This window comes from Pseudobutyrivibrio sp. AR14 (assembly GCF_900101325.1).
Classification (GTDB): Bacteria; Bacillota; Clostridia; order Lachnospirales; family Lachnospiraceae; genus Pseudobutyrivibrio.
Genome location: NZ_FMUY01000002.1, coordinates 1 through 115,343 on the forward strand (window position 1 = coordinate 1; position 115,343 = coordinate 115,343).

Here is a 115,343-nt window from a genome sequence, read left to right on the forward strand (position 1 = left end):
CACTGATTCCAGTTTATAAATATTTAAAGATCATTCTCTTACATGCAAGCATGACGAGAATTAATCTTTAAATATTTATAACTGTGAATAGTAACATTTTATATTGCAAGTTATCCTTGATTTTTTACAAGTTGTCCTTCGGGGCAACTTTTTTTTTACCTCCGTGATAAATTATTCTCAAGCTTATGTTTAATATGTATGGAGCTAACGGAGGAATTAAATGGACGCAAAAGAAATAATTGCACAGCTTTCTTTGGTTGAGAAGGCTGCTCTATTAAGCGGAAAAAATGAATGGGAAACCCGAGATATCCCACGACTTAATATCCAGTCAATTTCTTTTTCTGATGGACCTCATGGTTTGAGACGTCAGGAAGGAGCGGGAGATCATCTAGGTCTAAATGCTTCACTTCCAGCAACATGTTTTCCAACAGCTGCAACAGTTGCCAATAGCTGGGATGAAAAACTTGGCGAAGAAATTGGTGAAGCCCTTGGAGAAGAGGCATTAGCTCAAAATGTAGATGTGCTTTTGGGGCCAGGACTTAATATGAAGCGTTCACCTCTTTGCGGTAGAAACTTCGAGTATTTTTCTGAAGATCCAATTTTGGCAGGAAAAATGGCTGCATCTTATGTTAGAGGAATTCAGAGCAAGCATGTGTATTCTTGCCCAAAGCATTTTGCAGTTAACTCAAGAGAGTATCGCCGAATGGCAATGAATGCTGTTGTGGACGAGAGAACACTTAGAGAGATTTACCTTACAGCTTTTGAAATAGCAATAAAAGAAGGTGGGGCAAAGACAATCATGTCAGCCTACAACGAGGTAAACGGAAAATACGCCAATGAAAACGAGCATCTTCTAGTAGACATTCTGAGAAATGAATGGGGATTTGATGGCCTTGTTGTAACAGACTGGGGCGCAAGCAATGACCATGTGGCAGGTGTTAAATGTCAGTCAAATGTAGAGATGCCAAATCCAGGACTTGATTCTGCAAGAGAAATTATAAAGGCAGCTACTGAGGGTGAGGGCAGAATCACAGAAGAGGAGATTGATAGAGCGATTCTTCCTATTATCGAGGCAGCTATTTACTTTAAAGAAAATGATCATAATAAGGGATTTGATAAAGAAGCTCATCATGCTATAGCAAAGAAAGCGGCAGTGAATTCTGCAGTGCTTTTAAAGAATGATGAAGATATTCTTCCGCTTAAGGCGGGAACAAAGGTCTGTTTGAGGGGACCATTTGTGGATAAGCCTCGTTACCAGGGATCAGGTAGTTCACAAGTTAATTCAACAAAGGTTGAGACAATCGCAGAGGAAATTAAAAAGTATGACCTTGTGATTGAAGATAATCCAGAAGCAGCGGACGTAGTACTTTTCTTCTTTGGACTTGATGAAATCGCTGAAAGCGAAGGAGCAGACAGAATGTCTATTGATGTTCCTGAATATCAAATCAAAGAGCTGGAGAACCTTACAGTATTTAATAAGCATATTGTAGGCGTAATGAGTGCAGGTTCTTCTGTGAAGATGCCATGGCTTGATAATCTTCAAGCATTGCTCCATGGATACCTTACAGGTCAGGCAGGTGCATCAGCCCTCCTTGACATTATTACAGGAAAGGAAATTCCTACAGGTAAATTGTCAGAGTCATATCCATTTGCCTACACTGATTGCTCAATCGTAAATTATGCAGATACAGAAAAGAGAAATCTTCAGTATCGCGAAGGACCATTTATTGGATATCGCTATTACGATACAGCTGACGTAGCAGTTCAGTTCCCATTTGGTTATGGACTTAGCTATACAACATTTGCCTACAGCAATTTAACAGTAACTGACAGTGGAGTGAAATTTAAGATAACAAACACTGGAAGCCGTGATGGTGCAGAGATTGCACAGTTATATGTAGGTAAAAAAGATACCGGTCTTATTCGTCCAAAGAAAGAGCTTAAGGGATTTAAGAAGGTATGGATTAATGCAGGAGAGTCTGCAGAGGTAGAAATTCCATTTGACGACAAGACATTCCGCTATTTCTCAACTGTTTCTAACAAGTGGGAGATTGAGGCAGGAGAGTATCAAATCTACGTTGGAGCAAATGTAGCTGATATTAAGCTCTCTGGAGAGATTTCAAAGGAAGGTACTATCGCAGAATTACCATATAACATAGATGATTTGCCAAGCTACAAGAGTGGCAAGGTAAGAAATGTTCACTATGAGGAATTTGAAAAGCTTTATGCTAGACCACTCCCAGAGGAAAAGGTAGGTTCACTTGATATTAATGATGCTCTTTGTCAGATGAAGGATGCCAAAAGCGGTCTTTGTCGTTTGGTTTACAAGATATTAAAGAACAATCTTGATAAATCTTATGAAAAGGGTATTCCAGATTTAAATACTATGTTTATTTACAACATGCCATTTAGAGCTATGAGTAAGATGACAGCCGGCGCAGTATCCCGAGATATGGCCGAAAGCATAGTAACTATCGCTAACGGACATTTCTTTAGAGGCCTAGGCGGTGTCATTGGTGGATTCTTCAAGAATCGCCGTGCTAATAAAAAATACGAAGCACATCTTAATCATGTGGAATAACTATCGTAAATACGGATTAGTGAAGGAGTAGAAATGAGATTTTGGAAGGATTTTGTAGAGAAACATCCTGCTATTGCTAAGTGGGTTCGAGAAGGTGGCTTGTTTGTAATTGTTAGTAATTTGATTACAGTTTTCAAGTATTTGCTTCTCACATTTTTACCTGCAGCATTTGCGTTTATGGGTGACAGGTCATTTGGATGGCCGGGAATACCTCTTACAATCGCAGGAGAGTCATTCCAGTGGAACATATTAGGCTACGACCAAGCCCATGGCGGATTGGCATATTTTACAGCTTATATGATTGCAATGGTTATCGGAGAATGTATTAATTTCCCAATTCAGAAATTATTCGTTTTCCGCAATCATGACAAGCCAGGCAAGCAGATAGCATGGTATGTTGTTGCATTTATTATTATCACTTGCATCGTAAACTCAATTAATTGTATCTGGGTTGCTGTTGCAGGAAAATTCGTTGCTCCATTTGTATACAACATCGGAACAACAGTACTAAACGGAGGCGTTTCAATGATAGTCTTCTTCTTCGTGAACAAGATTATTTTCCCAGAAACACCAAAGAATGAATAACTTTATGTAACTATCGATATTCCGTCAGTTACGCAGACAATCCTTAGTATTTCTCCGCTCATCTAACACGATTCGCTTGAGAAATCTAAGAGATTGTCCACTACTGACTGGTGTATATAAGACTGTTGCTTATCAAATATAGATGAGTCGGTAGACATCAAGCTCTTAAGTCACTGGAGACTGACGTTTAGTCATCGGAAGAGACTTTCAAGGCTTGTAGCCGTAACCGACGGAATGTAGAGCTGATAAAGCATAAGTCGCGGATTAGAGGAAGGAGAAGAGAGATGTTAGGTATCAATCCTGAGGACGTGAAGGCGGTCCTCCAACAGATTCAGCCACAGCTTATTATTTTAGGCGTGGTACTTGCACTTGCGATTATTATTACAATCGCAGTAATAAAGGTGAAAAAGCCACTGCGTGGGCTCATTAGAAAGGGTTCATGGATTGCTTTTGCACTTACACTTGTACTTGTTGTTTCAAACATTTTGCTTTCGCCACTTTACTCAATGGTAAACATGGCAATGGGCGGTGGAAAGATTTCAGGCAAGTCAATTGATGAAGCTCAGGCTTTATGTACAGAAATTGCAGAAGAGGGTATTGTTCTTTTAAAGAATGAAGAAAGTGCTCTTCCTCTTGCAGAAGGAACAAAGGTTAATGTATTTGGATGGTCATCAACTAATCCTATTTACGGTGGAACAGGTTCAGGTGCTCTTTCAGCAGCATATGAGACAATTGATTTCCTTACAGGATTAAAGGATGCAGGTATTGAGTATAATCAGGACCTTGTAGATTTCTACACAGGTTGGAGAGATACAAGACCAACAGTAGGCATGATGGGACAGGATTGGACAGTTCCAGAACCACAGCTTTCAGAGTATGGCAGTCTTATTACAGATGCTAAGGATTTCTCTGATACAGCTATTTTCTTCATCGCACGTTCAGGCGGTGAAGGCGCAGATCTTCCAATGTCTTACGATGGTGAGGATACATTCCATGATGATGGTTCAGGAATGTTTGGTGTTACTGGTGTGCGTTATTCTGAGTACAAGGACGATTTGGATCCTTCTAAATCATATCTTGAGCTTACAAACAGAGAGCAGGCACTTCTTGATGAAGTAACATCTAATTTTGATAAGGTAATTGTAGTTGTTAACTCAGCTAATGCTATGGAGCTTGGCTTTGTAAATGACTATTCACAGATTAAGTCAGTAGTATATTGCCCAGGAACAGGTCAGACTGGTTTCGATGGACTTGGCGAAATCCTTGCAGGCCAGGTTAACCCTTCTGGTAAGACAGCTGATACTTTTGTAGCAGACTTGCTTGCAACACCAACAATTAACAACTTTGGTGATTTTGATTACACAAACATGTCTGAGTTTGGATATGAGAATATGTTCGCAGAAGGCGGCATGTCTTATCCAACATTTGTAAACTATGTAGAAGGTATCTATGTTGGATACAGATTCTATGAGACAGCTTATGCAGAAGCACAGGCTGGCAATATGGAATTTGATTATGATTCACAGGTTGTATATCCATTTGGTTATGGATTATCATACACAACATTTAACCAGGAAATGGGAGCTATCTCAAACGATGGCAAGACAGTTTCATTTGATGTAACTGTAACTAATACAGGTGATGTGGCTGGTAAGGATGTAGTTCAGGTTTACTTCAATCCTCCATACACAAATGGTGGAATTGAAAAGTCTGCAGCAAATCTTATTACATTTGAGAAGACAGGTGTAATTGAGCCAGGCGCTTCAGAGACAGTAAATGTTTCATTTGCAGTAGAAGATATGGCATCATACGATGCTGATGGCGAAGGTTGCTATGTACTTGATGCTGGCGACTATGAGATTTCAATTAATGCAGATTCTCATCACAAGATTGCTACAGATAATGTAAATGTAGCTTCAAAGGTAGTTTATGACGAGTCTAACAAGCGTGAGTCTGATCAGGTAGTTGCTACAAATCAGTTTGATTTTGCAAAGGGTGAGAACTTCACATACCTTTCAAGAGCAGATGGATTCGCAAACTATGATGAGGCAACAGCAGCTCCTACATCATTTGAGATGGGAGATGAGCTTAAGGCTACATATTTCAACGAGACAAATTATGACCCAACAGATTACAACAACGATTCTGATGTAATGCCTACAACAGGTGCTAACAACGGAATTAAGTTGGCAGAGCTTCGTGGTCTTGACTATGATGATGCTAAGTGGGATGAGCTTCTTGACGAGCTTACAGTTGCTGATATGAACACACTTATCGCACTTGGTGGTTATGAGACATCAGCAGTTGATTCAATTGGCAAGGTTATGACATATGACTGCGATGGTCCAGCTTCAATCAACAATAACTTTACAGGCCAGGGTTCTATCGGATTCCCTGCAGCAGTTATGATTGCTTGCACATGGAACAAGGAATTAGCATATTCATTTGGCGATTCAATCGGCCAGATGGCAAATGAGATGGACGTATCAGGATGGTATGCTCCAGCAACAAATACACACAGATCTGCATTTGCAGGACGTAACTTTGAGTACTACTCAGAGGATGGAGTTCTTGCAGGTTGGATGTGCGCTAGCGCTGTAAATGGTGCAAGAGAGCACGGTGTATATTCATACGTTAAGCACTTTGCAACAAATGACCAGGAGACAAACCGTACAGGATTCTTATGTACATGGCTCAATGAGCAGTCACTCCGTGAGGTTTACTTAAAGTCATTTGAGATTACATTTAAGAACTCTAACCCAGCTGCAACAATGGTAGCATTTAATAACATTGGTACTATTCCAGCTGAGGCTTGCTCACCACTTCTTAACACAGTACTTCGTGATGAGTGGGGATTCAGAGGTCTTGCAGAGACAGATTACTTTGGTGGATATGGATATCAGGATTCTGACAGAATGATTAGAAATGGTTGCGACCTTATGCTTGCAACATATGAGACTCCACAGTCTACAGTAACTGATCAGACTTCAGCTACTTCAGTAATCGCTATGAGACAGGCTTCTAAGAACATTCTTTACACAGTTGTAAACAGCCGTGCTTATGAGAATGAAGTAATCTCTGGCAAGCCAACATGGGTTAAGATTGTATACGCAGTAGACGTAGTATTAATTGCACTTCTTGCATTCCTTTGCTTCAAGGCAATTAAGAAGTATCTTAAGCTTAAAAAAGAAGTTGAACCTCAGGTAGAAGAGGCATAACAAGTAAAATAATAGGGACGGCCAATTGGTCGTCCCTTTTCTTATATAATATTATAATTTCATATCTACAGCCTGCTGATCCTCATCTGAGATAATAGTTCTAGTAGATTCGATTTTTGAAAGAATAGAATTTTTAAGAAGAAGCTTACTTTGCTCAACTTGTCTTTTTAATAATTCTAGCTTTTCATGCATTCCTTTTTGCTCGTAGCAGTGGGCCAGAAGCGTGTAGCTTTCACTAATATCAGTGCCTACACCTACTGCAAATTCAAGAACTGTGATTACGTCATCAACTCGTTCTGCCTCCATAAGAGCATGGGCGTAACTGTTCAGAAGAACGCATACTCTGTCGAAATCGTCACCGATTTGAGACATGGTCTGAAAATTAGGAACACCATAAGTAAGTTTCAAATCTGTATTGGTCACACCGATAAGGTTTAACAGCTTGTGGGTAGACAATTCTTGTAATTCTTTTTCGATTTCAATTACTTTTTCATCATTGCTAAAATTTAATGGAAATTTTTCCATTGGAATGGTAATATATCTTAGATTTGATATATCTTTTGCAGGGGTTACATTGGCCTGGCGCTCTTTAGCCCAAAAGTCATGTTCTTCCTGTTTTTGCTTGGTATCAAGCTTTCTCAAGCGAAATGCCAGCCATACTAAAAAGATTAAGAAAAAAGGTAAAATTGGGAAGCCCATGGTTTCTCCTTTGCTGAATGTGAGGTATTATAATGAAGCGTACAAAAAAACAGCAGATGTTTGCGGGTGTAGTATTAGTGATTGTAGTTATTTGCATGTTATTTACTACTGTTGCCGCTGCATTACTATAATATATTATACTAGATTATAGAGGTTGTTATGAAAAAAATAAAAGTATTTTTTACAATTTTATTGTGTATAAGTAATTTTACCTTATTTATGGGTACACCTTCTACTGTTTATGCAGCGGAAGCTTCAGATGAGGAGCTGTTAAATGATGAAGCAGAGGCTGTAGCGGAAGAGGAAGGAGAGCCTGATACACGCATCATTCCTAAGGGCGTTACAATCGGAGGAATGGATGTGGCAGGACTTACAGTTGATGAGGCCAACGGTGTTATTGACGATTACTACTCTAAGTATGATTCAGTTAAATTTACTCTTAATGCCAATGAGCAGAATTTCACAGCGACAGGTGCAGATCTTTGCATCGGACCTAAGGATCCAGAGGTTACTGTAAAGGCTGCTACATATGGTTCATACGGAAACTGTGCAGAGCGTTTTAAGGCATCTAAGGACATGGAAGAGGGACGTACTAAGGATTTTGCTCTTTCTACAGGTGCCAACAAGACAGGTCTTATTACATATTTGAATGCAGCTTCAGAGCAGGTTAACGATGAGGCTAGCGATGATTATCTTACTAGAGAAAATGGTGAGTTCGTTTTCCATGAGGGTACATCAGGTGTTGTAGTTCAAATCGAAGAATCTGCTGACGTTCTTGTTGATTATATTGAGAACAAGTGGGATGGCAATGATGCCACAGTAGATCTTGTTACAGAGGTTAAGGAACCTAGAGGCAGCAAGGAAGAGCTTGCAGAGATTAAAGATTGCCTTGGCTCATTTAGCACAGACTATAGCTCATCATCTGCTAACAGAAAGCAAAATGTTGCCAATGGTGTTAGCTTTATAGATGGCACTATTTTATATCCAGGGGATGAATTTTCAGTGCTTAATGCTATCACACCATTTACAGCAGAAAATGGTTACCAGCTTGCTGGTTCATATGAAAATGGTACTACAGTAGAGACATACGGTGGCGGTATTTGCCAGGTATCTACTACATTCTACGGTGCAGTCAGAGAGGCAGAGCTTGAGGTTGTTACTAGAAATTGTCACTCTATGATTGTTACTTATGTTCCTGCATCTCAGGATGCTGCTATTTCAGAGTCTGGTGGCAAGGACTTCCAGATTCGCAACAATAAGAGTTATCCTATCTATATTGAGGGATACTGCGATGGCGGTCACGCTTACTTCAACATCTACGGCAAGGAAGAGGACGACCCAGGACACGAGGTTAAGTACGAGACAGAGATTACAGCTGTCAATGTACAAAACACAACATGGGTTGCAGATGCAGCAAGACCTCTTGGTCAGATGGCTACTACAGTAGGTGGTCATACAGGCGTTACAGCCAAATTATGGAAGATAGTATACGAGAACGGTCAGGAAGTTAGCCGTACTGTATATAACAACAGCAAATACAATCCATCCAACAGAACTGTTGTGGTAGGTATTGCATCGGAAGATCCTAATCTTTCAGCGGCCATGCTACAGGCAGTTTCTACACAGGATCCAAATACAATTGCGGCGGCTATTGCAACATACGCACCAGGAGTTTCTAATTCTACTCCATTTGTGATTACACCTAAGTATCAGGTTACAAATCCAGGCAATAGCAATTCTCAGCCTGCTGCGCCAGCAGAGCCTGCGCAAGCACCTGCAGAGACAACAGTTCCAGACACAACAACAGTAGACACACAAAATGCACCTATATAGGAAATAAAATGGAAATCGGAAAATTACCAGAGAGCGTATTAAAGCGTTCGGTTATTAAACAACTTCATGTGACACGCCCAGAGGTCACCAGTGGACCTAATGTAGGCGAAGACTGCGCTACAGTGGCGCTAGGTCCTGATGAGGAGATGGTTTTATCTACAGACCCAATTACTGGTACAGCTTCAGATATTGGAGAGCTGGCAGTTACAATTTCTGTAAATGATTTGGCCAGTGCAGGGGCAGAGCCTGTGGGTATACTTCTTACAGTTCTTCTCACTCCTCGCATGCGTGAGGCCAAGTTAAAAGGGATTATGGAGCAGGTAGATGCTGCCTGCAGAAGATACAATGTCCAGGTAATAGGCGGACATACAGAGGTTACAGAGGCGGTTAATCAGCCACTTATTTCGGTTACAGCAGTTGGCAAGGTGAAAAAAGGCCAGATGATTTCTACTGGCGGCGCCAAGCCAGATATGGACCTAGTCCTTACAAAGTGGATTGGTCTTGAGGGCACATCTATTATTGCTAAGGACCATGAGAAGGAGCTTTTGACCAGACTTCCTCAATCATTAATCGATACAGCAAAATCATTTGACCAGTACCTTAGTGTTTTACCTGAGAGCAGGATTGCAGTGGAGCATGGCGTTGCTGCAATGCATGATGTGACAGAGGGCGGTATCTTTGGAGCCCTTTGGGAGATGGGTGAAGCATCAGGTGTTGGAATTGATGTTGACCTAAAGAATATTCCTGTTAAGCAGGAGACAATAGAGGTATGTGAGTTCTTTGGAATTAATCCTTATGAGCTTATTTCTTCTGGAGCCATGCTCATTGCCACAGAAGATGGCAACGGTTTGGTTAGAAAATTAGCGGACGCGGGGGTAGCATCCGCCATTATCGGGAAGTCCAACTCTTCGAATGATAGACGTATCATTAATGGTGAAGAAGTTCGATTCCTCGAGCCTCCGAAAACTGATGCGCTTTACAATGTTACTGTTAATAAATAATAAAGAGTCTGTAGCTAATACGCTTTTAATCTCTTATGTTATATAGCAAAGAGATTTGAGGCCTATAAAGTGTAACAGACAGATTGGGGCATATTATGAGAGAAAAAATATTAAGTTACATAGAACACAATAGTAGAATCGACCTTGAGGATTTGGCAATGATGCTTGGCACAGAGCAGGCTATGATTGTTAATGAGCTTGAGGCTATGGAAAATGAGCATATAATTTGTGGTTATCCTACACTTATCAATTGGGACAAGGCTTCTGTTGAAAAGGTGTCAGCACTTATCGAGGTGCGTGTTACACCTCAAAGAGGCATGGGATTTGATAAGGTGGCAGAGCGCATTTACAACTACCCAGAGGTAGATGCAGTATATTTGATTTCAGGAAGCTATGATTTCATGGTTTCTATTGAGGGACATACACTTAGAGAGGTTGCTGATTTTGTATCAGCTAAGCTTTCTCCACTTGATTCAGTGCTTTCCACACAGACTAACTTCGTTTTGAAGAAGTACAAGGATCACGGCATAATTATGGCAGAAAAGCATGTTGATGAGAGGGAGAAGGTGAGCTTATGAGAAACCCTCTAAATAAAACAATTACAGAAATTAAACCATCAGGAATTCGTAAGTTTTTTGACATTGTAGCTGAAATGCCAGAGGCTATTTCACTTGGTGTTGGCGAGCCTGATTTTGATACACCATGGAAGGTTAGAGACGAGGCTATCTATTCTCTTGAGAGAGGCCGTACATTCTATACTTCAAACTCTGGTTTAAAGGAACTTAGAATAGAAATCGCAGAATTTCTCAAGCGTCACTATGGTCTTGAGTATGACCCACTTACAGAGATGCTTATGACAGTAGGTGGTTCTGAGGGTATCGATGTGGCACTTCGTGCAATGCTTGATCCAGGTGATGAGGTACTTATTCCGCAGCCATCTTATGTTTCTTATGAGCCATGTACAATTCTTGCTGGAGGTGTTCCAGTGGCTATCAATCTCAAGGAGGAAAATGAATTCCGCCTTAAGCCAGAGGAATTAGAGGCAGCTATTACCGACAAGACTAAGATACTTATCATGCCATTTCCTAACAACCCAACAGGTGCAGTTATGGAGAAGGCAGATCTTGAGCCAATCGTTGAGCTTGTTAAGAAATACGATTTATTTGTTCTCACTGATGAAATCTACGGGGAGCTTACATACACAGGAAGCGGTCATGTATCTATTGCCAGCTTCCCAGGCATGAAAGAGCGCACTATTTACATCAATGGCTTCTCTAAGAGTCATGCTATGACAGGATGGAGACTTGGTTATGTTTGCGCACCACATGTGATTATTCAGCAGATGACTAAGATTCACCAGTTTGCTATTATGTGTGCTCCTACAACTAGCCAGTATGCAGCAGTTACAGCTATCCGTGACTGCGATGAGGATGTGGCTAACATGAGAGAGGAGTACAATGACAGACGTCGTTACCTTCTTAATCGCTTTAAGAAGATGAATGTTAAATGCTTTGAGCCTTACGGTGCATTCTACATTTTCCCTTCAATTGCAGAGTTTGGTATGAGCTCTGAGGAGTTCTGTACACGCCTCTTAAAAGAAAAGGAAGTGGCAGTAGTTCCTGGTACAGCTTTTGGTGAATCTGGTGAGGGCAATGTACGTATATCTTACGCATATTCACTTGAGAACCTTAAAAAAGCCATGGACCGCATCGAAGAATTCATCAACGAACTACGTGGCTAAGGGTTGTGTACAAAATCCTACGTTCACAATCATTAGATATGAAATAATAGAAAGAGTAGCTGGTAGTTCACAATCTCTGAGGTCTCCGGAGAATGACATGTAGTCATCGGAGGAGGCTCTCAGGATTGTGAATGTAACCAGCGTAGGTTTCCAAAATGCTTAATATAGTTTTGCATGAGCCTGAGATTCCTGCGAATACGGGGAATATCGGCCGCACATGCTGTGCCACAGGCACAAGACTTCATTTGATAGAGCCACTTGGTTTTGTCCTTACAGACAAGACTGTAAAGCGTGCTGGAATGGATTATTGGGACAAGCTTGAGGTGTTCCGCTATGATGACTGGGATGACTTCAAGGCTAAGAATCCTGATGCCAAGGTCTACATGGCCACCACAAAGGCTAAAAAGACACACACCCAGGTGAATTATGAGCCAGACTGCTACATAATGTTTGGCAAGGAGAGCGCAGGTATTCCTGAGGAAATCCTTGTAGACAATGAGGAGAATTGTGTTCGTATTCCAATGGGACATGATATTAGATCTCTTAATTTATCCAATTCGGTAGCAGTAATTTTGTATGAGGCTCTGAGACAAAACGACTTCCTCGGCCTTGAGACTGAGGGTAATTTACATAGACTCAACTGGAAGGAATAGTGGGTACCAATGTCAATTATTCGAGCAAAAGAATTAGTTCATGAATATATTAGACGTGATGAAGAGGGCAATGTTGAAGCAATTCAGGTTGCCCTTGATCACGTTAATCTTAATGTAGAGCCAGGTCAGTTTATTTCCATTTTAGGACATAATGGTTCTGGTAAGTCTACTTTCGCTAAGCATATTAATGCGCTTCTTACACCTTCAGAGGGCACACTTTATGTAGATGGCATGAATGTGTCTGATGATGAGTACACATTTGCAGTTCGTCAGACTGCAGGTATGGTTTTCCAGAATCCAGACAATCAGATAATTGCATCTGTAGTAGATGAGGACGTTGCTTTCGGTCCTGAGAACATCGGCGTACCTACTGAACAGATTATTACAAGAGTCGAGAAGGCTCTTAAGATGGTGGGAATGTACAAATACAAGAGTCATTCTCCAAACAAGCTATCAGGCGGTCAAAAGCAGCGTGTAGCTATTGCTGGTGTTATGGCAATGGAGCCAAAGTGTATTATTTTGGATGAGCCAACAGCCATGCTTGACCCAGATGGTAGAGCAGATGTGCTTCAGGCTGTTCATACCCTCAATAAGGAAAAGGGCATTACAGTTATCCTTATTACCCATTACATGGAGGAGGTTGTAGACTCTGATTATGTTTTTGTAATGGAAAAGGGTAAGGTTTTCATGGAGGGCAAGCCTCGTGAAATCTTTAAGGATGTTGATTTGCTTAAGCAGCACAGCCTTGATGTACCACAGGTTACACTGCTTGCACATGAGCTTAGAAAAGCAGGAGTGAACCTTCCTGAATGTGTACTTACTAGAAAAGAATTGCTTGAGGCTTTAAAAGAAAACTATGGCCATCTAATCAGAACTCAGTTAGGAGGAAAGTTAGATTTTCCAGAGAGCCATAAAAAGCAGAATAATCCAGCAGACAATGTGATGATTTTAGATCATGTATCATATAAATACAGCCCAGGAACCAGCTATGAGGTCACAGCCCTAGATGACGTTAGCCTTAATATAAAAGAGGGTGAGTTCATCGGCATTATCGGTCATACTGGCTCTGGCAAGTCCACTCTTGTTCAGCATTTGAATGGACTTATTAAATCTACAGAGGGTTCTATTTATTATCGTGGTCAGGATATCTACGACAAGGATTACGATATTAGAGATCTTCGTACACAGGTAGGTATGGTATTCCAGTATCCTGAACATCAGCTTTTTGAGACTACAGTCTTCAAGGATGTTCAGTTTGGTCCTAAGAATCAGGGCCTTGATGAGAAGGAACAGATTAAAAGAGCCTATGAGGCTCTTGGCTTAGTAGGTCTTCCAGAGGAATTTTATCTGGCATCGCCATTTGAGCTTTCTGGTGGACAAAAGAGACGTGCTGCTATTGCAGGGGTTATTGCAATGAAGCCAGCAGTTCTTATTTTGGATGAGCCAACAGCAGGTCTTGATCCAAAGGGTAGAGATGATATTTTAGGACTCATTTCAGATATGCATGAAAAGCGAGGAGATACAGTTATTTTAGTATCGCATTCCATGGAAGATGTGGCCAATTATGTAGATAGAATCATAGTAATGGACGGTGGCAAGCCGGTATATGATGGCACACCAAAGGAAGTATTTGCTCACTATAAAGAGCTTGAAAAGATAGGCCTTGCAGCGCCACAGGTTACTTATGTGATGAATGATTTAAAGGCTGCAGGTTTTGATGTAAAGACAGACGCCACTACAGTAGAAGAGGCAAAGGAAGAGATTTTATGTTGCGTGAAATAACATTAGGACAATATTATCCAGCAGATTCAGTTCTTCACTCACTTGATCCTAGAGTGAAGCTGTTTTCTACGCTTGTTTTTATAATTACTCTGTTTGCTGCTAACAATGTGGTGTTATTTGCAATTGTTCTTGTGACTTTATTTGGAATTATCCGCATGAGCCATGTACCATTTTCATTTATGGTTAAGGGTCTTAAGTCTATCGTCATGCTTTTGATTATCGCTGGTCTTTTTAACCTATTTTTGACACCGGGAAGGACCTTAGTTTCATTTTGGATTTTTTCTATTTCTGATGTAGGTCTTAAGAATGCAGTATTAATGACTAGTCGTATGATTATTTTAATTATTGGTACATCCATTCTTACACTTACAACAACACCTAATCAGCTGACAGACGGTTTGGAGAAATCGCTTGGATTCCTTAAGAAGGTAGGTGTTCCTGTCCATGAGATTTCTATGATGATGTCTATTGCCCTTAGATTTATTCCTATTTTGATTGAGGAGACAGATAAAATCATGAAGGCACAGATGGCTAGAGGTGCTGACTTTGAAACAGGTGGACTTATTAAAAAGGCCAAGAACATGGTGCCACTTTTAGTACCACTTTTTGTATCAGCTTTTCGTCGTGCCAATGATTTGTCTTACGCTATGGAGGCAAGATGCTATAATGGTGGTGAAGGCAGAACCAAAATGAAGCCACTTAAGTACAGCTCACTTGATCAGAGAGCTTATATTTGTATTGCAGCTTACACCATAGGATTTTTTGTTGTAAAAGGAATTTTGTAGAATGCGAGTAATGATAGTAGTTGCCTATGATGGCAGCGGATATAGTGGCTGGCAGATTCAGCCTAATGGAGTGACAATAGAACAAAAGCTTAATGAGGCCCTTACAGATTTATTGCAAGAGCCTATTTCTATAATGGGAGCTAGCCGTACTGATGCAGGAGTTCATTCTCTTGGCAATGTGGCAGTGTTTGATACTAATTCTAGAATGCCTGCTGACAAAATTAGCTTTGCTCTCAATCAGAGATTGCCTGATGATATTGTGGTACAGTATTCATGTCAGGTTGATGATGATTTTCATCCAAGATATGCCCCTTGTAGAAAGACATACGAGTATAAAATTTTAAATCGTAAAATGCCTGATCCTACAAAGCGCAAGGATACATTCCATTATTACTATGATTTGGATGTGGAAAAGATGAACGAGGCAGCAGCCTATTTGATAGGCCAGCATGATTTTACTTCTTTTTCTTCTGTAAAAGCCCAGGTTAAATCCCGTGTACGCACTATTTATACAGCTAGGGTTTATAAGGAGGACGATGTGATTCACATTCGTCTTACAGGTGACGGTTTCCTTTATAACATGGTTCGCATTATTGCAGGTACCCTTATTAAGGTGGGGGCAGGCGAGATGGATCCAATGTATATGCTTGAAATATTCCGTGGACGCAACCGTGAATTGGCAGGCCCAACAGCCCCCGCCCATGGTTTAACCATGATAGGTATCGAATATGAGTAATATATAAGCCTGTAGTTAACAATCTCTGAGGTCTCTGAAGAATGACGTGTAGTCATCGAAAGAGACTCTCAGGATTGTTAACGTAACAGGCGTAGTATGGTATAAAATATGGCAAAAGCGAAGTATGAATCGATTTATAGAGATTTAAAACTTAAGATAGAAGACGAGGAATATGAGTACCAGAGTATTTTGCCATCGGAGAGTACTTTGGTGGGAGTATATGATTGTTCTAGAAATACGGTAAGACGTGCTCTGGCGCAGCTTGCAGAGATAGGTTATGTTCAGGCTATTAATGGTGTAGGTGTCAGAGTTATCTATCAGCCTTATGACAAGGCCAGCTTTATCATTGGCGGTATCGAGACATTTAAGGAGACTGCCGCTAGAAACAAGCTAAATAGCGACACTGAGGTAGTGATGTTTGCTGAGATAGTGGCAGACGCCAGAGTTGCTAAAAGAACTGGATTTGCTGAGGGGACTGAGCTCTACTACATCCAAAGACTTAGAAAGCTTGATGGCAAGCCATGTATTATGGATATCAATATGTTTGACAAGTCAATTGTCACAGGCATTACTCCTGAGATTGCAGCAAAGTCCATCTATGACTACATCGAAAATGAGCTGAAGATGGAAATAGGCATGAGTAAGCGTAAGATGACAGTTGAGAGAGTCACTGAGGTAGATTCAAAGTACCTAAGCCTTGGGGACTACAATTGTCTTGCGGTTGTTACTAGCCAGACATTTAATGGAATGGGTATTATGTTTGAATATACCCAGTCTCGACATGTGCCTGAGTATTTCTGCTTCATGGACACAGCTGTCCGCAGCGATACAACAAATATATAGACTTATAAAAGTATCTAGCATTGCTAGGTACTTTTTGTGTTTTATGGGATTTTAAAATTATAAGGTAAGAATTTTTTATGAAATATATTGACCTGTTTAAACAGCTGTGATATAAAATAACTATGAGACCTGTTTAAACAGGTTACCGTGTGAAGTATTTATAGAAAAAGGAGATTGTCATGGGAAAATTTACAGAGGAAAGCAAGCAATTACTCGATTTGATTGGCGGAAAGAGTAATATTGCAGCAGTATCACACTGTGTTACGAGAATGAGATTTGCTCTCAATGACCCTGCAAAGGCTGATATTAAGGGGATTGAGAAAATCAAAGGTGTGAAAGGTACATTTACTCAGGCTGGACAGTTCCAGGTTATTATTGGTCAGGAAGTTCAGGAATTCTACAATGATTTCGTTGCAGTAGCAGGAGTAGAGGGAGTTTCTAAGGACCAGGTTAAAAAGGCAGCTAAGAAGAATCAGAATCTTCTTCAGCAGATTATGTCTTCAATCGCAGAAATTTTTGCTCCAATTATTCCAGCTCTTGTAGTCGGAGGTTTGATTTTAGGTTTTAGAAATGTAATTGGTGAAATCGATTTTGGTAATGGCACTATCGTTTCACAGTCACAGTTCTGGGCAGGTGTCCACAGTTTCTTATGGCTTATAGGTGAGGCTATTTTCCATATGTTACCTGTTGGTATCTGCTGGTCAATTACAAAGAAGATGGGTACAACTCAGATTCTTGGTATTGTACTTGGTTGTACACTTGTATCTGGTCAGCTCCTTAACGCTTATGGCGTTGCAGGTGCAGCAGCTGATGCTATTCCAAAGTGGGATTTTGGTTTTGCACAGGTAAACATGATTGGTTATCAGGCACAGGTAATTCCAGCTATTTTAGCAGGCTTTTGCCTTGTGTTCCTTGAGAAGTTCTTTACAAAGATTTGTCCAAAGGTAATATCAATGATTGTTGTGCCATTCTTCTCATTAGTACTTGCAGTTATGGCATCACACTTTATTTTAGGACCTATCGGTTGGAAGATTGGCTCATGGATTTCAGCAGGTGTTCACGCTGGTCTTACAAGCTCAGTTAACTGGTTGTTTGCAGGTGTATTTGGTATGTTCTATGCTCCACTTGTTATCACCGGTCTTCACCATATGACAAATGCAATTGATACACAGCTTGTAGCTGATTTCGGTGGTACAATACTGTGGCCAATGATTGCACTTTCAAACATTGCTCAGGGTTCTGCAGTTTTAGGTATGATTTTCCTTCAGAAGAAGAATACAAAGACTCAGGAAGTTTCTATTCCAGCATGTATCTCATGTTACCTTGGTGTAACAGAGCCTGCTATGTTCGGTGTTAACTTAAAATATGGATTCCCATTCTTTAGCGCCATGATTGGTTCATGTATCGCAGCTATCATTTCTGTAGGTAGCGGCGTTATGGCAAATTCAATTGGTGTAGGTGGTATCCCTGGAATTCTTTCAATCCAGACAAGATATATGCTTATATTTGCTATCTGCATGCTTGTTGCTATTATTGTTCCATTTGTGCTCACAGTTGTTGTTGGCAAGAAGAGACTTACAACAGAAGATATATACGGAGAGAGTGAAGATGAGGAAACAGAAGAAGTAATAAAGGTTGCTGATGTTGATTTAACAAAAGTTGTAGCTGGTAAGGTTATTCCACTTGAGCAGGTTGAGGATGAGGTTTTCTCTAAGAAGCTTATGGGTGATGGAATTGCAATTATTCCAGATGAAGAAGTAGTTCATGCTCCAGCTGATGGCGTTATTGCAGTTACAATGGATGACAGCAGACACGCTATTGGAATGAAGCTTGATAAGGGGGGAGAGGTATTGATACATGTTGGTATCGATACAGTTCAGATGAACGGCGCTGGTTTTGAATATTTGGTAGAGAAGAATCAGGCAGTAAAGGCCGGCCAGCCACTTCTTAAATTTAGTAAAAAGGAGATTGCAGCAGCAGGCAAGTCTGACACAGTAGTCTGCGTTGTAATGTAAGGCAGTTATAATGTTAGATTTCAAAGATAAAGTTGTTTATCAAATATATCCTAGATCATTTTATGACACCAATGGAGATGGCTTTGGAGATTTAAGGGGTATCACAGCTAAGCTTGATTATCTAAAAGAGCTTGGGGTAGATTTCCTTTGGATTACACCTTTTTTCATTTCTCCTCAGAGGGATAATGGCTATGATATTGCTGATTATCGCCAGATTGATCCACGATTTGGCACTATGGAAGACTTTGAAGAGCTATCAAGTGAGGCTAAGAAACGGGGCATAGGCATAATGCTTGATATGGTCTTTAATCACACTTCCACAGAGCATCAGTGGTTTAAAAAGGCTATTTCTGGGGACGAGAAATACATTAATTACTACAAGTTTGTGGATGGAACAAGAGATTGTCCACCTACAAACTGGGTGTCAAAGTTTGGTGGCAATGCTTGGGAATATGTAGACAGTCTGAATAAATGGTATTTACATTTGTTTGATGTAACTCAGGCAGACCTTAACTGGGACAATCCAGAGGTTAGAGACGAGCTAAAGGATATCATCAGATTTTGGAAGGCAAAGGGTGTTAGCGGATTTAGATTTGATGTAATTAACCTAATATCAAAGCCTGAGAATCTGGAGAATGATTATGAGGGTGATGGTAGAAGATTCTATACTGACGGTCCGCGAGTTCATGAGTTTTTAAAGGAACTGGTGGCAGATACTGGTATAGCTGACATGATAACAGTAGGGGAAATGTCATCTACCACAATAGATAACTGTATCAAGTACTCTAATCCATCAGAAAAAGAGCTTTCCATGGTATTTAGCTTCCATCATCTTAAGGTGGATTACAAAAATGGAAACAAGTGGGAGCTTATGCCTTATGACAAATCTGCTCTTAAAAAGCTGTTTAAGGATTGGCAGGAACAGATGTCAAAGAATGGCGGTTGGAATGCAGTCTTTTGGACTAATCACGACCAGCCTCGCACCATTTCTCGATTTGGTAACGAGGAAAAGTACTGGAAGGAATCGGGCAAGCTTTTTGCCGGTATTATCCACTTTATGAGAGGTACTCCTTATATTTACCAGGGAGAGGAGATTGGAATGTTAAACACTCACTTTACTGACATTAGCCAGTATCGCGATGTGGAAAGCCTGAATTATTTCAAGATTTTGCAGGAGGAAGGGAAGTCTTCTGATGAGGCTCTTGCTATTATTAATGAGCGCTCTAGAGACAACTGCCGTACACCAATGCAGTGGGATTCCTCGGCAAATGATGGATTTACAACAGGCGCACCTTGGATTGAAGTTCCAGAGTATGGCAAGCATATTACTGCAGAGTCCCAGATAAATGATGAGACATCTATCTTTTCATTCTACAAGAAGCTGATTTATCTCAGAAAAGAGTACAAGATTATCTCAGATGGAGAAATCTCATTTGATGAGTGCCCTGAGGAGATAATTAGCTATGAGAGAAAATTAGGGGATAAAGTCCTTAAGGTTGTTGGAAATCTATCTGAAAATGAAATTGATTATAGCTGGTCAGATGAAGGATATGACAGACTGATTGGCAATTATGACAGCGCAGTAAATTCATCTAATGGGCAGGTGAAACTTAGGCCTTATGAGTTTGCTGTATTTAAAAATTTCTAGTATAATGGGGGTGCTTTCGGCACCCTCTTTTTTATTCATTTTCTTGTTGACGAAAGCTAATTCCTATTGTAAAATGTAACGGTTGATGTAGTAAGGTAACTTGCGTCCATTAGCCCGGAGGCGAGTTTTACTATAATTATCCATGCAGGTGCCCGGACATCACCGGCTTGGAGCTTTAGATTTATTTAAGGAGGAATTCTCAATGAATACTTATATGCCAAACCCATCTCAGATTGAGAGAAAATGGTATGTAGTTGACGCTGAGGGCCAGACACTTGGTCGTCTTTCAGCAGAAGTTGCAAAGGTTTTAAGAGGTAAGAATAAGCCAGTCTTCACTCCACACGCTGATTGTGGTGACTATGTTATCGTAGTTAATGCAGAGAAGATTAAGGTTACAGGTAAGAAGCTTGATCAGAAGATTTACTATCATCACTCAGACTATGTTGGTGGTATGAAGGAGACAACTCTTCGTGAGATGCTCAACACACACCCTGATAGAGTAATCGAGCACGCTGTTAAGGGCATGCTTCCAAAGGGACCACTTGGTCGTCAGATGTACACAAAGCTTTTCGTTTACGCTGGACCAGATCATAAGCAGCAGGCACAGAAGCCAGAAGTGCTTACATTTTAATAGGAGGTAGATCATGGCTAAGAATACAACAAAGTATTACGGAACTGGTAGAAGAAAGTCTTCAGTTGCTAGAGTATATCTTGTACCTGGCACAGGTAAGATCACAATAAATAAGAGAGATATCGACGAGTACCTTGGTCTTGAGACATTAAAGGTAGTTGTTCGTCAGCCACTTGTAGCTACAGGCACTGTAGAGAAGTTTGACGTTATCGTTAACGTAAAGGGTGGCGGATACACTGGCCAGGCTGGTGCTATCAGACACGGTATTTCACGTGCACTCCTTGAGGTAGACGCTGAGTACAGACCTACACTTAAGGCTGCTGGATTCCTCACAAGAGATCCACGTATGAAAGAGCGTAAGAAGTACGGTCTCAAGGCTGCGAGAAGAGCGCCACAGTTTTCAAAGAGATAAGGATTGTTGCAAATTGTGCAACTACAAAAATGCTCCGGGAAGCTTGCTTCCTTGGAGCTTTTTTAGTTGCGCAATTTATTACAAGACAAGAAATGATGAGCGTGAAATGCGAAGCATTTCTGCGAATTGTTTCTTGGATTTGCAACAATCCTGTATTTTATTGGAAAACAAGAGATGACGAAATAGCCCGAAGGGCTATGAGTTCAACTCTTGTTTTGCAGGAATCCTTATCTCTTTTCTGCAAATTGTTTCTTGGATTTGCAGCAATCCTGTATTTTATTGGAAAACAAGAAATGATGAGCAAGACACGAAGTGTCTGCGAATGGCATCGCGGAATATAGATATCTGTCCTGGGGTCTTTTTTGTGTGCCGTTGAACAGGATGGTAGATATAGGTATAATTATAAACAGTTGCTACAAAGAAAAAATTTAAGTATTTCTGAATAGATTAACTTATATAATAACTGATTATAAGACAGATGAACTACAGGGAAGGAGATTCGAGAAAAATATGAGCAAAGAGATAAAATGGGCTGTACTGGGAACAGGTGTAATTGCAAATGAAATGGCTGCAGGTCTTCAGAAAATGGGTAAATCTCTTTATGCAGTAGGAAATCGAACCTATGATAAAGCGGTTGCTTTTGCAGAAAAGTATGGTATCGAAAAAGTCTATCCGTCAATCGATGAAATGTTTGCCGATGAAGATGTGGATATTATCTACATAACGACTCCTCATAATACTCATTATGGTTTTATGAAGAAAGCTTTGGAAAATGGTAAACACATCCTGGTTGAAAAATCTATCACTTTGAATTCTTCAGAACTATGCGAAATGATCAGCCTGGCAAATGAAAGAGGCCTTATACTTGCAGAAGCAATGACAATCTGGCACATGCCGATATACAAGGAACTGTGGAAGATCATAGAAAATGGAGAGCTTGGAAAAGTTCAGATGATAACGGTGAACTTTGGAAGCTTCAAAGATTATGATATGAAGAACAGGTTTTTTAATCGAAAATTGGCAGGTGGAGCAATGCTTGATATTGGAGTATATGCCCTAAGCATTGTCCGTAGCTTCATGGAAGAAAAACCCGAAAATCTGATGAGCCAGTGGAAGAGTGCACCGACCGGAGTTGATGAGCAGGCGACTATTCTATTACAAAATGATAAGAATCAGATGGCAACTGTAGCTCTTACCATGCACTCAAAGCAACCTAAACGAGTAATGATAAGTTGTGAAAAGGGCTATATAGAGATAATGGAGTTTCCACGTGCTGATAAAGCGATTATCACAGAAGCCTTAACCGGCGAAAAAAGGAAAATATCAGCAGGGAATACGGCAGATGCTTTGTACTATGAGCTTACAGATATGGAAACAGCAATTACTAGCGGAGATGCTTCTGTTATGAAACTACAGTATTCGATTGATGTAATGGATATTATGACAAGGCTTAGAAATGAATGGGGATTGAAATATCCTGAGGAAGAGTAAATCAGAAGATAATCTTACAAAAGATAGACAAAGATTTAATGAGTAGAAAGTAAAATCAGAGTATTATTTTTGATTGCGGTTATTAAAGTTGCCACCAGCAGCATACAGTAGCCCTTAGTACGAAATCACCATTTTACTTCAGGGGGAATTATGCAAACAAGAGAAGAAGCGTTAACCTACGGCCTTTCATTTCCAGACACATATCAGGATGCACCTTTTCATGATGCCAACTGGCAATTAGTCAGATATAAATATAATAAAAAGGCTTTCCTTTGGACATATGAGAGGGATGGATTTATAAATCTAAATGTCAAGGTGGACCCAGATAGTGCCTACTATTGGCGCAGAATATATGATGCTGTGATTCCTGGATACCATCAAAACAAGGATCATTGGAATACCATTATCCTTGATGGAAGTATCCCTGAGAAGGACATAAAGCTTATGATAGCTGAGAGTTATGATCTTATCTCAGACAGCCCTTCAAAGCGTATATACGAGGCTGTAAAGAAGATTCCAAAGGGCAAGGTGGCGACTTACGGTCAGGTGGCAAGCGTTGCTGGTGATAAAAACATGGCCCGTGCAGTAGGAAATGCCCTTCATAAGAATCCAGATCCTTCTAGTATTCCTTGTCATAGAGTTGTTAACGCTAAGGGTGAGTTGGCAGGACAGTATGCCTTTGGCGCCGCATGGAAACAGGGAGAAATACTTGAATCCGAGGGCGTAGAAGTCATAGATGGTAGAGTTGATTTAAAAAAGTATCAGTGGAAAATGGATTATTAACCTTGAAAATATGATTTATTTTAACTCCAGAGAGAAAGGGTTCTCCCTGGAGTTTTTGTGCTACAGGAAGTTATATGTTATAATGATTGAAAATTTGGACGCGACATTAATTTTGTCTATTAATTGTCGATACAAATTTAAGAGAGAACAATTGTAAAGCTAGGACAGCGAATATTTCAACGGAATGAAGTTGTATTTCTAAAGGAGGATAATTTAATGAGTACAATTCATAATTCCTATGAATATTACGAGGGAAATCAGAGTCTTCTTAGCATGCTAAATAAAAAGAAGACAGGTAACAAGTTAATCAATCAGATTATTGCGGATAACGAAACAGCATATAAAAAGAAGATGGAGTCCATGGGAATCTACACCGATTCCTCTAAGGATAAGTATTCTAACGTAGCAAAGGCCTCTGACAGTTTGCTTGATGCAATTGAAGATGTAACAAAAGAGGAGTTGTATAAGGTTCAAGAGGGTAAGGAATACGATAAGTCTCCTTTACTTAAGAGCATTACAAATTTTGTTACAGCATACAACAACGAAATTACAAGCTTAAATAACTGCGGTGGGGCATTGAATCAGGAATTTGCCAAGGAATTTAAAACTTCCTTTACTGCAAATAAAGATGCTCTAGAAGGGATTGGAATCACTTCAGATGATGATGGTAAGCTTACTATCAATCAGGAAAAATTATCTGGAGCTCCAGGTAATAAGCTTAAGACTGTATTTGGAGATAATTCTGGATATATTAAGTCAGTTACAGCAAGCGTAGATCCAATCAATGATATCTTAGGCAAGGTAAGAGCATTGAGATCTTCAAATTACAATTCTAAAGGTATTATGTTTTAATAATGGACCAGGGGGACGGGGTTAGTGGACCATTTTCAAAATGGTCCACTAACTCCGTCCCCCTGGTTCATTTAGAAAGGAAAATGTATGAGTAAAAATATTGTAGTTTTATTTCCGGGAATTGGCTATCACAACGATAAGCCACTTATGTACTACACAAAAAAGATTGCGAAAAATGCGGACTATGAAATAGTAGAGGTCAGCTATGAATTTGGTGAGCTTCCTAAAGACTTGAAGAAGAATCAGGAGAAAATACAGGAGGCATATGAGGAAGCTTTTAAGCAGGTTGATGAGCAGCTTAAGAATATAGATTTTAAATCATACGATAGGGTTGTATTTGTAGGCAAGAGCATTGGTACGGCTGTAATGGCAAGATACAACATGACCTATGAGTTGGACGTGGATATGATTATCTACACACCGATTCCAGAGACATTTAATTATGTATCAAATTGTGAGGGATTGGTATTTCATGGCAGCGCTGATCCGTTCTGCGATACAGATATGTGCGTTCAGCTGTGCGAAGAATTATCCCTTACCTATGCTGTTGTTCCAGGGGCTAATCATTCCCTTGAAACAGGAGATGTGGCCCTTGATATTAAAAACATAGGACGAGTAATGGGGACAGTTGAGAAATTATTTCTATAAGGCTAATGTACAAGCTGGATAAAAAGGAGGATAATGAATAGGCGACAGTTCATTGATATTTAACATATATATAGTATTCTGATTCAGTAATGGACCACTAACCCCGTCCCCTAGGTTCATTTTGTGGGACTAAATAGGTACACCTCTGTGGGTTATTATTTACACAGTTAATGATGTGTAAGTGATTTATGGAGGTATTACTTATGAAAGGATATGTTGTTTCGGCTGGATATATGGGACTTGTAGATGGTAATTATGAATTGTTTGCCACAGAAGAGGATTACTACGAATACATGGCAGCATAGGTGAGGTAAAACATGATAGTGCAGGTATTATTGGGACTTTTGATTCCATTTGCGGGTACTACAGCAGGTTCGGCCTGCGTAGTATTTATGAAGAACGAATTAAAGGATAAGGTGCAGCGAGCTCTTACTGGATTCGCCAGTGGAGTTATGGTGGCGGCATCTATATGGAGCTTGCTTATACCTGCTATGACACAGTCTGAGGAGAATATGGGCAGATTAGCCTTTATCCCTGCTGTGGTTGGATTTTGGCTTGGTATTCTATTCCTGTTATTGCTTGACTGTGTTATCCCGCATTTGCATATGCATGCAGAAAAGGCTGAGGGCCCTAAAAGCAAGTTAAAGCGCACCACCATGATGGTACTTGCGGTGACACTTCACAACATACCAGAGGGTATGGCTGTTGGTGTTGTTTATGCAGGTGTTATCACTGGTAGTGGCATTGTAACTGTAGGCGGAGCTCTGGCTCTTGCTTTAGGTATCGCCATTCAGAATTTCCCTGAGGGAGCTATTATTTCTATGCCTCTTCATAGCGAGGGCGTTAGTAAGACTAGAGCATTTTTGTACGGTACTTTATCTGGAGCCGTTGAGCCGGTAGGCGCATTTCTCACTATCATAGCAGCAGGGCTTGTAGTTCCTGCTATGCCATATCTTCTCAGCTTTGCAGCTGGAGCTATGATGTATGTAGTAGTAGAGGAATTGATTCCAGAAATGTCATCAGGTGAGCATTCTAATATAGGCGTTATTATGTTTGCAATGGGATTTACTCTTATGATGGCCCTTGATGTGGCATTAGGTTAGTTAAAATATTAATTTAATATCAAATATTAGTTGAAAAATATCCCCCTGTAGAAGTATCTTATATTATAAAGATTTTTACAGGGGGATTTCTTTAATGAAATTAGCAATAATAGGAACAGGTAAAATAGTTCACCAAGCCCTCTTTGCCATAGAGGAACTATCTGAAATTGAAAAGGTGGCAATATATGCTAGAGCACACAGCAAGGAAAAAGCTGATGAGTTGGCTAAGAAGTACGGCATTAAGGAAGTCTATATAGACTACAATGAGCTTTTGGAGAAATCTGATTGTGACACAGTATATATAGGACTTGTAAATAGTGCCCATTTTCAGTATTCAAAAGAGGCTCTTCTGGCAGGGAAAAATGTTATTTTGGAAAAGCCATTTACTGAGACTTTAGAGCAGGCCCTTGAGCTTAAGAAAATTGCTGAGGATAAGGGACTCTTTTTATTAGAGGCAATAACAGTACTTCACAATCCTGTGTTTGATAGGGCAAAAGCGGTACTTGATGAGATAGGTCCTAAAAAGATGTTTATGGCAAACTATTCCCAGTATTCTAGTCGTTATGATGACTATAAAAAGGGCGTGGTGGCTCCTGCCTTTGATCCTGAACTTGGTGGAGGAGCTCTAGGAGATATTAATGTATATAATATTCATTATGCGGTAGCCCTCTTTGGAATGCCAAATTTCGTGGAGTATTTTCCTAATAAGGGATTTAATGGAGTGGACACTTCTGGCATGCTTATTTTGTCCTATGATGGATTTAGCGCCATGTGCACAGGAGCTAAGGACTCAGACAGCCCAAGCTTTGTAACCATACAGGGCGAGGATGGATATATGACAGTAAATGGCAAACCTAATTCAAGTGATAGCCTGACTTTAGTTACCATGAAATCTACAGATGATAAAACACTTGATGCAGCAGGCTCCATTAAAAGGCAAATCCATGAGGAGGAGTTTACAAAACCTGAGATGAGACATAGAATGACTCAGGAATTTATTGATTTTGCAGCAATTATCGATAATAAAAATTTTGATAAGGCAAAAGAATTACTTGAAGAGTCAATTACAGTAGTTAAGGTACTTAAGAAAGCGAGGCAATAATAATGTACGATAAGATATCAAGACTTCTTATGTTTGGGGATTTGAGCGAGGAGAGCATTCTCTATCAAATGGGGAATGTAATAGATAAAGTAGAATCAGGCGACTATAACAAACGTGAAGTGACAAAGGATATTAATGCTGTGTCAAAGCGACTTTTGATGCTTGCTACAGACTATGGCTTTGATGACAATCTCTGGCACAATTATATTGCATTTTACATTATTACAAATGAGAATCCATTTTCTCTTGTGACAGAAAAGACAGATGTAAAGCCAGGCTCTGTAAATTATCTTGTGGAAAATGATTTTAAACTTTTAAAAGAGCTGTTTGATTATGATTTCAGCCCACTAGAAAAGGAGCTTGGTATCGGCTCATTTTCTGTGTTTAACAACTACAGTGCTGTTCACAAGAACGAGCAGATGTACAACCGCAATGTAAGCGAAAAGGTAAGAACCCTCTCAAAGGCACTAGAGGCAGCAGCTGATGAGAAGGAATTCTTTAACGTAATTACGGATTTTTATAAGTCTTACGGCGTAGGCATGTTCGGTCTAAACAAGGCATTTAGACTAGAGGAAGTTGGAAATAACGATATAAAGTTTGTTCCAATCAATAACATGGATGAGGTAGTTCTAGATGATTTGATTGGATATGAGTATCAGAAGCAGCAGCTTGTAGAAAATACTGAGAGCTTTGTGGCTGGCAAGAAGGCCAACAACGTACTTCTCTTTGGAGATAGCGGAACAGGCAAGTCTACAAGCATTAAGGCTATCGTTAATCAGTACTATAATGACGGTCTTAGAATGATTGAGATTTACAAGCATCAGTTTAAGTATTTGTCAAAGATAATAGCTACTATCAAAAATAGAAATTATAAGTTTATTATCTATATGGATGACTTATCATTTGAGGAGCATGAGATAGAGTACAAGTTCCTTAAGGCTGTCATCGAAGGTGGCGTGGAGACTCGCCCTGATAATATTCTCATATATGCCACATCTAATCGTAGACATCTTATTAAGGAAACATGGAATGATAGAAACGATCAGGATAATACAAATGACAGACATCATTCAGATACAGTGGAGGAGAAGCTTTCTCTTGTTAATCGTTTTGGTGTTACAATATGCTACTCAAAGCCTATGCCAAAGGAATACGTGGTAATCGTTACAGAGCTTGCCAAGCGAGCAGGCATCACTATGGATGAGGAGCAGCTTATAGCTGAGGCAAAGCAGTGGGAGCTTAGCCACGGCGGAATATCCGGTCGTACAGCTCAGCAGTTCATAAATCATTTGTTGGGGGCCAATTAGAGAATACTCAGCTTAATCACAGTGGGCATAAACTAAAGGTTTATGCCCACTGCTTTTTTGTTGATGTATAGATAATTTGGGTAATGTTAAAATATTATCAATAAGAGCAATTGATCAACCCGGGACATTGAGAGACGTTGCATATACTGTTAAAATATGCAAAATATAACAAGTGTGGTGCAATAATCGAAAATGATAAATTGATTGCTTTAACTAAAATATCTATTAGTTAAACTGCGTATTAAGGAGAATAATAATGAATTTAGACAAAAAAAGATGGATTATTTTACTGGCAGGATGTTTTATTAATCTATGCCTAGGTTCTATTTATGCATGGAGTATTTTTTCTTCAGCTATGGCTGACTACTTCAACAATTCACTTGGTATGAATGTTACAGCCCTTGATTTAGGTATTGTATATACTATAGCGAACTCAGTTGGACCTATCACAATGATTTCTGGTGGTTGGTTCAATGACAAGATTGGACCAAAGAAAGTTATTCTTGTAGGTGGTATCATGTGGGGACTTGGTATGTTCCTTTCAGGTTTTGCTACAAGCATTAATTTCTTAGTAGTGACATACGGTCTCATTGGTGGTCTTGGACTGGGTATGGCATACGGTAGCACTATTTCAACATGTGTTAAGTTCTTCCCAGATAAGCGTGGACTTATTGGTGGTATTACAACGGCTGTTTATGGATTGGGCTCAGTTATTCTTCCTCCAATCGTAACAAAGGTTGTAGCAAGCACAGATGCAACATTTGCATTTAAGGCAGTAGGTATTGCATTCCTTATTCTTATTGCTGTATCTTGCCTATTCCTTGAGCAGTGTCCTGAAGGCTACAAGCCAGAAGGATGGGAGCCAGCAGTTGCGAAGGCAGGGGCTGCGCCAAAGAATTTAGACTGGAAGGGCATGATTAAGACTCCAGTATTCTATACAATGCTCCTTCTTCTTACATGCGGTGCATTCACAGGTATGATGGTTATTCCAATGGCTTCACCTATCGCTCAGAACATGGTTGGTATGACACCAGCAGCTGCCGCAGCAGCAGTATCTGTATTAGCACTTTTCAATGCTTTCGGTCGTATAGTTGCAGGTACTCTTTCTGACAAGATTGGTCGTATCAATACACTTACACTTGCCTGTGTTTTAGGTGGTGCTGGACTTCTTTGCCTTTACTTTACAGGTGCAGGTTCTGTTGCTCAGTTCTACATAGGCCTTTCTGTAGTAGGTGTTAGCTTTGGTTCATTTATGGGTGTTTATCCTGGATTTACAGCTGATCAGTTTGGACCAAAGAACAATTCGGTAAATTACGGAATCATGTTTATTGGTTTTGCATTAGCAGGTTACTTCGGACCAATGATTATGAAAAACACTGTAGCAAAATATGGTGTTTACCAGAGAGCATTCCTCATTGCATGTGTATTCTCAGTAGTGGGAGTAATTTTCACTATCATTTACAGAGCACTTAATAAGAAAAGCAACTAATTAGATTTATTTAAGCGGGTAGGCAATTGCTTGCCCGCTTTATTCAAACCTTTAAGTTTGTGAATAATTTGTGAAAACCATACAAAAGGAGTTTATAAGAATTTGCTAAAACGTAAAAAATGGAATTTGCATCTTTACAAGTGTAAAGTTTATGGTAAAGTATTCTCATAAACAAACAAGTTCGGATTGTTACTGCAAGGCAGGCAAGACTGAATCGTCCATTACACATAGTCTAGGACTATGATATTATGTAAGGGGATGATTTGGTCATTTTTTATTTTAAGGGAAATTTTTAAAGAGAATCACTAGAATGAAGATTAAAAAGATTTTAAATAATAATGCAGCCTTGGCCTTAGATGACAAGGGGAACGAGATAGTTTATACAGGATGCGGCCTATGTTTTCAGAAGAAAATAGGTGATGAGATAGATGAAGGTAAAATAGAAAAGACTTTTGTCATGGAAAAGCCTAACGAACAGTTCAAGCAGCTTGTTTCAGAGATGCCTTATGAACAGATTCAGGTGGCAGATGAAATCATCAAATACGCTGGTGACATGCTTAATAAGCGTCTTTGCAATAATATTTATATCACTCTTACTGACCATTTAGGATATGCAATAGAACGTGCAAAGACGGGTACTGTTTTAAGAAACAAGCTCCTTTGGGAAATTAAGAATTTCTACAAGACAGAGTACAGCATTGGATGCCATGCTCTTGATATGATAAAGGAAAAGCTTGGTGTTACACTTCCTGATGATGAGGCAGGGTTCTTTGCCCTTCATATCGTAAATGCGGAGCTTGATGGCAACATGCATCACACTCTTGAGACATCAGAGGTGATTAGCGACATAGTTAGTATTGTAAAATACACATTCAATACTACACTTGATGAGAATACGTTATCATACGAGAGATTCATCACTCATTTGAAATACTTCTTACAGCGTGCTGAGAAGAGAGAGTATTATCCAGCTGATAATGTAGACATGTTTAACATGATGATTAAAAAGTTTCCTGAGGCTTACAAATGTGCAATACGCATTAAAAGCTATATGGAATCCAAATTTCCAGAAGAAATTACCGACGAGGAAATGCTTTATTTGGTAGTGCATATTTCTCGAATTACAGATAGAAAATAAATAATGGATAGTTACGGCGTGAGAGCCGGCTAAACCTGTACGAATATATAGAGTAGTTCTATGTCTTTGTGCAGGTTTTTTATTTGAATTTTACAGATCAGTGCGCAGGATCTGGAAAAGATAAAAATTGTTATTTAAAAGAGAGGGTTAAAAAATGGCAAGCAAATATGATGGACTAGCTCGCATTATCATTCAAAATGTAGGCGGAAAAGACAACATCACAAGCATTACACATTGTATTACAAGACTTAGATTTAAACTTAAGGACGAGAGCAAGGCAAATACAGATATCCTTAAGGACACAGACGGAATCGTTACAGTAATCCAGTCTGGCGGACAGTATATGGTAGTTATTGGAAATCACGTACCTCAGGTATTTGATGCAGTAATAAGCGTAGGTCATCTTGAGAATAAATCAGCTCTTGCAGCTGGTGAATCAGATGATGGACCAAAGGAAAAGCAAAATCCCTTTAATGCTTTCATTAGCATTGTAACAAGTGTGTTTACACCTTTCCTTGGCGTTCTTTCTGCATGTGGTATCTTAAAGGGTGTTCTTGCACTTCTTTCTGCAGTGGGTGTTTTAGCAGGAGATAGCAGTACTTATAATTTGCTCTACGCATTAGGCGATGCAGCATTCTATTTCCTTCCACCAATCCTTGGAGTTACAGCTGCTAAGAAGTTTAAGCTTCCAGAGCTTGAGGGATTAGTACTTGGTCTTGCACTTGTATATCCTTACCTTACAGATGGTGCACATGAAATATCTCATTTATTCGGTATTCCTGTAACAATGCCACCATCAGGTAACTATACATCATCAGTTATTCCAATCATTGCAGCAGTAGCTTTTGCTGGATGGTTTGAGAACAAAGTAGTAAAGAAAATTGTTCCAGATACAATAAAGCTTTTCGCTGTTCCACTTTTGACAGTAACTATTACATACTGCTTAACACTTTTCATCATTGGACCAGTTGCAAGTGGTATTGCAAATGTTCTTGGACTTTTCTTCAACACACTTAATGAAATTAGCCCAATTATCATGGGAGCAATCGTAGGATTCTTCTGGCAGATACTTGTTATTTTTGGACTTCATTGGTCACTTGTACCAATCTCACTTTCAAACATGGCTACTACAGGTCAGGATGTTATCCTTGTAGCTATGCTTGGTACAACATTTGCACAGACAGGTGCTTGTATCGGTATTTACCTTAAGACTAGAGATAAGAAGCTTAAGGGACTTGCTCCAGCTGCAATCGTTTCAGGTATGGCTGGTGTTACTGAGCCTGCTATTTATGGTCTTACACTTCCAAAGAAGGCTCCATTCTTTAGAACATGCGTTATCTCAGGTATCGCAGGCGCAGCTCTTTGCACATTAGGCGTAAAGGCTTATCAGTCAGCAGGTATGGGTATTTTCGCATATCCTGCATATGTAAATTCACAGACTAAAGATACATCAGGTATGATTATTGCAATTGTAATTTCACTTCTTTGCTTAGTAGTTGGATGTATTTTAGAGCTTTTATTCTACAAGAATGAATCAAAGGATTCTTCTAAGTCGCTTGAGGCTTCAGCTACAACAAACGGTGAAGTTCTTGTAGCTCCAGTTAAGGGAGAGGTAAAGCCTTTAACAGAAATTGCTGATAAGGTATTTTCATCAGAGGCAATGGGTAAAGGTGTTGCTATTATTCCAGAAGAGGGCAAGGTATATGCGCCAGCTGATGGTACTATCTCAGCATTCTTTAATACAGGTCATGCTATTGGACTTACAACAGTAAACGGTGCACAGGTTATCATCCATGTTGGTATGGATACAGTTCAGCTTGAGGGCAAAGGCTTTGAGCCAAAGGTAAAACAGGGCGATGTAGTTAAGAAGGGTGATTTGCTTCTTGAGTTTGATATGGATTTCATTAAGGAAGCTGGCTACTCAGTAGAGACACCTATTGTTATTACAAATTCAGATGCATACGCAGATATAATTCCTACTGATGCAAAGACAGTTGTTAATGGAAATGATTTGATTACATTGTTATAAATAATCATTTATAATATGCATATAAAGAAATAAGTTAGAAAGAGAGGCACATAATGGGAACATTTAGAGAAGATTTCTTATGGGGAGGCGCTGTAGCCGCTAATCAATTTGAAGGGGCATGGAATGTGGATGGTAAAGGCGCATCTGTTTCAGATATGTGTACAAATGGCAGTCACACAGTTCCAAAGAGACTTACAACAAAAATAGAGGAGGGAACTCTATATCCTTCACATGAGGCTATTGATTTCTATCATCACTATGAGGAAGATATTGCCCTTTTTGCAGAGATGGGATTCAAGGTATTTAGAACATCAATCAACTGGACAAGAATTTTCCCTACAGGAATGGAAAGTGAGCCAAATGAAGCAGGACTTGCATTTTACGACAAGGTATTTGATTGTTGTAAGAAACATGGAATTGAGCCACTTGTTACAATTTCTCATTATGAGCTTCCTTATGCACTTGTTGAGAAATACAATGGTTGGGAAGGCAGAGAGCTAATTGAGTATTTCATGAATTATTGCAAGGCAATCTTTGCAAGATATGAGGGCAAGGTAAAGTACTGGCTTACATTTAATGAAATCAATGCAGGTACAATGCCACTGGGAGCTGTGCTTTCAACTGGTACAGTAAAGGGATACTCAGGTCCTGTTAATGAAGTTCCAGACAAGCCACAGGAGAGATTCCAGGCTCTTCATCATCAGTTTTTAGCATCTGCTCTTGCTGTAAAATATGCTCATGACAATTATCCAGAGTACAAATTAGGAAATATGATTTGTTTTGTTACTTCATATCCAGCTACATGTAATCCAGCTGATATTATTGCAAATCAGGAGCATATGAGAGAGGTTAACTGGTATTGTTCAGATGTGCAGGTACGTGGTGAGTATCCAGCATATGCTAAGAGCATTTGGGATAAGCATGGCATCACAATTAAGATGGAGCCAGGAGATGACAAGATTCTTAAGGAAGGTGCAGTGGACTTCTATACATTCAGCTACTACATGTCAAATATAATCAGTAGTGATCCTAAAGCTGATAAGGGAGATGGCAATCTTATTGCCGGAGGAAGAAATCCATATCTTGAGGCTTCAGATTGGGGATGGCAGATTGACCCACAGGGCCTTAGATATACTCTCAATGAAATCTATGACAGATACAGAATTCCTCTTATGGTTGTTGAAAATGGACTTGGCGCTAGAGACGAAATCGAAGCTGATGGTTCAATAAATGATGACTATAGAATCGACTATTTGAGAAAGCACATCTCAGAGATGAGAGAGGCTGTTAAGGATGGCGTTGACTTGCTTGGTTACACTCCATGGGGATGCATCGATTTAGTTAGTGCATCAACAGGCGAGATGGCTAAGCGCTATGGTTTCATCTATGTTGAGAAATACGATGATGGAACAGGTACACTTGCTCGTAGAAAGAAAAAGTCATTTGACTGGTACAAGCAGGTTATTGCCAGCAACGGAGAAGATTTATAATAATTTTGTAATAAATCCCCTAAAGCTAACTAGTTTTAGGGGACTTTTTTTGCATAATAGGAAATTTACATTACTGAGTTTTTATAGGAAAACTCTAATTTGTAAATATATTTCAAAAATATTACATTTATTGCAATAAACACTTCACAATTAAAAAGAGATGTGTTATTATTTTACATGTACTGATCAGTTACACTAGATTTTGAGACAAAACGAAAGGAATTTGCTAATGCACAACAGAAGTAAGATTTTTGCTTCACTCTTTCTCACTGCAGTATTAGCTTTAGGCTGTGCCCCTAGCAACCAAAAAGTGAAAGCTGCGACAAATAAAATAGTCGTAGGGGCTGATGCACCTACAATTTCAGATGCTATTGATATGGCTGTTTCTGGCGATACTATCGTCGTTCCTGCAGGAAATTATATCGAGCAGCTATATATTGAAACTGATGGAATATCGATTATCGGCGAAGACGGAGCTATCCTAGATGGCTCAACAATAACCCCTAACTCACGCGAAAGCTCGATGATTTGTGTTAATGCTTCAGATGTTTCAATTAGCAATCTGGAAATCAAAGAATTTAAGCTTGATGGACCATCCACATCAATTGTGCCAATAGGAATTGAGGTTGATGGTGGTTCAAGCAACATAACCATTTCTCATTGCAAGATTCACGATATGGGTTGCATTTATAAGAGCGATTCAGATGCCTATAATGCACATGGGATTCTTGTTTCGGCTCCTGTAGATGAACCTATAGATGGGATTACTATTGATGGATGTGAGTTATATAACTTAAGTCTTGGAAATAGTGAATCTCTTGCTATAAACGGTAATGTTTCTAATTTTATAGTTTCAAACAATTATATTCATAATTGCGATAACATTGGCATAGATGCTATTGGCTATGAGCAATCAGAGGAATATGATGAGGCTGATAGAGCGCGAAATGGTGAGATAGTATCCAATATAGTTGAGTACATATCATCAGATCCAGAGGTCAATGTTACCTATGATGACAAATGTGCCGGAGGTATTTATGTTGACGGTGCAAGAGACATTGAAATATACGGAAATAGCGTATCATTCTGTGATATTGGAATAGAGGTGGCTAGTGAGCATGTTGGTACATTCGTAACAGGTATCAATGTGCATGACAATGAGTTGAAAAATAACAATGCGTTTGCCGGAATAAGTTTCGGCGGTTATGATGTATCAAACACGGGGAGTGCGACAAGTTGCGCATTCAAAAATAATATTATAACAAACACCGCAGGAGCTTGTTTCAAAGTGCAATATGCATGCAATTCCTCAAATATTATTTCGGACAACGTATTCGACGCCCAAGGTACAGCTGTTAAGTATCAAGAAATGTACGGCGAGTACAGTGCAGGAAATACGGTTGTAGGAAATAATTAATAAACCTCCCTTATTTTATAACATACAAAAAGTGCTGCCTCGGCAGCACTTTTTTAGTTCTCATATATTCTATCCTAACTTCATGTCGCCAGGTTTTACCCAGCCTAATTTGCTTGCAAATCTATTGAAGAGAGGACAAAGTATTGCTGGAGCAATAAAGCAGATAATGACAAGTCCAGCCCAATCCATTCCAGTGATAGCTGATTTAGAACCAGCAGCTATATCATTAACCCAACCGGTGTAAACACCAATTTGTCCTACAAGTCCACAAGTGCCCATTCCAGAGGCAACAGGGGTTCCATTCATTTCCATTTTAAATACACATGTAGCAAGAGGGCCTGTAATAGCAGAGCAAAGAATAGGTGCAATCCATATTCTAGGGTTTTTAATAATATTTCCCATTTGAAGCATTGAGGTACCTATGCCCTGAGAAATAAGACCACCCCATTTATTCTCCTTAAAACTCATTACAGCAAAACCTACCATCTGTGCACAACATCCGGCAACAGCTGCGCCACCAGCAAGACCTGTAAGGGAAAGAGCGGCACAAATAGCAGCTGATGATATTGGAAGTGTGAGAGCGATTCCCACAATAACAGAAACCAGTATTCCCATGATAAATGGCTGTTTTGTTGTAGCCCACATTACAAGGTCGCCTACATAATTGGCAGCTTTACCAAGAGCTGGCGCCCACCATGCAGAAAGGGCAATACCAATACCGATTGTAACAAGTGGTGTTACAAGAATATCGATTTTAGTTTCCTTTGAAACGGCTTTACCAGCTTCGGCTGAGATGATTGCGACAAATAAAACAGCCAGAGGACCGCCTGCTCCACCTAGGGCATTAGAGGCAAAACCTACTGTTATTAATGAAAATAGCACAAGTGGAGGTGCCTGAAGTGCATAGCCGATAGCAATTGCCATTGCAGGTCCACTCATAGCCATAGCAAGACCGCCCACTGTATAATCAACACCTGCTACGGTAGCAACTGGCTCTATTAGAAATCCAATACCGAGCTGTCCGCCTATAGTATTAATGATGGTTCCGATTAGAAGGGAACAAAAAAGACCTTGGGCCATAGCTCCTAAAGCATCGATTAAGTAACGCTTTACGGAAATTTCAATATTTTTTCTTTTTAAAAATGATTTCATTATTTTTCTCCTATATTTTTGTATAACAATTTTGATTTTATATTATTCGACAGTTAGGCGCAAATATATTTAAAATGTCAGAAAATAGAGGGAGAAATGGCTTTAAAAAATTACAGGTGACAGAAATCCTGCGAGGTGTTATAATAAATGCAAATATTGTGTCAATGATATTTTCTATAACAGGACGATTGGAGAGAGGGGTATGACAATTAAATCTGGCATCAATGCAGCCCAGTATCAGGAGAGTCTCAAGCAAATGAAGACTACAGAGGCTAAGCAGGCAAAAGAAAGTAGGAAACTTACTACAAGTAAACAAGTAAAGGCAGAGACTAAGGAAAAAACTACATCCGACAGTTTAAAAAAGCCTATAAAAGAAGCTGGTAGGTTAAATACTAACAGCAATAGTATTAAAGAAATGGATGCTCTTTCAGCTATGTCAGAGCTGGAAAACTTTGATATCTAATAGAACATTAAATGCTCTCGAATATATGAGATTCGGGAGCTTTTTTGTGCACATCTTTTTTTCACGAAAATTACATATATGACGTTTAAAATAAACCTACTAGTGGTTTCTAAAAGAATTTTAGAAGGAGATTGATTATGGCTGACAAAAAAGTAAAAAGAGGAAGACTTACGATTCATTCTATTTATGTAAAGATTTTGGTACTAGTTGTTGGAAGTATTATCGCTTTCATTATTCTTAATCTTGCATATATTATCCCTAGTGCAAAGAAGACTATAAAGACTGTTAACGAGCATAACATGCAGGATTTAGCTACTCTTTGCGCAGAGCTAGTTGAACAGGAGATAGATGATGTAGGCGTTGAGAATGTTAATTATGAGGGCTTAAAGCCGATTCTTGAGGGAAGAGGTCTTAATGGATTTGAATCTAGTTACATTTACGTAATCAATGAGGAAGGAACTTTCATATATCATAGGAAGCCAGACAAAATTGATACAAAGGTAGCTAATGCGGCTATCAATGAGTTGATTACGCAGATACCATCAGGTAATTATGTAAGCGCTGATATTAGCCATTACACTGATGAAAATGGTGTAGTTAAATATAGTGCATATCAGGTAATTGATTCCACAGGTTGGGTAACAGTCTGCGTTGCGGATGATACAGAAATGATGGCTGAAATCAACCAGATTAGAAATCTTGGCTTGCTATTTTCTTGCATAGTGGGAGTAGTTATTTTCATTATTGGTATTGTATCAGCTCGTGGAATTACTAATCCTATTGCTATTATTACAGAAATAATAGGAAGAGTAGGCAAGCTTGATTTTACTTCTACAGATGCACTGGAGCAGATTGAACACAAAAAAGATGAGACTGGTATTATGGCTCGTGCCGTTGGAGACATGGAGGTCAGTCTTAGAAATATAGTTGAGAGAATAGCAAACACTTCTGTGGATTTAGAGGGACATGCCCTTAGACTTAAGGATATTACTATGGAAATCGATTCTGCCAATGCAGACAACTCAGCTACATCACAAGAACTTGCTGCTAGCATGGAAGAAACCTCAGCTACAACTGACGTAATTAACGAAAGAACAGCTAGAATTAAGGAAAATGCAGATTCAATTGCCGAGGAAGCTAAGACAGGTGTTGAGGATGCAGACAAGATAAAGGCGAAAGCAAAGGAAGTTTATATCGATACCATTGCAGCTAAGGAAAAGACCGAGAAGATTTACGAAGAGATTAATACAGAAGGTCAGGAAGCCCTTGAAAAATCAAAGGCGGTTACAAAGGTTAATGATCTTGCGATTGCCATCCAGGATATTGCAAGCCAGACTAATCTGCTTGCCCTTAATGCATCTATTGAGGCAGCCCGCGCTGGAGAAGCAGGAAAGGGCTTTGCTGTAGTTGCTACAGAAATCGGTGGACTTGCTACTCAGTCAAGCAATACAGTAGCCGGTATTATGGAAATAGTTGCAGAGGTTCAGTCATCTGTTAATTCAATGAACGCTTGTCTTACAAGGACACTTAGCTACATTGAAAATGATATTGCACAAGATTACACTAACTTCCTTAAGATGGCGGATGATTATAAGCTTGATGCAGAAAATTTCTCAGATATTATGTCTAATATTTCTGATAAGATTGATGAGCTTCAGGAATCAACAACTGAGATTTCTCAGTCTGTAGAGGAAATCTCACGAACTGTTGGTGAGGCCGCAGCCGCTGTTACAACAGTAGCTGAGAAGGCAACAGATGTTGCAAACTTATCAGATGGTGTAGTAAAGGTAGTAGGAGAGACAGAGGTAAACTCTGATGAACTGAGAGATATCAAGGATTCTTTCACAATTTAAAAAAATAAAAAACACTGTTGACAAATGCAATTAGATTGTGTACAATTCAATCATAAGATTTGATTGTGCACAATCTTTTGCTTGTTCAGAGTGGAGGTTATCAAATGGAAAGATATGATATCGCTGTTATTGGTACAGGCCCTGCAGGATTAGAGGCAGCCATTACAGCCAAAGTTAGAAATAAATCCGTACTCCTGCTTGGAAGCAAGGGTTCATCAGATAAGGTGGCTAAGGCCCATACAATTCAAAATTATTTAGGATTGCCTGAGGTATCAGGAGATAAGATGGCACAGGCATTTTTAGATCATGCCCAGGGAATGGGCGTTACTATTACAGAGGATAAAGTTAACGCAGTATATTCCATGGGACAGTATTTTGCTATTCAATGTCACGGTGGCGATTATGAGGCGAGCTCAGTTATTATCGCAGCTGGTATGACTGCTATGAAGCCATTTCCAGGTGAAATGGAAAACTTAGGAAGAGGTGTCAGCTATTGCGCAACTTGCGATGCTGCTTTATATAAAGGACGTACAGCAATCATTCTTGCTTATGGCAAGGAGGACGAGGAAGAGGCAGAGTTCTTGGCAGAGCGGGCTGAGAACGTTACATATATTCCTCAGTACGAGTACGATGGTAAGCTTGGTGGCAATATCATAGTTAAAAAGGATATTAAGCCAGTTTCTATAGAGCAGGTAGCTGATGGAATGCAGCTTACAGCAGAGGATGGCACATTTGTGGCCGATGGAATATTTATTCTTAGACAGCAGATTGCACCATCTCAGCTTGTACCAGGACTTGCTATGGATGGCAATCACGTTCAGGTTGATCGTCAGATGGCTACTAATATTCCGGGATTATTTGCAGCTGGAGATATTACAGGTACACCATATCAGTATATTAAGGCAGCTGGAGAGGGAAATGTTGCAGCACTTTCAGCAGTTTCTTATCTTAATAGCCTTAAAAATAAATAACAAAAAATGATTAATAGACAACAAAATTTGATTAATTTTGAAAGGAGTTATACAATGGTAAAGAAGATTACTACAGCAGAATTTAATTCAATGGATAAGTCAGGAGTTTCAGTTTTAGATTTCAATGCTACATGGTGTGGACCATGCAAGATGCTTGCTCCAGTTCTTGAGGAAGTATCTGAGGAGATGGCTGGACAGGCTAATTTCTACAGCATAGATACAGATGAGAATCCAGACTTGGCTAGAGAGTACGGAATCATGAATATTCCAGCACTTGTTGTATTAAAGGATGGACAGAAGGTAGACATGAATGTAGGTTTCGCTCCTAAGGATGCACTTAAGGAATTTGTGTCTAAAAATATATAATCAGAGGTGACTAAGAATGGGCGACAAATTTGATTGCTTAAGAATTTCAAATCAGCTATGCTTTCCACTTTATGCATGCTCAAAGGAGATAGTTAAAAGATACAAGCCATATCTTGATCCCCTTGATCTTACATACACACAGTACATTACTATGATGGTTGTTTGGGAAGAAAAGGAAATCACTGTTAAGGCTCTTGGTGACAAGCTGTTTTTGGACTCAGGTACACTTACACCAGTTCTTAAAAAGCTTGAGCAGAAGGGATATGTTAAGCGTGTCCGTTCAAAGGATGATGAGAGAAATCTGATAATTACTTTGACCAAAGAAGGCGAGGGATTAAAAAAGCAGGCATCAGAGATACCTGCTAAGATGGGTCAGTGTGTTAAGCTTTCTTCAGAAGAGAGTGCACAGCTTTACAATCTCCTCTACAAAGTATTAGGCTGCATGGAGCCAGAGGCTTAGAAATCAAATAAATCGACGTTTTTACGAGCTTGTTCAATGACATCGTCTACAAAAGAGGCGGTGTCATTTTTTATTGTATCCCAATCGATAACTTCAATATTTGAAAAATCAACTCCTGCATTTTCAAATACATCACCCATATTTTCGTCTTTTGAAATGCGTCCCTTTACATATCCTTCTGCAAGGATCTCATTATTTTTCTTAACCTGAATGTCTGAAAGCTCCAGCTTGAATCCTTCTTCTGTATAGTTGAGATATCCATTGCTGTCAATGCTGAAAATATTGCCACCAGAAGTGCTGTAGGTAATATTGTTGATATATGCATTAGTGTAGTTGTTTGTTCCGTCACGCTTGATAGTGCATGTAAATGATTCATCATCTGGAAGAGGTGCATAGATTTCCATGCTATTGCAATCATTTCCGTATATAGCAATATAAGCGCCCTCTGTTTTATAAGAAAGGTCAAAGACGACTTTTCTTGTGTGACACCATTTGTCTAGGAAAAGAGAGCATTTAATATCGTGGTCAGGTGCGTCCACACCTAAAAGCTCCCAGATAAAATCACCTTCTCCCTGAGGAATTGTGATTGCATATTCTTTGGCCTTGGTGCCGTCGGTATCTATAAAAAACTGGTCAGTTTCTTTGATATCAATGCTTCTGACGAAATTCCAGATGTTCATTTTGTTTTCGTGGAACCATTCACGGGTAATATCGTAGTTGAGATTTGGCGCCTTAGGGAAAAGGTCGTCATTTGTATCGAATCCATATGATAATCCCCCTAACATAGGAGCTACTAAATAGACAGTATCATCTTTGGCATAGGCATTTAACATACCCACATTTAAAACTAGGACATTAAGGTCTGATTCGCAGGAAAACTTTTTCTGCTCAGGAGAACGCTGACCCTCTATGGAGCCGCTGATAGAGTAAGGGAAGCCCTTTACTTTTTTGATATAGGCTGAGCCTCTGTAGTTAATATCTGAATTGGTGTAGTTTCTGAATAAATCCTTTAAATCTATACCGTAGGCCAAATAATCAGAGCTAGTAAGGGTAGACTCAGAGAAATCAACAATAGATAGCAAGACTCTTATAGATGGATTGAAATCCATCTGAGCCTTGATAAATAAGAAAAATATAAAAATTATAAGTATTAGTATTTGATGCTTTCTTTTCATAACAAGGATATTATAGTAACTCTATTGGAGTATCGGCAATAGACAATGCGATGGCAGTGTCCATCTCCTGAAGGTGTGTTGCAGCCTCCTTGCTAGATAGAGCAATAGAATTTTCTGCGTATTGAACACAAGCCTGGTGGTATTTTTCATTTTCACCAGAATCCTTATAGATCATCATATAGAAGCGTGTGGCTTGCAGCTTAAGATAAAAATCACTAGCCAATGTGCCGTATGATTCAAGACTCTGAGCTACAGCTTCCGCTTTGTCATATTCTTTCATGCTGCAGAATGTCTCTATAATGAGCTTGATGTCCTCTAGATAGTCGTTGATGGTTATATTGGCACCCTTGATTGATGAAACTAATTCCTCGATATGGTCATAGACATATTTATCGTCTCCGATTTTGTGATGATAACTGGCATTAAGCACAGTGAGGCTCAAATCGTGACTGTGTAAATCGTTTTTCTTGGCAATTTCAGAAGCTCGCTTTATATATGTTTCAGCATCGTTAAAGCGATTCATGTGAAGATATGAATATGCTAGGTTGAGGCATGCAGTTAAATAATTTCTAGGAGAATTATCAAACTCCTCACCATGGTCTTCCAAATCTTGAAGAGCCATTCTTCCATAATTAATTGCACTGTCATAGTCCTCGAGAATCATGTAGCGATTGCATATAGTTGTGTAGAATAAATGCTTGGCGCCCTTTATTCCATTTTTATCAAGAAGTGCGAATGCATCCAGACATTTATAGAGCATCTTGGTATCATATCCCATGATTCCATAGGCAACAGCAAGGCCTCTTAGAGCCAAAATATATTGAACAGTATCGCCCAGTTCCTCATATATACTCTTGGCCATATTTAAGTTGTTTATACCCATCTCTATATTATTAGAACGAACAAGGCTCATGCCCTTGTCGTAATATTCTTTTGCTATTTGCTGTGTACTAGCCATATCTGCCTCCTATTCATAAGAAAGTTACCAAATCTTCAATTCCCACTAATTCTTAATTGTAATTATAACATTATTCACGAAAATTATTTCAAATAAATTGTGACTATTTTCGTAATTTGTTGTTTTAAAAACTCTGACAAATTATAATAAATTTAAAGCGATTCTATCGTTTTATGGGGATAAATAATTATAATTTTGGGGATTAAAAATGAAGAGAACTAGTAGTTTTGTTTACGATATTGTTATAGTAGTAGGTGTGGTTGTGTTTCTTTTTATTTGCGGCCTACTATTATTTGGCGAACAGAGTTTGCCTGATGAGAGAAGCTACACACCGCTTGCAATGGACAGTTATAGCGATGGTTGGCAAAGAAGGCTTTCAGATGGGAGCTTGACTGATATTTCTATTCCAGGCCAATATGAGCCAGAAGAAGACAATATTTTTATTATAGAAAAAACTATCGAAGGTATTACAAGAGATAATGCCTACGTTTCTTTTAATACAGCTAAGCAGGATGTTAATGCCTACGTTGGTGAGGAACTGCGATATAGCTATTCTACAAAGGATACTCGGCCATTTGGTAATAATAGTCCGGGTATTGCCACTTTTATTCCACTTTATCCTGAGGACAATGGTCAGGTACTTAGAATTGAATATATAGGAGATAACAATTATTCAGGAGTTATTGGTGAAATTACTATCGGCCCACAAGCCGGTGTATTTCGTATGGTATTTGATGGTGAGAGATATGTATTGCTGCTCACTTTGTTCTTGCTTGTGCTAGGTATAATAGCCTTTATTATCGGTGTTTCAGTAAAGCTTGCTTATAATAAGACATTGCCTTTGTTTTTTGCAGGATGGGTAATAATCTGTGCATCCATATGGTCATTAGCAGAGACCAATTGCAGGCAATTTTTTGTGCCGAATTATTCTCTTTTATCATATATGACATACCTTAGTCTTATTATGCTTTCCTTTACAATGGCTCTTTATTTTGACCGTTTGCAGGAAGGTCGCTACAGAATGTTTTATATGATTTTAGGTGTACTTGATATGTTTGTAGCGGCTATTGGTTTGTTCTTACAGTTTTTCAATAACACAGATTTAAGCGGAATACTTCCATTTGCATTTATATCCCTTGTACTGACAATGGTTGGATACATTATTACCGTAATCCCGGATGTTATTCAGGGCAGAGTTAAGGAATACATAATGGAGTTTATCGGTATATTAGGCGCGATGGTAGCGGGGCTTATACAGATATATGTTTACATGATAGATAAGCCTATGACTATGAATGGAATGATTCTATTGTTGGGATTATTGTTCTTGATTGTCATGTCTTACCTTAGAGCTCTTAGAGATATTAGACGAATGGAGAGAGATATATTTGCAGCTGTACAGGCTCAAGCTGCAAGCACGGCTTTTCTTACAAGAATGTCTCATGAAATGCGTACGCCAATCAATGCAATACTGGGTATGAATAAGATGATATTGAGGGAAAGCAAGGAGGAGAAAATTCTTGATTATGCAAGGGATGTTAATGGGGCAGGCAATTATTTGCTTGGAATAGTTAATGAGGTCCTTGATTTAGCAAAAGTTAATGCAGGTAAGATTGAGATTGTGCCTGAAGATTACGACCTTTTAGATATGGTTAGAGAATGTTATTCGTTGGTTAGACCAAGGGCAAAGGCCAATCGACTTTCATTTGAAGTGGATATGAGTGATGTGCTTCCAGCAAAACTTAGAGGTGACAAGGAACGGATTATTCAGGTTATTACTAATCTATTGACTAACGCTGTGAAATACACTCCATCAGGTAGAATCACTCTTTCTATTCAAGGTAAGATTTCTGGCGGGCGCCTTATGCTTATTATTATAGTAAGCGATACGGGTATTGGTATTTCAAAGGAAAGCATTCCTTATCTATTTGATTCATTTAATAGAGTTGGAGAATTCCAAAACTATAAAATTGAAGGAACTGGGTTGGGACTTACAATTACTAAACAGCTTATTGATTTGATGGATGGAGAAATATCAGTAGAATCAGAGCCGGGAAAAGGAACCACATTTACAGTGGTTATTCCGCAAGAAATTCGCACAGTAGAGCCTTGTGGTATATTCTCTATGGGACCAAATGGAGATAGGCGAGTAGCAGACCGCTCTGAGGTTTTTGATGTTATAGGGCGAATTCTTGTGGTTGATGATGTGGCTATCAATCTTAGGGTATTCACAATGCTTTTAAGTAACACAGACATTGTGGTGGATACTGCAATTAGTGGGGCAGAGGCATTAGAGAAGGTAAAGAGAACAAAATATGATTTGATATTCATTGATCATTTGATGCCGGGAATGGATGGCCTGGAACTGAAGGATATAATGAGTAGAATGGATGACAACCTTAATAAAGATACGCCACTTATTATGCAAACCGCAAATGCGATAGTTGGCGCAAAAGAAAAATATGAGGCTATGGGATTTGCCGATTATATTGCAAAACCTATTAAGGAAGAAGAGTTGCGTAAACTATTGCGTGAGTATATGATATAAGAAGGGATTACAAGATATAGTAGTTCCTGTGTTATGACTAATTTGAAAAGGAGATTATCATGGGGTTTAATCCAGCAGATTTATTTAGAGTAAAAAGCGCGGCTGCGAAATTTAATGCCAATCATCCTAAGTTGATTCCATTTTTTGGAGCTGCTAAAAACAAGGCTATGACACCAGGTTCAGTCATCGAGATTTCCATTACAGACCCTAACGGAGAGAGGATAGAGACCAATCTTCGTGTACAGGAATCTGATGTTGAGTTTATCAATCTACTCACCGAAATAGCCGCTAAGAACCAATAAAACCGTAAGGAATACGAAAGTCGTATGGCATACGAAAGCCACCATGTAGCTATCAAGCTCTAAGTGTTGTGTAGGTTCACATGTAGTGAACCGGAACAATATCTTAGGCTTGAGAGCGTAACATGGTGGCTATTATTATTATTATTTAAATTCGAAGAATTTGGTATCCAGCTCTGGGTAGGCACGCTTCATAGAAATCGGCGCACCGGATTTGTTTACAAAGCAGTGGCGGGTCTTAGCCATGGCTCTATCTTCACCAGTAGCTTTATCGTATATACGATAGGCTATTTCCATTTCGTGACCATCGTAAGACAAGAGCTTGGTATCGATTACAATTGTTTCATCGAATTTCACATTGCTTCTATATTCTATTGACTGAGAGATGATAGGAGAGCTGATTTCCATATCAAGCATTTGCTTGAATCCAAGGCCCATCTGCTCCATTAGATGCATTCTAGCATCCTCCAACCAGTTTAGATAATTGGATGGATGAATAACTCCCTGTAAATCTGTTTCATGAAATTTGGTGTGATGCTCAAAAGGGGTAATCTCAAGCTGCCTCTTTGCACCAGCAATTTCAATTTCTTGTTTTGACATTTGCTTTACCTCCTGATGAATACTTCTAAATACATTATATCACTATTATTCTTGATGGAATCCTGTTTCTGACATTATTTAGTTACTATTCACAGATATCAAATTAATTTTTTCTTTCCCGCCAAACTTGTTTGTGGGGGAATGAAATTATTTTTTCATATACGGAGATTAGTGGCTTCACCGTCATGAATAATATTAGACAAGAAAGTCAATTTGAGTTTTTGTTGAAGAGGAGGGCCATAAGTGGTAAAATTCTATTTAATTGATAATTATTTAACGAGCGGAGGTTAGTATGGATTTTCAAGCAGAATACAAAAAGAAATTAACTACAGCAGCTGAGGCTGTTAAAGTTGTTAAGAGTGGAGATTGGGTTGATTACGGCTGGTGTACTGGCACAGCTGATGCCCTTGATAAGGCTCTTGCAGCCCGTACAGATGAGCTTAGAGACGTTAAGGTACGTGGTGGTATCGTTATGAAGCTTCCAGCTATTTTTGAGCGTGAGGATGCTGGTGAGCATTTCACATGGAACTCATGGCACATGGGTGGTATCGAGAGAAAGCTTATCGCTAGAGGTTGCGCATTCTATGCACCTGTTAGATATTCTGAGCTTCCAAGATACTATAGAGAGCATATCGAGCCAAACGATGTTCTTATGATTGTTACAGCTCCTATGGATAATCATGGTTATTTCAACTTCGGTCCTAATGCATCACATCTTATGGCTGTAGTTGAGAACTCTAAGCATGTTATTGTTGAGGTTAATAAGAATATGCCTCGTTGCTTAGGTGGTTTCGAAGAGGGCGTTCACATTTCAAAGGTTGACGCTATTGTTGAGGGTGATAATCCAGCTATCCTTGAGATGGGTGGTGCTACAACTCCTACAGAGGTTGATAAGGCAGTTGCTAAGCTTATTGTTGAAGAGATTCCAAATGGTGCTTGCTTACAGCTTGGTATCGGTGGTATGCCTAATACTGTTGGTGCTATGATTGCTGAGTCAGACCTTAAGGATCTTGGTGTTCATACTGAGATGTATGTAGATGCATTTGTTGATATTGCCCGCGCTGGTAAGATTACTGGTGCTAAGAAGAACATTGATAGATTCCGTCAGACATACGCTTTCGGTGCTGGTACAAAGAAGATGTACGATTACATGGATGAGAATCCAGAGCTTATGAGTGCTCCTGTTGATTACACTAATGATATCCGTCAGATTTCTGCACTTGATAACTTCATTTCAATCAACAATGCAGTAGACGTTGACTTATTTGGTCAGATTAACGCTGAGTCAGCTGGAACAAAGCACATCTCTGGTGCAGGCGGACAGCTTGACTTCGTACTTGGTGCTTACCTTTCTAATGGTGGTAAGAGCTTTGTATGTCTCTCATCTACATTTACAACAAAGGATGGCACTGTAAAGAGCCGTATCCGTCCTACACTTGCTGAGGGTTCTATCGTAACAGATACACGTGCTAACACACATTATCTCGTTACAGAGTACGGTAAGGTTTGCCTCAAGGGTCTTTCTACATGGGAGAGAGCAGAGAAGATTATCTCTATTGCTCACCCAGACTTCAGAGACGAGCTTATTAAGGAAGCAGAGAAGATGAACATCTGGAGACGTTCAAACAAATAAATAGAATTATTTGGAGCTTACCTATTCTAGGTAAGCTCCTTTTTGTATTAGCAATAAAAAGGGCTTGGTCAATTGACCAAGCCCTGGCTTATTATAATGATTAATTGTACTGTGGTGTAATTGTTTGTATTGTTCCATCTGAGTTGTACTTAAGCTCACAGTATTTAACACATCTACGATGGTTGATACCCTTTGAGTATTCACAATCGTGATAGAAGAGATACCATTTGCCATGATACTCAACGATTGAATGATGTGTGGTCCATCCAATTACCGGCTCAAGGATAACTCCTTGATAGGTAAATGGACCGAGAGGGTTATCGCTGGTTGCATAAACGATTTTATGTGTTGTACCAGTGGAATAAGAGAAGTAGTATTTACCATTGTATTTATGCATCCATGGACCTTCGAAATATCGTCTATCCTCATCACCGGAGAGAAGAGGAGAGCCGTTTTCGTCAACAATTTGAATATCTACTGGAAGCTGTTCAAACTCGCTCATGTCGTCTTTCATGATTCCACATTTTGGACATACAGCAGGCTCATTCTTTGGTGGTTCGCCACCTTGTGGATCGAACTTGCCAGTTCTGTATTTCTCAAGCTGACCACCCCAGAGACCGCCAAAGTAGATATATACTTTGCCATCATCATCGATGAATGAGCAAGGATCAATACTGAAGCTGCCTTTTATACAATTAGCTCTAGGAGAAAATGGTCCTTCTGGTTTTGTGCTTTCAGCAATTCCCAGCCTGAAATTGCCATCTTTGTCGCGAGCAGGGAAGAATAAGTAATAAGTGTTATTCTTATAAACTGCATCAGGTGCCCACATTTGCTCGCTTACCCATGGTACTTGATTCTGATGTAATACTTCACCATGGTCAATGACCTCATCGCTTTTGTCATCCATTGACAGAACATGATAATCCTGCATTTGATATTCATCACCGTTGTCGTTGTCTTCGCCATCATGTGGAATATCATGTGAAGGGTAGATGTAGATTCTGTCGTTAAATACATGAGCAGATGGATCTGCTGTAAATATGTCTGTAACTAATGGTGTGTTTTGCTTTTTCATATATTATCTCTCCAAGTTTTTTATCCTTTAACGGCCCCCGCAGTTAAACCATCTACAATCTGGTTAGAGAATGCACAGTAAACTACGATTGTAGGAATGATTGCGATGATGATAGCTGCGAACATCTGAGTATAGTTTGTATTGTATGGTCCTACGAATTTTGAAAGAGAAACAGGAAGTGTTTTCTTTAAATCGTCAGAAATAAATACCATTGCAAGTAAGAGCTCGTTCCAGTTTGCTACGAAAGTCATAAGACCTGTTACGAATAAACCTGTCTTACCAAGAGGTAAGCATACTCCGTAGAAAATCTGGTAGATAGTAGCACCATCGATACATGCGCTTTCAATCAATTCATTTGGAAGACCCTCAAAGAAACCAACCATAATGAAGATTGTTACAGGAAGTGAGCATGTAACGTATGGAAGAATAAGACCAACTAAACTGTTGTTTAAGCCGAAGCTTGAAAAACGAGAGAATAGTGGTATTAAAACGCAGTGTACAGGAATCATCATTCCAAGAAGGAAATAAGTAAGAGAAAGTCTAGCAAATTTCCAACGAAGACGAGCGATACCAAAAGCTGCCATTGATCCAATTAACATACTTAAGATCAATGATATTGTACATACTAAGAATGAATTTAATGTTGCGATACCAAGCTTTCCAGCTGTCCATGCAAATGTAAAGTTAGCAAATGATGGCGACTGTGGAAGCGAGAATGGAGCAACCATAAGTTCATGGTTATTGTCTTTAAAAGCTACAATTAAAACCCAAAGTAATGGAGCAAGGTAAATAACTGCCATTATAATTAGGAATAAATATATAATAATTCGTATTGGTTTAATCTTTCTCATAATATTGAAACTCCTTACATTTCGTATTGCTCTGTCTTTACTACCTTGTTGATGAATGCTGTTACAAGGAGGCAAAGAATTAATAATACGACACCGATTGCACTTGCATAGCCATATTTGCTATACTTGAAACCTTGCTGATAAAGATGAGTTGCAAGGACTTCAGTTCTGTGGTTTGGTCCACCTTCTGTCATGTTGAATACCAAATCAAAGAACTTTAAAGAACCGATAGCATTAAGTGACATTGCAGTTGCTACCATAGGACGGATAAGTGGAAGAGTGATGTATCTAAAACTCTTAGCCTTGCTACATCCGTCAATGTAACTTGCTTCGTAAAGTGATTTGCTGATACCAGAAATCTGAGCCATGTAAAGCATCATAGACTGACCAACATACTGCCATAAGGCAACGAATGCGATTACCCACATTGGAAGAACAATGAAACCTTTAGTATCCATTAACCATAAAGGTCCATTTTTAACGAAGTCTTGTACGCCAAGTGTCTCAATAAGCTTGTTGATACCAAACTTTGGACTGAAAATGAACATCCATAAGAGACCTAAAGCAGCAGAAGAAAGAACGCATGGTAAGTAAATAATATTCTTAAACAAGTTTCTTCCTTTATCTATATTTGTAAGAAGGCCTGCAAGGAACAAGCCCATAATAAGCTGAGTTACACATGAAAATACTAAAAAGAAAAATGAATTTTTTAAAGCAATCCAAAATGTATCATCCTTTAACAAGTCTGCATAGTTTTTTAAACCTATGAACTTTGGACCAGTAATAGATGTAGCCTTGTATTCACAGAGTGAATAGTAGATAGACTGACAAATTGGAACAAAAAGTATAAGAGTAAATAATAATAAACCAGGTGCCATAAAGACGATTATGGCCTTTTTATTTCTAAGTAATTTATCCATAACACTACTTTCCTTAAAACTAATTAATAGGGGTTTTGAAAAATATAGGGGCGCCGGCGAAAGCGCCCCCTATCACTAAAGAATAGATGAGAAAGAGATACTATCTGCAGTTTTCGTTGTAATATTCTTCCATGTCTTTAGCTGCTTCAGCAGGAGTTGTATCTCCAAGGAATACTGAAACCATTAAGTCATCGAAGTGAGCGCCTGTCTCAGTTGTAGGCATTGACTCATTGTAGAAACCGAATGTACCCTTTGCATTTGCAAATACATCCATTACGTATGAAAGCTGTGCAGGTGCCTTAGCAGCATCGTACTCAACACTTGTTACAGGAATCTTTCCACCAACTTCTGCTGTGTACTTCTGAGCTGTGTCATCTGTGAAGTACTTAAGAAGTGCGATACAAGCCTCTGGGCACTTTGTATCCTTGCTTACGCAAAGTGAATCAGACTTAGCAATGAGTCTCTGGCAACCAGGGAACTGGAATACACCACACTTAGACTCGAAGTCTGGGTTCTCACCGTTGATCTGACCAATTGCCCATGAACCCTGGATAAGGATAGCAGCTTCTTCGTTGTAGAAGTTTGCTGTAGCAACGTCATTTGTATCACCCTGAGCTGTTGGCTGGAAGTACTTAGAAAGCTTTAAGAGGTTCTCACAAGCCTTCTCAAGCTTGCCATCTTCCCATGAAGCTGAACCATCTGCAAGTGCTGCAAGGTCTACGCCTTCTTCTTCACAAAGGTAACCAGCTACCATAGATAAGCACCATGATGTACCAGCTGAGATTGTGATTGGTGTATAACCCTTAGCTTCAAGCTTATCGCAAGCATCAAGTAACTCGTCGAAGTTTGTAGGAACTGTAGCGCCAGCATCCTCGAACATCTCTGTGTTGTAGAAGCAGCAAGCAGCAGCTGTGTTAAGTGGGATAGCATATACTGATCCGTCATATGTCTGCTGTGTGAATACTGCATCGCTTGTGAATGTGTTCTTCCATCCATCAGTAGCAAGTGCATCATCAAGGTTCATGCAAAGACCATCTGCTGGAGCAACTCCATCAGGAATTACATAATCTGAAAGCTGTGGTCCTGGGCTACAGATGAATACGTCTGGTGCGTTACCACCCTGAATCTCTGCGTTAAGCTTTGTGTAATACTCTTCAAGGTTTGTTGTAACTACGTTAACGTGATACTGACCTTCGTAGTCTTTGTTGAATCTTTCGATTGTCTCCTTGTATCCGAGAGAAATCAAATCTTGTGTTGCATCAAGATCATCCCAGAACATCCAAGTGATTTCCTGAACACCATCAGCTGTTGTTCCTGATCCTGATCCGTTGCTTCCGCCGCAACCTGTTAATAATGAAGCGGCCATGAAAGCAGATAACGTAGTAGCTAAAATCTTTCTTTTCATATTACCTTCTCCTCCAAAGTATTTTTGTTTTTGTGCTCGATTACCCTTTCCCTTGAGCACGTTGTATCTTATGTTTTAAATTTAGCACACAGTTTAATCACAATCTTTAGAATTGTTGTTTCTTGATTATCAATTATTGCTATTGTTTATAACCCAACCATAGTGGGATTGTTTAATATTTCTAAATAATATGGTCTAAAAATAGCGATAATTACTAAAATCAAACGATTTAGTTTTAATTTTTCGAAAAATAGGCTTGATTTTTTCGTCAATTAGAGCAAAAATTATGACTAGTGATTATTGCTAATTATTGCTCGAAAGGGGGAGTAAAATGATTGAATCCTTAGATGGAATTTTTGAAACCGTCAATTATAAGCAAAGCACCACTTTGAAGCTTTATGATAATACAGAGTTTGAAGACTATCCTATGCATTGGCATCCAGCTATCGAAATAATAATGCCAACTGAGAATGGATATAAGCTTACTTTTTCTAATTCAGAAGCAAAGCTAAGAGAGGGAGACATCTGTGTGGTATGTCCTGGATGTGTTCATTCTATAGAAGCACCTGAGACTGGAAGAAGAGTAATTTTTCAGCCAAGCACAGATATCTTAAGGTCTATGAGAGATATTGAAACTCTTATTTCATTTATGTCGCCATACACGGTTATTACACCAGAAGAATATCCAGATATATATGGAAGACTAAAAACTCTCTTAACTGATATTAGAGATGAATATATGGCAGGTATGCCTTTTGCAGAGGTAAATATATATAGTAAGCTTCTGGAAATGTTTGTGCTGATTGGACAGAGATTTTCTATCAATAACAATGAGCACAAGGATGATTCATACGGCGTCAAAGGCGAGTATGCATTTGTATTTATGGATATTTGCGATTACATTAATTCACATTGTTCTGAGGACTTAAAACTAGATGATATTGCTGATATGAGTGGCTTTAGCAAATATTATTTTGAGAGGTTGTTTAAGCAATTCGCTGGAACGAGCTTCTATAAATATGTTAATCAAAAAAGAATTGCTAAGGCACAAGAGCTTTTAATTGAGCCAGGAAATTCCGTTACTGATGTGGCTCTTAATTGCGGTTTTACATCTATATCATCTTTTATAAGAATGTTTAAATTACAGAAGGGGTGCACACCTACTGAGTTTAAAAATATGTATTGGGGTATAAGAAGGGGAGCACAGAATAATAATGATTAGATTTTCAGTTGCAGAAATTTTTGGAAATGGAATGGTTTTGCAGCGCAATAAACCAATCCATATCTTTGGCCAGGCTGAAGAGGGGGATCGAGTTAGAGTTAGTATTTATGATTATCATGGAAGATTGATAGATGAAATCAATTCTGTAAGTGATCGATTGGAAAAATGGCAGGTTACCCTCGCTTCAATGGAAGCCTCTAAGGATAACAAAATTGTAGTTGAAAATACTAGCAGTCAGGAAAAAATAGTTATTAGCAATGTTAGTGTTGGAGAAGTTTGGTTGGCTGGAGGTCAGTCTAACATGGAATTCTTCAACAAGTACGACAAAGATTGGGAGAGAACAAAAAATCTTCCTAAAAATGATTCAATCCATTTTTACAATGTGCCACAGCGAGCCTTTGAGGGGCATGTGACACACAATGGAGAAGGCAGAGATGGATACGGCAAATGGCTTAATGACAAGGATCAGGGCTATGAAAATTTTTCTGCTCCAGCCTACAGTTTTGCCAGAAGAATACAAGAAAAGCTCCAAGTTCCTGTTGGAATTATTGGATGCAACTGGGGTGGCACAACAGCGGTTGCCTGGGTACCAGAAAATGTGCTTCAGACCAAGGAACTTAAATACTATCTAGACGAATATGAAGAGGCATTAAAGGCATACAGCAAAAAGGAAATGAAGACAATAAGCCTACTTGCCTGGGAAAAGATAGACACACCTTCTGATTACAAGATATTTGAGCCATTGCTTTATGGCCTCGATAGAGAAGAGCAGCTTGAATACATGGAGAAAAATGGGGATGGTCCTGTTGTTCCTCTTGGACCATACAATGAAAATCGTCCAGCTGGTCTCTATGAAACTATGCTTCAAAAGGTGATTCCATACACAATAGCCGGAGCTCTTTGGTATCAGGGTGAATCTGACAGTGGAGACCGTGCCAAAACCTATGACCTGCTTTTGAGCAGTCTTATTACGGCTTGGCGCAAGGCCTGGGACGATGAATTTCCATTTATCCTAGTTCAGTTAGCACCCTTCGGCGAATGGCTAGCGTGCACAAATGATGACTACTCTCTTGTTCGCCAAAAACAGCAGCATGTAGCAGATACAGTAGAAAATGTATATATGACAAGCATAATGGATATAGGAAGCTACTATGATATTCATCCAAAGGAAAAGATGGAAGTAGGCCGAAGACTTGCACTTTTAGCGCTCAGTCACGTATACAATATGATTCCTGCAGAGCAGGCTGAGAATCCTAGGTTTGAAAAAGGCAACGTAAGTGGAAATACCATTACATTGACCTTTAAAAATGCCGAAAACTTAAGCGTTTTTGACAAAAGCGATATAGCAATCTCAATTGATGACGAAAATACTATTCCTGAAGAAGTGACCGCTGAGAACAATACCGTCACCCTCACTACTACTAAGGAAATTTCGCCTGATGCGAAAGTGATTGTCTCATTTGGATGGGCTGACTACGCCGTAATCAACATCAAAAATGAACAAGGCCTTCCTATAGCACCATTTAAGACTACTCTTTGCAACTAGGGCCACCTATTGAGTGTTGATGGACAATTCGCATATTTGCTATAATGGTTAGTATCTAGTTGAGGAGAACGGGAGGGTTATTATGATTAGAGATGGTAAAATCTGGATGGCGAATAACGAAAAAGGCGAGCCTGTTTATTTGTTGCCAAAGATGGCTAATAGACATGGGCTTATTGCAGGTGCCACAGGAACAGGAAAGACAATCACTTTAAAGGTTATGGCTGAGAGCTTTTCGGATATGGGAGTGCCTGTATTTTTAGCCGATGTTAAGGGCGATATTGCAGGTATGCTTTGTCCTGGAGTGGATAGCGAAAATATGCAAAATCGCATCAAGAAATTTGGCCTTGATGAATTTGGATTTAACTACCACAATTACCCAACAACACTTTGGGATGTGTTCGGTAAAAATGGTATTCAGCTTAGGACTACTATTACTGAGATGGGGCCTACACTTTTGGCTCGTATTCTAGATTTGAATGATACTCAGACTGATATCCTTACAATTGTTTATAAGATTGCAGATGATAATAATTTGGCTCTTATTGATACAAAGGATTTGAAGTCTATGCTTAATTATGTCTCTGAGAATAACGGAGAGTTTGCTGCTGAGTATGGCAATATTAATAAGCAAAGTATCGGTGCTATTATGCGTGCCCTTGTATCTCTTGAGCTTGCTGGGGGAGAGACTTTCTTTGGTGAGCCAGCTATTGATATAAGAGATTGGTTCTCAACAGGAGAGCAGGGCAGAGGAATGATTCATATTCTCGATAGCCAGAGCCTTATTAATAATGGAACACTTTATTCTATGTTCCTCCTATATATGTTGTCTGAGCTCTTTGAGATAATGCCTGAGGTTGGCGATCTTGAAAAGCCAAAGATGGTATTCTTCTTTGATGAGGCTCATCTATTGTTTAAGGATACACCTAAGCATTTGCTTGAAAAGATTGAGCAGGTGGTTAAGCTTATCCGTTCAAAGGGTATCGGCGTTTATTTTGTTACACAAAATCCTAGAGATATTCCAGATGGCGTTTTGGCTCAGCTTGGAAATAAAGTTCAGCACGCCCTTCATGCATATTCTCCGGCAGAGCAAAAGGCAGTTAAGGCTGCAGCTGATTCCTTTAGAGAGAATCCTGCATTTAAGACAGCTGATGTGATAGAAGAGCTTGGTACAGGCGAGGCTGTAGTGTCATTTTTAATGGAGGATGGTACACCAAGTATTGTTGAAAAGGTTGCTATTCTTCCTCCGCAGTCACTTATGGGTGGCATCGATGATTCTGTGAGAGATTCGTCTATAAAGGGAAGCATTCTTTATACTAAATATGCTAATGCCGTGGACCCTGAGTCTGCTTATGAGCTTCTTCTTAGAATGGGAGTAGAAAAGGCAAAAGCTGAGGCTGAGGCCAAGGAAGCTGCAGAGGCTGCTAAGCTAGAGGCTAAGGAGCAGGCTGCGAAAGAGAAGGCCGAGCAGCGTGAGAAGGAAAAAGAGGCTAACAGAAAGAGACGTGCGGCTAAATCAGTTGGAACTACTGTAGCGGGTACTGTTGGTCGTGAGGTTGGCAAGACTTTCGGCAAGAAATTTGGCAAGTTTGGTCAGACTCTTGGAGGCAATACAGGAGCCCAGCTTTTTAGAGGTTTACTTAATACACTTCTCAAGTAATTTGACTATAAGTCCCATGATTGTTAAAATGGACTGCGAGTATTAACTCGGGAGAATTATTTGTCATGGGAAATAGACGTAGAACTAATCGACATAGAAGAAGATATAGAAGAAGAAAAAATACCTATAGGCTTTTCGTGCCCTTCGCAGTACTTCTCGTAGTGTGCTTGGGCGTGGGGGCCTATTTTTATTACAATTATAAGTCTAGGGTATATGAAAAGTGCGTAGTTGAGCTTGGAACAGAGGTGAAGGCTACAGACTTTTTAAAGGACCCTGAGAAGTCAGCTGAATTTACAGACGACACCGTATTTTCCACAGATAAAGCGGGAACATATTCAGTAAGAATCAAATCAGATCATTTTACCTATAAATGTGAACTTGAGGTGACTGATACGGTGGCACCTACTCTTACTACTAAGGACTTGACCCGTACAAAAGAGGAGGCCCCATCGGCATCGGATTTTGTGGATGATGTGTTTGACCTTTCAGGAGATGTTAATATCTATTACGGTCAGGCTGTAGATGTGGACAGCTACGGAACAAAGAACGTAACTATTGTTGCAGAGGATTCTTCTGGCAATCGCACTGAGGCTGATGCTGTGCTTAACATAGTTGAGGAGTATGATATCGAGCCACCTGTAATAGAAGGCCAGCTTGATAAAATAGTATATGTTGGCGATGGAGTCAGCTTTAAAAATGGAATAGTTGTTAAAGATAATGTAGATACAGATATTCAGGTTGAGGTAGATAGCAGTCAGGTAGATGTTTATACACCAGGTGAATATACAGTTATCTATACTGCAACCGATTCCATGGGTAATGTTGATTTGGCTGAGGGCGTAATCACAGTAATAGAGCAGATTTATTCAGAAGAAGAGGTATATGCTCTTGCCGATGAGGTCCTTAATGAGATTATCGATGATAGCATGTCTGACTATGATAAGGCTCATGCGATTTACGTTTGGGTGCAGGGCAATATTGGATACAGTGAGAGCGATGACAGCGGAGATTGGCTAAAGGGCGCATATGATGGTCTGAAGAATCGTCATGGTGACTGCTACAATTTCTTTGCTGTCAGCAAGGTGCTGCTTACTAGAGCGGGAATTAAGAATGCAGACATTGAGATTATTCCGACTGCAACGCGTCATCATTATTGGAATGTGGTAGATTGCGGCGAAGGATGGCGTCATTTTGATACTACTCCTAGAACGGATAAATCTTTTAAGGGATTTTATATTACAGATGAGGAATTGATGGCTTATTCAGAACAGCACTATCGTTCTCATAATTATGATAGAGAAAGATTTCCATACTTTAATTAGTCCATGCCTTGGATGTTTACGGGTTTAATGATATGAAAAAATTAGGAATTATAGGCGGCCTTGGGCCAATGGCTACTGCATATTTTATGCAACGTATAATTGAGCTTACTGATGCCGCAAGCGATCAAGAAAATATTGAGATGGTGGTATATAACTGTCCATCTATTCCAGATAGAACAGGATATATTCTTGGCAGAAACAAGGAGAATCCCCTTCCAAAGATTCTGGAATTAGCCCATGAGTTAGAGAGGCAGAATGTGGATTACATTGCAATTCCATGTATCACTGCCCATTATTTCCACCCAGATATTGCAAAGGCAGTTTTTGTTCCGGTGGGAAATGGAATAAAAGAAACTGCTGAATATCTGGTTTCAGCTGGGGTCAAAAAGGTAGGTATCATGGCTACCGATGGCACTGTGCAGATGCATCTTTTTGATTCTGTGTTCAAGGATTTTGATATACAGTGTGTTTACCCTGATGTAGAATGTCAAAAGCTGGTTATGAGCATTATCTATGATGATGTTAAGGCTGGTCGCAAGGTAAATATGGAAGAGTTTTACACAGTTAAGGAGCAGCTGTTTGAGGCTGGCGCTGAGGTTATAATTCTTGGTTGCACTGAGCTTTCTATATTAAAGAGAGATTATGAGGTAGGGCCTAGAGTTCTTGATATAATTGATGTACTTGCAGCGGATTGTGTAAATAAATGTGCTGTGGCAAGGCCAGAATGTCAGAGCCTTATTACTAAATAAGCTTATTTTTTGGGCATAGCCCTATTTATATATGAGGTGATTTAAATGCAAAACAATGTACTAGATTATCTGAACGACAGCTTAAAAAGAGTTCCAGATAAAATCGCATATGCGGATGATGAGGTAGAGCTTTCATTTGCAGATGTAAAAAGAATTATGGATTCTGTGGGAACAGGATTGTTAAATAAGGGTTGCAGCAGAGAGCCTGTAATCGTATTTATGAAGAAAAGTCCAAATACAATTGCTACATTTTTTGGAGTAATAAATGCGGGCTGTTACTACGTTCCAATTGATAGCGAGATGCCAGCTACTAGAATTAATCTGATTTTAGATAATTGTAAGCCAAAGGTTATTATCTGCGATGATAGCACAGTAGAGATTGCAAAGGGATTTGATTATCAGGCGGATATTGTTTTATTCTCTGAGATTAGCCAGACTGCAGCAGATGATGAGGCTTTAGCACTTGTTAGGAAAAAGGCAATAGATACTGACCCTATTTATATTGTATTTACATCAGGTTCTACTGGCGTACCAAAGGGTGTGTGTGCATGCCACCGCTCAGTTATTGATTACATTGAACAATTGTCTGAGACACTTGGATTTAATGAAGATACTATATTTGGTAACCAGACACCACTTTATTTTGACGCTTGCTTAAAAGAGCTTTATCCAACACTTAAATTTGGTGCTACCACATACTTGATTCCACATTCATATTTTATGTTCCCAATCAAGTTGGTGGAATATATTAATGAACATAATATCAATACAGTATGTTGGGTTGTATCAGCACTTACAATGATTAGCGCTTTCGCTACATTTGATACAGTGGTACCACATACACTTAGGACAATAGCATTCGGTAGTGAGGTCTTTCCTATCAAGCAGTTTAGACTTTGGAGAGCTGCAGTGCCTGAGGCTAAGTTCTTTAATCTCTACGGCCCTACAGAGGGTACAGGAATGTGCTGCTACTTCCCTGTAGATAGAGATTTTGCAGATGATGAGGTTATCCCTGTAGGATTTCCATTTAAGAACACTGAGATTCTTTTGCTTAAGGATGACAATACACTTGCCGCTGAAGGTGAGGAAGGTGAGATTTGCATTAGAGGAACTTCTGTTACACTTGGTTATTACAACAACCCTGAAAAGACAAGTGAGTCGTATGTACAGAATCCTTTAAATAAAAATTATCCTGAGATTATTTATAGAACAGGAGACATAGGACATCTCAATGAGAGAGGAGAACTTATTTTCCATTCTCGTAAGGATTTCCAGATTAAGCACATGGGACACAGAATTGAGCTTGGAGAAATAGAAGCCAATGTAAATCTTGTTCCAGAGATTAAGCTTTCTGGTTGTATTTATGCTAAGGAGCAGGGCAAAATTGTTCTCTATTATGTAGGTGACATTACAGAGGGAGACTTAATCAAGGCCTTAAAGACAAAGCTTCCACGCTATATGCTTCCTAACAAGGTAAACCGCCTAGAAGAGATGCCATTTACAGCCAACGGAAAAATCGACCGCGTACGCTTGACCCAAATGTACGAAAACCGTTAGTCCGCTGGTTACGCCTACAAGCCTTAGAGTCTCTCCGCTCATCTATAACACGATTCGCTAAAGAGACCTAAGAGCTTGATGTCTACCAGCTCAATTAATACAGCTAATTTACAAAAAAACTTTGGAAAGCTATACCGTATACGAAGGAGGATAATACGATGAATGAATTATTAGAGATTTTAGGGGATTTACATCCCGAGGTGGATTTTACAACAGCTACAAATTTAGTAGACGGAGGAATCCTTGATTCCTTTGATATCGTGTCTCTTATCTCAGAGATTAATGAGGAGTTTGATGTAACAATTGGTGCAGCAGAGCTTACTCCAGAGAATTTTAATTCTGCAGAGGCAATTTACGAACTCATCAAGACAAAGTTAGACGACGAGGATTAATAGATGTTATTTACAAGCTATGAATTCTTAGGATTTCTGCTAGTAGTTTTTGTAATGTATTACTTATTGCCAGGAAGGGCCCAGTGGTCCTTCCTGCTTATTGCGAGTTATGCATTCTATTTTATGGCAGATCCTAGGTATCTTATTTTTATAATGATTACTACTGCAAGTACCTTCCTTGCGGCAAAGTCCATTTCTGATCACAAAGCATCTTTTGATGTTTGGTTCAAGGAACATAAAAAGGAAATGGAAAAGGAAGAGAAAAAGGCTGCAAAAGCCAAGGAACATTCCCTTGAGAAAAAGATTTTCCTTTGCTGCCTTTTGTTCAACCTAGGTATTCTTGCAGTTACAAAATACACCAATTTTACTATTTTAAATATCAATTCACTGCTTAGTGCTTTTGGCAGGGCGGATGGGCTTTCCTTTGTGAATTTGGTTATTCCAATGGGTATATCCTTCTACACGTTCCAGTCTATGGGATATTTGATTGACGTTTATAATGGCAAATTCGAGGCTCAGAAGAATCCTTTGAAGTTTGCCCTTTTCGTATCATTCTTCCCTCAGCTTGTACAGGGACCTATCAGTAGATATGCTGATTTAAGCCAGACTCTATATGAGGAGCATAGATTTGATTGGAAGACTGTTTCGTTTGGTTTAGAGCGAATTCTTTGGGGCTTTTTCAAGAAGCTTGTTATTGCAGATAGAATTCTAGTACCTGTAAAGGCGATTATTGCCGATACTGATGCTTACTCAGGATTTTATGTTTTTGCGGGAGCTATGTTCTATGCCTTAGAGTTATACTGTGATTTCACTGGTGGAATCGACATCACCATTGGTGTGGCTGAGACTATGGGAATCAAAGTTACTGAAAACTTTATTCGTCCATACTTCTCAAAGAACATCAAAGAATATTGGAATCGCTGGCATATTACAATGGGTACATGGTTTACGGATTATATTTTCTATCCGATTTCAGCCAGCCAGTTTATGATGAAGCTTTCTAAGAAATCAAGAGCTCGTCTTGGAAACAATCTAGGTAAGAGAGTTCCTGTATATCTTTCAAGTTTTATCGTATGGTTTACAACAGGTATCTGGCACGGAGCTAGCTGGAACTTTATTGTATGGGGACTTGGCAACTTTGTAGTTATCATGATTTCTCAGGAGCTTGAGCCATTCTATAGATGGTTCCACAGCAAGGTAAATGTGGCAGGTACATTTGGCTGGAGATTATTCCAGGTTATTCGAACTGTACTTATTATGTCATCACTTCGTATGTTTGACTGTTATAGAGATGTGCCTCTCACAATTAAAATGTTTGGTAGCATCTTTACAGATACACATTTATGGCAGTTTAATCCGGAAGCATTTGTTGCAATGGGACTTACTATCGATGATTACATTGTAGTTTTTGTTGGACTAATTGTTCTTGTGACAGTCAGCCTCCTTCAGAGAAGTGGCTCTGTACGAGAGAAGATTGCCGCTACGGCTGGGCCAGTTAGATTCATTATTTGGTATGTTCTTTTCATGGCTACATTGATTTTCGGAGCTTACGGAATTGGTTATTCTGCAAGCCAGTTTATATATAATCAGTTTTAGAGGTGTTTGATGAAAAAATTATTGGCAATAGTTCTTACTATCGTAATTACGATATCTGGACTATGGTTTGCAACTAGATTATTTATGCCAAAATACATGCATGGTATTTTGGAAGGAGCCATGATTGGTGAATACTACGATGATCCAACAGACCACAATGTCGTTTTCATCGGAGATTGTGAGTTATACGAGAATATTTCACCAGTTTACCTATGGGAGAATTTTGGAATTAATTCGTATATACGTGGTAGTGCACAGCAGTTAATATGGCAGTCATATTATTTGGCAGAGGAGACAGTAGAGAGAGAACATCCTGATGTGATAGTCTTCAACGTCCTTTCTATGAAATACAATACTCCTCAGAATGAAGCCTACAACAGAATGACTTTAGATGGTATGAAGTGGAGCAGTAGCAAGGTTGATTCCATAAAAGCTTCTATGACTGAGGAAGAGAGTATGATTGAGTACATGTTCCCTCTTCTTAGATATCACAGCCGCTGGAGTGATTTAAATGCGGATGATTTTAAGTATCTTTTCCACAGAGACAAGGTTACATTTAATGGCTACTATATGCGTGTGGATGAGAAGCCTGCAGATGATAACATTCCAAAGGGAAGACCTATAATCGATTATCAATTTGGTGATACTGCATACCAGTATTTAGACAAGTTGACAAAACTTTGCAAGGACAATGATATTGAACTGATTCTTGTGAAGGCTCCAAGTCTTTTCCCATACTGGTATCCACAGTGGGATAAGCAGATAGAAGACTATGCAGCTGCAAATGACTTGACTTACTTTAATTTCCTTGATTATCAAGATAGTATTGGACTTGACTGGGACAAGGATACTTATGATGGAGGACTTCATTTGAATCTTTCGGGTGCAGAAAAGCTATCTGAGTACTTTGGTCAAATCCTTTCTAATGATTTCAATGTCCCTGACCGTAGAGGCGAGGAGGATCTTGAGAAATATTGGGATGGTGTAATTGAAAGATATGATGCGGAAATTCAGCGTCAGACTACTAATTTAGAAAAGTATGGTTCAGTACATGGACCAGATGGAGAGTAGGAATACCCATGAAATTTGTAATTCAAAGAGTAAATGAAGCATCTGTAAAGGTGGATGGCAACATAATTGGTCAGATTAATAAGGGCTTTTTAGTGCTTATTGGCGTAGGTCAGGATGATACAAAAGAAATCGCCGACAAGATGGTAAAAAAGCTATTGGGACTTCGTATATTCGATGATGAGAATGACAAGATTAATCTTTCTCTTACAGATGTTGGCGGTGAATTGTTGTTGATTTCCCAGTTTACTCTTTATGCAAATTGTAAGAAGGGATATCGTCCATCTTTTATAGAGGCAGGTGCCCCTGATATGGCAAATGACATGTATGAATACATTATTTCTCAGTGTCGTGCTGCAGGCTTTCATGTGGAGACAGGAGAGTTTGGAGCAGACATGAAGGTATCCCTTCAGAATGATGGACCATTTACCATTGTGTTGGATTCCAAGGAAATCTGCTAGGGGATTAATGATATGAATTCGTAAAAACGAATGGATGATTGAAAACAGGAGGTAAAGAGTATGATAATTGCGATGGCAAATGACCACGCTGGTACACAAATGAAAGAGGAGATTAAGGCTTATCTTATCAAAGAAGGATACCAAGTAGAGGACTTTGGAACCTATGATGAGAATAGCTGTGATTTATCTGATTTTGTTTATCCTGCAGCTCTTGCAGTAGCAAAGGGTGAATGCGATAGAGGAATATTCTGCGATGGGGTAGGCTATGGAAGCGCATTAATTGCAAATAAGATTAATGGTTGCTACGCAGCGGTATGTCAGGATCCTCTTTGTGCAACACTTGCTAGAGAACATACAGATTCCAATATCCTTTGCCTTGGAGCAAAAATTATTGGAGGTCTTATGGCTATGGAAGTGGTAAAGACATGGCTTAAGACAGAACCACTTATGGAAGAAAAATATCGTCGCCGTGTTCAGAAGGTTTGCGACATCAATGATAAGCACTGTGTGCCTATTGTATAATGATAAAGTAATAACAAAAGAGACATCCTAAAAGGATGTCTCTTTTTTATTATTCTTTAATCTACAATTCTGTCTTCGATTGGGATGTACTTCTTGTGCTGACATACTGTCATGTATGCTGGACGCATGATTTTGCCCTTGTGGCAGATTTCTTCCATGCGGTGAGCACTCCAACCTGCGATACGTGCAATGGCAAAGATAGGAGTAAATAATTCTCCAGGAATGCCAAGCATTTGATAAACAAATCCTGAGTAAAAGTCTACGTTTGGTGAAACACCCTTGTAGATTTTTCTCTCTTCAGCGATGATCTTTGGAGCAAGCTTAGCAACTAGCTCGTATAGATTGTATTCCTTTTCCATGCCCTTTTCCTTAGCAAGATCCTCTACGAAAGAGTGGAATGTAAGAGCACGAGGATCGGATACTGAATAAATAGCGTGGCCCATACCATAGATAAGACCGGCATTGTCAAATGCCTCGCCGTGGAGGAGAGCACGAAGATAAGCTGAAACTTCTTCCTCGTCTTCCCAATCCTTAAGGTGGGCTTTCATGTCCTCAAACATCTTGACAACTTTTATATTGGCACCGCCGTGCTTAGGTCCCTTGAGGGAACCAAGTGCTGCAGCGATAGCAGCGTATGTGTCTGTACCTGATGATGAAACAAGGTGAGTAGTGAATGTAGAGTTGTTACCGCCACCGTGCTCCATATGTAAAATCAATGCCACATCAAGGAGCTTAGCCTCAAGTGGAGTGAATTTGCTGTCTGGTCGTAAGCAGTGCAAAATATTCTCTGCTGTAGAATAATCAGGTCTTGGCTGATGGATAATCAGCGAGTTCTCATTGTAGTAGTAATCGTATGCTGCGTAGCTATAAACTGAAAGCAGTGGGAAATTAGCAATCAGCTGTAAGCACTGTCTAAGTACATTTGGCTCAGATGTGTCATCAGCATAGTCATCGTATGAGTAAAGTGCAAGAACTGATCTAGCAAGTGAGTTCATCATATCCTGAGATGGACTCTTCATAATCATATCGCGAACAAAATTTGGTGGTAAAGATCGATAGCTTGCAAGTATGTCTTTGAACTCCTCTAATTGATCGACAGTAGGAAGGTTACCAAAAAGTAAAAGGTAAGCACATTCCTCGAATCCGAAGTGCTGCTCCTTTGGAAGATTCTTAACTAGGTCTCGTACATTGTAGCCGCGATAGAAGAGCTGACCATCACAAGGAACTTCTTTTCCATCTACGAATTTCTTTGAGTTAACTTCAGATATCTCAGTGATACCAACCAGAACACCCTTACCATTTAGATCACGAAGACCTCTTTTTACATCGTAAGTAGTGTAAAGCTCTGGATCTATATATGATGATTTCTTGGAGAGCTCAGCAAGCTTTTCCAATTCAGGAGTAATCTCGCTATAATTTTCAATTACCATTAAAACATTGTCCTCCTTCAAGTGGTTATTGCAATTAAACATTATAAAGTCTAAGTATAATTGTTTTACACTTTAGCGTGCTAAATTGCAATTTAATGTATAGTAACATAAATATATGTAATTATACAAGTAAAATTGTGCCATTTTTAAGTGGAGGATTGCAAGTTATTTGGGCAAATTTTAGAAAAAGTTTATACTTGGCAATTTGCTCAAAAAAGGCCACTAAAATTGTACGAATAGGAAAACAATTTTTCGTTGATTTCGTTGACAATAAAATAACGAATATATAAAATGTTATTTAGCGAAAATTAGTTTATAGCCCCTTGTTACATGGGGTTAGCTACTAAAATTAAATAAATTTAGAAAAGTGAGGTAAGACAAGATGGCTAATGTTGATTTAACAAAGTATGGCATCACAGGAACAACTAACATCATCCACAATCCTTCTTACGAGGAACTCTACAAGGCAGAGCTCGACGCTAAGAACGAGGGGTATGAGGTTGGTCAGGAGACAGAACTTGGCGCTGTTAACGTAATGACAGGTATCTATACAGGACGTTCTCCTAAAGATAAGTACATCGTTATGGATGAGAATTCTAAGGATACTGTATGGTGGACAACAGAGGGATATCCAAACGATAACCATCCAATGTCTGAGGATGTTTGGGCTAAGGTTAAGGAACTTGCTAAGAAGGAGCTTTCAAACAAGGACCTTTATGTAGTAGATCTTTTCTGCGGTGCTAACAAAGATACACGTATGGCAGTTCGTTTCATCGTTGAGGTTGCTTGGCAGGCTCACTTTGTTGAGAATATGTTTATTAAGCCTTCAGCAGAAGAGCTTGCAAACTTCGAGCCAGATTTCGTAGTTTACAATGCATCTAAGGCTAAGGTTGAGAACTACAAGGAGCTCGGACTTAACTCTGAGACATGTGTAGCTTTCAATATTACATCTCGTGAGCAGGTTATCATTAACACATGGTACGGCGGAGAGATGAAGAAGGGTATGTTCTCTATGATGAACTACTTCCTTCCACTTAAGGGTATGGCTTCAATGCACTGCTCAGCTAACTGCGATATGGATGGAAAGCATACAGCTATCTTCTTCGGTCTTTCTGGTACAGGTAAGACTACACTTTCTACAGATCCTAAGCGTCGTCTTATCGGTGATGATGAGCACGGCTGGGATGATAACGGCGTATTCAACTTCGAAGGTGGTTGCTACGCAAAGGTTATCGGTCTTGATAAGGAATCTGAGCCAGATATCTACAACGCAATCAGAAGAGATGCTCTTCTTGAGAACGTAACAGTTGATGGCGCTGGTAAGATTGACTTTGATGATAAGAGCGTTACAGAGAACACTCGTGTATCTTACCCAATCAATCACATTAACAACATTGCAGCTGAGGTAAATGGTGTTTCAGCAGGTCCAGATGCAGAGAATGTTATCTTCCTTTCAGCAGATGCATTCGGAGTACTTCCTCCAGTATCTATCCTTACACCAGAGCAGACAAAGTACTACTTCCTTTCAGGATTTACTGCTAAGCTTGCTGGTACAGAGAGAGGTATCACAGAGCCTACTCCTACATTCTCAGCTTGCTTCGGTCAGGCATTCCTTGAGCTTCACCCAACAAAGTATGCTGAGGAGCTCGTTAAGAAGATGGAGAAGTCTGGTGCAAAGGCTTACCTTGTTAATACAGGTTGGAACGGAACAGGAAAGAGAATCACAATTAAGGATACAAGAGGTATCATCGATGCTATCCTTTCTGGTGACATCAAGAATGCTCCTACAAAGACAATTCCAATGTTCAACTTCGAAGTTCCTACAGAGCTTCCAGGTGTAGATCCTAAGATTCTTGATCCTAGAGATACATACGCTAACGCTTCTGAGTGGGAAGAGAAGGCAAAGGATCTTGCTGCTAGATTCAACAAGAACTTTGTTAAGTACACATCTAACGAGGCTGGTAAGGCACTTGTTTCTGCAGGTCCACAACTCTAAAATAGTGTAATTATTACCCATCTTGTGACTAAAGTTACAAGATGGGTTTTTAATTGTAATACTATACTTAAGCATAACAATGTTGAAAAAATGTTCTTTATTTAAACACATTTATGGTGTAATATAATTTCAGGTACAAGATACCGACTTTTTCCTAACCTGGGATGTACGATTTAACTTATCCTTTTTGAACCTACATTTACTTTAAACGGAATGCCTATATTTCTAGTTGGCTGTCAGGCCTCCTTTGCAGTGGAAGACAAAAGATTAGTTGCGGCGATCCACCTAGCTAGAGCTAGGAGTCAATTGATAGGCCCGGCATTTTGGGTTAGGTTTTATTATTCAAAGTAGTAAAAAGTAAGGGTTATCTATTTTCCAAATTTATTTGGGAGATAGATAGCCCTTATTTTTTACTAACTTAGATAAGTTCTGCCCATTCCATGAGTAACGGCTACGTTACGAATGGAATGGGCAGACTTTGAATAATAAAACCACGAATGGGTTGGGCGATTTTGAATAATAAAAAACATGAATAATAAAACCATGAACATGAATAATAAAAAATCTAACTCTTTAATATACTCGCTGATTTTGGTAGAATCTGAGATTGAGGAGATTATTATTTATGTGGACTTTTTTAGGTTACGGTAAAACATATCTTGATAAGTGTGGAAGAGATAACATTGGTGCTTATGCGGCTCAGACTGCATATTTTATGATTATGTCATCTATTCCTTTTATGATGCTCTTGGTATATATAGCAGGATTTGTCCCTCCTATTAAGGAGTACATGAATGAGCTTGTTTATAATGTGCTGCCAGATTCTATTGAGCCATATATGCTTAGAGTCTATGCCATGATTACACAGGCATCTGTTGGAATGATTTCTATTGCTGTTGTTATGGCTATTTGGGCTTCTGGTAAGGCTTTTCAGAATCTTATGGTAGGTCTTAATCAGGTTAATAAAATCGAGGAGACCCGCAACTGGTTAGGTCGTAGATTTAGAGCGATTATTTATACTATGATTATTCTCAGCGTTATTGTAGTAATCATGTTTATGATGGTCTTTACTCAGCAGCTTCAATATTATGCTAAGAATTATTATGGCTTTCTTGCTTATGTGGTTGGTATAAGACCGCTGTTTAGAGGTGTATTTGTATTTGTTTTCTTGGTTATTGTATTTACATTTTTGTTTACAGTGCTACCTAATAAGCATCTGTCATTTTTTAGTCAGTTGCCAGGTGGATTCATCTGTGCGGTAAGCTGGTACGTATTTAGCTTACTTTTGGCTGGATGGGTGAGAGTGTTCAACAACTTTTCTATGTATGGAGCACTGGCTACCATGATGTTGTTTATGTTCTGGCTATATTTCTGTATGTACTTTATGCTGATGGCGGCGGAGGCCAATGTTTTCTTTTCTGATGCCTTTGGTTTGGCATGGGAAAAGCACAAGAAGAACCTGAGCATGAAGCGTCGTGCAAAGTGGAAAAATTAAACCTATTGTGATAGAATGTGTGGGTTATGTTAGTAAAAGATTTTGATTATGAACTTCCTGAGGAACTTATCGCTCAGGATCCTTTGGAAAAAAGAAGCAATTCAAGATTAATGGTCTTGGATAAAAATACGGGAGAGATTTCTCATCGTCATTTCTATGATATCAAGGAATATCTTAAGCCAGGTGATTGCCTGGTTATCAATAATACTCGAGTTATTCCAGCAAGATTATACGGAGCTAGAGTTGGTTCTGGTGGAAAGGTAGAGATTCTTCTTTTAAAGAGAATCAGTGATAATAGATGGGAGTGCTTGGTTAAGCCTGGTAAAAAGGCTAGACCGGGTATGGAGATTTCTTTTGGAGACGGTCTTTTGATTGGAAAGATTGTAGATATCGTTGACGAGGGGAATCGTATCATTGAGTTTAGCTATGACGGCATCTTTGAGGAGATACTTGATAAGCTCGGTGAGATGCCATTGCCACCATATATTACACATAAGCTTAAGGACCGAGATAGATATCAGACTGTATATGCTAAATACGATGGTTCGGCAGCTGCTCCTACAGCAGGCCTTCATTTTACACCAGAGCTTTTGGATGAAGTGAGAGCTATGGGTGTTAAGATTGCAGAGGTAACACTTCATGTGGGGCTTGGCACATTTAGACCTGTTAAGGAAGAAGAAGTTCTAGACCATCACATGCATTCTGAGTACTATGAGCTTACACAGGAGGCATGTGACATCATCAACGAGACTAGGGCAAATGGCGGTCGAGTTATTTCTGTTGGTACTACAAGTACTCGTACTTTGGAGTCGGCAGCAGAGGCTGGCAAGCCACTTTCACCAACGAGCGGATGGACCCAGATATTTATTTATCCAGGTTATGAGTTCAAGGTGATTGATGGACTTATTACCAATTTCCATTTACCACAGTCTACACTTATTATGCTTGTGTCGGCTTTGGCAGGAAGAGAGCATGTTCTTGCAGCTTATAATGAGGCTGTTAAGGAAAGATACAGATTCTTCTCCTTTGGAGATGCTATGCTTATTGCAGATTTAAAATAAGTCCTTTATATATAGCTGTCGTTTTAATTGGCAGATGGCTGTTAAGTGTTGTTTTTACAATACTTAACTGATAAAATTTTAATTTAGTTGAGTAGGTTATTAAGCCTTAATATATGATTTTAGGGAGGAAGCTATGATAGACATCATATCTGAATTGAGCACCAAGTTTGAGACTGAGCTTTCGAATATCAAGAATTCTGAAGAACTTGAGAATATTCGTGTTTCATATCTGGGCAAAAAGGGTAGCGTTACAGCTGCCATGAAGGAAATGGGCAAGCTCTCTGTAGAGGAGAAAAAAGAGTTTGGCCAGAAGATTAACATTCTTAAAAATTCTGTTGCAGACAAAATTGCTGCTAAAAAAGAAGAGTTAGCTGCGCTTGAGCTTCAGCGCGAGATTGACAAGGTTCCTGAGTTTGATATTTCCCTTCCAGAGCAGTTTGATCAGGGAAGCTATCACCCAATTACACTTGTTCAGCGTCAGTGCGAGACAATCTTTAAGTCTATGGGATTTACAGTTGAGGACTATAGCGAGGTTGTTACTGATTATGAGTGCTTTGAGTCAGTAAATATCCCTAAATATCACCCTGCAAGAGATATGCAGGATACATATTATCTTGAGAATGGTCAGCTTCTTAAGTCACAGACTACTGCGGCTCAGAATGCTATCTATAAAAAGTATCGCAAGCAGCTTATTGAAGATGGCACACCAATCAAGGCTATCTTCCCTGGACGTTGCTTTAGAAACGAGGCTACTGATGCATGCCATGAGAACACTTTCTTCCAGATGGAAGGTGTTATGGTTGGTAAGGATATTTCTATTTCCAACCTTATCTACTTTATGAAGACTATGCTTTCAGAAGTATTTAGACGTGATATTAAGGTACGTCTTCGTCCTGGTTTCTTCCCATTTGTGGAGCCTGGTTTCGAGCTTGATATCAACTGCCTTAACTGCGGTGGTAAGGGATGCCCTTCATGCAAGCATTCTGGATGGCTTGAGCTTTGCCCATGCGGTATGGTTCATCCAAAGGTTTTAGAAGAGGGCGGAATTGATCCTGAGAAATATACAGGCTTTGCCTTTGGTCTTGGTCTTACAAGACTTGCAATGATGAAATATGGTATTAAAGACATTCGTGATCTGAACAGCGGTAATCTTAACAGCTTAGCTCAGTTCACAGATGATGAGCAGTAAGGGAGGGCTAGATAGATGTTTATTTCAATGAATTGGATCTCTGATTTTGTTGACCTTAGTGGTCTTGACAAGATGGACCTTATTGCTAAGTTTTCTCTTTCAACAGCAGAGGTTGAGAATGATATTTTCCATAAGGGTGAGGATTTATCAGGTGTTGTAGTTGCTGAGATTAAATCAGTAGAAGAGCACCCAGAATCAAAAAAGCTTCACCTTCTTAAGGTAGATGCCGGCGATGGCAAGCTTACAGACGTTGTCTGCGGAGCACCTAATGTCCGCGTTGGCATGAAGACAGCATTTGCTAAGGTAGGTGCACAGATTGGAGATATTACTATTGCTCCAAGACCACTTGCAGGCTTTGATTCATTTGGTATGTGCTGCTCAGAAAAGGAGATTGGTATCTCTGACAATAATGACGGTATCATGGATATTCTAGAGGATGTGGCAAATGGTACAGACATTAAGGATTTATATGAAATCGATGATATTATCTTCGAAGTAGATAATAAGTCACTTACAAATAGACCAGATCTCTGGGGACATTACGGAATAGCAAGAGAGTTTGCTACAATCGCAAAGCGTCCTCTCAAGGAGCTTCCTACAATTGATTTGAGCCAGTATGACAATCTTGAAAAGATTGATCTTAAGATCGAGGATGAGCTCTGCCAGAGATATTCTTCAATCAAGGTAGAGAATGTTGAGAAGAATGTTGCCCCTATGAATATGCGTATTCGTCTCTACTATTGTGGTATGAGAGGAATCAACCTTCTTACAGACCTTACAAACTATCTTATGCTTGAGATGGGTCAGCCAATGCATGCCTTTGATTCACGCAAGGTTGGTAAGATTCGTATCAAGAGATTTGATAAGCCATTTACATTCACAACACTTGATGGTGTTGAGAGAAATATAGATGAGAACACTCTTATGATTTGCAACGACAACACACCGGTTGCTATTGCAGGTATTATGGGCGGTCTTGATTCTGAAATCGTGGATGACACTACTACACTTACTCTTGAGTCAGCTACATTTAACGCTGCTTCTATTAGAAAGAGTGCAGTTCGTCTTGCTCATCGTACAGATGCATCTGCTCGTTATGAGAAGAGTCTTGATCCTGAGATGACAACTGTTGCTATTGCTCGTTTCATGAAGCTTCTTCTTGAGATTGATCCAGGCGTAAAAGTTGTTTCAGCTCTTACAGATGAGTACGCATTCCACTATCCAAAGGTTGCACTTGATTTCGACAAGGCATTTGTTGATAAGTACACAGGTATCCAGATTACAAATGAGCATATCGTAGATACACTTACAGCTTTAGGATTTGGAGTGACACAGGATGGAGATAATTTCCATGTAGATGTTCCTTCATATCGTGCTACAAAGGATATTAGCTTAAAGGCTGATATCATTGAGGAAATCACACGTATTTACGGATACGACAATTTTGAGCTTTCTACAACTACAGCTCCTCTTTATCCAGTTCGTATGGCTGAGGACAAGAATGTAGAAGATAGAATCAAAGATATTCTTGTAAAGAGATTCAGAATACATGAGGTTCACTCTTATGTATGGCAGTACGCTGATGAGTACAAGAAGCTTGGTATGGAAGTAGAGGACAATATCAAACTTGCCAACTCTACTAACCCTAATATTGAGACTCTTAGAAACTCAATTATTCCTACACAGCTTTGCCAGGTTAATTACAACACAGGCTATGCTACTGACTTCGGTATATTCGAGGTTGGTCATGTAGTTGAGGGAATTAAAGCTGACGGTCTTTGCGATGAGAAGAAAAAGCTTTGTATTACACTTTTCTCTAAGACAAAGTCTCTTGAGACTCTTTACTTAGAGCTTAGAGATATGATTGCTGAGGTGGTTGATGATATTAGACATAAGCCACTTGCTTACAAGAAGCTTGAGGCTAAGCACTCATATGAGCATCCAAAGAATCTTAACGCTATTGTTTTAGATGAGACAGTGATTGGTAAGCTTGGGGTGGCACATCCACTTGTTTCTAAAAAAATCGATAAAAAGGCTTCTATCGTATTTGCTGAAATTGATATCGAAAGCCTTGCAAACATTGTAGCTGAGCCAATTAAGTATGTTGAGCCTTCAAAATATCCATCAATTGAAGTGGATTTATCATTTGTAGCAGAGAAATTTTCTGAAATAAATGATACAATAAAGGAGAGTGCTGAATCTATTCTTAGAAAAGTTGGCGTTGCCGATATATATAATGATGGAAACAGCAAGTCAATAACAGTAAGACTTCTATTCGGTGATGACGAGCGTACTCTTACTCACGAGGAAGTTCAGACTGTAGTTGATAAAATTATTGAAAAGCTTAAGAATAAGGGTATAAATCTTAAGGCTTAATTACAATTATTTGTATTGGGAGGCGGAGCATGGAAGAGAAGAGAAAAAATAAGCGTCTGGATATTGATGTAAAGGTTGAAATCGAACGTATCGATGAGGCCAATATCACAACTGTAAAGTACATGGAGGTTGAGGTTACTAATATATCTAAGACAGGATTGGCTTTTAGAGTACCAGATGTTGAGTTTGAAGTTGGGGCATGTTTTGATGCTAGAATTCAAATTTGGACCAAAGAGACAATCGACACAATCTTCAAGGTCGTTCGTGTGAACAAGCTTGAGAATGATGTTTATGAATACGGATGTATTTTCGTAGGCATGACTGACACAGACGCATTAAAAATCGAGATCTATCAGCTCTTTAATGATGTAGAGTAGTTGTAATGAGGGAGAGTAGTTAAGTGGATACTAGTATTATTTTCCCACATCTTCATATCACATTGAATAACGTTGAAAAAGGATTCCATATTGGATCCTTTTTCATTGCTTTTTACGGAGTAATTATTGCAATTGGTATGCTTGTGGGCGTTTCATTTATATTAAAAGAAGCTAAGCGTGTTGGATTTGATGAGGATGGCTTTTTAGACATTTGCATTATCACAATTATAGTTGGCGTAATTGGCGCTAGATTGTATTATGTGATTTTTGCATGGGATTACTACAAGGCTAACCCTTTGAGTGCTTTTAATATCAGGCAGGGAGGACTTGCTATTTACGGCGGCATTCTTGCGGGTATTGCCAGCGTAATGGTTCTTTGCAAGTTAAAAAAGCTTAAGTTCCTAGCTGTAGCAGACGTTGCAATATTTGGCGTGATTATTGGCCAGATATGTGGTCGCTGGGGTAATTTCTTTAATAGAGAGGCTTTTGGAGCCTATACAGATGGACCTTTTGCAATGTTGCTTCCACTTAATGCTATTCGTTCTTTGGATGATACTACAGCAGAGATGATGGAGCATATCACTTCCATTAACGGAGTGGATTTTATTTCTGTTCATCCTACCTTTTTATATGAGTCACTATGGAATTTGGGACTTTTAATATTCCTTCTATTCCTTAGAAAGAAAAAGAAGTTTGATGGTCAGATATTTATTTTGTATTTGATTATTTACGGCGCAGGACGTTTCTGGATTGAGGGACTTAGAACAGACCAGCTTAAGCTTTGGGCTACGGGGCTTCCAGTTTCACAGCTCTTGGCTGGATTATTAGTTGTTTTAGGCACAGCTCTTTATGTGTATTTTATTAAGAGTGGAGCAGAGGTTTCAACGGTGAATCATGAGGGAGCTAAAACTGAAAAAATAGACCAAGAGACAGAAAAAGAACAAGAAAATTAACAATAAATTGTATTTTTTTAAATACAATCCAAGACATCGGTTATTCCGATGTCTTTTTTTGTGTCCTTTTTTAAGTTCCACCACTATATTTTGGGGAATGCCCACCACTTGCCTCCACAGGCAAAAAACATTGATTTTTCACGGGTTTAGGGGTTGTCATCAGCAGCAAAAAGGTTTAAAATGTAGTTAAAAGTGGAGGAAAGTGGTAGAAAAGTGTCACAAAGTGGTGGAAAGGAGGAGTGAGTCTCATGTTCATGGGAGAATACAGTCACAATTTAGACGCGAAGAATCGTCTTATTATGCCTGCTAAGTTTCGTGAGCAGTTAGGAGAGCACTTCGTAGCCACTAAGGGACTTGATGGATGCCTTTTCGTTTATCCACTTAGTGAATGGCAGACTATCGAGGAGAAATTCAGAGAGATACCACTTACCACAAAGGACGCTAGAAAGTTCTCACGTTTCTTCTTTGCAGGAGCTGCAGAATGTGACATCGATAAGCAGGGCAGAGTTCTTATTCCTGGAAACTTAAAAGAGTATGCAGGGATAGATAAGGAAGTTGTTTCTGTAGGTGTTCTCAATCGAATTGAGATTTGGTCTAAGGAAAGATGGACCACAGAGGGCACTTATGATGACATGGATGAGATAGCCGAGCACATGGCTGAGTTAGGTTTAGGAATTTAAATGGAGTTTAATCATTATTCAGTTCTCTTAAATGAGACAATCGACAATCTGAATATTAAACCTGATGGCATATATGTAGATGGTACGTTGGGAGGCGGTGGTCATTCATATGAGATTGCCAGCCGACTTACCACAGGCCACCTATATGGATTTGATCAGGACACTGACGCATTAAAGGCCGCAGGAGAGCGACTAGCACCTTTTGGCGATACCGTCACAGAGATTCATAGCAATTATGAATTCATGAAAGAGCGCTTAGCTGAGCTTGGTGTTAGCAAGGTGGATGGAATAATGCTTGACCTTGGGGTATCTAGTTTCCAGCTTGACGAGGCGGAGCGAGGTTTTACATACAGAGTCGATGATGCTCCACTTGATATGAGAATGGACAAGGACAATCCAAAGACAGCAGCTGATATAGTTAACAACTATTCCCCAGAGGATTTGGTAAGAGTCCTTTATACATACGGAGAAGAAAAGTTTTCCAAGCAGATTGTTAAAAATATTGTTAAGGAAAGACAGAAGGCTCCAATCCTTACAGCAGGACAGCTTAACAAGATAATAGCAGATAGCATTCCTAAGAAAGCTCAGGTAGGGCAGGGACATCCTTCCAAGAGAACCTATCAGGCACTTAGAATTGAGCTCAATCGAGAACTTACAGTTCTTGAGGATCATATAGATGACATGATTGATTTGTTAAATCCAGGCGGCAGGTTATGTATTATCACCTTCCATTCACTGGAGGACAGAATCACAAAGGTAGCATTTAAAAGAAATGAAGACCCATGTACATGCCCAAAGAATTTTCCGGTATGTGTATGTGGAAAGAAATCAAAAGGCAAGGTAATTACTAGAAAGCCAATCTTGCCAAGTGAAGAAGAACTTGCAGTGAATTCACGATCAAAGAGTGCAAAGCTCAGAGTATTTGAGCGAGGAACACTTTAAAAGCAATTCTTCTAGGGACTAGTTTTGGTACGCAATGTTTTAGGAGTTTTATTATGCAGGAATTACAGACTTATTATTACAATCAGGGAAATGCAGTTAGAAAAGAAGAAATTTATGTGCGTCCTACAAGAAGTCTGCCTACAAGAGAGCAGCGCGAGCGTGAAAAGAGAGAAGAAGCTTTAAGACGCCAGAAAATTACAGATAGAAAAAGAGCAGCTGCCCTTAGAAAGAATAGACTCTTGACTGGATATATGATTGTTGCAGTAATAGCTACAGTTTCTATGTTGGTCGGATATGTTGCCCTTCAGACTAATGTTTCTACTAGAATGGACCACGTGGCAGAGCTTGAAAGCCAGCTATCAAAGGTTAATGCAGACAACAAAGCAGCAGAAAGTAGAATAGCTACAACAACAAATCTTTCAGAAATTAAGGATAAAGCCATAAATGAACTTGGAATGGTGTATGCAACTAGCAACCAAATAGTGTATTATAGTGTAGATGGTTCTGACTACATGAGTCAGTATCATGACATTCCATAGAATTGAGTGGGAGTTATGGCTGATAATAATAATCGAAGAAGGATAAAACCGAATAATAAAATTATGAAAAGAATGCAACGCAAGCTCTGGCTGGTATTTGGAGTTGTTTGTATTCTTTTTGTTATTCTTATAGGTCGCGTAATGTTTATCCAATATACAAGCGGAGATAAGTACGAAAAAATAATACTTGCTCAGCAGCATTACGATAGTACCATTATACCTTTCCAGCGAGGCGACATAATTGATGCTAGGGGCACGGTGCTTGCTACATCGGTAGATGTATATAACGTAGTCCTAGATAGCAAGGTGCTTAATGCAAAGGAGAGCAAGAAGCCTGGTACAATCGCAGCTACAGTTAAGCTTGTTACAGAGTGTTTCGAGGAAATCGACGAGGATAAGATTAAAAAGCAGTTATCTGACAATCCAAATTCTCAGTACTTTATTCTTGCAAAAAAGGTTTCCTATGAAGAAATGGCTAAATTCGAGGAGCTAAAAGAAGATGATAGCCATAAGGGTAGCATTTTTGGGATTTGGTTTGAAAAAGAGTATATTAGACAGTATCCATACGGCACCCTTGCTGCCGCTACAATTGGTTACGCCAGTGGTGGTAACGTAGGTGTCATTGGCCTTGAAAATAAATATTCCAACGTTCTTAATGGTGTTAACGGTAGAACATACGGATATCTTAACTCAGACAGTAACTTGGAACAGACCACAATTGATGCTACTAATGGATATAATATTGTTCTTTCATTAGATGTTAATATCCAGACCATTGCTGAAAAGGCTGTTGCGGACTGGAATCAAAAGACAATGGAAGAGTGGAATTCTGAGCATCCTGATGAGCCAGAGGCTTTTGGCTCGTTACATACAGCTGTACTTATTATGAATCCTAATTCAGGAGAGATATTAGCTATGGCTCAGTATCCATCTTTTGATTTAAACAATCCTAGAGATTTGAGCACTTACTATTCCGAGGAGGAAATAAGTGCCATGACTGAGGATGAGAAGATGGATAAGCTTAATCAGATATGGCAGAATTTCTGTATAACCTATACATACGAGCCGGGTTCTACATTTAAGCCATTTACAGTTGCAATGGGGCTGGAGACAGGAGCTTTAAATGGAGATGAGACCTACTTCTGTGATGGAGGTGAGATGGTTCCTGGATATGATAAGGTTATCCACTGTGTTAAAAAGACTGGTCATGGACAGGAGACTATAGCCGATGCTCTTTCCAATTCTTGCAATGATGCTTTGATGCAGATGTCCTATGTTATAGGTGGTGAGAATTTTACTAATTACCAGTCAATTTTTGGATTTGGTCAAAAGACAGGCATTGATCTTACAGGAGAGGCTAGTACCGTTGGTCTTATTTATGGTTTGGATAAAATGTCAACGGTTAACTTAGCAACTAATTCATTTGGACAGAACTTTAATACAACCATGATTCAGTTGGGTACGGGCTTTTGTTCACTTGTAAATGGAGGATATTTATACGAGCCTCATTTAGTTACTAAAGTCACAGATTCAAGTGGAAATACAATCCAAGAGATTGAACCTACCATTTTAAAACGTACTATCTCGGATGAGACTGGAGATATGCTGAAGGGTTATTTGGAATATGTTGTATCTGATGGTACTGGTAAGACCTCTGGTGTTCCAGGGTACAGAATCGGTGGTAAGACAGGTACTGCGGAGAAATTACCTCGTGGGAACCACAAATATTTAGTTTCATTTATTGGATTTGCACCTGTTGATGACCCTCAGGTTGTCGTATATGTAGTTGTTGATGAGCCAGGTGTTGGTGCTATTGGAAATAACCAGGCTCACAGTAGTTTCGCTCAGGAAATCTGCCATGAGATATTTAAGCAGATTTTGCCATATATGGGAGTTGAGTCTTCCCTTTCAGAAGAGGAGGAGGCAGAGGCTGCAGCCAGTCTTACAGAGCAGGCTCAGGCGCCTGTTGAGGAGGCCACAGACGATACACCTGAGACAGAGGCTCCTGAAGCTAATCCGGAGGCAGTTCCAGAGCCAGATGTTCAAGAATAAAATAATTAATAAGAATATGTAGTCTTAGACTACTGGAAATTGGAGTTATATTATGTTACAAGTTTTTTTACCTATGTTGGTTTCGTTTGTTATAGTTTGTGTTATTTCACCTTTTGTTATTCCTGTTCTTCGCAGATTAAAAATGGGAAATACTGAAAGAGAGTATATCAAGGAGCACAAGCTTAAAAATGGTACACCATCTATGGGTGGCATAATGATTCTTATAGGATTTGCAGTTGTAGGATTTTACTATGCAGCTGATTGCAAGGAGATTTATCCAATTCTTTTCCTTACATTAGGATTTGGTATCCTTGGCTTTATCGATGATTTCTTGAAGGCTATCAAGAAGAGCTCTGATGGTCTCAAGGCTTGGCAGAAGATGGCGGGACAGCTTCTTCTTACAACAGGCTTTGCTGTATATATGATAAAGTTTTCAAATATTTCTATGGAGCTTAGAATTCCTTGTACTAGAGCGTTTGTAGATATAGGATGGCTTAGCGTTCCACTTTTGTTTTTAGCAGTACTTGGAACAGTTAATGGTTCTAATTTTACAGATGGACTTGATGGACTTGCTACATCTGTAACTCTTGCTATTGCAGGTTTCTGGGGTGTTGTTTCCTTAACACTTGGTTCAGGTATTACTCCGGCTATCGCTGGAATGATGGGCGCTCTTTTTGGATTTTTAATGTTTAACGTTCATCCTGCAAAGATTTTCATGGGAGATACAGGCTCCCTTGCATTAGGCGGATTTGTAGTAAGTACAGCTTACGTTTTACAGATGCCTATATTTATTATTTTAGTTGCACTTATCTACCTTGTAGAGGTTCTCTCTGTTATTTTGCAAGTAGGATACTTCAAGATGACAGGAGGAAAGCGTATTTTTAGAATGGCACCTATCCATCATCACTACGAGCTTGGCGGATGGTCTGAGGTCAAGGTGGTTGCAGTGTTTACAACAGTGACAATTTTCTTATGCGTGTTTGCTTATTACCTAGTTTAAAAGAGTGGGGATAGAGTTTATGGCTAAAGACAGAGAGCTTGCTGCATACAGGCAGGAGGCTAGGCAGAGAAAGAAAATTAAAAAACTTTTGAATTTCGATTATACATTGCTATTAATCGTTATCTTTATTCTGGCTTTTGGACTAGTTATGCTTTATAGTACCTCAGCTTATGCTGCATCTCTTAAAATGGGCAATTCTGTTTTTTATCTTAAAAAGCAGGCGAGCGCCGCGGCTTTAGGTTTTGTTGGCATGTTTTTTTCTACTAAAATCGACTATAGAAGATGGTCAGCCCTTGTGTGGCCAATCTACTTAGGAGCCACAGCACTTTGTATCCTTGTTATTTTTGCAGGTACAACTATCAATGATTCCACTAGATGGCTGCGTATTGGTGGTGTTTCATTTCAGCCATCAGAGCTTGCTAAGGTGGCAGTTATTTTGCTTATTGCAAGTATCATTGACCGTGCACCTAAGGCCCAGAGGACATTTCAGGGCTCTATTATGACAATAGCGCTTGTTATTCCAATATTTACTATTGTCGCATATAGTAACCTTTCTACAGCTGTTATTATTTTAGGTATTGCATTCGTAATGGTATTTATTGCATCTCCTAAGTATGGGTATTTTGTGGGACTTGCAGCTGCAGGTTTTTCCCTTATTGTAGTTTATATCGCTTTTGAGAGTTACCGAGCAGGTCGAATTGGTGCTTGGCTTCATCCAGAAGATTTTATTGATAGCAACGGATTCCAGATATTACAGGGATTATATGCTATCGGTAGCGGCGGACTTTTCGGCAAGGGACTTGGCGGTAGTATGCAAAAATACATCGTGCCTGAGGCTCAAAATGATATGATATTTTCTATTATTTGCGAGGAGCTTGGAGTATTTGGCGCAGTATGTATCATATTGCTTTATATTCTTATGCTTTATAGATTGCTTTATATTGCTAACCATGCAAAGGATATGTTTGGTTCATATATTTGCGTGGGGATCATGGCACATATTGCCCTTCAGGTAGTCCTAAATATCGCCGTTGTTACAAATTCGATTCCAAATACAGGCGTTACTTTGCCACTTATCAGTTATGGTGGTACGTCAGTTGCTATTTTGCTTACAGAACTAGGATTAGCTCTTAGTGTTTCTAAGAACATGGAGTTTGAGGAGGATGAGGATGTCTAGGCGCAAAAAAAAGCGTAGAAATAAAGGCTTTGTGCTTGCCATAATTGAATTTGTTCTCGCGATTGTAATACTAGTGGCGATTATAGGCGTTTCGGCATATTTTCTTTGTCCTCTTAAGAAAGTTACTGTTGAAGGAACGGATCTTTATACTTCTGAGGAAGTCTCTGATTACATTTTAGATGATGAGTATTCAACAAATACAATTTATGTTTTCCTGAAAAATAAGCTTTTTCCTAAGGGAGATGCAGAGTTTATTGAAAAATTTGATGTGCAGATTACTGGCATGCATTCTATTAATATTGTCTGCAAGGAAAAGGCAATTTTAGGATATATGACTCAGGATGACGGCAAATACGTCTATTTTAACTACGATGGAAAAATAGCGGAGATTAGTGAGACCTACATTGAACGTGGCTACATGAAAATCGAGGGCGTTACCTGTGATGAGCCCAAGGTGGGGGATAAGCTTTCTATTGGTTCGGATCAGGTAGGCTATCTGACATCTCTAATTAAAATATTAAAGAAGAATTCTCTGATGCCTAATGTGATTTCTTACGACGAAAATAATCACATTACACTTGTATATGACACTTATAATATTTCTCTTGGTAATCGCTCTTATCTAGAGGAGAAGATTGAGCGAGTGATGCTGATTCTTCCTAAGATAGAAGGATTGCAAGGTACACTACATCTAGAGAATTATTCAAATCAAAATACAGATATTGTATTTGAAAAAGATACTGAGGCTGAGCAATAAAATCATATTTTTGATAAAAAACGGTTGCGTAATAGGTCGAAAAACTATAATATTATAATAGTATTTTGTATAAGAGGCGGAGAGTATCTCTTCGTAGCTCTGTTTTTGGTATTAGAGATTTTTCGACCTCCCTTAGAGGTTTAATAAAAAGGAGGATATGGTTTTGATTAACATTACGACTGACGAGACAGGTGCTCCTGTCAGAATCATTGTTGTAGGCGTCGGCGGAGCTGGCAACAATGCAGTAAAGCGTATGGTTGAAGAGGGTATTGGGGGAGTTGAGTTTATTGGAATCAACACTGATAAGCAGGCACTTGATTTATGCAAGGCGCCTACTCTTTTAGCTATAGGCGAGAAAACTACAGGTGGAAAGGGCGCAGGTGCTAACCCTGAGGTAGGCCAGAAGTCTGCTGAGGAGAGCGCAGAGGATATTTCTGCAGCTATTAAGGGCGCTGATATGGTATTCATCACATGTGGTATGGGTGGTGGTACTGGTACAGGTGCTGCTCCAGTTGTAGCTAGAATCGCTAAGGAACAGGGTATCCTTACTGTAGGTATTGTTACTAAGCCTTTCCAGTTCGAAGGAAAGCCTCGTATGAACAATGCACTTAACGGTATTGAGAGACTTAAGGAGAGTGTAGATACACTTATCGTTATCCCTAACCAGAAGCTTGTTGAGATTTGTAACAAGTCTATGGGCATCGGTGAGAGCTTTAGAATGGCTGATCAGGTTCTTCACCAGTCTGTACAGGGTATCACAGATCTTATTACTAAGAATTCACTTATTAACCTTGACTTCGCTGATGTTCAGACAGTTATGAAGGACAAGGGATTAGCACATGTAGGTATCGGTTCAGCTAAGGGCGATGAGAAGGCACTTGAGGCTGTTAAGGCTGCTGTTGCTTCTCCACTCCTTGAGACAAGCATTCAGGGTGCTACTGATGTTATCGTTAACATCTGTGGTGATGTTGGACTTAACGATGCTAATGAGGCTACATCATACGTTCAGGATATGACTGGCGCTGATGCTAACATCATTCTTGGTATCACAGTTGATGAGAATATGGACGACGAAGTATCTGTTACAGTTATTGCAACAGGACTTGGAGAGCCAGCTGCTACACCAGCAGGTTCATTCCGTTCATCTACAGGTATGTTATACAATTCACAGCCTAAGCCAAGCGGAGCAGATATGCTTGCAGGTATGAGAAATGCAGCTCCAGCTAGTCAGGCAGGTGTTACTAATACACCACCAGTTGTTAACAGACCAGTTACTCCAAATCCAGTTCAGAGACCAGTTACTCCTACAGCACCTACAGAGAGCAGCGTACCTGAGCTTAACATCAAAATGCCAGACTTCATGAGCTCAATCAAAAAGTAATTTAATCAAAAATTATGGCACCGCATTAGCGGTGCCTTTTTAAATGTCAAATATAGTTATTGCTTGCCTTCAGCTTTTGCCATAAACTTCTCATTGTTTATAATGAATCTCTCATGTGTACCCATACCAACCATACCGTTTTCATCTGAGCAAACAACTTCAAAAGTAAGTCTTCTTCCATCAATCTCAATCAAAGTGGCTTCGCACGCAACAGTTTTTCCAATGGCACTAGGTGCCGTATGGCTCACATTAACCTTAGTTCCTACAGAACCAAGTCCCTCTTCAAGCTCTGGCTGAATCATCTTCCAGCAAGTCTCCTCCATCAAAGAAATCATGGCAGGAGTAGCAAAAACCTCCAGGGCCCCACTAGTAAAAGCTTTTGCAGTATTATCAATTGTCACAACAGTCTCGGCTGACCCCTTCATTCCAATTTCCAACATAATAGAATCTCCTTAATCGTATTTTATATAAACTCATTATAAAACCTTACGAAAAAAATAAAACCCATGTTTCCACATTTATCCACTTTTCGTTGCCAGCCCACCTGCTGCCTTTCTAATCAAGGACCTGGGCTGCCGGCAGGTGGAGGCGGGGAAGATAAAGTGGATGGGAGATTGTGGAAACATGGGTTTTGTGTTATAATTTCTCTCCGTGAGTTTGTATAAAATATTGTGATTATTTATAGATGGAGGATACGATGAAAGAGATTCTTATGCAGATTAAGGAGGTTGTAGTTGACGGCTTTAAGGCTGCGGGCTATGACGAGAAGTACGGTATGGTTTCGCTTTCCAATAGACCAGACCTTTGCCAGTTCCAGTGTAATGGTGCTATGGCAGCTGCCAAGGAATACAAGAAGGCTCCTATTGCTATTGCAAATGAAGTAGTGGAGAAGCTTTCTGCTAATTCTATGTTTTCTAAGTGTGAGGCATGTCCTCCAGGATTTATTAATATGAATTTGTCGGATGAATTCATTTCTGATTTCGTTTCGGCTATGGCTGATGATAGTGAGCGCTTTGGAGTAGACAAAGTTTCTTCACCTAAAAAGGTTATGATTGATTATGGCGGACCAAATGTAGCTAAGCCACTTCATGTTGGTCACCTTCGTTCAGCTATTATTGGTGAGTCAATTAAGCGTACAGCTCGTTTTATGGGTGATGAGGTTATCGGTGATGTGCATCTTGGTGACTGGGGTCTTCAGATGGGCCTTATCATTACGGAGTTAAAGCTTCGTAAGCCTGAGCTTGTATATTTTGATGAGAATTATGATGGCGAGTATCCAACAGAGGCTCCATTTACTATTTCTGAGCTTGAGGAGATTTATCCATGTGCTTCTGGTAAGTCTAAGGAAGATGAGGCTTATAAGGAGGCTGCATTAAAGGCTACCTTTGAGCTTCAGCACGGCAGAAGAGGATATCAGGCGCTTTTATCTCATATCCTTAATGTTTCTGTTAATGACTTGAAACGTAATTATGAGAAGCTTGATGTTACCTTTGATTTGTGGAAGGGTGAGTCAGATGCTCAGCCTTACATTCCTGATATGGTTCAGAAGATGAAGGACGATGGGTTCGCTTATATTTCGGAGGGCGCACTTGTTGTAGATGTTAAGGAAGAGACTGATACAAAAGAGGTTCCACCTTGTATGATTCTTAAGTCAGATGGAGCTTCACTATACAATACAACAGATCTTGCTACTATGGTTTGGAGAATGAAGGATTACAATCCAGATTCTATCGTATACGTAGTAGATAAGAGACAGGAGCTTTACTTTACACAGGTATTTAGATGTGCAAAGAAGACAGGTATTGTTCCTGATTCTACTAATCTTTACTTCGTAGGTTTTGGTACTATGAATGGTAAGGATGGTAAGCCATTTAAGACACGTCAGGGTGGCGTTATGAGACTTGAGTATCTTCTTCAGGAAGTTGAGGACAAGATGCTTGAGAAGATTAAAGAAAATGGCACAATGAATGATGAGGATGCTGCGAAGACAGCAGCTATTGTTGGTCTTTCAGCTGTTAAATATGGCGACCTTTCTAACCAGGCTTCAAAGGATTACATCTTTGATATTGATAGATTTACATCCGCTGAGGGTAATACAGGTCCATATATCCTTTATACAATTGTTAGATGTAAGTCAATTCTTACAAAGGCAGGAGTAAGCAGCTTCGATGGAGCGATTCTTCCTGCACACTCAGATTCAGAGAGAGCCCTTCAGCTCGAACTTACTAAGTTTATGGCTGCTCTTTCTTCAGCATATGAAGAGATGGCTCCTCACAAGATTTGTGCTTACATTTACGATTTAGCAAATGCTTTCAACAGATTTTACCATGATACTAAGATTTTGGCTGAAGAGGATGAAGCTGTTAAGGCTAGCTACTTGAAGCTCTTATGGCTTACAAGAGGTGTGCTTGAAAAGGCTATCGAACTTCTCGGCTTTAATGCACCGGAGCGTATGTAAATGGATACATCTTTTTTACCAATTGATTTTATTAATCGCATGGAGCAGGACCTTGGTCCTGACTTCCATGCGTTTTTGCGTTCTTATGAGAAGAGCAAAATATCAGCCCTTCGATTTAATCCTATTAAGGCAGATGACAAAGCTATAGAAAAAATTAAGGATATGCTGACAGGCCCTGTTAAGTGGAGCCCTAATGGCTATTACTATGATGATGAAAATAGCCGTCCTGGAGTACATCCTTATCACCATGGCGGAATTTATTATATTCAGGATGCATCGGCTCAGCTTCCAGTAGAGATGCTTGCGCCAAAGCCAGGGGATTTTTGTCTTGATCTTTGCGCAGCGCCAGGAGGCAAGTCCACCCAGATAGCAGGCTATTTGAATGGACAGGGAATACTTGTATCCAACGAGCCAATGAAAAATCGCGCTAAGATTCTATCTGAGAATGTGGAAAGACTTGGTATTAGAAATGCCATTGTCACTTCTGAATATCCAGATAAGCTAGCTACAAAATTCCCAGAGTATTTCGATAAGATTATGGTCGATGCCCCATGTTCAGGAGAGGGCATGTTTAGAAAGAATCATGATGCTTGCGCTGAGTGGTCTCTTGAATCTGTTGAGATGTGCGCAGCTCGCCAGGCTGAGATTTTGGATAGAGCCTATGAAATGCTTATACCAGGAGGTCGAATCTGTTATAGTACCTGCACTTTTGCGAAGCTGGAGGATGAGGAAGCTGTTGCTTCCTTCATTAGTCGTCACCCAGATATGACTCTCATCGAAGAAAAGAGACTTTGGCCTCATGAGGTAGAGGGAGAGGGTCACTATGCGGCTTTACTTGAAAAAGCTGATCCTGAAAATAGGGCAGAGGACTGTAAAGCTGAACGAGAGACCTTTAGCTTTAAGAAAATTAATGATAAAATATTAAATGACTATTTAATATTTATTAAGGACACATTGGTGGACAAATGGCGGGATAATTTGCTACTTCTTGGCGACTTACTTTACATGCTGCCAGATAGTTGTCCTGATTTTGAGGGACTTCATGTGTTAAGAGGAGGCTTATTTCTCGGCACTCTCAAGAAAAACAGATTTGAGCCAAGTCATGCTCTGGCACTTGCACTAAAAGCTGATGAGGTAAAGCGCAGCTTTAATGTTTCTTCAGATAGCAAAGAAATCGAGGACTATCTTAAGGGCCAGTTATTAATGGGAGATGTGTCAGACGGATGGACACTTATTACAGTGGACGGATATTCTATTGGTTGGGGTAAGACCGTAAAAGGTCAGATTAAAAATCATTATCCAAAAGGGTTGAGGAAAGTATGATACATAGGATATACAAGTATAAGCAACAAATATACGAATACATTATGTTTACCATAGCTTCTATCGTGATGGTAATCGGTATTTACTTCTTTAAATTCCCGAATCACTTTTCATTTGGTGGAGTCAGTGGTCTTTCTATTGTGCTGTCTGAGCTTTTGCCTCAGACACCTGGTTACATTAACCTGGTTATAAACATTGTTCTGTTAATCTTAGGATTTGTAGTTTTTGGCAAGAATTTTGGAGTAAAAACTACCTATATTACATTGCTCGTATCCTTTGGACCAAGCATCTTAGAGCATATTCAACCAATGGATGGACCTCTTACAAATCAGCCAGTACTTGAGCTTATGTTTGCAATTGCACTTCCTGCATTTGCCTCTGCAGTATTTTTCAATCTTGGTGCATCATCAGGTGGTACTGATATTGTAGCCATGATTCTCAAGAAATACACCAAAGTAGATATAGGTACAGCGCTATTCATGTCTGACGTATTTATCGTAATCAGTGCATGCCTAGTATTCAACGTAGAGACAGGTCTCTTTTCTCTAGTAGGCCTTCTTGCCAAGTCTCTAGTTGTTGATGAGACCATTGAAAACATTAATCTTGCCAAATACTTTACTATTATATGTAACGACCCAGAGCCTATCGTAAACTTCATCATGAAAGACCTAGGCAAGGGTGCCACAGTCTACAAGGCTGTAGGTGCATACGGCCACCAGGAAAAGACCGTAGTACTCACCATATTAAAAAGACAACAGGCTGTTGAGCTTAAAAATTTTATCCGCAGAAATCAGCCTAGCGCATTTATTGCCATCACAAACAGCAGCGAGATCATAGGCAAAGGATTCCGAGGCTATAATTAAATGGCGCTGGGCTTCACAGCAAATCCAATTCTGTAAAGCTAGGCCCTGGCCCCCTGCCCTCGGAGGCGGGGAAGGAGGTTTGACAGAGGGGTATAAATGTGCTAAGTTGTTGCTGAATTTAATAGTTTCATATGGATTAGGTGCCCATGGAGAGCATGGGTGAAAAGGGAATCTGGTGAGAATCCAGAGCGAAGCCGTCACTGTGTTAGGGAGTCTGCTTTCATGTCACTGAGTAATTGGGAAGAGAGAGCGGATGTTGATCGAAGTCAGGAGACCTGCCTATTCTTTATAATTAAAGATTTGCGGACTTTCGAATCTTAATTCATGTTTTTGTGAATTAGGGTCGCTTTATGCGATCCTTTTGATTTATATGTCCGCGAGAAAATGGAGGAAATGAAAGACATGAAGAAGAAACTAGCTTTGGGCTTAGCACTTGTTATGAGTGCAAGTATGGCATTTTCAGCTTGTGGACAAAAGGCTGATACAGCAGCAAATGAGGATGCTACAGAAGAGGTAGTAGAGACAACTGAGGAGGATGCAGATCAGGTGGCAGCAGATAATTGTGCAGCGCTTATTGATGCTATTTATGTTCAGGAGCGTACAGATGAGACAGATGCTCAGTGTGCAGCTGCAAAAGAGGCATGGGATGCCCTTACAGATGCGCAGAAGGAGCTTGTAGAAGGTGAGAATGCAGATCCAGATTACTTTGGTAGAGATACAGGTGATGCAAGCCAGGATGATCCTTTAAATCAGGATGAGATTGGTGAGAATGAGATTCTTGTTGTAAGTTTTGGTACTTCATTTAACACAAGCCGTGTTCAGGATATCGGTGGTATTGAGAAGGCTGTTGCAGAGGCTAATCCAGATTGGTCAGTACGTCGTGCTTTTACATCACAGATTATCATTAATCATATTCAGGCACGTGACAATGAGAAGATTGATAACGTAGAGCAGGCTCTTGATAGAGCAGTTGCAAATGGTGTTAAGAATCTTGTTGTTCAGCCTACACATCTTATGCATGGTGCAGAGTATGATGATCTTGTAGAGGCAGTTGAGGCATACGCTGATAACTTTGATTCTGTAGAGATTGCTGAGCCACTTCTTGGTGAGGTAGGTGCAGATGCTGCAGAGACAAATTCTGATAAGGAAACAGTTGCTAAGGCTGTTGTTGACCAAGCAGTTTCTGAGACAGAGTATGATTCTTTAGATGCTGCAGCTGAAGAGGGCGTTGCATTTGTATTCATGGGACATGGTACAAGCCATACAGCTAAGGTTACATATTCTCAGATGCAGACACAGATGAATGACCTTGGTTATGATAATGTATTTATTGGTACAGTTGAGGGCGAGCCTGAGGAGACAGCTTGTGAGAATGTTATTGCAGCTGTAAAGGATGCAGGTTATACAAAGGTTGTAATCCGCCCACTTATGGTTGTTGCTGGCGATCATGCTAACAACGATATGGCTGGTGATGAGGATGACTCATGGAAGTCAATGTTCCTTGCAGATGGCAGCTTTGAGTCAGTAGAGTGCCAGATTGCTGGTCTTGGTGAGATTGAGGCTGTTCAGAAGGTTTATGTAGCTCACACAGCTGATGCAATCAAATAATAGAGTTAAAGCAGCTTAATTGTTTTGACATAAAAATTCATGCAGGCTTAGCCTGCATGAATCTATATTACTTACGGAGATTTTTTAATAATGAAAAAGAAGATTTTTAGTTTAGTTCTTGTGGCAGCTATGGCGTTGTCAGTAGTTGCTTGTGGCGATAAGGCTAAGGAGCCAGCTGTTGCTGAGTCAGAAGTAGCTGCAGAGGCTGAGGCAGAAGTCGCAGAGCCAGAAGAGGCTCCTGCTGATGTTGAAGACGCAGAAGTTGCAAAGCTTGATTTAGAAGATGGTGAATACACTGTTGAGTTTACAACTGACAGTAGCATGTTCCATGTTAATGAGACTCTTGATGACAAGGCTACCCTTACTGTTAAGGATGGTGTTGGAACAGTTCATATCACTCTTGCAGGAACAGGCATCATTAATCTTTATGTGGGTCTTGCTGCAGATGCAGAATCTGATGAGGCTAACTGGCTTAACTATACAGAGGATGAGGTCACCTATGATGATGGAATGACTGAGACAGTATATGGTTTTGATGTGCCAGTTCCAGTTTTAAATGAGGAGTATGATGTGGCGCTCTTAGGTTCAAAGGGCACATGGTACGATCATAAAGTAAAGGTTACATATGAAGCGAACTAAAATACTTAAAGCTGCAGTGCTGCTGGCTTGCTTAGCAGCCTGCGGCTTTTTTATTAAACAAATATTTTTTAAAACTGAAAACAAGATTTCTGATGGTATTTATTCTTGTTATGTGAATCTTGAGGGAGGAAGCGGCAAGGCTACAGTTAATTCTCCAGCTAATGTTACTATTGAGTCAGGAGATAAAAAGGTAGAGCTTGTTTGGTCCAGCCCTAACTACGATTACATGATTGTAGATGATAATCGCTATGACAATGAGGCAGCTGTTGGTGAGAATTCCGTATTTACCATACCATTTGAAAACTTTGATGAGCCATTTAAGGTCATCGGTGATACTACAGCTATGAGTACACCTCATGAGATTGAGTACACTATTACGGTTATCAGTCCAGAGGTTAATCACATAGTTGATGCTATCACTACAAATTCCGGTGTGGAGGATGCAGGAGAGGTAACACTTGGTGACCTAGAATATGTGTCATCTATGCCCCTTGATTATGCCAAAGAATATTCAGTTTCCTATTATGAGGATGAGGCGGGGGACAAATATACTCTCATCACTATAGGCAAGGAGGGCAGCCGCCAATATTTCATGATTAGTGAAAGTGGCAAAAAGCCTTCTGGAGTTTCTGATAATGTTACCTTACTTGAAAATTTGGATAAGACATATCTTGTTTCTACCTCTGTTATGGATTTAATGGCTTCCATTGATGGCCTTGATAATATTAGGTTTTCAGGAACAGATGAGGCTGATTGGTATATTAAAGAAGCAAAAGAAAAGATGAGTTCAGGTGATATTCTCTATGCTGGCAAATATTCTGCCCCTGATTACGAGCTTTTAATATCAGAAAAATGTAATTTTGCCATCGAAAATACCATGATTTACCACAATCCAGAAGTGAAAGAAAAGTTAGAAAGTCTTGGAATATCTGTTATGGTGGAACGCTCTAGCTATGAGACTAATCCTTTAGGACGATTGGAATGGATAAAGCTTTATGGCCTCTTGTACGGTAAAGAGGATGAGGCAAATACAGCTTTTGAAGAGCAGAAGGCAAGGGCAAAAGCTATTTCAGAGGTGGAGAGCACGGGGCTAAAGGTGGCAGTTTTTTCAATAGACTCAAACGGCATGATTTCTATTAGAAAGCCAGGAGACTACATCACATCTATGATAGAGATGGCAGGCGGTAGCTATGTGCCTGCGAATATTTCAGTTTCAGAAGATAACGCACTTTCCACTATGAAAATTACTATGGAAGATTTTTATGTGGAAGCTGTTGATGCTGATGTATTGATTTACAACAGTACAATTGAAGGTGAAATTAAATCCATAGATGAGCTTATAAAAAAGTCTGAAGTTCTTAAGGATTTTAAGGCTGTAAAGTCCGGAAATGTTTATTGCCTTTCTAAAGGCTATTTTCAACAAAGCTCTGATGTGGCAGAATTTATAGAAGATGTACACATTATTTTAACTGGGGAGAGTGGCTCCCTTCAACACCTTTTCAAACTTAAGGAGTAAAATAGTGGAGAATAATAGTAGAAAGTTTATAACCATAATGGCAGTTATGTTTATCCTTCTTGTAGGGCTTTTCTTTGTTTGCCTAGGTTGGGGAAGTGCAGATATCACCTTAAAGGAAATATTTGTTTCTTTATTAAATCCAGGTGATGTGCATCTTGGAAGAATAGTAGTGTCTATTAGATTGCCTAGAATAACTGCAGCTATCCTACTTGGTGGAGCCCTTTCGGTTTCAGGCTTTTTACTTCAAATATTCTTTGGAAATCCAATTGCAGGACCTTATGTGCTAGGTATTTCATCAGGGGCCAAACTCATTGTTGCTCTTGTTATGGTATTCATGCTTAGCCAGGGAAGATATATAAGCGCCCTTGGAATGGTAGCTGCGGCCTTCATAGGTTCATTGATTGCCATGGGGATAGTAATGCTTTTATCCAACAAGGTAAAGAATATGTCGTTGCTTGTAGTTTGCGGTGTTATGATCGGTTATCTTTGTTCTGCAATTACAGAATTTATTATCGCATTTGCGGATGATACAAATATTGTGAACCTTCACAACTGGTCCCTTGGAAGCTTTTCAGGAATCAGTTGGGAAGATGTTGCAATTTCCGCAATCATTGTGATTGTCACTTTGATTTTTTCATTTGTGCTCTCAAAGCCTATTGGTGCTTATCAGTTAGGAGAGAGCTATGCTAGAAATATGGGAGTAAATATAAAGCATCTTCGAATTCTTTTGATTTTACTTTCTAGCATTCTATCAGCCACTGTTACAGCTTTTGCTGGGCCTATTTCTTTTGTAGGAATAGCAGTGCCACATATTATGAGAACAATTTTGAAAACATCAAGGCCAATTGTTATGATTCCAGGTTGCTTTTTCGGAGGAGCTATAATTACACTTTTATGTGATGGAATTGCAAGAAGTGCTTTTTCACCGAGAGAGATTAGTATCAGTGCTGTTACGGCAATAGGCCTGTCGCCTATAGTTATTTATCTACTTATTAAACGTAAAGAGGTTTCACATGGTTAGTAGCATAGATTTAGAATCTTTGGTAGTGGGTTATAAGAGCCCAGTAATTGAAAATGTTAATCTAACTGTGAATTCTGGAGAAATAGTTGCCCTTATAGGTCCAAATGGCGCCGGTAAATCTACTGTTTTAAAAACAATTACAAGACAGATTAGGAAGATGGATGGCAAGATTGTTATTTTGGGCGAGGATGAGGAAGACATTTCAGAAGATAATTTAGCTAAAAAGCTTTCTATGGTTTCTACTGAAAGAATCCACCCAGAGCTTATGAGTTGCTTTGATGTAGTATCTACCGGTAGATATCCCTATACTGGTCGACTTGGGATTTTATCCAAGAACGATATAGAGATTGTAAAACAAGCAATTGATTTGGTTGGAGCAGGTGAGGTGGCTGACAAGGATTTCTCCAAGGTAAGTGATGGCCAAAGGCAGAGAGTAATGCTGGCTCGAGCTATTTGTCAGGAGCCTGAGATTTTGATTCTTGATGAGCCTACTTCATTTCTTGATATACAGTTCAAGATAGATATTTTATCTGTAATAAAAAATCTTGCAAAGGAGAAAAACATTGCAGTTTTAATGTCTATTCACGAGCTGGAATTTGTTCCTGCTGTTGCAGATAAAGTAGTTGCAGTGTCAGATGGAAAAGTATTTAAAATCGGTGCACCAGATGAGATTTTAACAGGAGAAAATCTTGCTGCACTTTATCATATGTCACTTGATGAAAGTAATATGCTTGCAACAGGTTTGATTGATTATTCTAATTCATTAAAGAGAGTATTATGTCAAAAGTAATTATGATTCAAGGCACCATGTCAAATGTAGGCAAAAGCCTGCTGGTTGGTGGCCTTTGTAGAGTTTTAAAACAGGATGGTTTTAAGGTGGCTCCCTTTAAATCACAAAATATGGCTCTTAATTCATTTGTCACCAAGGATGGATTGGAACTTGGTAGGGCTCAGGCTATGCAGGCAGAGTGCGCCGGTGTGGAGCCTAGTGTCTATATGAATCCGATTTTGCTGAAACCTACCAATGATATTGGCAGCCAGGTGATTGTAAATGGCGAGGCCATTGGAAATATGTCTGCAAGGGATTACTTTGCCTACAAGAAAAAGCTGATTCCTGACATTCTTCAGGCCTATCATAAATTAGAAGAATGGGCGGATGTAATTGTAATCGAAGGAGCTGGCTCTCCAGCTGAGATTAATCTAAAGTCGGATGATATAGTTAATATGGGTATGGCAAAGCTTGTAGATGCTCCGGTTCTCCTTGTTGGAGATATTGATAGAGGCGGAGTGTTTGCTCAGCTTTTAGGTACATTAGAGCTTTTGGAGCCTGATGAGAGGGCTAGAGTAAAGGGCTTGATAATAAATAAGTTTAGAGGAGACAAGAGCCTTCTTGATTCAGGAATAGATATGCTTGAGGAGAGAGGACATGTGCCTGTTGTTGGAACTATTCCATACGCTCATCTGATGATAGATGATGAGGATAGCCTTAGTGAAAGACTTGGAAATGAATTTGATTATGGGCAGGACGTAAATAGGGTTGAGATTGCCGTGGTGCGTTTACCACGTATTTCAAATTTTACAGATGTAGCACCTTTCGAGAGTATCCCTGGTGTGAGTGTTTCTTTTGCTTCAAATCCAAGGGACCTTGAAGGGGCAGATATGGTAATTATCCCTGGCAGTAAAAACACTATCGGTGATATGAACTGGCTTAGGACATCAGGTTTTGAACCGGCAATAAAAAGATTTGCTATGGACAAACCTGTGATAGGAATCTGTGGTGGATTCCAGATGATGGGACAGGAGATTTCAGATCCAGAGGGAATTGAAAATGAGAATATAGACAATATTCTTGGTCTTGATTTGTTCCCTATTAAAACAGAGCTTCAGTCTATGAAGCATCGAAGTCAGACTGAGGATTGCTTTGATGATATGACAGGAGTTTTTCAGAGTTTATCTAATGAAGAGTTTGTTGGATATGAGATTCATAATGGAAGCAGTGAACTTTTTGTATCTGATGACAGAGATTATGATGGACTTCTAGTAGAACGAGATGACGAAGGACAGATTATTCTTCTGCAAAAGGACAATCTCTTTGGTACATATGTACATGGGATTTTTGATAATGAGGACATCGCCTTTAAGCTTGTTAGTCAGTTGGCAAAAAATAAGGGCGTAAGTATAGGTGATACCGCTTTTGATTATCAGGCATTTAAGGATGGAGAGTATGATAAGCTGGCAGACATTGTTAGAGAGAATCTAGATATGTCACTTATCAGAAATCTTCTTGATTTGCCTACCAAATAATTTAATCAGATGAGGATAATATGAAAATAGATTTTATTCTTCCTTCAGAAATAGAAAAGCGAAGCTTTGAGATTATTTCGGAAGAGCTTAGTAAAATGGGAATTTCCATTCCTGAAGAACAGGAGCCAATTACAAAAAGAGTCATTCATACCAGTGCAGATTTTGATTATGCATCAACTATGACATATTCTGATGGGGCCATAGCAAGAGCTAAGGAGCTTATTAAAAATGGGGCGCACATTGTGACGGATACCAATATGGCTCTTTCAGGAATTAACAAGAAAAAGTTGGCTGAGTATGGCGGTCAGGTACATTGTTTTATGGCTGATGAGGATGTGGCAAAAGAAGCCAAGGAAAGACAGGTTACTAGGGCCACTGTTTCTATGGAAAGAGCGGCAGCTCTTGATGTACCAGTTATATTTGCAATTGGCAATGCTCCAACAGCTCTAATCCAACTTCATGAGATGATGGAATCAGGAAAATTCACACCTGAGTTTGTCATAGGAGTTCCTGTTGGATTTGTAAATGTGGTGGCAGCAAAGGAACTATTTTTAAATTCCAATGTACCTTTTATTATTAATAAAGGCAGAAAAGGTGGTAGCAATATAGCGGCAGCTATCGTAAATGCGATACTTTATAACATAGATAAATAGGAGCTTTTCATGAGAAAGGGGTTTACAACTGGAAGCTGTTCAGCGGCAGCAGCAAAAGCGGCAGCCTATATGCTTCTGACCGGTCAGGAAAAACTTAATATAGAAATTGAAACTCCTGCTGGAGTGATGTTTGCTGCGAAAATAGTTGACATCATTAGAGAGGAAAGACAGGTTACTTGCGCTGTTATAAAGGATGGAGGAGACGATCCGGATGTTACAACAGGTGCACATGTGACTGCCACTGTTTCTATAGCAGAAGACACCCTTGAACAATCATTTAATGAGCCTTCTGTTTTTATAGATGGAGGGGTGGGAGTTGGTAGAGTTACTTTGCCAGGACTTGATCAACCAGTTGGAAATGCAGCTATTAACAGTGTCCCACGAGAGATGATTGAAAAGGAAGTTATGGAGGTATGTAAGCTTCTAGACTTTAATGGCAAGCTAAATGTGGTGATTTCCGTTCCAGAGGGAGTGGAACTTGCCAGCAAGACATTTAACCCTCGTCTTGGTATAACAGATGGAATATCAATTCTTGGCACCACAGGAATAGTGGAGCCTATGAGTAACAAGGCTATTATAGACACCATTAATGTAGAGCTTTCTCAAAAGAAGGCCTTAGGTTTTAAATACGCTGCGGTTACTCCTGGCAACTATGGACTTAAGTTTATGAAGGACACCTTCGACTATGATTTGGAAGCTAGCGTTAAGTGCTCCAATTTTATTGGAGAGACAGTTGATAGAGTTATTGAGCTTGGCTTTGAAGGAATGATAATAACCGGCCATATAGGAAAGTTGATAAAGGTTGCCGGAGGTATTATGAATACCCATTCCCATGAGGCAGATGCCAGAATGGAGATTTTGGCATCCCAGGTGGTTAGAGCAGGAGGGGATACAGACTTAGCTAGAAAAGTACTTGATTGCCTTAATACTGAAGAGGCGCTTAATCTCATAAAAGAAGCTCATTTACTGAAGCAGACAATGGATATTGTACTAGAAAAGATTGTGTTCTATTTGAATTTTAGAGCTGGAAGTAAAATCAAAATCGAATGTATTTTATATTCCAATGAATTTGGTATATTAGCACAGTCTCATGGGGCATTAAATATGTTAAAATGTTTACATGAGTGATTGAGTATAAAATAGGGGTGGGGGTTATGAGTTTTAAGTCTAGATTCAGAAGGTTTAAGCTACATCTGTATCTAAATATAATACTTGGAATAGGATGTTTTATTTTCCTTTTAAACGCCTTTATCTATAGGCGTAGTTTTCTATGGCTTTTTGGTGTGCTTTTTGTAGTATCTCTTATTGCACTTATTATTTCTGAAACCAATAGAAGAAAGAATGCATTAGGATTACTTGAAAATGTAGACGAGCAACTTATACCTTTTATACGACTTTTTGACAGATATAATAGAAGACTTATTAACTGGAGCTTAGTAGCTTTTGGGTGGGTGTTTTCATTTGGATTTTCACTTATTTCCATTGGCATCAACTCAAAGCCTTTTGAGTTTCTGGAAAAGATAAATATTAATCTGATAGTCTTTGAAGTAATAGCTTTTTTCATTATCAAGAATTACACATTAGTAGGATGGTTTTCTAAGAACCACAATTTTGAAAATGCTGGGGCTCTTAGAAAGCTTCACAAGAGAGCTATTATTCTCTCTTTAATTTATTGGCTAGTTGCTAGCGGCATATACTATTACTTTGAAGAAGTCTTTGTTATAGACAGTGCACCGTTTTTCAGCGGTCTATACATTTTTATAGCGCTCGTCTTTAACCTCTTTAAGTTAAACCAGTTTACCCATTCAAAGAAAAAATATAACAGGTTGGTTGTTGCAATGATTTTAATTGTTGCAATAGTTGTAGGTGGCTACAGTTTCCTGTCTAGAGATATTTGGCTTACTCAGCCATACATTAATCATGTTCCTAATATTTACGATGGACACAGTGAGATAACTTATGATGAGCGCACAGGTATTTATACCATTACTAAGGAAAGTGGAGACTTTAAAATACTTCAGCTCACAGACATACATTTGGGAGGAAGCTTTCTTTCCTATGACAAAGACCTAAAGGCTTTGGACACTATATTCCAGCTTTTGGAGGAGACTAGGCCAGATCTTGTAATAGTAACAGGTGATTTGGTTTTCCCTATAGGATATGCTTCATTTTCATTTAATAACACTGCACCAGTTCAGCAGTTTGCAGCCTTTATGAGAAATACTGGAATACCATGGGCATTTACCTATGGCAATCATGATACAGAAAGCTATGCTGCATCATCCAAGAAAGATTTGAACGAGTTGTATAAATCCCTGTCTTGGTATACAAGCAAGAATCTTTTGTACCCATATGTGCAGCCTGATATTACAGGAAGAAACAACCAGCTTATTGAACTTAAGAATCAGGATGGTTCGTTGGCACAGGCGCTGTTTCTAATAGATTCTAACGCCTATACAGGTGAGGGTATCAGCAGTGAGTATGACTATATTCATGATGACCAAGTGGAGTGGTACAAAAATCAAGTTCTAGCATTAGAAGATGAAGAAGGAGACATAGTGCCATCTATGATATTTATCCACATCCCTCTTCAGGAATATGCAACTGCAGCAGATTTGTACAATGCTAGAAGCGACGAAGTGACTTATTATTTTGGAAGCAATAAAGAATCTAAAGTAGGTAAGGTGTCATGTTCTAAGTATCCTAGTAAACTATTTGATACAGCAAAGGAACTTAAAAGCACCGAAGCAATTTTCTGTGGCCATGACCACTATAACAATATGTCCCTTGAGTATCAGGGAATTAGGCTTACTTATGGAATGAGTATTGATTATTTGGCTATGTCAGGAATAGCAAGAGATACAGAACAAAGAGGTGCTACTCTTATAACAATCCATGATGATGGTGAATGGGATATTGAGCAGGTGCCTTTTGGAAATAAAAGTTTTACTTTTTTTGATGACTTTAAAAGGATGGGACAGAGAAAATGATTACATTTGTGGGAGCAGGTTGCGGTGCAGCAGATTTGATTACAGTTAGGGGCATGCGACTATTAACTAGGGCGGATACAATTATTTACACAGGCTCCTTAGTTAACGAGGAGCTTTTAGGATACGCCAAAGATTCTTGCTTTTGTTATGACAGTTCTAAGATGACCTTAGATGAGGTTATGGACGTTATGATAAAAGGGGATGAGAAGCAGGAAGAAATCGTAAGACTTCACACAGGTGATCCTAGCCTATATGGAGCCATTCAGGAGCAGATGCACATACTAGATGAGCATGGAATACGGTATGAGACTTGTCCAGGAGTCAGTGCTTGCTTTGGTGCAGCAGCTAGTCTTAATTTGGAGTATACCCTTCCTGATATCAGCCAGTCTCTTATTATTACTAGAATGGCAGGGAGGACAGCAGTACCAGAAAAAGAATCTATAGAGAGCTTTGCAAAACATGGAGCTACAATGGCTATTTATTTGAGCTCAGGTATGTTAGAAGAGCTTCAAGAGAGACTGATTGCAGGTGGATATTCTCCTAGTACAAAGGCAGCTATTGTTTATAAAGCTTCTTGGCCAGATGAGAAAAAGTTTATATGTACAGTAGGCACGCTAGCTAAGACTGGTGCTGAAAATGGTATTAATAGATTTGCAGTTATTTTAGTGGGGGATGTAATAGGAAAAGCGGGTTATTCTCTATCAAAGTTGTATGATCCGTATTTTGAAACGGGATATAGAAAGAGTTATGAAAAGTAAAAAAATTATTAGGGTTGCATATTTTACAGATACAGGAAAAGAGCTGGCATTAAAACTATTTGATGATTGGGATAAGGCTATTCCAGAATATAGAAATGAGCAGTTGTCACTTAATGATTGGGTACAGGATTCCTTTGAAAACCATTTGCCTATTTTATTTATAGGAGCTGTTGGAATAGCTGTTAGAGCTATAGCACCATTTGTAAATAACAAGCTTAAAGATTCCGCTGTAGTAGTTACAGACGAGCTTGGGCTAAATGTTATTCCTATTTTGTCAGGTCATTTTGGAGGAGCTAATGACTGGGCTAGGGCTATCGCTGAAAAGATAGATTCCAATCCAGTAATCACCACTGCTACAGATATTAATAACGTATTTGCGGTAGATGTTTTCGCCAGAGAAAATGGATTTAAAATTAAAAATAAAGAAATGATTAAAGTGGTCTCCACTAAGGCACTTAAGGGAGAAAAGCTTAATGCCATAGAGACACAGGAATACCTTGATATTGATGGATTGTGGCTGGTGCCAAAGAGGCTGACACTTGGAATTGGATGTAAAAAGGGCAAGACCTTTAAAGAGCTTTTTGAGTTTGTTACAAGTGTATATGATGAGGAATATCTATATGATAATCTGTATGCCATTTCATCAATTGATGTAAAGGCATCAGAGATTGGGCTTATTAAGCTGGCCCAGTACTTTGGAGTTCCTTTTATGACTTATTCTGCTGATGAGCTTTTGGCAGTAGAGGGAGATTTTAATGAATCTGATTTTGTAAAAGAAAATGTAGGCGTAGGAAATGTTTGTGAGAGGTCTGCACTGCTTGCAGCAGGCGAAGAATCCACAATCATTAAAGAGAAAAAAGCATTTGATGGAATGACACTTGCAGCAGCAAGACGAGAAAAAGTAGTTATAGATTGGTAGAAAAAATGGCAGGAAAGATATACATAGTTGGCATGGGGCCAGGATTTAAATCAATGATGACAGAGGATGCATTTAATGCAATGGAGAAAGCTGATGTTATCGTTGGATATACAGTATATATAGATTTGGTTAAGGAACATTTTCCTAACAAGGAATTCTTTACCACTCCTATGAAAAAAGAAATTGAGCGATGCAGAGCATGTTTTGATTTTGCCCTTGAAGGGAAGACGGTTGCATTTATTTGCAGCGGCGATGCAGGCATATATGGTATGGCGGCGCCTATGTATGAGCTTTTACCTGAATATATGAATAGTTCTTCTGATTTTACAGAGGACAATCTCATAGTGATTCCTGGCGTTACATCGGCAATTTCTGGGGCAGCAGTTTTAGGTGCTCCTATTAATCATGATTTTTGCCTTATAAGCCTTAGCGATTTACTTACACCTTGGGAAGTGATTGAAAAGAGATTAAAGGCAGCGGTTATGGGAGATTTTTCTATTGTTTTATACAATCCTTCCAGCAAAAAAAGGCATGATTATCTTGAGAAAGCCTGCGATATTTTAATGGAGGCAGGTGCAAGTAAAGACAGGGCCTGTGGCTATGTGGAAAACATTGGAAGAGTGGGGCAGAACTCTCATGTTTGTACCCTTTTAGAGTTAAAAAGTACTCAGGTTAATATGTTTACAACTGTATTTGTTGGAAACTCAAATACAAGAATAATATCAGATAAGCTTGTAACACCTAGAGGTTATAAAATATGAATAAAGTAATTATATTTGGTGGAACTACAGAAGGAAGGCGTTTGGCTCAGACCTTGGCTAAAAAGGAAATTTTTTGCGTATACTGTGTTGCTACAGATTATGGCAAGGACCCTATAGAAGAGTCTGAGTATATTGAGGTGCGAACAGGACGACTGGACTCAACAGCTATGGTTGAGATGTTTGAGTGTGAGCAGCCAGATGGAATCATTGATGCCACTCATCCTTTCGCGACAGCAGTGAAGACTGAGATTGAGGACGCCTTATTTAGATACATAACTGTTCCATTTTATCGCCTCTTGCGAGCAGAAGATAATGTGGATGTTAGTGGGTGCACTTTTTTTGACTCGGCACTTGATGTGGCTAGAGCCCTTGAAAATACCACTGGCAAGGTGTTTCTTACTACAGGAAGTAAGGAGCTTCCAGTTTTCTGTCAGAGTGAGTCTCTAAGAGAGCGAATAATAGCTCGAGTTATCCCTAATATAGAGAGTCTTGAAATCTGTAAGGAGCAGGGGCTAAAAGGAAGCCAGATTATAGCTATGCAGGGTCCTTTTTCAAAGGCTATGAATGTGGCTTTTTTAAAAGAATCTGGCGCCAGCATTCTTGTTTTAAAAGAGGGCGGTCAGGCTTCTGGGGAGGCCGAGCGTATAGAGGCAGCAGGAGCCCTTGGAATAAAATGCTTTGTTATTAGAAGGCCACAGGAAAAGGTGGAAGGCCTTACCTTTGACCAGGTGAGAGACAAGCTGTTTAATCTATTTAGGATAGATTATTCTGATGATTTAGAAGAGACAGATGAAGTGACAGCGGCCATGCCAGAGCAGGGCTTCGACAATAAAATCAACGTGATTCTTGCAGGTTTTGGAATGGGACCTGCCAGCCAGACTAGAGAGGTACTTGAGGCAATAGAGGAGGCCGACTATATTTTTGGCGCTCCTAGAATGCTTGTTGGCTTTGATTCTAAGGCTAAAAAGTACCCACATTATTTGGCAGAGGATATTGTTCCAATTCTTCAACAGATTACTATTGATTTAAAATATGGCACCAAAAATGTGGTAATACTTCTTTCGGGAGACACTGGTTTTTACAGCGGTGCAGCAAAACTTGGAAAGGCACTTGATGAGCTTAATTTCTGCAAGACCAGGATTCTTCCGGGCATTTCATCAATTAGTGCAATTGCTGCTAGAGCCAAGGAAAATTGGCAGGATGGAGAGATTCTTAGCACACATGGAATAAAGGAATCTACTTGGAAGCTGCAGGTTTTAAATGGAGCTCTTCACAACAAAAAGACTTTTGTGATTACCTCTGGTGCCAAGGATGTACGCATCATAGGTGAGATGCTTGTATCTGCTGAAAAAGAGTATGGTATCAGATTCAAAATATTTGTAGGCACCAATCTCTACACGGATGAAAGGGTAGAGTGGCTTACAGCAGATAAATGTGCAAGCTTTAATAGAGATGGACTTGTTACCATTTTGATAAAAAATGATAATGTTATTCCAAAAATTCTGGCTCCATCTCTTTTGGATAGCCAGTTTATTAGAGACAAGGTTCCAATGTCCAAAGAGGAAATCAGAGCTCTTTCTGTATGTAAATTGCAGCCAACAAAGAATTCTGTGATTTATGATATTGGAAGTGGAAGTGGCTCTGTGGCTGTGGAATTGGCACTTTTGGATCCATCAGTAAAGGTTTTTGCAGTTGAGATAAAGCCAGAAGCATGCAGTCTTATCAAGAAAAATATTGAGAAATTTAGTGCTTCCAATATAGAGCTTGTTGAGGGAGCTGCTCCTGATGTTATAAGAGATTTGCCAGCGCCTACTCATGTATTTATTGGTGGCAGTGGTGGAAGACTTGAGGATATTTTATCTGAACTTATAAGTAGAAATACGCATATACGAATTGTAATTAATGCTGTGACATTAGAGACAATCAGTGAAATAAATAATGTATTAAAGAAATTTGAAATCGACGATGCGGATATTGTCCAAGTGACAGTTAGCAAGTCAAAGAAGGCTGGAGAATACTCTCTTATGCAGGGACAAAATCCAGTATACATCGTTTCTTTTGGGGTTAATTAGATGAATTGCTATAGAATAATGCTTGCTGCCAATAAAAGCGGCAGTGGAAAAACTACTATTACATGTGGACTGCTTGGGGCACTTAAGGAGAGGGGACTTAATCCTTGCAGCTTTAAATGCGGACCAGATTATATTGATCCAATGTTTCATAGAAATGTGCTTGGTATTCCATCAGGCAATCTCGATACGTTTTTTACAGAGGATGATGTTACAAGGGAATTATTTGAAAATGAATTCTCTGGTGATATAGCTGTTATAGAAGGTGTTATGGGCCTTTTTGATGGCATAGGCGGAGTGGAGCTTACTGGTTCATCTTATGATTTGGCTAGAGTTTTAAAGACACCTATTATTCTTGTTATAGATGCCAAGGGAGCAGGCCGCTCAGTCTTGGCAGAGATTAGAGGTTTTCTTGATTATGACCGTGAGCATCTTATAAAGGGCGTTATCCTAAATAGAACTAGCAAGGCATTTGGAGTAAAGCTTGCTGACCTCATAGAAGAGGAATTACATATTAAGTGCTTTGGAACTGTTGCTGAAGAAAAAAATGTGGAGTTATCTTCTCGACATTTGGGACTATATCTTCCTCAGGAGATTGATGATATAAATAAAAAACTTGAGAAGCAGACGAATCTTGTTTTAGATGGGGTGGATATTGATGGAATAATTGAACTATCAAAGACTGTTCCAGAGATTAAGGCTGCTTCAAAAATTTTTGTACAGCCATCTAAGGCTAGCGATAATAAACTTCGTCTTGGAGTAGCTAGAGATGAGGCATTCTGTTTTTATTACAGAGAAAATCTTGCAATGCTTCAGGCAAGAGGTGTGGAGCTTGTAGAGTTTTCACCTTTGAGAGACCATCATTTACCAGAAAATATATCAGGAATTCTTCTTGGGGGAGGATATCCAGAAAACTATTTGTCTGCTCTACAGGGAAATACTCAGATAAAAGCAGAGATAAAAAAAGCCATGGATAGAGGTATTCCAATGCTAGCAGAGTGCGGTGGCTTTATGTATCTTTTAGATAATATTAAAAATGAACAGGACAAGACCTACAATATGATAGGTGCCATAAATGGTAGTGCTTACTGGACTGGAAAGCTTGTGAGATTCGGCTATGTTACTATAGAAGCTGAGGGCTTTGAAATTAAGGGACATGAGTTCCACTATTATGACACAGATAATAATGGCTCATCATTTACAGCGAAAAAGCCTACTGGAAACAGAAGCTGGCAATGTATTCACAAAGTTGGACCATCCTATATTGGATTCCCTCATTTGTATTATCCATCAGCACCAGTATTTGTAGATAAATTTGTGGAGGCTATGAAAAACTATGGCGGAAACTAGATATTTATTTGATGATATTTTAGAGAATAAGCTTTCTGTGGAGCCTCTAGATAATGAGGCCTATGAAAAAGTTAAATCAGAGTGGGACAGAGTATCAAAGCCAATTAATAGCTTTGGTGCTTTAGAGGATTTGCATTCTAAAATCGCCGCTATTCAAGGGTTTGAAGCTCCTGATTTATCCCACATGAGACTTATTGTTTGCTGCGGTGATCACGGCATAGTGGAGGAGGGTGTTACCCAAACTAGTCAGGAGGTTACTAGAATCTGCGCCACCAATATAGGCAAGGGGCTTACTACAGCAGGTACTATGGCTAGACATCTAGGTATTGATATAATGGCAGTAGATGTGGGTATCAATTATGAAAAGGAAGTCCCATATACTTTAAACAGAAGAGTGAAGTATGGTACTTGCAATTTTCTTAAGCAGCCTGCTATGTCTGTAGAGGAATTCTCTCGTGCAGTACAGGTGGGGATGGACCTTGTTAAGGAGAGTAAGGAACAGGGATATACAGCACTTTTACTTGGCGAGATGGGCATTGGCAATACCACATCAGCTGCGGTTGTTTCTGGATATTTGCTGGATTTAAATGCCGAGCAGGTTACAGGACGTGGCGCAGGTCTTGATGACGAAGGATTTAGCAGAAAGCGTGCTGTTGTTTCTATGGCCCTTTCAAAATATTCTGGTCTTTCTCCTGTTGAGATATGTGCTAATTTTGGCGGTTTAGAGCTTGCTGCAATGACAGGGGTTGTCATTGGTGGAGGTCTTTATAAGGTGCCGATTATAATCGATGGCATGCTGACTCAGGTGTCAGCCCTTGTTGCAGAGCGCTTACTTGAAAATGTTAAGGACTATTTAATTCCTTCTCACATCAGCAAGGAGCCAGTTGCTATAAAGCTTGCAAGCAAGCTAAATCTTCCAACTGTTCTGGAGGCCAATATGGCAGTGGGAGAGGGGGTTGGAGCCGTTATGATGGCTCAGATTCTTAGACTTACAGATACAGTATTTCATGATGCGCTTAAATTCGGTGAGTCCGGTGTAGAGCAGTATGAGAAATTTGAATAACTATGATTACATTAATTTACGGTGGTAGTAGCAGCGGCAAATCTTCTTATGCAGAGGATTACGTATGCAAATCAAATTACAAAAATAGATATTATCTTGCTACGATGGTTCCCTATGACGAAGAATCAAAAGAGAGAGTGAAGCGTCATAGAGACCTTAGAGCGGGAAAGGATTTTGTCACCTTAGAGCATTCTGTTGATATTACAGATGCTATACCAGAGGTATTAACGGTGGATTCAGGAGACTTTTCTACTGATAGTCGGTTGTCGCAGGAGGACATTATTCTTCTTGAGTGTATGTCCAATCTGGTAGCCAATGAGATGTTTAGAGATGGGCAGGTTTTTCCTTCAGATTATTGCATCAAAAAGATAATGGAGGATGTTAAGGAGCTTCATCAAAAGGTAAAAAATATAGTTATTGTCACTAACAATGTTTTTGAAGATAGCGCAGAATATGATGAGGGGACAAAGGACTATCTGAGGGCATTGGGGAAGATTAACCAAAAAATCTCAGCCCTTGCTGATGAGGTATATGAAGTAGTTGTAGGAATAGCTATTCCCATAAAAGAAAAAGGTAGAGTGTTATGAGTATTATAAAGTCAATTATTGTGGCCGTTTCCATGTATTCTAGGATTCCAATGCCACGTTTTAACTGGAATAGCAAGGATATGAAATATCATTTGATATTTTTCCCTTGGGTAGGCGCTGTCATAGGAGCCCTAGAGTATGGATGGCAAAAGCTTTCATATGAGTTTAATATTTCTTATATCGTATTTACGTTAATAGCATTGGTTATTCCTGTTATCGTAACCGGTGGATTTCATGTAGATGGATATATGGATACAAGCGATGCACTGGCTTCCTGGGGTGACAAGGAAAAGCGCCTTGAGATACTTAAGGATTCTCATGTTGGTGCATTTGCAGTTATTAGGTTAATTACTCTTGGAATAATCCTATTTTCTGCCATATATTCCATGGATGAGCTTGGATTTACTGCCTGGACATTTACCTTTTTTATTTCCAGAGCAATAAGTGGAATTTGTGTTATCAAATACAAAAAGGGCAAGAATGAGGGCATATTAAATACAAGTGCTCAGACTGCAGATGAAAAAAAGGTAGTATTTTTCTTGGCGCTACAATTTATTCTGTGGGCATTGATGGCAGGAGCCTTTTTTCAGTTTTATTGGACGGCAGTACTTGTGGCGCTTGTTATTTCAGTTGTTTATTATGTTTTTACCGCATATACGAAATTCGGCGGAATCACAGGGGATCTGGCCGGATGGTTTGTATGCATTGCTGAAACTCTGATGGCAGTGGCTATAGCTATATTTTCTAAACTGGGGTAAATTATGATTCTTATTATAGGTGGAAGTTATCAAGGTAAAACTGCATACGCAAGAGCTAATTTTCCTGAATACAGGTATCTCAATCAGCTTCATCTTTTTGTAAAAAAGAGACTTGATGAAGGTAAAAAGCCAGATGCAATAATGGCAGAGATATTAGATATCATAAAAGAAGGAGAATGGGCAATAATCTCAGATGAGATTGGTAACGGTGTAGTACCACTAGAGCCAGATGACAGAAGATGGCGTGAAATTACTGGAAGTATTCTTACTGCTTTAGCTAAGGAAGCTACAGAGGTGCACAGGGTAGTTTGTGGTATAGGACAGAGGATAAAATGATAGACAAAACAATCACTTTGATTCGCCATGGGAAAACAAGCGGTAATTATGAGAAACGGTATGTAGGAATAACCGACGAGCAGATGACCATGGAGGGAGAGAGGGAAATCCATATCAGAAAGTATCCAGAGGCAGATATAGTTTTTTCTAGTCCTCTTGTACGCTGTGTCCGCACAGCTAAAATTATTTATCCAGGTAAGGATATTATCTTGATAGATGATTTGAGAGAAACTGATTTTGGATTATTCGAAGGGAAAAATTACAAGGAGCTTTCCGGTAATCCAGACTATCAGGCATGGATTGATGGGGGAGGCGTAGATGCTTTTCCAGGTGGGGAAAGCAGAGAGGATGCTAGTAAGCGTTCACTTAGAGGTTTTTACAGCATTATTCAGCAGGCCGCTGACTATACTAATGTTTCTGTTATTTGTCATGGCGGAACTATTATGGCAATTTTAAGCCAGCTTTTTGGCGGAGATTATTATTCATATCATATAGAAAATAGTGAGGGATTTATATTTGATTTATCATCTGACGGCGTTTATAGCGGGCTTCATCCTAGATCTTTTCTTAGGTGATCCAATTGGCTGGCCTCATCCAATAAGATGGATTGGGTCTATGATAGGCTCTCTTTCGGATTCATTTTTAAAAAGAGCAGATAGAAGTCTTGATATAGAAACTATTCCAAGGCGAAAAAGAATTATGGGAGTGTGGCTGGTGGTTATTGTAATTACAGTGACTGCAGCTACATCTTTTTTAATACTTCACTTCGCATACACGGTATATTCATTTTTAGGAGTTATAATAGAATCTGTAATGACATACTATTGTCTTGCAGCTAAGTCTCTTTGGGTGGAGAGTATGAAAGTATCTACCGCCCTTGAAAAAGAGGGATTGCAGTCAGGCCGCAGCGCAGTATCTATGATTGTAGGTCGTGACACGGCTGAGCTTACAGAAAAGGGTGTTATTAAGGCTGCTGTTGAGACTGTTGCAGAAAATACATCAGATGGTGTTATAGCACCTATGATTTATCTAGTAATTGGAGGCCCTGTACTTGGACTTGTATACAAGGCAATCAACACCATGGATTCCATGGTGGGATATAAAAATGACAAGTATATGGACTTTGGCAAGGCAGCTGCAAAACTGGATGATGTAGTTAATTACATTCCATCTAGACTAAGCGCAATACTTATGATTGTTAGTTGCCTGTTTCTTGGACATAATTACAGTGCCATATATGCATTTAAAATTTTCAGAAGAGATAGATACAATCATGCAAGCCCAAATTCTGCACAGACAGAGAGCGCATGCGCTGGAGCACTTGGTCTTAGGCTTGCAGGACCAGCCAGTTATTTTGGCAAAATAGTAGATAAAAAGTATATAGGTGACAGTGTGAGAAATATAGAGCTTGCAGATATAAAACGAGCTAATATTTTGATGGTTGCCACAGCGGCACTCTGTGAACTTATATGTGCTGCGATTATGGTACTTATTGTTTTATGAAAGGTGTGTTGACATGCACGGTGGAGACATTTATAGAAACAACATACAATTCGATTTCTCTGTAAACATTAATCCAATGGGGGTTCCTCAGGAAGTTCAGTGGGTTTTGACAGAGGCTGCTCTTCATGCAAATAAATATCCTGATATTATCCATGAGAGACTGATTATGGATACTGCTGATATTTATTCAGTGGCAGAGGACCAGATTGTATATGGCAATGGAGCATCGGAGATAATTATGGCCATTTGTCATGGATTACAGCCCAAGAAAACAATGCTTGTGGCTCCAGGATTTTTGGGATATAGCAATTGTCTAATGGGAGCTTGTCCAAAGTGCCAGATTGTGTATCATTATCTGCAAGAAGATAATGATTTTCAGCTTCATCACAATATTGTTGAGCAGATATTAGTTGAAAAACCTCAGGTTCTATTTCTTACTAATCCTAACAATCCAAATGGGGCGTTAATAGACAAGGAACTACTGGATGACATAATTGAGGCTGCCAGTACGGTTAATACCACGGTTATTGTGGATGAGTGTTTCTTGCCTCTTACAGGCCATGAAAAGGAAATGTCCCTTATATATAAGCTTGATAAATATAGCAATGTAATTATTCTTAGGGCATTTACTAAGACATTTGCAATTCCTGGTGTGCGAGTAGGATATGCAATCTGTACCAAAAAAGCTCAGGCCGATTTGCTTAAAAAGCAACTTCCGGAGTGGAATCTTTCGATTTTTGCCCAGATGGCTGGAGCAGAGTGCCTAAAGCATTTTGATTATATTGATGAGGCAGTAAAACTTATCAGATGGGAACGAGACTTTTTGCAGGATGAGCTTAAAAAGTTATCTCTTAAGACATTTTCATCAGATGCCAATTTTATTTTGTTTAAATCTAAAAACTATGATTTGGCAAAGGAGCTTTTGGAGTATAAAATAATGATTAGAGACTGTAGTGATTACGTAGGTCTCGACAAGGGCTTTTACCGAATAGCCGTCAAGCAACACAATGAAAATGAGGGATTGATTTTAGCTTTGGGAGATATAGTTGGAAAATAGACTGGTTTTTCACATCGATGTAAATAGTGCATTTGTATCATGGTCCGCAGTAGAGCAGCTTGCTCTAGGCGGGCCTGATTTGCGTGAAGTCCCATCTATTGTTGGTGGTGATCCTAACACACGTACAGGAATTGTGGCAGCCAAATCTATACCAGCTAAAAAATACGGAATAGTTACTGGAGAGCCTGTTAGTGCCGCAGTTAGAAAGTGCCCTAATTTAGTAATAGCTAGGTCCAATTTTGACTGGTATGTAAAATGCTCCAGAGCATTTAAGGCCATATGTCAGGAGTATACCCCTACAATGCAGTCCTTTTCTATTGATGAAGTGTTTTTAGATATGACTGGTATGGGTAAAATTTATCCAGACCCAATAGCTACAGCCTATGAAATCAAGGATAGAATTTATAGAGAGCTTGGTTTTACTGTAAATGTAGGAGTGGCGCCTAACAAACTTTTGGCAAAGATGGCCAGTGATTTTGAAAAGCCCAATAAGGTTCATACTTTGTTTATGGAGGAAATTCCTGAAAAGATGTGGCCGTTGCCGGTGGGAGAGCTTTTTACATGTGGAAAGTCATCTGCTTTAAAACTAAAGAGCCTTAATATCGATACTATAGGTCAGCTTGCAAAGACTCCTATGGAGCAACTTCAGATGATTTTTTCTGAGAGAGGCGCACTTCATTTTCATAATTATGCTAATGGAGTAGATGATTCTCCTGTTCTTGATGAAAGAGAGGATGCAAAAGGCTATTCTGCAGAGACTACTGTGGAGGAGGACTTGGTTGATTTAGATTCAATCCTTCAGGTAATACTTGCCCAGGCTGATATAGTGGCAGCTAGGATGCGAGCTGATGGAGGTAAATGCAGATGTATTGGAGTTACCTTTAGGAATCTTGATTTTGTTAACAAATCCCATCAGATTAAGCTTAAGGAATCTACGGATGTAACAGATGTTATTTTTAGGACAGCCAAGGAGCTTATTAAGGAAAGCTGGCATGGTGAGGCACTTCGATTAGTGGGGCTTTCTCTTTCAGATATAGATAGAGATGGCTTTGAGCAGATTTCGCTTTTTGAGGATCCTGACAAGGAAAAGAGAAAGGCACTTGATGCTTCCCTAGATTCTATTAGAGGAAGATTTGGTAATAGTGCTGTACAAAGAGCTAGCACTTTAAATACCTCAGACCGCATAAATAAGCGCTTTAAAGCTGAGCAGGAAAATGATAGAATTAAAAAGTAATATTTAGGCATAAGTTACATTGACGGTATCTTAATAATGTTATATTATTACGAGGACTTTTTAATACACAGGATACTCGTAACGAGATTTGGGAGATATATATGATTACCGTAAGGACTAGAAGAAAGTCGTTTATGACCCAAGAACAATTAGCGGGAAGGCACGAAGAAGAGTTTATCCTTTCATTAGGACAGAATTTTTTGGCCTTTGTTGATAGATATTCAGATTCAGATGATTATGAAACATCAAAGCTATATTCAACTGTTGAGAATCTAGTTAAGGAAAATGATGTGGAGGGCATCAGAAAGATACTTGCTTCCATTCAGGTTTTTGGCACATACGACAAGGTTTCAAAGATAACAACTAAATATAAAAATATAACTACAGCAGTAGGTCTTACATACAATGGGACAGTTTATTTTGAGAATCCAGATGAGAAGAATGAACTGGAGCAGATAATTACTCGTACCTGTTCACTTTGCTCACCAGATGGGGATGAGCAGTTAGGTAATTTACTTGCATAATGTTATTAAAATTTAATGCCAGCATTTACGCTGGCATTTTTTATTTATGGATAAATATATTTTTCCAAGCTTCTTTTAGTCGGCTTATGCAATCGCTGATATCTTCGATTGGAATTTTGCTAAATCCCAGGAATATACTATTGCTTGGACATGAGTACTCTTCGTGCCAAAACAGCATTGAGTCGTACACTCTAACTCCTTGTTCAAGTGCCTTTTCAATAAGAGTGTCTTTATCTATTTCTTCTGGAAATTCAATTAAAAAGTATTGTCCGCTGACATTTGGTGTGATAGCAAGTGGCAGTGAAAATGAACTGAATCCATCTTTAAATGCTTCAAATCTTTTTTTGAAAACATAATTCATTTTGCGGACTAAGCGATCGTAATCCCCAGAAGAAAGCAAATCTGCAAGGGCTATTTGATTAATTAAATTTACTGTACTGTTGTAGTTCTCAAATTTTCCTAAGAAATCTTCTGTAATATTCTGTGGTAGAACAATGTAGCCCATTCTAAATGATGGGGCAAGAATTTTTGAAAAAGTTCCTAGGTAGATTACTTTTTCATAGTAGTCGATAGCCTTCAGTGCAGGTATTGGCTTCTGGTAATATCGCAGTTCACTGTCATAATCATCCTCAATGATAAAGGTATTATTTTCCTTAGCATATTTAAGTAATTCATATCTGCGTTCTAAGGACATGCACATCCCTAGTGGAAACTGATGGGATGGGGTAGTGTAGATGAAATCGAAGTGCTTTTTGTGGTGGGTTTCATTAATTAATAGCCCATCATTGTCTACTTCGCCATATAAAATATCACAGTTGTTCTTTTGAAAGATTTCTTTGGCTTTTGGATATGTGGGATTCTCCATTAATACATTGGCTTTGGTATGGCCTTTATAAATGCACAAAAGATCAATGGATTGTTGGAGTCCACTTGTGATAAATATCTGTTCTGGAGAGCATTTTACACCTCGTATGCGTTCCACATATCTGCTGATTTCATTTCTAAGAGAGTAATCCCCCTGAAAGGATTGCAAGGATGTGATTTCTTCTTTTAAAGCTATAGTATCAAGGGCATTTAAATAATGCTTTTTCCAGATTTTTGTTGGAAAAAGATTGTTAGTATAGCTGTTGTTTGTAAGGTCATATTTTATTTTTGGATATTTCTTTGGTGGGGCGATAGATTTGATTTTATTTGTATGGTCCCGTTCATCTTTATTTGCAGATTCAAAAAAATCAAAGGGTAAATCGGCAATAAAAAATCCAGCTGACTGTTTGCTTAATATATAACCCTCTACCGATAGCTGCTGATAGGCTCTGTCCACAGTATTTCTACTTATTTTAAGCAGGTTTGCAAGAGAGCGGGTTCCCATGATTTTTTCTCCTGGTTTCAGATAGCCATGGAGTATATCACTTTTTATTTGCTCATAGATTTGCTCATAAAATGGAGATTTAATATCACTTCGTAATGTAATCATTTCAATCCTCTTTAACTGGCACTAAAAAATAAATATCTACTGGTACTATGCAGCACCTGAGAATTACTATACATTCTATAAAAAACGAGGCGAGGTGGCAAGAGTGACAATACTAAAAGACATAGGAAAAACGCCAGTTGTGAAGTTGGAAAACCCATATGGAGATGGATTCGCAGAAGTATATGTGAAAATGGAAGAGTTTAATCCGGGCGGCAGCATCAAATCACGAGTGGGGTTTCAGATGATTAATGATGCAGAAGTAAATGGATTAATCAAAAAAGGTGACACTTTGATTGAGGCAACAGGAGGAAACACAGGAGTAGGACTTGCAATTGCATCATCGATTAAAGGTTATAATTTAATTCTTGTAGTTCCAGATAATTATAGTGAAAAGAAAATTGCTATGTTAAAAGAATATGGTGCTAAGGTTGTGTTGGCTGATCATAATCTAGGCAATGATTGTCATATACAAGTTGCAGAGCAATTAATGAAAGAAAATCCAGAGTACATTAATTTAAACCAATTTAAAAATGAGTCAAATCCAAAGGCTCATTATTTATATACAGCTGAGGAAATACTTAATCAAGTTGGGAAGAAGATTGATGTTTTCGTTTCTGTAATTGGAAGTGGAGGAACTATTACAGGTGTTTCAAGAAAACTAAAAGAAAGAAATGGTGATATAAGAATAGTTGGTGTACAGCCTAAGGGATGTGACATTATTCATAATAAATATGTTAGACATAAAATCCAGGCTATTGCTGTTGGTAAGGTTGGTACTTTTTTTGATGAATCTTTGATTGATGATATGGCTGATGTTACTTATGAAGAGGTTCAAGAAATCAGAAAGTATTTAAGTGAGAAACAGGGAATATTCGTAGGTTTATCGGCAGGAGCAAATATTTTGGCTGCATTTAACGAAGCAAAGAAATATGATTCATCAAAAGTAATTGTAACGATGGCTCCTGACGGTGGTATTAGTTATTTATAAAAAAACTGGAGGGGTCTAATGATTGCGAGAGAGTCGGTAGAGGAAAAAATATATGATTGTTTAAAATCTATGAATATAGATTTTGAGATGGAGGATGTAAAAAAGGTTTCAGAAGTATGTCTAGAAGATTTGATTACATATGCTAAAAAAGATCCAAGTTGTGGAGGAAATGCTGCAATAGTTTTAGACAGTAATAGATCTTTTTTAGCAGTGATGTTATATAGAGTTGCTAATTTTTACTATTATCAGAAAGGCGATAAAAATAGTGCTATTAAGATTTCAGAATATGCAAAAGTTAATAGCGGTATTGAAATACATCCGGGTGCAAAAATAGGAAAAAGATTTGTGG

102 protein-coding genes, 1 other RNA gene and 1 riboswitch (1 of these 104 running past the window's edge) are annotated in these 115,343 nt (G+C 39.3%); of the genes, 91 read left to right on the forward strand and 12 right to left on the reverse strand.

Annotated features, from left to right (window positions below; genetic code table 11):
- Positions 1-220 precede the first annotated feature (220 nt).
- The 3 genes from BLP50_RS01775 (at position 221) to BLP50_RS01785 (ending at position 6,384) form a co-directional block, all read left to right on the forward strand.
- Positions 221-2,581 carry a glycoside hydrolase family 3 C-terminal domain-containing protein gene (locus BLP50_RS01775; RefSeq protein ID WP_090150055.1) on the forward strand — a complete coding sequence of 787 codons (2,361 nt, stop codon included), beginning with the start codon at positions 221-223 and terminating at the stop codon, positions 2,579-2,581.
- A 33-nt stretch (positions 2,582-2,614) separates the two neighbouring features.
- Positions 2,615-3,166: a GtrA family protein gene (locus tag BLP50_RS01780; protein WP_090150057.1), complete on the forward strand. Its 552-nt coding sequence runs from the start codon at positions 2,615-2,617 to the stop codon at positions 3,164-3,166.
- A 284-nt stretch (positions 3,167-3,450) separates the two neighbouring features.
- Positions 3,451-6,384, forward strand: coding sequence for a glycoside hydrolase family 3 protein (locus tag BLP50_RS01785; protein ID WP_090150060.1), 2,934 nt, complete (start codon positions 3,451-3,453; stop codon positions 6,382-6,384).
- 51 nt (positions 6,385-6,435) lie between these two features.
- Here BLP50_RS01785 and BLP50_RS01790 read toward each other — a convergent pair whose 3' ends face one another.
- Entirely contained in the window at positions 6,436-7,083 is a 648-nt protein-coding gene (locus BLP50_RS01790; RefSeq protein WP_090150063.1) for a hypothetical protein, read from the reverse strand.
- A gap of 159 nt (positions 7,084-7,242) precedes the next feature.
- On the opposite strand from BLP50_RS01790, the gene BLP50_RS01795 reads away from it, so the two are divergent.
- The 25 genes from BLP50_RS01795 to BLP50_RS01920 all read left to right on the forward strand — a co-directional run bounded on the left by BLP50_RS01795 (position 7,243) and on the right by BLP50_RS01920 (position 36,012).
- Positions 7,243-8,916: a VanW family protein gene (locus BLP50_RS01795; protein ID WP_090150066.1), complete on the forward strand. Its 1,674-nt coding sequence runs from the start codon at positions 7,243-7,245 to the stop codon at positions 8,914-8,916.
- An 8-nt stretch (positions 8,917-8,924) separates the two neighbouring features.
- Positions 8,925-9,917 (forward strand): AIR synthase family protein, encoded by a 993-nt coding sequence (locus tag BLP50_RS01800; RefSeq protein WP_176753654.1) that lies wholly within the window; start codon positions 8,925-8,927, stop codon positions 9,915-9,917.
- A 95-nt stretch (positions 9,918-10,012) separates the two neighbouring features.
- The gene (locus BLP50_RS01805; protein ID WP_090150072.1) at positions 10,013-10,495 is read left to right on the forward strand and encodes an Lrp/AsnC family transcriptional regulator; all 483 of its coding nucleotides are present in this window, start codon (positions 10,013-10,015) and stop codon (positions 10,493-10,495) included.
- Positions 10,492-11,658: a pyridoxal phosphate-dependent aminotransferase gene (locus BLP50_RS01810; protein ID WP_090150075.1), complete on the forward strand. Its 1,167-nt coding sequence runs from the start codon at positions 10,492-10,494 to the stop codon at positions 11,656-11,658. The genes BLP50_RS01805 and BLP50_RS01810 overlap by 4 nt, the downstream gene beginning before the upstream one ends.
- A gap of 155 nt (positions 11,659-11,813) precedes the next feature.
- Complete coding sequence (trmL, locus tag BLP50_RS01815) at positions 11,814-12,311, forward strand: tRNA (uridine(34)/cytosine(34)/5-carboxymethylaminomethyluridine(34)-2'-O)-methyltransferase TrmL (protein ID WP_090150079.1); 498 nt, start codon at positions 11,814-11,816, stop codon at positions 12,309-12,311.
- A gap of 9 nt (positions 12,312-12,320) precedes the next feature.
- Positions 12,321-14,093, forward strand: a complete 1,773-nt coding sequence (locus BLP50_RS01820; protein ID WP_090150082.1) for an energy-coupling factor transporter ATPase — start codon at positions 12,321-12,323, stop codon at positions 14,091-14,093.
- A complete protein-coding gene (locus BLP50_RS01825) occupies positions 14,078-14,878 on the forward strand; it encodes an energy-coupling factor transporter transmembrane component T family protein (protein WP_090150085.1) in 801 nt (266 codons plus the stop codon). Before BLP50_RS01820 ends, BLP50_RS01825 begins: the two co-directional genes overlap by 16 nt.
- A 1-nt stretch (position 14,879) precedes the next feature.
- Positions 14,880-15,614 (forward strand): tRNA pseudouridine(38-40) synthase TruA, encoded by a 735-nt coding sequence (gene truA / locus BLP50_RS01830; RefSeq protein WP_090150089.1) that lies wholly within the window; start codon positions 14,880-14,882, stop codon positions 15,612-15,614.
- 108 nt (positions 15,615-15,722) lie between these two features.
- Positions 15,723-16,457: a UTRA domain-containing protein gene (locus BLP50_RS01835; protein WP_090150092.1), complete on the forward strand. Its 735-nt coding sequence runs from the start codon at positions 15,723-15,725 to the stop codon at positions 16,455-16,457.
- A 179-nt stretch (positions 16,458-16,636) separates the two neighbouring features.
- Entirely contained in the window at positions 16,637-18,472 is a 1,836-nt protein-coding gene (gene treP / locus BLP50_RS01840; protein WP_090150095.1) for a PTS system trehalose-specific EIIBC component, read from the forward strand.
- A 10-nt stretch (positions 18,473-18,482) separates the two neighbouring features.
- The gene (treC, locus tag BLP50_RS01845) at positions 18,483-20,120 is read left to right on the forward strand and encodes an alpha,alpha-phosphotrehalase (RefSeq protein ID WP_090150099.1); all 1,638 of its coding nucleotides are present in this window, start codon (positions 18,483-18,485) and stop codon (positions 20,118-20,120) included.
- A gap of 202 nt (positions 20,121-20,322) precedes the next feature.
- Positions 20,323-20,751, forward strand: a complete 429-nt coding sequence (gene rplM / locus BLP50_RS01850; RefSeq protein ID WP_090150102.1) for a 50S ribosomal protein L13 — start codon at positions 20,323-20,325, stop codon at positions 20,749-20,751.
- Between the two features lie 13 nt (positions 20,752-20,764).
- Complete coding sequence (gene rpsI / locus BLP50_RS01855) at positions 20,765-21,163, forward strand: 30S ribosomal protein S9 (protein WP_028234846.1); 399 nt, start codon at positions 20,765-20,767, stop codon at positions 21,161-21,163.
- Between the two features lie 510 nt (positions 21,164-21,673).
- The gene (locus tag BLP50_RS01865; protein WP_090150107.1) at positions 21,674-22,654 is read left to right on the forward strand and encodes a Gfo/Idh/MocA family protein; all 981 of its coding nucleotides are present in this window, start codon (positions 21,674-21,676) and stop codon (positions 22,652-22,654) included.
- Between the two features lie 150 nt (positions 22,655-22,804).
- A complete protein-coding gene (locus tag BLP50_RS01870; RefSeq protein ID WP_090150110.1) occupies positions 22,805-23,437 on the forward strand; it encodes a methylated-DNA--[protein]-cysteine S-methyltransferase in 633 nt (210 codons plus the stop codon).
- 216 nt (positions 23,438-23,653) lie between these two features.
- A complete protein-coding gene (locus BLP50_RS01875; RefSeq protein WP_090150113.1) occupies positions 23,654-24,289 on the forward strand; it encodes a hypothetical protein in 636 nt (211 codons plus the stop codon).
- Between the two features lie 87 nt (positions 24,290-24,376).
- Positions 24,377-24,937 carry an alpha/beta fold hydrolase gene (locus BLP50_RS01880; RefSeq protein ID WP_090150115.1) on the forward strand — a complete coding sequence of 187 codons (561 nt, stop codon included), beginning with the start codon at positions 24,377-24,379 and terminating at the stop codon, positions 24,935-24,937.
- Between the two features lie 317 nt (positions 24,938-25,254).
- Positions 25,255-26,040, forward strand: a complete 786-nt coding sequence (locus BLP50_RS01885) for a ZIP family metal transporter (protein ID WP_090150118.1) — start codon at positions 25,255-25,257, stop codon at positions 26,038-26,040.
- Between the two features lie 94 nt (positions 26,041-26,134).
- A complete protein-coding gene (locus tag BLP50_RS01890; protein ID WP_090150123.1) occupies positions 26,135-27,142 on the forward strand; it encodes a Gfo/Idh/MocA family protein in 1,008 nt (335 codons plus the stop codon).
- Positions 27,143-27,144: 2 nt separating this feature from the next.
- Entirely contained in the window at positions 27,145-28,449 is a 1,305-nt protein-coding gene (locus tag BLP50_RS01895; RefSeq protein ID WP_090150126.1) for an ATP-binding protein, read from the forward strand.
- A 256-nt stretch (positions 28,450-28,705) separates the two neighbouring features.
- The gene (locus BLP50_RS01900) at positions 28,706-29,938 is read left to right on the forward strand and encodes an L-lactate MFS transporter (RefSeq protein WP_090150129.1); all 1,233 of its coding nucleotides are present in this window, start codon (positions 28,706-28,708) and stop codon (positions 29,936-29,938) included.
- 310 nt (positions 29,939-30,248) lie between these two features.
- Positions 30,249-31,076 (forward strand): BglG family transcription antiterminator LicT, encoded by an 828-nt coding sequence (licT, locus tag BLP50_RS01905; protein WP_090150132.1) that lies wholly within the window; start codon positions 30,249-30,251, stop codon positions 31,074-31,076.
- Between the two features lie 154 nt (positions 31,077-31,230).
- On the forward strand, positions 31,231-33,105 hold the full coding sequence (locus BLP50_RS01910) for a beta-glucoside-specific PTS transporter subunit IIABC (protein ID WP_090150135.1): 1,875 nt from the start codon (positions 31,231-31,233) through the stop codon (positions 33,103-33,105).
- 53 nt (positions 33,106-33,158) lie between these two features.
- Positions 33,159-34,595: a glycoside hydrolase family 1 protein gene (locus BLP50_RS01915; protein ID WP_090150138.1), complete on the forward strand. Its 1,437-nt coding sequence runs from the start codon at positions 33,159-33,161 to the stop codon at positions 34,593-34,595.
- A 229-nt stretch (positions 34,596-34,824) separates the two neighbouring features.
- Positions 34,825-36,012, forward strand: a complete 1,188-nt coding sequence (locus BLP50_RS01920) for a right-handed parallel beta-helix repeat-containing protein (RefSeq protein ID WP_090150141.1) — start codon at positions 34,825-34,827, stop codon at positions 36,010-36,012.
- Between the two features lie 69 nt (positions 36,013-36,081).
- Here BLP50_RS01920 and BLP50_RS01925 read toward each other — a convergent pair whose 3' ends face one another.
- Positions 36,082-37,164 (reverse strand): PTS sugar transporter subunit IIC, encoded by a 1,083-nt coding sequence (locus tag BLP50_RS01925; protein WP_090150143.1) that lies wholly within the window; start codon positions 37,162-37,164, stop codon positions 36,082-36,084.
- Positions 37,165-37,366: 202 nt separating this feature from the next.
- Here BLP50_RS01925 and BLP50_RS01930 point away from each other — a divergent pair, with 202 nt between their 5' ends.
- From BLP50_RS01930 to BLP50_RS01950, 5 genes are all read left to right on the forward strand, one after another.
- Positions 37,367-37,627 (forward strand): hypothetical protein, encoded by a 261-nt coding sequence (locus BLP50_RS01930; protein ID WP_090150146.1) that lies wholly within the window; start codon positions 37,367-37,369, stop codon positions 37,625-37,627.
- A gap of 137 nt (positions 37,628-37,764) precedes the next feature.
- Positions 37,765-39,480 carry a methyl-accepting chemotaxis protein gene (locus tag BLP50_RS01935; protein ID WP_090150149.1) on the forward strand — a complete coding sequence of 572 codons (1,716 nt, stop codon included), beginning with the start codon at positions 37,765-37,767 and terminating at the stop codon, positions 39,478-39,480.
- A gap of 104 nt (positions 39,481-39,584) precedes the next feature.
- Positions 39,585-40,451 (forward strand): NAD(P)/FAD-dependent oxidoreductase, encoded by an 867-nt coding sequence (locus BLP50_RS01940; RefSeq protein ID WP_090150151.1) that lies wholly within the window; start codon positions 39,585-39,587, stop codon positions 40,449-40,451.
- A 6-nt stretch (positions 40,452-40,457) separates the two neighbouring features.
- Positions 40,458-40,817, forward strand: a complete 360-nt coding sequence (gene trxA / locus BLP50_RS01945) for a thioredoxin (protein WP_330386039.1) — start codon at positions 40,458-40,460, stop codon at positions 40,815-40,817.
- Positions 40,818-40,833: 16 nt separating this feature from the next.
- The gene (locus BLP50_RS01950) at positions 40,834-41,277 is read left to right on the forward strand and encodes a MarR family winged helix-turn-helix transcriptional regulator (RefSeq protein ID WP_090150157.1); all 444 of its coding nucleotides are present in this window, start codon (positions 40,834-40,836) and stop codon (positions 41,275-41,277) included.
- Here the strand turns inward: BLP50_RS01950 and BLP50_RS01955 are convergent.
- Complete coding sequence (locus BLP50_RS01955) at positions 41,274-42,452, reverse strand: hypothetical protein (protein WP_090150161.1); 1,179 nt, start codon at positions 42,450-42,452, stop codon at positions 41,274-41,276. The genes BLP50_RS01950 and BLP50_RS01955 overlap by 4 nt on opposite strands.
- A 10-nt stretch (positions 42,453-42,462) precedes the next feature.
- The gene (locus BLP50_RS01960) at positions 42,463-43,410 is read right to left on the reverse strand and encodes a hypothetical protein (RefSeq protein WP_090150164.1); all 948 of its coding nucleotides are present in this window, start codon (positions 43,408-43,410) and stop codon (positions 42,463-42,465) included.
- A gap of 208 nt (positions 43,411-43,618) precedes the next feature.
- On the opposite strand from BLP50_RS01960, the gene BLP50_RS01965 reads away from it, so the two are divergent.
- Together BLP50_RS01965 and BLP50_RS01970 are read left to right on the forward strand one after the other, a co-directional pair.
- A complete protein-coding gene (locus BLP50_RS01965) occupies positions 43,619-45,958 on the forward strand; it encodes a hybrid sensor histidine kinase/response regulator (protein ID WP_090150169.1) in 2,340 nt (779 codons plus the stop codon).
- 59 nt (positions 45,959-46,017) lie between these two features.
- A complete protein-coding gene (locus BLP50_RS01970) occupies positions 46,018-46,260 on the forward strand; it encodes a hypothetical protein (protein ID WP_090150171.1) in 243 nt (80 codons plus the stop codon).
- 141 nt (positions 46,261-46,401) lie between these two features.
- Here the strand turns inward: BLP50_RS01970 and BLP50_RS01975 are convergent, their stop codons facing one another.
- Positions 46,402-46,857, reverse strand: coding sequence for an acyl-CoA thioesterase (locus BLP50_RS01975; protein WP_090150174.1), 456 nt, complete (start codon positions 46,855-46,857; stop codon positions 46,402-46,404).
- Between the two features lie 292 nt (positions 46,858-47,149).
- On the opposite strand from BLP50_RS01975, the gene BLP50_RS01980 reads away from it, so the two are divergent.
- Positions 47,150-48,490 carry a butyryl-CoA:acetate CoA-transferase gene (locus BLP50_RS01980; protein ID WP_090150177.1) on the forward strand — a complete coding sequence of 447 codons (1,341 nt, stop codon included), beginning with the start codon at positions 47,150-47,152 and terminating at the stop codon, positions 48,488-48,490.
- Between the two features lie 100 nt (positions 48,491-48,590).
- Here the strand turns inward: BLP50_RS01980 and BLP50_RS01985 are convergent, their stop codons facing one another.
- From BLP50_RS01985 to BLP50_RS02000, 4 genes are all read right to left on the reverse strand, one after another.
- Positions 48,591-49,565, reverse strand: a complete 975-nt coding sequence (locus tag BLP50_RS01985) for a glycoside hydrolase family 43 protein (RefSeq protein ID WP_090150180.1) — start codon at positions 49,563-49,565, stop codon at positions 48,591-48,593.
- A gap of 20 nt (positions 49,566-49,585) precedes the next feature.
- Positions 49,586-50,416: a carbohydrate ABC transporter permease gene (locus BLP50_RS01990; RefSeq protein WP_090150183.1), complete on the reverse strand. Its 831-nt coding sequence runs from the start codon at positions 50,414-50,416 to the stop codon at positions 49,586-49,588.
- Between the two features lie 14 nt (positions 50,417-50,430).
- A complete protein-coding gene (locus BLP50_RS01995; RefSeq protein WP_090150187.1) occupies positions 50,431-51,336 on the reverse strand; it encodes a carbohydrate ABC transporter permease in 906 nt (301 codons plus the stop codon).
- A 100-nt stretch (positions 51,337-51,436) separates the two neighbouring features.
- Entirely contained in the window at positions 51,437-52,741 is a 1,305-nt protein-coding gene (locus BLP50_RS02000) for an ABC transporter substrate-binding protein (protein WP_090150190.1), read from the reverse strand.
- 331 nt (positions 52,742-53,072) lie between these two features.
- Between BLP50_RS02000 and BLP50_RS02005 the strand changes: the two genes are divergently transcribed.
- The 11 genes from BLP50_RS02005 (at position 53,073) to BLP50_RS02055 (ending at position 64,833) form a co-directional block, all read left to right on the forward strand.
- Complete coding sequence (locus tag BLP50_RS02005; RefSeq protein WP_090150192.1) at positions 53,073-53,963, forward strand: helix-turn-helix domain-containing protein; 891 nt, start codon at positions 53,073-53,075, stop codon at positions 53,961-53,963.
- The gene (locus BLP50_RS02010; protein ID WP_090150194.1) at positions 53,956-55,509 is read left to right on the forward strand and encodes a sialate O-acetylesterase; all 1,554 of its coding nucleotides are present in this window, start codon (positions 53,956-53,958) and stop codon (positions 55,507-55,509) included. The genes BLP50_RS02005 and BLP50_RS02010 overlap by 8 nt, the downstream gene beginning before the upstream one ends.
- Positions 55,510-55,591: 82 nt before the next feature.
- Positions 55,592-57,166: a helicase HerA-like domain-containing protein gene (locus tag BLP50_RS02015; RefSeq protein WP_090150199.1), complete on the forward strand. Its 1,575-nt coding sequence runs from the start codon at positions 55,592-55,594 to the stop codon at positions 57,164-57,166.
- Between the two features lie 65 nt (positions 57,167-57,231).
- Positions 57,232-58,488 (forward strand): transglutaminase domain-containing protein, encoded by a 1,257-nt coding sequence (locus BLP50_RS02020; protein WP_090150202.1) that lies wholly within the window; start codon positions 57,232-57,234, stop codon positions 58,486-58,488.
- A gap of 32 nt (positions 58,489-58,520) precedes the next feature.
- Positions 58,521-59,237: a cysteate racemase gene (locus BLP50_RS02025; protein WP_090150205.1), complete on the forward strand. Its 717-nt coding sequence runs from the start codon at positions 58,521-58,523 to the stop codon at positions 59,235-59,237.
- A gap of 45 nt (positions 59,238-59,282) precedes the next feature.
- Entirely contained in the window at positions 59,283-60,794 is a 1,512-nt protein-coding gene (locus BLP50_RS02030; protein WP_090150207.1) for an amino acid adenylation domain-containing protein, read from the forward strand.
- 158 nt (positions 60,795-60,952) lie between these two features.
- Entirely contained in the window at positions 60,953-61,186 is a 234-nt protein-coding gene (locus tag BLP50_RS02035; RefSeq protein ID WP_090150210.1) for an acyl carrier protein, read from the forward strand.
- 123 nt (positions 61,187-61,309) lie between these two features.
- Complete coding sequence (locus tag BLP50_RS02040; protein WP_242869200.1) at positions 61,310-62,782, forward strand: MBOAT family O-acyltransferase; 1,473 nt, start codon at positions 61,310-61,312, stop codon at positions 62,780-62,782.
- A 9-nt stretch (positions 62,783-62,791) separates the two neighbouring features.
- A complete protein-coding gene (locus tag BLP50_RS02045) occupies positions 62,792-63,853 on the forward strand; it encodes a hypothetical protein (RefSeq protein WP_090150216.1) in 1,062 nt (353 codons plus the stop codon).
- Between the two features lie 8 nt (positions 63,854-63,861).
- The gene (gene dtd, locus BLP50_RS02050; RefSeq protein ID WP_090150219.1) at positions 63,862-64,311 is read left to right on the forward strand and encodes a D-aminoacyl-tRNA deacylase; all 450 of its coding nucleotides are present in this window, start codon (positions 63,862-63,864) and stop codon (positions 64,309-64,311) included.
- Between the two features lie 60 nt (positions 64,312-64,371).
- Positions 64,372-64,833 carry an RpiB/LacA/LacB family sugar-phosphate isomerase gene (locus BLP50_RS02055; RefSeq protein WP_090150222.1) on the forward strand — a complete coding sequence of 154 codons (462 nt, stop codon included), beginning with the start codon at positions 64,372-64,374 and terminating at the stop codon, positions 64,831-64,833.
- Between the two features lie 56 nt (positions 64,834-64,889).
- Here BLP50_RS02055 and BLP50_RS02060 read toward each other — a convergent pair whose 3' ends face one another.
- The gene (locus BLP50_RS02060; RefSeq protein WP_090150225.1) at positions 64,890-66,263 is read right to left on the reverse strand and encodes a citrate/2-methylcitrate synthase; all 1,374 of its coding nucleotides are present in this window, start codon (positions 66,261-66,263) and stop codon (positions 64,890-64,892) included.
- 382 nt (positions 66,264-66,645) lie between these two features.
- Here BLP50_RS02060 and pckA point away from each other — a divergent pair, with 382 nt between their 5' ends.
- From pckA to ftsZ, 16 genes are all read left to right on the forward strand, one after another.
- A complete protein-coding gene (pckA, locus tag BLP50_RS02065; protein WP_090150228.1) occupies positions 66,646-68,259 on the forward strand; it encodes a phosphoenolpyruvate carboxykinase (ATP) in 1,614 nt (537 codons plus the stop codon).
- A 153-nt stretch (positions 68,260-68,412) separates the two neighbouring features.
- Positions 68,413-68,593: non-coding RNA, 6S RNA (ssrS, locus tag BLP50_RS02070), on the forward strand.
- Between the two features lie 291 nt (positions 68,594-68,884).
- A complete protein-coding gene (locus BLP50_RS02075; RefSeq protein ID WP_090150232.1) occupies positions 68,885-69,754 on the forward strand; it encodes a YihY/virulence factor BrkB family protein in 870 nt (289 codons plus the stop codon).
- Positions 69,755-69,780: 26 nt separating this feature from the next.
- Positions 69,781-70,815: a tRNA preQ1(34) S-adenosylmethionine ribosyltransferase-isomerase QueA gene (queA, locus tag BLP50_RS02080; RefSeq protein ID WP_090150235.1), complete on the forward strand. Its 1,035-nt coding sequence runs from the start codon at positions 69,781-69,783 to the stop codon at positions 70,813-70,815.
- A 133-nt stretch (positions 70,816-70,948) separates the two neighbouring features.
- Positions 70,949-72,004, forward strand: coding sequence for a phenylalanine--tRNA ligase subunit alpha (gene pheS / locus BLP50_RS02085; RefSeq protein WP_176753655.1), 1,056 nt, complete (start codon positions 70,949-70,951; stop codon positions 72,002-72,004).
- Between the two features lie 15 nt (positions 72,005-72,019).
- Entirely contained in the window at positions 72,020-74,380 is a 2,361-nt protein-coding gene (gene pheT / locus BLP50_RS02090) for a phenylalanine--tRNA ligase subunit beta (RefSeq protein ID WP_090150239.1), read from the forward strand.
- Positions 74,381-74,409: 29 nt separating this feature from the next.
- Positions 74,410-74,757 carry a PilZ domain-containing protein gene (locus BLP50_RS02095; protein ID WP_090150242.1) on the forward strand — a complete coding sequence of 116 codons (348 nt, stop codon included), beginning with the start codon at positions 74,410-74,412 and terminating at the stop codon, positions 74,755-74,757.
- A gap of 23 nt (positions 74,758-74,780) precedes the next feature.
- Complete coding sequence (lgt, locus tag BLP50_RS02100) at positions 74,781-75,710, forward strand: prolipoprotein diacylglyceryl transferase (protein ID WP_090150244.1); 930 nt, start codon at positions 74,781-74,783, stop codon at positions 75,708-75,710.
- Between the two features lie 248 nt (positions 75,711-75,958).
- Complete coding sequence (mraZ, locus tag BLP50_RS02105) at positions 75,959-76,390, forward strand: division/cell wall cluster transcriptional repressor MraZ (RefSeq protein WP_090150247.1); 432 nt, start codon at positions 75,959-75,961, stop codon at positions 76,388-76,390.
- Positions 76,391-77,332: a 16S rRNA (cytosine(1402)-N(4))-methyltransferase RsmH gene (gene rsmH / locus BLP50_RS02110; RefSeq protein ID WP_090150250.1), complete on the forward strand. Its 942-nt coding sequence runs from the start codon at positions 76,391-76,393 to the stop codon at positions 77,330-77,332.
- Positions 77,333-77,385: 53 nt separating this feature from the next.
- A complete protein-coding gene (locus BLP50_RS02115) occupies positions 77,386-77,871 on the forward strand; it encodes a hypothetical protein (RefSeq protein ID WP_090150254.1) in 486 nt (161 codons plus the stop codon).
- Between the two features lie 63 nt (positions 77,872-77,934).
- Positions 77,935-79,923 carry a peptidoglycan D,D-transpeptidase FtsI family protein gene (locus BLP50_RS02120; RefSeq protein ID WP_242869201.1) on the forward strand — a complete coding sequence of 663 codons (1,989 nt, stop codon included), beginning with the start codon at positions 77,935-77,937 and terminating at the stop codon, positions 79,921-79,923.
- A gap of 52 nt (positions 79,924-79,975) precedes the next feature.
- Positions 79,976-80,923, forward strand: a complete 948-nt coding sequence (gene mraY / locus BLP50_RS02125; RefSeq protein WP_330386041.1) for a phospho-N-acetylmuramoyl-pentapeptide-transferase — start codon at positions 79,976-79,978, stop codon at positions 80,921-80,923.
- 19 nt (positions 80,924-80,942) lie between these two features.
- The gene (locus tag BLP50_RS02130; RefSeq protein WP_090150263.1) at positions 80,943-82,100 is read left to right on the forward strand and encodes an FtsW/RodA/SpoVE family cell cycle protein; all 1,158 of its coding nucleotides are present in this window, start codon (positions 80,943-80,945) and stop codon (positions 82,098-82,100) included.
- Positions 82,093-82,857 (forward strand): cell division protein FtsQ/DivIB, encoded by a 765-nt coding sequence (locus BLP50_RS02135; protein ID WP_090150266.1) that lies wholly within the window; start codon positions 82,093-82,095, stop codon positions 82,855-82,857. The genes BLP50_RS02130 and BLP50_RS02135 overlap by 8 nt, the downstream gene beginning before the upstream one ends.
- Positions 82,858-83,020: 163 nt before the next feature.
- Positions 83,021-84,238: a cell division protein FtsZ gene (gene ftsZ, locus BLP50_RS02140; RefSeq protein ID WP_330386042.1), complete on the forward strand. Its 1,218-nt coding sequence runs from the start codon at positions 83,021-83,023 to the stop codon at positions 84,236-84,238.
- Positions 84,239-84,294: 56 nt separating this feature from the next.
- Here the strand turns inward: ftsZ and BLP50_RS02145 are convergent, their stop codons facing one another.
- The gene (locus BLP50_RS02145; protein ID WP_090150272.1) at positions 84,295-84,678 is read right to left on the reverse strand and encodes a thioesterase family protein; all 384 of its coding nucleotides are present in this window, start codon (positions 84,676-84,678) and stop codon (positions 84,295-84,297) included.
- A 257-nt stretch (positions 84,679-84,935) separates the two neighbouring features.
- Between BLP50_RS02145 and argS the strand changes: the two genes are divergently transcribed.
- The 26 genes from argS to BLP50_RS02275 all read left to right on the forward strand — a co-directional run bounded on the left by argS (position 84,936) and on the right by BLP50_RS02275 (position 112,532).
- On the forward strand, positions 84,936-86,696 hold the full coding sequence (gene argS / locus BLP50_RS02150; RefSeq protein WP_090150275.1) for an arginine--tRNA ligase: 1,761 nt from the start codon (positions 84,936-84,938) through the stop codon (positions 86,694-86,696).
- Positions 86,697-88,019 carry an RsmB/NOP family class I SAM-dependent RNA methyltransferase gene (locus BLP50_RS02155; RefSeq protein ID WP_090150278.1) on the forward strand — a complete coding sequence of 441 codons (1,323 nt, stop codon included), beginning with the start codon at positions 86,697-86,699 and terminating at the stop codon, positions 88,017-88,019.
- Positions 88,016-88,882 (forward strand): YitT family protein, encoded by an 867-nt coding sequence (locus BLP50_RS02160; RefSeq protein ID WP_090150281.1) that lies wholly within the window; start codon positions 88,016-88,018, stop codon positions 88,880-88,882. The genes BLP50_RS02155 and BLP50_RS02160 overlap by 4 nt, the downstream gene beginning before the upstream one ends.
- 121 nt (positions 88,883-89,003) lie before the next feature.
- Positions 89,004-89,179, forward strand: a riboswitch (cobalamin riboswitch).
- Between the two features lie 105 nt (positions 89,180-89,284).
- Positions 89,285-90,490 (forward strand): sirohydrochlorin cobaltochelatase, encoded by a 1,206-nt coding sequence (locus BLP50_RS02165; protein ID WP_090150284.1) that lies wholly within the window; start codon positions 89,285-89,287, stop codon positions 90,488-90,490.
- A 90-nt stretch (positions 90,491-90,580) separates the two neighbouring features.
- The gene (locus BLP50_RS02170) at positions 90,581-91,129 is read left to right on the forward strand and encodes a hypothetical protein (protein ID WP_090150286.1); all 549 of its coding nucleotides are present in this window, start codon (positions 90,581-90,583) and stop codon (positions 91,127-91,129) included.
- Positions 91,116-92,645, forward strand: coding sequence for an ABC transporter substrate-binding protein (locus BLP50_RS02175; protein ID WP_090150289.1), 1,530 nt, complete (start codon positions 91,116-91,118; stop codon positions 92,643-92,645). The genes BLP50_RS02170 and BLP50_RS02175 overlap by 14 nt, the downstream gene beginning before the upstream one ends.
- A gap of 37 nt (positions 92,646-92,682) precedes the next feature.
- Positions 92,683-93,666: a FecCD family ABC transporter permease gene (locus BLP50_RS02180; protein WP_090150946.1), complete on the forward strand. Its 984-nt coding sequence runs from the start codon at positions 92,683-92,685 to the stop codon at positions 93,664-93,666.
- The gene (locus tag BLP50_RS02185) at positions 93,659-94,456 is read left to right on the forward strand and encodes an ABC transporter ATP-binding protein (RefSeq protein ID WP_090150292.1); all 798 of its coding nucleotides are present in this window, start codon (positions 93,659-93,661) and stop codon (positions 94,454-94,456) included. The genes BLP50_RS02180 and BLP50_RS02185 overlap by 8 nt, the downstream gene beginning before the upstream one ends.
- The gene (locus BLP50_RS02190; RefSeq protein WP_090150295.1) at positions 94,444-95,970 is read left to right on the forward strand and encodes a cobyric acid synthase; all 1,527 of its coding nucleotides are present in this window, start codon (positions 94,444-94,446) and stop codon (positions 95,968-95,970) included. Before BLP50_RS02185 ends, BLP50_RS02190 begins: the two co-directional genes overlap by 13 nt.
- A gap of 20 nt (positions 95,971-95,990) precedes the next feature.
- Positions 95,991-96,623: a precorrin-8X methylmutase gene (locus BLP50_RS02195; protein ID WP_090150298.1), complete on the forward strand. Its 633-nt coding sequence runs from the start codon at positions 95,991-95,993 to the stop codon at positions 96,621-96,623.
- Between the two features lie 9 nt (positions 96,624-96,632).
- Entirely contained in the window at positions 96,633-97,751 is a 1,119-nt protein-coding gene (cbiD, locus tag BLP50_RS02200) for a cobalt-precorrin-5B (C(1))-methyltransferase CbiD (protein WP_090150301.1), read from the forward strand.
- Between the two features lie 26 nt (positions 97,752-97,777).
- Positions 97,778-99,613 carry a metallophosphoesterase family protein gene (locus tag BLP50_RS02205; protein ID WP_090150305.1) on the forward strand — a complete coding sequence of 612 codons (1,836 nt, stop codon included), beginning with the start codon at positions 97,778-97,780 and terminating at the stop codon, positions 99,611-99,613.
- Entirely contained in the window at positions 99,610-100,371 is a 762-nt protein-coding gene (gene cobM / locus BLP50_RS02210; protein ID WP_090150309.1) for a precorrin-4 C(11)-methyltransferase, read from the forward strand. Before BLP50_RS02205 ends, cobM begins: the two co-directional genes overlap by 4 nt.
- Positions 100,361-101,290: a cobalt-precorrin 5A hydrolase gene (locus tag BLP50_RS02215; protein WP_176753656.1), complete on the forward strand. Its 930-nt coding sequence runs from the start codon at positions 100,361-100,363 to the stop codon at positions 101,288-101,290. Before cobM ends, BLP50_RS02215 begins: the two co-directional genes overlap by 11 nt.
- Before the next feature lie 5 nt (positions 101,291-101,295).
- Positions 101,296-102,051: a precorrin-3B C(17)-methyltransferase gene (cobJ, locus tag BLP50_RS02220; protein WP_090150949.1), complete on the forward strand. Its 756-nt coding sequence runs from the start codon at positions 101,296-101,298 to the stop codon at positions 102,049-102,051.
- Positions 102,048-104,123: a precorrin-6A reductase gene (gene cobK, locus BLP50_RS02225; RefSeq protein ID WP_090150315.1), complete on the forward strand. Its 2,076-nt coding sequence runs from the start codon at positions 102,048-102,050 to the stop codon at positions 104,121-104,123. Before cobJ ends, cobK begins: the two co-directional genes overlap by 4 nt.
- Positions 104,124-105,470 carry a cobyrinic acid a,c-diamide synthase CobB gene (locus tag BLP50_RS02230; RefSeq protein WP_090150318.1) on the forward strand — a complete coding sequence of 449 codons (1,347 nt, stop codon included), beginning with the start codon at positions 104,124-104,126 and terminating at the stop codon, positions 105,468-105,470.
- Positions 105,457-106,533, forward strand: coding sequence for a nicotinate-nucleotide--dimethylbenzimidazole phosphoribosyltransferase (locus BLP50_RS02235; protein WP_090150321.1), 1,077 nt, complete (start codon positions 105,457-105,459; stop codon positions 106,531-106,533). The genes BLP50_RS02230 and BLP50_RS02235 overlap by 14 nt, the downstream gene beginning before the upstream one ends.
- A gap of 2 nt (positions 106,534-106,535) precedes the next feature.
- The gene (locus BLP50_RS02240; protein ID WP_090150324.1) at positions 106,536-107,120 is read left to right on the forward strand and encodes a bifunctional adenosylcobinamide kinase/adenosylcobinamide-phosphate guanylyltransferase; all 585 of its coding nucleotides are present in this window, start codon (positions 106,536-106,538) and stop codon (positions 107,118-107,120) included.
- On the forward strand, positions 107,117-107,878 hold the full coding sequence (locus BLP50_RS02245) for an adenosylcobinamide-GDP ribazoletransferase (protein WP_090150326.1): 762 nt from the start codon (positions 107,117-107,119) through the stop codon (positions 107,876-107,878). Before BLP50_RS02240 ends, BLP50_RS02245 begins: the two co-directional genes overlap by 4 nt.
- A gap of 3 nt (positions 107,879-107,881) precedes the next feature.
- Positions 107,882-108,214: a bifunctional adenosylcobinamide kinase/adenosylcobinamide-phosphate guanylyltransferase gene (locus tag BLP50_RS02250; protein ID WP_090150329.1), complete on the forward strand. Its 333-nt coding sequence runs from the start codon at positions 107,882-107,884 to the stop codon at positions 108,212-108,214.
- Entirely contained in the window at positions 108,211-108,789 is a 579-nt protein-coding gene (locus tag BLP50_RS14255; protein ID WP_090150332.1) for a histidine phosphatase family protein, read from the forward strand. The genes BLP50_RS02250 and BLP50_RS14255 overlap by 4 nt, the downstream gene beginning before the upstream one ends.
- Positions 108,731-109,717, forward strand: coding sequence for an adenosylcobinamide-phosphate synthase CbiB (cbiB, locus tag BLP50_RS02260; protein ID WP_090150336.1), 987 nt, complete (start codon positions 108,731-108,733; stop codon positions 109,715-109,717). Before BLP50_RS14255 ends, cbiB begins: the two co-directional genes overlap by 59 nt.
- Before the next feature lie 13 nt (positions 109,718-109,730).
- Complete coding sequence (locus BLP50_RS02265) at positions 109,731-110,774, forward strand: pyridoxal phosphate-dependent aminotransferase (protein WP_090150339.1); 1,044 nt, start codon at positions 109,731-109,733, stop codon at positions 110,772-110,774.
- Complete coding sequence (locus BLP50_RS02270; RefSeq protein ID WP_090150342.1) at positions 110,764-112,008, forward strand: DNA polymerase Y family protein; 1,245 nt, start codon at positions 110,764-110,766, stop codon at positions 112,006-112,008. Before BLP50_RS02265 ends, BLP50_RS02270 begins: the two co-directional genes overlap by 11 nt.
- 101 nt (positions 112,009-112,109) lie before the next feature.
- The gene (locus BLP50_RS02275; protein WP_090150345.1) at positions 112,110-112,532 is read left to right on the forward strand and encodes a hypothetical protein; all 423 of its coding nucleotides are present in this window, start codon (positions 112,110-112,112) and stop codon (positions 112,530-112,532) included.
- Between the two features lie 40 nt (positions 112,533-112,572).
- On the opposite strand, the gene pdxR is transcribed toward BLP50_RS02275, so the two are convergent.
- Complete coding sequence (gene pdxR, locus BLP50_RS02280; RefSeq protein WP_090150348.1) at positions 112,573-114,006, reverse strand: MocR-like pyridoxine biosynthesis transcription factor PdxR; 1,434 nt, start codon at positions 114,004-114,006, stop codon at positions 112,573-112,575.
- Positions 114,007-114,109: 103 nt separating this feature from the next.
- Here pdxR and BLP50_RS02285 point away from each other — a divergent pair, with 103 nt between their 5' ends.
- Entirely contained in the window at positions 114,110-114,994 is an 885-nt protein-coding gene (locus BLP50_RS02285; RefSeq protein ID WP_090150951.1) for a PLP-dependent cysteine synthase family protein, read from the forward strand.
- Between the two features lie 18 nt (positions 114,995-115,012).
- A protein-coding gene (locus tag BLP50_RS02290) for a serine O-acetyltransferase (RefSeq protein WP_207645733.1) crosses the window boundary here: on the forward strand, positions 115,013-115,343 show its 5' end (the start). The gene runs 524 nt beyond the window's last position; 331 of the gene's 855 nt are visible here — the first part of the coding sequence; the start codon lies at positions 115,013-115,015; its stop codon lies off the right edge, out of view.

Bases quoted from the DNA above. Each gene is read 5' to 3' on its own strand.
- BLP50_RS01775 (WP_090150055.1), top strand. From the start codon at position 221: ATGGACGCAAAAGAAATAATTGCACAGCTTTCTTTGGTTGAGAAGGCT.
- BLP50_RS01780 (WP_090150057.1), top strand. From the start codon at position 2,615: ATGAGATTTTGGAAGGATTTTGTAGAGAAACATCCTGCTATTGCTAAG.
- BLP50_RS01785 (WP_090150060.1), top strand. From the start codon at position 3,451: ATGTTAGGTATCAATCCTGAGGACGTGAAGGCGGTCCTCCAACAGATT.
- BLP50_RS01790 (WP_090150063.1), bottom strand. From the start codon at position 7,083: ATGGGCTTCCCAATTTTACCTTTTTTCTTAATCTTTTTAGTATGGCTG.
- BLP50_RS01795 (WP_090150066.1), top strand. From the start codon at position 7,243: ATGAAAAAAATAAAAGTATTTTTTACAATTTTATTGTGTATAAGTAAT.
- BLP50_RS01800 (WP_176753654.1), top strand. From the start codon at position 8,925: ATGGAAATCGGAAAATTACCAGAGAGCGTATTAAAGCGTTCGGTTATT.
- BLP50_RS01805 (WP_090150072.1), top strand. From the start codon at position 10,013: ATGAGAGAAAAAATATTAAGTTACATAGAACACAATAGTAGAATCGAC.
- BLP50_RS01810 (WP_090150075.1), top strand. From the start codon at position 10,492: ATGAGAAACCCTCTAAATAAAACAATTACAGAAATTAAACCATCAGGA.
- trmL (WP_090150079.1), top strand. From the start codon at position 11,814: ATGCTTAATATAGTTTTGCATGAGCCTGAGATTCCTGCGAATACGGGG.
- BLP50_RS01820 (WP_090150082.1), top strand. From the start codon at position 12,321: ATGTCAATTATTCGAGCAAAAGAATTAGTTCATGAATATATTAGACGT.
- BLP50_RS01825 (WP_090150085.1), top strand. From the start codon at position 14,078: ATGTTGCGTGAAATAACATTAGGACAATATTATCCAGCAGATTCAGTT.
- truA (WP_090150089.1), top strand. From the start codon at position 14,880: ATGCGAGTAATGATAGTAGTTGCCTATGATGGCAGCGGATATAGTGGC.
- BLP50_RS01835 (WP_090150092.1), top strand. From the start codon at position 15,723: ATGGCAAAAGCGAAGTATGAATCGATTTATAGAGATTTAAAACTTAAG.
- treP (WP_090150095.1), top strand. From the start codon at position 16,637: ATGGGAAAATTTACAGAGGAAAGCAAGCAATTACTCGATTTGATTGGC.
- treC (WP_090150099.1), top strand. From the start codon at position 18,483: ATGTTAGATTTCAAAGATAAAGTTGTTTATCAAATATATCCTAGATCA.
- rplM (WP_090150102.1), top strand. From the start codon at position 20,323: ATGAATACTTATATGCCAAACCCATCTCAGATTGAGAGAAAATGGTAT.
- rpsI (WP_028234846.1), top strand. From the start codon at position 20,765: ATGGCTAAGAATACAACAAAGTATTACGGAACTGGTAGAAGAAAGTCT.
- BLP50_RS01865 (WP_090150107.1), top strand. From the start codon at position 21,674: ATGAGCAAAGAGATAAAATGGGCTGTACTGGGAACAGGTGTAATTGCA.
- BLP50_RS01870 (WP_090150110.1), top strand. From the start codon at position 22,805: ATGCAAACAAGAGAAGAAGCGTTAACCTACGGCCTTTCATTTCCAGAC.
- BLP50_RS01875 (WP_090150113.1), top strand. From the start codon at position 23,654: ATGAGTACAATTCATAATTCCTATGAATATTACGAGGGAAATCAGAGT.
- BLP50_RS01880 (WP_090150115.1), top strand. From the start codon at position 24,377: ATGAGTAAAAATATTGTAGTTTTATTTCCGGGAATTGGCTATCACAAC.
- BLP50_RS01885 (WP_090150118.1), top strand. From the start codon at position 25,255: ATGATAGTGCAGGTATTATTGGGACTTTTGATTCCATTTGCGGGTACT.
- BLP50_RS01890 (WP_090150123.1), top strand. From the start codon at position 26,135: ATGAAATTAGCAATAATAGGAACAGGTAAAATAGTTCACCAAGCCCTC.
- BLP50_RS01895 (WP_090150126.1), top strand. From the start codon at position 27,145: ATGTACGATAAGATATCAAGACTTCTTATGTTTGGGGATTTGAGCGAG.
- BLP50_RS01900 (WP_090150129.1), top strand. From the start codon at position 28,706: ATGAATTTAGACAAAAAAAGATGGATTATTTTACTGGCAGGATGTTTT.
- licT (WP_090150132.1), top strand. From the start codon at position 30,249: ATGAAGATTAAAAAGATTTTAAATAATAATGCAGCCTTGGCCTTAGAT.
- BLP50_RS01910 (WP_090150135.1), top strand. From the start codon at position 31,231: ATGGCAAGCAAATATGATGGACTAGCTCGCATTATCATTCAAAATGTA.
- BLP50_RS01915 (WP_090150138.1), top strand. From the start codon at position 33,159: ATGGGAACATTTAGAGAAGATTTCTTATGGGGAGGCGCTGTAGCCGCT.
- BLP50_RS01920 (WP_090150141.1), top strand. From the start codon at position 34,825: ATGCACAACAGAAGTAAGATTTTTGCTTCACTCTTTCTCACTGCAGTA.
- BLP50_RS01925 (WP_090150143.1), bottom strand. From the start codon at position 37,164: ATGAAATCATTTTTAAAAAGAAAAAATATTGAAATTTCCGTAAAGCGT.
- BLP50_RS01930 (WP_090150146.1), top strand. From the start codon at position 37,367: ATGACAATTAAATCTGGCATCAATGCAGCCCAGTATCAGGAGAGTCTC.
- BLP50_RS01935 (WP_090150149.1), top strand. From the start codon at position 37,765: ATGGCTGACAAAAAAGTAAAAAGAGGAAGACTTACGATTCATTCTATT.
- BLP50_RS01940 (WP_090150151.1), top strand. From the start codon at position 39,585: ATGGAAAGATATGATATCGCTGTTATTGGTACAGGCCCTGCAGGATTA.
- trxA (WP_330386039.1), top strand. From the start codon at position 40,458: ATGATTAATAGACAACAAAATTTGATTAATTTTGAAAGGAGTTATACA.
- BLP50_RS01950 (WP_090150157.1), top strand. From the start codon at position 40,834: ATGGGCGACAAATTTGATTGCTTAAGAATTTCAAATCAGCTATGCTTT.
- BLP50_RS01955 (WP_090150161.1), bottom strand. From the start codon at position 42,452: ATGAAAAGAAAGCATCAAATACTAATACTTATAATTTTTATATTTTTC.
- BLP50_RS01960 (WP_090150164.1), bottom strand. From the start codon at position 43,410: ATGGCTAGTACACAGCAAATAGCAAAAGAATATTACGACAAGGGCATG.
- BLP50_RS01965 (WP_090150169.1), top strand. From the start codon at position 43,619: ATGAAGAGAACTAGTAGTTTTGTTTACGATATTGTTATAGTAGTAGGT.
- BLP50_RS01970 (WP_090150171.1), top strand. From the start codon at position 46,018: ATGGGGTTTAATCCAGCAGATTTATTTAGAGTAAAAAGCGCGGCTGCG.
- BLP50_RS01975 (WP_090150174.1), bottom strand. From the start codon at position 46,857: ATGTCAAAACAAGAAATTGAAATTGCTGGTGCAAAGAGGCAGCTTGAG.
- BLP50_RS01980 (WP_090150177.1), top strand. From the start codon at position 47,150: ATGGATTTTCAAGCAGAATACAAAAAGAAATTAACTACAGCAGCTGAG.
- BLP50_RS01985 (WP_090150180.1), bottom strand. From the start codon at position 49,565: ATGAAAAAGCAAAACACACCATTAGTTACAGACATATTTACAGCAGAT.
- BLP50_RS01990 (WP_090150183.1), bottom strand. From the start codon at position 50,416: ATGAGAAAGATTAAACCAATACGAATTATTATATATTTATTCCTAATT.
- BLP50_RS01995 (WP_090150187.1), bottom strand. From the start codon at position 51,336: ATGGATAAATTACTTAGAAATAAAAAGGCCATAATCGTCTTTATGGCA.
- BLP50_RS02000 (WP_090150190.1), bottom strand. From the start codon at position 52,741: ATGAAAAGAAAGATTTTAGCTACTACGTTATCTGCTTTCATGGCCGCT.
- BLP50_RS02005 (WP_090150192.1), top strand. From the start codon at position 53,073: ATGATTGAATCCTTAGATGGAATTTTTGAAACCGTCAATTATAAGCAA.
- BLP50_RS02010 (WP_090150194.1), top strand. From the start codon at position 53,956: ATGATTAGATTTTCAGTTGCAGAAATTTTTGGAAATGGAATGGTTTTG.
- BLP50_RS02015 (WP_090150199.1), top strand. From the start codon at position 55,592: ATGATTAGAGATGGTAAAATCTGGATGGCGAATAACGAAAAAGGCGAG.
- BLP50_RS02020 (WP_090150202.1), top strand. From the start codon at position 57,232: ATGGGAAATAGACGTAGAACTAATCGACATAGAAGAAGATATAGAAGA.
- BLP50_RS02025 (WP_090150205.1), top strand. From the start codon at position 58,521: ATGAAAAAATTAGGAATTATAGGCGGCCTTGGGCCAATGGCTACTGCA.
- BLP50_RS02030 (WP_090150207.1), top strand. From the start codon at position 59,283: ATGCAAAACAATGTACTAGATTATCTGAACGACAGCTTAAAAAGAGTT.
- BLP50_RS02035 (WP_090150210.1), top strand. From the start codon at position 60,953: ATGAATGAATTATTAGAGATTTTAGGGGATTTACATCCCGAGGTGGAT.
- BLP50_RS02040 (WP_242869200.1), top strand. From the start codon at position 61,310: ATGGCAGATCCTAGGTATCTTATTTTTATAATGATTACTACTGCAAGT.
- BLP50_RS02045 (WP_090150216.1), top strand. From the start codon at position 62,792: ATGAAAAAATTATTGGCAATAGTTCTTACTATCGTAATTACGATATCT.
- dtd (WP_090150219.1), top strand. From the start codon at position 63,862: ATGAAATTTGTAATTCAAAGAGTAAATGAAGCATCTGTAAAGGTGGAT.
- BLP50_RS02055 (WP_090150222.1), top strand. From the start codon at position 64,372: ATGATAATTGCGATGGCAAATGACCACGCTGGTACACAAATGAAAGAG.
- BLP50_RS02060 (WP_090150225.1), bottom strand. From the start codon at position 66,263: ATGGTAATTGAAAATTATAGCGAGATTACTCCTGAATTGGAAAAGCTT.
- pckA (WP_090150228.1), top strand. From the start codon at position 66,646: ATGGCTAATGTTGATTTAACAAAGTATGGCATCACAGGAACAACTAAC.
- BLP50_RS02075 (WP_090150232.1), top strand. From the start codon at position 68,885: ATGTGGACTTTTTTAGGTTACGGTAAAACATATCTTGATAAGTGTGGA.
- queA (WP_090150235.1), top strand. From the start codon at position 69,781: ATGTTAGTAAAAGATTTTGATTATGAACTTCCTGAGGAACTTATCGCT.
- pheS (WP_176753655.1), top strand. From the start codon at position 70,949: ATGATAGACATCATATCTGAATTGAGCACCAAGTTTGAGACTGAGCTT.
- pheT (WP_090150239.1), top strand. From the start codon at position 72,020: ATGTTTATTTCAATGAATTGGATCTCTGATTTTGTTGACCTTAGTGGT.
- BLP50_RS02095 (WP_090150242.1), top strand. From the start codon at position 74,410: ATGGAAGAGAAGAGAAAAAATAAGCGTCTGGATATTGATGTAAAGGTT.
- mraZ (WP_090150247.1), top strand. From the start codon at position 75,959: ATGTTCATGGGAGAATACAGTCACAATTTAGACGCGAAGAATCGTCTT.
- rsmH (WP_090150250.1), top strand. From the start codon at position 76,391: ATGGAGTTTAATCATTATTCAGTTCTCTTAAATGAGACAATCGACAAT.
- BLP50_RS02115 (WP_090150254.1), top strand. From the start codon at position 77,386: ATGCAGGAATTACAGACTTATTATTACAATCAGGGAAATGCAGTTAGA.
- BLP50_RS02120 (WP_242869201.1), top strand. From the start codon at position 77,935: ATGAAAAGAATGCAACGCAAGCTCTGGCTGGTATTTGGAGTTGTTTGT.
- mraY (WP_330386041.1), top strand. From the start codon at position 79,976: ATGTTACAAGTTTTTTTACCTATGTTGGTTTCGTTTGTTATAGTTTGT.
- BLP50_RS02130 (WP_090150263.1), top strand. From the start codon at position 80,943: ATGGCTAAAGACAGAGAGCTTGCTGCATACAGGCAGGAGGCTAGGCAG.
- BLP50_RS02135 (WP_090150266.1), top strand. From the start codon at position 82,093: ATGTCTAGGCGCAAAAAAAAGCGTAGAAATAAAGGCTTTGTGCTTGCC.
- BLP50_RS02145 (WP_090150272.1), bottom strand. From the start codon at position 84,678: ATGTTGGAAATTGGAATGAAGGGGTCAGCCGAGACTGTTGTGACAATT.
- argS (WP_090150275.1), top strand. From the start codon at position 84,936: ATGAAAGAGATTCTTATGCAGATTAAGGAGGTTGTAGTTGACGGCTTT.
- BLP50_RS02155 (WP_090150278.1), top strand. From the start codon at position 86,697: ATGGATACATCTTTTTTACCAATTGATTTTATTAATCGCATGGAGCAG.
- BLP50_RS02160 (WP_090150281.1), top strand. From the start codon at position 88,016: ATGATACATAGGATATACAAGTATAAGCAACAAATATACGAATACATT.
- BLP50_RS02165 (WP_090150284.1), top strand. From the start codon at position 89,285: ATGAAGAAGAAACTAGCTTTGGGCTTAGCACTTGTTATGAGTGCAAGT.
- BLP50_RS02170 (WP_090150286.1), top strand. From the start codon at position 90,581: ATGAAAAAGAAGATTTTTAGTTTAGTTCTTGTGGCAGCTATGGCGTTG.
- BLP50_RS02175 (WP_090150289.1), top strand. From the start codon at position 91,116: ATGAAGCGAACTAAAATACTTAAAGCTGCAGTGCTGCTGGCTTGCTTA.
- BLP50_RS02180 (WP_090150946.1), top strand. From the start codon at position 92,683: ATGGCAGTTATGTTTATCCTTCTTGTAGGGCTTTTCTTTGTTTGCCTA.
- BLP50_RS02185 (WP_090150292.1), top strand. From the start codon at position 93,659: ATGGTTAGTAGCATAGATTTAGAATCTTTGGTAGTGGGTTATAAGAGC.
- BLP50_RS02190 (WP_090150295.1), top strand. From the start codon at position 94,444: ATGTCAAAAGTAATTATGATTCAAGGCACCATGTCAAATGTAGGCAAA.
- BLP50_RS02195 (WP_090150298.1), top strand. From the start codon at position 95,991: ATGAAAATAGATTTTATTCTTCCTTCAGAAATAGAAAAGCGAAGCTTT.
- cbiD (WP_090150301.1), top strand. From the start codon at position 96,633: ATGAGAAAGGGGTTTACAACTGGAAGCTGTTCAGCGGCAGCAGCAAAA.
- BLP50_RS02205 (WP_090150305.1), top strand. From the start codon at position 97,778: ATGAGTTTTAAGTCTAGATTCAGAAGGTTTAAGCTACATCTGTATCTA.
- cobM (WP_090150309.1), top strand. From the start codon at position 99,610: ATGATTACATTTGTGGGAGCAGGTTGCGGTGCAGCAGATTTGATTACA.
- BLP50_RS02215 (WP_176753656.1), top strand. From the start codon at position 100,361: ATGAAAAGTAAAAAAATTATTAGGGTTGCATATTTTACAGATACAGGA.
- cobJ (WP_090150949.1), top strand. From the start codon at position 101,296: ATGGCAGGAAAGATATACATAGTTGGCATGGGGCCAGGATTTAAATCA.
- cobK (WP_090150315.1), top strand. From the start codon at position 102,048: ATGAATAAAGTAATTATATTTGGTGGAACTACAGAAGGAAGGCGTTTG.
- BLP50_RS02230 (WP_090150318.1), top strand. From the start codon at position 104,124: ATGAATTGCTATAGAATAATGCTTGCTGCCAATAAAAGCGGCAGTGGA.
- BLP50_RS02235 (WP_090150321.1), top strand. From the start codon at position 105,457: ATGGCGGAAACTAGATATTTATTTGATGATATTTTAGAGAATAAGCTT.
- BLP50_RS02240 (WP_090150324.1), top strand. From the start codon at position 106,536: ATGATTACATTAATTTACGGTGGTAGTAGCAGCGGCAAATCTTCTTAT.
- BLP50_RS02245 (WP_090150326.1), top strand. From the start codon at position 107,117: ATGAGTATTATAAAGTCAATTATTGTGGCCGTTTCCATGTATTCTAGG.
- BLP50_RS02250 (WP_090150329.1), top strand. From the start codon at position 107,882: ATGATTCTTATTATAGGTGGAAGTTATCAAGGTAAAACTGCATACGCA.
- BLP50_RS14255 (WP_090150332.1), top strand. From the start codon at position 108,211: ATGATAGACAAAACAATCACTTTGATTCGCCATGGGAAAACAAGCGGT.
- BLP50_RS02265 (WP_090150339.1), top strand. From the start codon at position 109,731: ATGCACGGTGGAGACATTTATAGAAACAACATACAATTCGATTTCTCT.
- BLP50_RS02275 (WP_090150345.1), top strand. From the start codon at position 112,110: ATGATTACCGTAAGGACTAGAAGAAAGTCGTTTATGACCCAAGAACAA.
- pdxR (WP_090150348.1), bottom strand. From the start codon at position 114,006: ATGATTACATTACGAAGTGATATTAAATCTCCATTTTATGAGCAAATC.